Annotated in this window: 76 protein-coding genes and 1 tRNA gene; 40 read left to right on the forward strand and 37 right to left on the reverse strand. The window is 43.3% G+C overall.

What is annotated here, in order from left to right:
• The first annotated feature begins 207 nt into the window (after window positions 1-207).
• Complete coding sequence (locus L1070_RS10305; protein ID WP_237125487.1) at window positions 208-2,025, forward strand: FAD-dependent oxidoreductase; 1,818 nt, start codon at window positions 208-210, stop codon at window positions 2,023-2,025.
• Window positions 2,026-2,071: 46 nt separating this feature from the next.
• Here L1070_RS10305 and L1070_RS10310 read toward each other — a convergent pair whose 3' ends face one another.
• Together L1070_RS10310 and L1070_RS10315 are read right to left on the reverse strand one after the other, a co-directional pair.
• On the reverse strand, window positions 2,072-2,887 hold the full coding sequence (locus L1070_RS10310; protein WP_237125488.1) for a sterol desaturase family protein: 816 nt from the start codon (window positions 2,885-2,887) through the stop codon (window positions 2,072-2,074).
• Complete coding sequence (locus L1070_RS10315) at window positions 2,877-3,284, reverse strand: hypothetical protein (RefSeq protein ID WP_070983973.1); 408 nt, start codon at window positions 3,282-3,284, stop codon at window positions 2,877-2,879. Before L1070_RS10315 ends, L1070_RS10310 begins: the two co-directional genes overlap by 11 nt.
• A 60-nt stretch (window positions 3,285-3,344) precedes the next feature.
• On the opposite strand from L1070_RS10315, the gene L1070_RS10320 reads away from it, so the two are divergent.
• Entirely contained in the window at window positions 3,345-4,325 is a 981-nt protein-coding gene (locus tag L1070_RS10320) for an AraC family transcriptional regulator (RefSeq protein ID WP_237125489.1), read from the forward strand.
• Window positions 4,326-4,381: 56 nt separating this feature from the next.
• Here the strand turns inward: L1070_RS10320 and metK are convergent, their stop codons facing one another.
• On the reverse strand, window positions 4,382-5,533 hold the full coding sequence (gene metK, locus L1070_RS10325; RefSeq protein ID WP_070984064.1) for a methionine adenosyltransferase: 1,152 nt from the start codon (window positions 5,531-5,533) through the stop codon (window positions 4,382-4,384).
• Window positions 5,534-5,798: 265 nt separating this feature from the next.
• Between metK and tkt the strand changes: the two genes are divergently transcribed.
• Window positions 5,799-7,790, forward strand: a complete 1,992-nt coding sequence (tkt, locus tag L1070_RS10330) for a transketolase (RefSeq protein WP_237125490.1) — start codon at window positions 5,799-5,801, stop codon at window positions 7,788-7,790.
• A gap of 146 nt (window positions 7,791-7,936) precedes the next feature.
• On the opposite strand, the gene L1070_RS10335 is transcribed toward tkt, so the two are convergent.
• The 7 genes from L1070_RS10335 to lptD form a co-directional block, all read right to left on the reverse strand.
• Window positions 7,937-9,952, reverse strand: a complete 2,016-nt coding sequence (locus L1070_RS10335; protein ID WP_237125491.1) for a methyl-accepting chemotaxis protein — start codon at window positions 9,950-9,952, stop codon at window positions 7,937-7,939.
• Between the two features lie 116 nt (window positions 9,953-10,068).
• Window positions 10,069-10,869, reverse strand: coding sequence for a symmetrical bis(5'-nucleosyl)-tetraphosphatase (locus L1070_RS10340; protein ID WP_237125492.1), 801 nt, complete (start codon window positions 10,867-10,869; stop codon window positions 10,069-10,071).
• A gap of 5 nt (window positions 10,870-10,874) precedes the next feature.
• Window positions 10,875-11,264, reverse strand: coding sequence for a Co2+/Mg2+ efflux protein ApaG (gene apaG / locus L1070_RS10345; RefSeq protein ID WP_070983978.1), 390 nt, complete (start codon window positions 11,262-11,264; stop codon window positions 10,875-10,877).
• Window positions 11,248-12,054 carry a 16S rRNA (adenine(1518)-N(6)/adenine(1519)-N(6))-dimethyltransferase RsmA gene (gene rsmA, locus L1070_RS10350; protein ID WP_105167077.1) on the reverse strand — a complete coding sequence of 269 codons (807 nt, stop codon included), beginning with the start codon at window positions 12,052-12,054 and terminating at the stop codon, window positions 11,248-11,250. The genes apaG and rsmA overlap by 17 nt, the downstream gene beginning before the upstream one ends.
• Window positions 12,051-13,043 carry a 4-hydroxythreonine-4-phosphate dehydrogenase PdxA gene (gene pdxA, locus L1070_RS10355; protein ID WP_070983980.1) on the reverse strand — a complete coding sequence of 331 codons (993 nt, stop codon included), beginning with the start codon at window positions 13,041-13,043 and terminating at the stop codon, window positions 12,051-12,053. Before pdxA ends, rsmA begins: the two co-directional genes overlap by 4 nt.
• A 6-nt stretch (window positions 13,044-13,049) precedes the next feature.
• Complete coding sequence (surA, locus tag L1070_RS10360; RefSeq protein ID WP_070983981.1) at window positions 13,050-14,342, reverse strand: peptidylprolyl isomerase SurA; 1,293 nt, start codon at window positions 14,340-14,342, stop codon at window positions 13,050-13,052.
• A 16-nt stretch (window positions 14,343-14,358) separates the two neighbouring features.
• Complete coding sequence (gene lptD / locus L1070_RS10365) at window positions 14,359-16,605, reverse strand: LPS assembly protein LptD (RefSeq protein WP_070983982.1); 2,247 nt, start codon at window positions 16,603-16,605, stop codon at window positions 14,359-14,361.
• A gap of 87 nt (window positions 16,606-16,692) precedes the next feature.
• Between lptD and L1070_RS10370 the strand changes: the two genes are divergently transcribed.
• From L1070_RS10370 to djlA, 3 genes are read left to right on the forward strand one after another with little or no spacing between them, the layout of a single operon-like run.
• Window positions 16,693-17,706: a phosphotransferase gene (locus L1070_RS10370; RefSeq protein WP_237125493.1), complete on the forward strand. Its 1,014-nt coding sequence runs from the start codon at window positions 16,693-16,695 to the stop codon at window positions 17,704-17,706.
• The gene (gene murU, locus L1070_RS10375; RefSeq protein WP_237125494.1) at window positions 17,703-18,371 is read left to right on the forward strand and encodes an N-acetylmuramate alpha-1-phosphate uridylyltransferase MurU; all 669 of its coding nucleotides are present in this window, start codon (window positions 17,703-17,705) and stop codon (window positions 18,369-18,371) included. The genes L1070_RS10370 and murU overlap by 4 nt, the downstream gene beginning before the upstream one ends.
• The gene (djlA, locus tag L1070_RS10380) at window positions 18,371-19,228 is read left to right on the forward strand and encodes a co-chaperone DjlA (protein WP_237125495.1); all 858 of its coding nucleotides are present in this window, start codon (window positions 18,371-18,373) and stop codon (window positions 19,226-19,228) included. Before murU ends, djlA begins: the two co-directional genes overlap by 1 nt.
• On the opposite strand, the gene L1070_RS10385 is transcribed toward djlA, so the two are convergent.
• Window positions 19,229-20,074, reverse strand: a complete 846-nt coding sequence (locus tag L1070_RS10385) for a DUF3530 family protein (protein WP_083330450.1) — start codon at window positions 20,072-20,074, stop codon at window positions 19,229-19,231.
• A gap of 222 nt (window positions 20,075-20,296) precedes the next feature.
• Between L1070_RS10385 and L1070_RS10390 the strand changes: the two genes are divergently transcribed.
• Together L1070_RS10390 and nhaD are read left to right on the forward strand one after the other, a co-directional pair.
• Window positions 20,297-21,172 carry a DUF368 domain-containing protein gene (locus tag L1070_RS10390; RefSeq protein ID WP_070983985.1) on the forward strand — a complete coding sequence of 292 codons (876 nt, stop codon included), beginning with the start codon at window positions 20,297-20,299 and terminating at the stop codon, window positions 21,170-21,172.
• A 293-nt stretch (window positions 21,173-21,465) separates the two neighbouring features.
• A complete protein-coding gene (gene nhaD, locus L1070_RS10395; protein ID WP_237125535.1) occupies window positions 21,466-22,839 on the forward strand; it encodes a sodium:proton antiporter NhaD in 1,374 nt (457 codons plus the stop codon).
• Here nhaD and L1070_RS10400 read toward each other — a convergent pair.
• The 4 genes from L1070_RS10400 to L1070_RS10415 all read right to left on the reverse strand — a co-directional run bounded on the left by L1070_RS10400 (window position 22,831) and on the right by L1070_RS10415 (window position 30,161).
• A complete protein-coding gene (locus L1070_RS10400; protein ID WP_237125496.1) occupies window positions 22,831-23,826 on the reverse strand; it encodes an ATP-dependent 6-phosphofructokinase in 996 nt (331 codons plus the stop codon). The genes nhaD and L1070_RS10400 overlap by 9 nt on opposite strands.
• A 168-nt stretch (window positions 23,827-23,994) precedes the next feature.
• Window positions 23,995-24,396: an MmcQ/YjbR family DNA-binding protein gene (locus L1070_RS10405; protein ID WP_070983987.1), complete on the reverse strand. Its 402-nt coding sequence runs from the start codon at window positions 24,394-24,396 to the stop codon at window positions 23,995-23,997.
• A 761-nt stretch (window positions 24,397-25,157) separates the two neighbouring features.
• Window positions 25,158-27,239 (reverse strand): EAL domain-containing protein, encoded by a 2,082-nt coding sequence (locus L1070_RS10410; RefSeq protein ID WP_237125536.1) that lies wholly within the window; start codon window positions 27,237-27,239, stop codon window positions 25,158-25,160.
• 249 nt (window positions 27,240-27,488) lie between these two features.
• The gene (locus tag L1070_RS10415) at window positions 27,489-30,161 is read right to left on the reverse strand and encodes an insulinase family protein (protein WP_237125497.1); all 2,673 of its coding nucleotides are present in this window, start codon (window positions 30,159-30,161) and stop codon (window positions 27,489-27,491) included.
• A gap of 162 nt (window positions 30,162-30,323) precedes the next feature.
• On the opposite strand from L1070_RS10415, the gene sixA reads away from it, so the two are divergent.
• The 6 genes from sixA to yegD all read left to right on the forward strand — a co-directional run bounded on the left by sixA (window position 30,324) and on the right by yegD (window position 36,992).
• A complete protein-coding gene (gene sixA / locus L1070_RS10420; protein ID WP_237125498.1) occupies window positions 30,324-30,791 on the forward strand; it encodes a phosphohistidine phosphatase SixA in 468 nt (155 codons plus the stop codon).
• Between the two features lie 426 nt (window positions 30,792-31,217).
• Window positions 31,218-33,536: a TonB-dependent receptor gene (locus tag L1070_RS10425; RefSeq protein WP_070983991.1), complete on the forward strand. Its 2,319-nt coding sequence runs from the start codon at window positions 31,218-31,220 to the stop codon at window positions 33,534-33,536.
• Window positions 33,537-33,656: 120 nt separating this feature from the next.
• Window positions 33,657-33,956: a hypothetical protein gene (locus L1070_RS10430; RefSeq protein WP_070983992.1), complete on the forward strand. Its 300-nt coding sequence runs from the start codon at window positions 33,657-33,659 to the stop codon at window positions 33,954-33,956.
• Between the two features lie 21 nt (window positions 33,957-33,977).
• Window positions 33,978-34,634 carry an HAD family phosphatase gene (locus tag L1070_RS10435; RefSeq protein WP_343221753.1) on the forward strand — a complete coding sequence of 219 codons (657 nt, stop codon included), beginning with the start codon at window positions 33,978-33,980 and terminating at the stop codon, window positions 34,632-34,634.
• 54 nt (window positions 34,635-34,688) lie between these two features.
• Window positions 34,689-35,525 carry a DNA ligase gene (locus tag L1070_RS10440; RefSeq protein WP_237125499.1) on the forward strand — a complete coding sequence of 279 codons (837 nt, stop codon included), beginning with the start codon at window positions 34,689-34,691 and terminating at the stop codon, window positions 35,523-35,525.
• Between the two features lie 102 nt (window positions 35,526-35,627).
• Window positions 35,628-36,992: a molecular chaperone gene (gene yegD, locus L1070_RS10445; RefSeq protein WP_237125500.1), complete on the forward strand. Its 1,365-nt coding sequence runs from the start codon at window positions 35,628-35,630 to the stop codon at window positions 36,990-36,992.
• Between the two features lie 39 nt (window positions 36,993-37,031).
• Here yegD and L1070_RS10450 read toward each other — a convergent pair whose 3' ends face one another.
• From L1070_RS10450 to L1070_RS10465, 4 genes are all read right to left on the reverse strand, one after another.
• Window positions 37,032-37,490, reverse strand: coding sequence for a methylglyoxal synthase (locus L1070_RS10450; RefSeq protein WP_237125501.1), 459 nt, complete (start codon window positions 37,488-37,490; stop codon window positions 37,032-37,034).
• A gap of 8 nt (window positions 37,491-37,498) precedes the next feature.
• The gene (locus tag L1070_RS10455; RefSeq protein WP_237125538.1) at window positions 37,499-38,128 is read right to left on the reverse strand and encodes a LysE family translocator; all 630 of its coding nucleotides are present in this window, start codon (window positions 38,126-38,128) and stop codon (window positions 37,499-37,501) included.
• Window positions 38,129-38,251: 123 nt separating this feature from the next.
• The gene (locus L1070_RS10460) at window positions 38,252-40,084 is read right to left on the reverse strand and encodes a S8 family serine peptidase (RefSeq protein ID WP_237125502.1); all 1,833 of its coding nucleotides are present in this window, start codon (window positions 40,082-40,084) and stop codon (window positions 38,252-38,254) included.
• Window positions 40,085-40,379: 295 nt separating this feature from the next.
• Window positions 40,380-41,567 (reverse strand): multidrug effflux MFS transporter, encoded by a 1,188-nt coding sequence (locus tag L1070_RS10465; RefSeq protein ID WP_237125503.1) that lies wholly within the window; start codon window positions 41,565-41,567, stop codon window positions 40,380-40,382.
• Between the two features lie 157 nt (window positions 41,568-41,724).
• Here L1070_RS10465 and L1070_RS10470 point away from each other — a divergent pair, with 157 nt between their 5' ends.
• Window positions 41,725-42,195, forward strand: coding sequence for a hotdog fold domain-containing protein (locus tag L1070_RS10470; protein ID WP_170829115.1), 471 nt, complete (start codon window positions 41,725-41,727; stop codon window positions 42,193-42,195).
• Here the strand turns inward: L1070_RS10470 and L1070_RS10475 are convergent.
• The 11 genes from L1070_RS10475 to L1070_RS10525 form a co-directional block, all read right to left on the reverse strand.
• Complete coding sequence (locus tag L1070_RS10475) at window positions 42,182-42,595, reverse strand: polymer-forming cytoskeletal protein (RefSeq protein ID WP_237125504.1); 414 nt, start codon at window positions 42,593-42,595, stop codon at window positions 42,182-42,184. The two genes, L1070_RS10470 and L1070_RS10475, sit on opposite strands and share 14 nt — an antisense overlap.
• Window positions 42,585-43,763 (reverse strand): M23 family metallopeptidase, encoded by a 1,179-nt coding sequence (locus L1070_RS10480; RefSeq protein ID WP_237125505.1) that lies wholly within the window; start codon window positions 43,761-43,763, stop codon window positions 42,585-42,587. Before L1070_RS10480 ends, L1070_RS10475 begins: the two co-directional genes overlap by 11 nt.
• 123 nt (window positions 43,764-43,886) lie before the next feature.
• Window positions 43,887-45,200, reverse strand: coding sequence for a fumarylacetoacetase (gene fahA / locus L1070_RS10485; RefSeq protein ID WP_237125506.1), 1,314 nt, complete (start codon window positions 45,198-45,200; stop codon window positions 43,887-43,889).
• A 100-nt stretch (window positions 45,201-45,300) separates the two neighbouring features.
• Window positions 45,301-46,347 (reverse strand): 4-hydroxyphenylpyruvate dioxygenase, encoded by a 1,047-nt coding sequence (gene hppD, locus L1070_RS10490; RefSeq protein WP_070984003.1) that lies wholly within the window; start codon window positions 46,345-46,347, stop codon window positions 45,301-45,303.
• 455 nt (window positions 46,348-46,802) lie between these two features.
• Window positions 46,803-48,236 (reverse strand): peptide MFS transporter, encoded by a 1,434-nt coding sequence (locus L1070_RS10495; protein ID WP_070984004.1) that lies wholly within the window; start codon window positions 48,234-48,236, stop codon window positions 46,803-46,805.
• A 369-nt stretch (window positions 48,237-48,605) separates the two neighbouring features.
• Window positions 48,606-52,670 (reverse strand): poly-gamma-glutamate synthase PgsB, encoded by a 4,065-nt coding sequence (locus L1070_RS10500; protein ID WP_237125507.1) that lies wholly within the window; start codon window positions 52,668-52,670, stop codon window positions 48,606-48,608.
• Window positions 52,663-56,922: a hypothetical protein gene (locus L1070_RS10505; RefSeq protein WP_237125508.1), complete on the reverse strand. Its 4,260-nt coding sequence runs from the start codon at window positions 56,920-56,922 to the stop codon at window positions 52,663-52,665. The genes L1070_RS10500 and L1070_RS10505 overlap by 8 nt, the downstream gene beginning before the upstream one ends.
• The gene (locus tag L1070_RS10510; protein WP_237125509.1) at window positions 56,901-57,656 is read right to left on the reverse strand and encodes a 3'-5' exoribonuclease; all 756 of its coding nucleotides are present in this window, start codon (window positions 57,654-57,656) and stop codon (window positions 56,901-56,903) included. Before L1070_RS10510 ends, L1070_RS10505 begins: the two co-directional genes overlap by 22 nt.
• Window positions 57,643-59,856, reverse strand: coding sequence for a hypothetical protein (locus L1070_RS10515; RefSeq protein ID WP_237125510.1), 2,214 nt, complete (start codon window positions 59,854-59,856; stop codon window positions 57,643-57,645). The genes L1070_RS10510 and L1070_RS10515 overlap by 14 nt, the downstream gene beginning before the upstream one ends.
• 43 nt (window positions 59,857-59,899) lie before the next feature.
• A complete protein-coding gene (locus L1070_RS10520) occupies window positions 59,900-63,010 on the reverse strand; it encodes a poly-gamma-glutamate biosynthesis protein PgsC/CapC (RefSeq protein WP_237125511.1) in 3,111 nt (1,036 codons plus the stop codon).
• Entirely contained in the window at window positions 63,010-64,992 is a 1,983-nt protein-coding gene (locus L1070_RS10525; RefSeq protein ID WP_237125512.1) for a hypothetical protein, read from the reverse strand. The genes L1070_RS10520 and L1070_RS10525 overlap by 1 nt, the downstream gene beginning before the upstream one ends.
• A 469-nt stretch (window positions 64,993-65,461) precedes the next feature.
• On the opposite strand from L1070_RS10525, the gene tyrR reads away from it, so the two are divergent.
• The gene (tyrR, locus tag L1070_RS10530) at window positions 65,462-67,018 is read left to right on the forward strand and encodes a transcriptional regulator TyrR (protein ID WP_237125513.1); all 1,557 of its coding nucleotides are present in this window, start codon (window positions 65,462-65,464) and stop codon (window positions 67,016-67,018) included.
• 17 nt (window positions 67,019-67,035) lie between these two features.
• Here tyrR and L1070_RS10535 read toward each other — a convergent pair whose 3' ends face one another.
• Window positions 67,036-67,536, reverse strand: coding sequence for a hypothetical protein (locus L1070_RS10535; RefSeq protein WP_070984012.1), 501 nt, complete (start codon window positions 67,534-67,536; stop codon window positions 67,036-67,038).
• 125 nt (window positions 67,537-67,661) lie between these two features.
• Here L1070_RS10535 and L1070_RS10540 point away from each other — a divergent pair, with 125 nt between their 5' ends.
• Complete coding sequence (locus tag L1070_RS10540; protein WP_237125514.1) at window positions 67,662-68,195, forward strand: acyl-CoA thioesterase; 534 nt, start codon at window positions 67,662-67,664, stop codon at window positions 68,193-68,195.
• Window positions 68,196-68,249: 54 nt separating this feature from the next.
• Here L1070_RS10540 and L1070_RS10545 read toward each other — a convergent pair whose 3' ends face one another.
• Window positions 68,250-68,900 (reverse strand): OmpW family outer membrane protein, encoded by a 651-nt coding sequence (locus L1070_RS10545; RefSeq protein ID WP_070984014.1) that lies wholly within the window; start codon window positions 68,898-68,900, stop codon window positions 68,250-68,252.
• 273 nt (window positions 68,901-69,173) lie between these two features.
• On the opposite strand from L1070_RS10545, the gene dapE reads away from it, so the two are divergent.
• The gene (dapE, locus tag L1070_RS10550) at window positions 69,174-70,379 is read left to right on the forward strand and encodes a succinyl-diaminopimelate desuccinylase (protein WP_237125515.1); all 1,206 of its coding nucleotides are present in this window, start codon (window positions 69,174-69,176) and stop codon (window positions 70,377-70,379) included.
• 151 nt (window positions 70,380-70,530) lie between these two features.
• On the forward strand, window positions 70,531-70,977 hold the full coding sequence (locus L1070_RS10555; protein ID WP_070984016.1) for an Hsp20 family protein: 447 nt from the start codon (window positions 70,531-70,533) through the stop codon (window positions 70,975-70,977).
• A 183-nt stretch (window positions 70,978-71,160) separates the two neighbouring features.
• Here L1070_RS10555 and L1070_RS10560 read toward each other — a convergent pair whose 3' ends face one another.
• Genes L1070_RS10560 through L1070_RS10570 form a run of 3 tightly spaced genes read right to left on the reverse strand, consistent with a single transcriptional unit; the run spans window position 71,161 to window position 73,870 of the window.
• Window positions 71,161-71,679 (reverse strand): hypothetical protein, encoded by a 519-nt coding sequence (locus L1070_RS10560; RefSeq protein WP_237125516.1) that lies wholly within the window; start codon window positions 71,677-71,679, stop codon window positions 71,161-71,163.
• Entirely contained in the window at window positions 71,676-72,860 is a 1,185-nt protein-coding gene (locus tag L1070_RS10565) for a hypothetical protein (protein WP_237125517.1), read from the reverse strand. Before L1070_RS10565 ends, L1070_RS10560 begins: the two co-directional genes overlap by 4 nt.
• Complete coding sequence (locus L1070_RS10570; protein WP_237125518.1) at window positions 72,860-73,870, reverse strand: phospholipase; 1,011 nt, start codon at window positions 73,868-73,870, stop codon at window positions 72,860-72,862. Before L1070_RS10570 ends, L1070_RS10565 begins: the two co-directional genes overlap by 1 nt.
• Window positions 73,871-74,075: 205 nt before the next feature.
• Here L1070_RS10570 and L1070_RS10575 point away from each other — a divergent pair, with 205 nt between their 5' ends.
• Window positions 74,076-74,897 carry a MipA/OmpV family protein gene (locus L1070_RS10575; RefSeq protein ID WP_070984020.1) on the forward strand — a complete coding sequence of 274 codons (822 nt, stop codon included), beginning with the start codon at window positions 74,076-74,078 and terminating at the stop codon, window positions 74,895-74,897.
• The gene (locus L1070_RS10580) at window positions 74,887-75,291 is read left to right on the forward strand and encodes a DUF3019 domain-containing protein (protein WP_237125519.1); all 405 of its coding nucleotides are present in this window, start codon (window positions 74,887-74,889) and stop codon (window positions 75,289-75,291) included. Before L1070_RS10575 ends, L1070_RS10580 begins: the two co-directional genes overlap by 11 nt.
• Before the next feature lie 23 nt (window positions 75,292-75,314).
• Here L1070_RS10580 and L1070_RS10585 read toward each other — a convergent pair whose 3' ends face one another.
• On the reverse strand, window positions 75,315-75,821 hold the full coding sequence (locus tag L1070_RS10585; protein ID WP_237125520.1) for a hypothetical protein: 507 nt from the start codon (window positions 75,819-75,821) through the stop codon (window positions 75,315-75,317).
• Window positions 75,822-75,877: 56 nt separating this feature from the next.
• Window positions 75,878-76,357, reverse strand: coding sequence for a globin (locus L1070_RS10590; RefSeq protein WP_070984023.1), 480 nt, complete (start codon window positions 76,355-76,357; stop codon window positions 75,878-75,880).
• 404 nt (window positions 76,358-76,761) lie between these two features.
• Between L1070_RS10590 and L1070_RS10595 the strand changes: the two genes are divergently transcribed.
• The 19 genes from L1070_RS10595 to L1070_RS10685 all read left to right on the forward strand — a co-directional run bounded on the left by L1070_RS10595 (window position 76,762) and on the right by L1070_RS10685 (window position 99,556).
• Window positions 76,762-76,838, forward strand: a tRNA-Met gene (locus L1070_RS10595).
• Window positions 76,839-77,099: 261 nt separating this feature from the next.
• On the forward strand, window positions 77,100-77,555 hold the full coding sequence (rimP, locus tag L1070_RS10600) for a ribosome maturation factor RimP (RefSeq protein ID WP_237125521.1): 456 nt from the start codon (window positions 77,100-77,102) through the stop codon (window positions 77,553-77,555).
• Window positions 77,556-77,595: 40 nt separating this feature from the next.
• The gene (nusA, locus tag L1070_RS10605; protein WP_237125522.1) at window positions 77,596-79,098 is read left to right on the forward strand and encodes a transcription termination factor NusA; all 1,503 of its coding nucleotides are present in this window, start codon (window positions 77,596-77,598) and stop codon (window positions 79,096-79,098) included.
• Window positions 79,099-79,124: 26 nt separating this feature from the next.
• A complete protein-coding gene (gene infB / locus L1070_RS10610) occupies window positions 79,125-81,773 on the forward strand; it encodes a translation initiation factor IF-2 (RefSeq protein WP_070984027.1) in 2,649 nt (882 codons plus the stop codon).
• Between the two features lie 111 nt (window positions 81,774-81,884).
• Window positions 81,885-82,307 (forward strand): 30S ribosome-binding factor RbfA, encoded by a 423-nt coding sequence (gene rbfA / locus L1070_RS10615; RefSeq protein WP_070984028.1) that lies wholly within the window; start codon window positions 81,885-81,887, stop codon window positions 82,305-82,307.
• Complete coding sequence (gene truB, locus L1070_RS10620) at window positions 82,307-83,242, forward strand: tRNA pseudouridine(55) synthase TruB (RefSeq protein WP_237125523.1); 936 nt, start codon at window positions 82,307-82,309, stop codon at window positions 83,240-83,242. Before rbfA ends, truB begins: the two co-directional genes overlap by 1 nt.
• A gap of 108 nt (window positions 83,243-83,350) precedes the next feature.
• On the forward strand, window positions 83,351-83,620 hold the full coding sequence (gene rpsO, locus L1070_RS10625; RefSeq protein WP_010385052.1) for a 30S ribosomal protein S15: 270 nt from the start codon (window positions 83,351-83,353) through the stop codon (window positions 83,618-83,620).
• 229 nt (window positions 83,621-83,849) lie between these two features.
• A complete protein-coding gene (gene pnp, locus L1070_RS10630; RefSeq protein WP_237125524.1) occupies window positions 83,850-85,988 on the forward strand; it encodes a polyribonucleotide nucleotidyltransferase in 2,139 nt (712 codons plus the stop codon).
• 105 nt (window positions 85,989-86,093) lie between these two features.
• Complete coding sequence (gene nlpI, locus L1070_RS10635) at window positions 86,094-86,972, forward strand: lipoprotein NlpI (RefSeq protein WP_237125525.1); 879 nt, start codon at window positions 86,094-86,096, stop codon at window positions 86,970-86,972.
• Window positions 86,959-88,095, forward strand: coding sequence for a hypothetical protein (locus L1070_RS10640; protein ID WP_237125526.1), 1,137 nt, complete (start codon window positions 86,959-86,961; stop codon window positions 88,093-88,095). Before nlpI ends, L1070_RS10640 begins: the two co-directional genes overlap by 14 nt.
• 279 nt (window positions 88,096-88,374) lie before the next feature.
• Window positions 88,375-91,167 carry a monovalent cation/H+ antiporter subunit A gene (locus L1070_RS10645; protein WP_237125527.1) on the forward strand — a complete coding sequence of 931 codons (2,793 nt, stop codon included), beginning with the start codon at window positions 88,375-88,377 and terminating at the stop codon, window positions 91,165-91,167.
• On the forward strand, window positions 91,167-91,517 hold the full coding sequence (locus tag L1070_RS10650) for a Na+/H+ antiporter subunit C (RefSeq protein ID WP_070984035.1): 351 nt from the start codon (window positions 91,167-91,169) through the stop codon (window positions 91,515-91,517). Before L1070_RS10645 ends, L1070_RS10650 begins: the two co-directional genes overlap by 1 nt.
• The gene (locus L1070_RS10655; RefSeq protein WP_237125528.1) at window positions 91,514-93,034 is read left to right on the forward strand and encodes a monovalent cation/H+ antiporter subunit D; all 1,521 of its coding nucleotides are present in this window, start codon (window positions 91,514-91,516) and stop codon (window positions 93,032-93,034) included. The genes L1070_RS10650 and L1070_RS10655 overlap by 4 nt, the downstream gene beginning before the upstream one ends.
• The gene (locus L1070_RS10660) at window positions 93,034-93,570 is read left to right on the forward strand and encodes a Na+/H+ antiporter subunit E (RefSeq protein WP_070984037.1); all 537 of its coding nucleotides are present in this window, start codon (window positions 93,034-93,036) and stop codon (window positions 93,568-93,570) included. Before L1070_RS10655 ends, L1070_RS10660 begins: the two co-directional genes overlap by 1 nt.
• Window positions 93,564-93,833 (forward strand): K+/H+ antiporter subunit F, encoded by a 270-nt coding sequence (locus L1070_RS10665; RefSeq protein ID WP_070984038.1) that lies wholly within the window; start codon window positions 93,564-93,566, stop codon window positions 93,831-93,833. Before L1070_RS10660 ends, L1070_RS10665 begins: the two co-directional genes overlap by 7 nt.
• Window positions 93,834-93,841: 8 nt before the next feature.
• Window positions 93,842-94,174, forward strand: a complete 333-nt coding sequence (locus L1070_RS10670) for a Na+/H+ antiporter subunit G (RefSeq protein WP_237125529.1) — start codon at window positions 93,842-93,844, stop codon at window positions 94,172-94,174.
• Window positions 94,175-94,448: 274 nt separating this feature from the next.
• Window positions 94,449-96,551 (forward strand): methyl-accepting chemotaxis protein, encoded by a 2,103-nt coding sequence (locus tag L1070_RS10675; protein ID WP_237125530.1) that lies wholly within the window; start codon window positions 94,449-94,451, stop codon window positions 96,549-96,551.
• Window positions 96,552-96,711: 160 nt separating this feature from the next.
• Window positions 96,712-98,634 (forward strand): DNA topoisomerase III, encoded by a 1,923-nt coding sequence (locus L1070_RS10680; protein WP_237125531.1) that lies wholly within the window; start codon window positions 96,712-96,714, stop codon window positions 98,632-98,634.
• Between the two features lie 64 nt (window positions 98,635-98,698).
• Window positions 98,699-99,556, forward strand: a complete 858-nt coding sequence (locus tag L1070_RS10685; RefSeq protein ID WP_237125532.1) for a tetratricopeptide repeat protein — start codon at window positions 98,699-98,701, stop codon at window positions 99,554-99,556.
• Window positions 99,557-99,885 lie beyond the last annotated feature (329 nt).

Raw genomic sequence — 99,885 nt, forward strand, 5'->3', positions numbered from 1 at the left:
ACAGTACTGTATGCCTTTTTCACACAGTGCATTGATTTAATTGGTTTTCTCATATCTATTATCCCGAGTTCAGGTTAGTTATTCGGTGGGCTTAAAACCTGAGGTTATTAAGGTTGTGTTTGATGTAATGTTTTGTAATAGGACATCTTCTGAAAATCCATAATACTTAAATGCTGATCTCAGCTATAAGTACAAGGATACATAAGCATGCATAGTGAACAATCACGGATACAAGATGTTGTTGTTGGATTAACGGAGCACCTAACCCAAAGAGCCTCACAAGACTCACCAGACCCACATAATCAGCGGCGTGAAGTGCAAGCTGTATACGCTGAGACGGTGAATAACTTTAAGTTGTTCTATCAAGCCGCCATTGAAGGTGGCTTTAGTCAGTCACGTCTGCTCACTCAGCTGCTTAATGGCTTGAGTGATGTTGCTGGGCTGAACAATTATCAAACTGAAGCCATGATCTTCAATACGCGTTTTCAACAGCACCCTTTTGCAATCGCATTGTGTGAGTCGACGCTTGAAGTGCAATTTATCTATAAGTTAGCGATAAAATATAATTTGCCCATCAGAGTGCGAGCCGGTGGTCATGATCACGAAGGGGAGTGTAGTGGCAGCAATACCATATTAATTGATGTGAGTCGCATCAAACACTTCAGCTACGACTCTTCTACGGAAGTGGCAACAATCGGTGCAGGGTATCGGTTTTATCAATTAACGCCTAAGCTGGCTGAATGTGGGCGTATGATAGCCCATGGAACGTGCGCCACGGTTGGTTTAACGGGTTACATTCAAGGTGGAGGCTGGGGTCCATGGACACGCAAATATGGTATGTGCTGTGAGTACTTAGTTGCCGCGACTGTGGTGCTCGGCAATGGTGAAGTAGTAGAAGTGAGCGAAAGCTGCGAACCTGATATTCTCTGGGCACTGCGTGGCGGCGGTGGCATGAGTTGGGGGATTGTCACCGAGTTACAAGTGAAAACATTCGAATTACCTGATGAAATACATCGCTTTGAAGTTGTTTGGAATGCATTGTCAAAGCCTAAAAAAGGTCGTTATGCACCTTTATGTCAAAAGCCGACGCTAGAAATACTCAAAGCGTGGGAAGAGGTCATTGAGGCGACTGATACACCTGATCTGTTGGGCACAAACTTGAAGATTAACGCGATTGCAAAAAACGCTGAAAACTCAGCGCTGCCATATGATGAATTGCACCATCCATGCACTATGTATGGTTATTGGCAGGGAACAGAGCAGGCTATGCGAGACTTTATTGATCAGGCATTTGGGCCTACTAAGAGTAATGTTGCTAAGCCAAAGATCACATGCACCAAGGTAGGTGGCAAAGTGAAGCCCAAAGGAAAAGCAAAAGCCAGTAGTACACCTATGTATAGTTATGATCATACGCTACTTAGTAATTGGGCAAGAGAGAGCCTTGCAGATCAAGATGTGCCTTTACATCAAGATTTACAACAGCATAAGCAAGCGTTTACACCGGATTATGACGCGCCCGCACCGCACAAAATCACCTCTAAGCTGGTTGAGCATAAAGGGCTCAGTGATAAGGGGTATCAGCAGTTGCTGATGTCCTTAACATCTCCACTCCTTCAAGCCGACAACCCTTCCGTTGGGTTGTTTAGCTATGTGACTTTGGGCGCGATAGTAGGAGATTTCTACAACAACCTTAAAGAAGAGAGTAAAGCACTTGGTGTATCGTTTCCGTACCGTGATTGCTTGTATACCATTCAATATCAAACTTGGTGGAATGAAAGTGTTAAAGACAAACTAGAGCTACAAAACAATACGGTTTATGTTGACACGAACCGAGCGATGGATTGGATAGCAGCGAGCCGAAGTACTGAAATAGATGGTGCATATGGCGCATTTATCAGCTTTAAGGACGCATCCATTCCAACACCGGTTTACTTTCAACAAAACTACGAGCGATTGGTAGAGATTAAAAAGTCCTACATTAAAGACGACTACAATCATCTGCGAACCAGAAAAACCATCATTTAATTCATAGCGCAGCTAGGGTCCTCACGGAATGGCCATTCCACAGGCCCTAGCCAAGCTTTTTGGGACTGCTTATTAATAGGTTTAATTTATCTCTTAGTCGCGGCTGATTTTGCATATTTCGTATGAGTACCAGCCAAGGCGTGAAAACCACATCGACAAATGAAAGGCTGTATAACCGGTCGGTAACGCCGTATTTAGGAGGGTGTGAGGACTTGGGTTGGACGAATGTGCCAAACAACTTATCCCAAATGATCAATACTCCAGCAAAATTTTTATCTACATAACAGGCGTTATGGGCATGGTGTAAACAATGGTGAGTGGGAGTGTTAAAAATTTTTCCAAACCACTTCAGCTCTGGTGCATGTTCTGTATGTACAAAAAATTGATAAGCGAGGTTGAGTGCGACGATGGTCATAACCAGTTCGGGTGAATAGCCCAGCAAAATCAAAGGTAACCAAAATAGCCACATACCCACCATGGGATAAAAAAGGCTTTGCCGCATTGCGGTCGAGAAATTCATGTTGATAGAGCTATGGTGTACAACGTGAGCTGCCCATAGCCAGTTACAGTGGTGGCTTGCTCGGTGAAACCAATAGTATAAAAAGTCTTGTAAGATAAACGCTGCAAGTATGGTGTAACCGTTGAGCTCAAATGTAAAGATGGCTCCGTGTTGGTAAAGCCAATGAAAAAATGGCATGAGTAAGGTGAGAGAGAGTAGATCTGTTGCCTGATGCGACAAAGCCAAGCTCGCATTTAATATAAGCTCTTTGAACGTATAACCGGCTTGTGCTTTGTGATATTCCAATAAGATTGCCATCGCAAACACAGGACCAAGTGCCAGAAGGATATACTCAGCTTGCATGATTGAGTTTCCTTAAGCGGCGCATTGCTGCTTTGAAGTCATAAAGTAGTATCAATTTCAGTAACCAATTGGGCAGCAGTGTATTGCTGAGCCCAAATATCTGATATCTGAGCCTCAGATGGGTATTCATTTTGGTTAATGAAATCACGCCTAGGTGATGTTTAATGGGTCCATGGCCTTCAATTTGATAGCACAGACGCTGTGCACTTGAATGTGTGATAACTTCAACGAAGGAGTGACCCCGCATTGTTACCTGCCGCCTTGTTTGCTGGTTAATACTAGGCAAGGCTTGAAATGTACCGTTAAAAATTTTGGCTAAGGTTTTTGAGTCACAAAACTGGGATAAAGTGAGCTGGCTATCCAAAGGTAAGGTAATAAATATATCGAGCAGTCTCATAACCTTCTGGCATTATTATGAAATCCTTGTACTAGCGTAACTTGGAAATAGGCGGCATACTTGACCTTAATTATTTTATTTTTGTCATTTTGCGCCACTATGTTTGATGTTTGTCGGCAATACTGCCAAGTCATCGCTGAATACCTACCAACAAAAGTGTTGGAACAAAGCCGAATTCCCATGTGGCAATATTTTACAGCCCTAGATAAAGGGGCAGTGCAGCACGGTGATCCCCTATGGGGCTTTGAGCTGGGTAAACAAGTCGATAGTGCACATTATGGTTTGCTGGGATATTTAGTTGAGTCTTCATCTACGCTATTTGAAGCATTAGATGCATTGCTAATGTTTGATAAAACAGTGGCAGATATTGGAGTGTGTCAATTTAGTCAAGCAAACAGTCACGGCTGTATTGTATGGCAACCTTATGAAAACAATCGCCATGCGATTTTGCGAAACATGACCGGTTGGGTGGCGATGGTACGCAAGATCACCGGAAAAACTCTTTCCCCTCATCATGTTGAACTCACCAGCCACTGTACAGATACACAATTACAGCGTTTAGTACCTTGGTTCGGCTGCAAGGTGAGCGACAAGGCTATCCGTAATGCAATTACCTTTGACAGTGAGTTTTTAAATTTACCCATTCTAACTAAAAATGAACTAGTTAATGCTAATTTGTATCCGCTGATCCAAGATTTACAACGCGCCTACAATAGCGGTCAAAGCTGGCTTGCTAAGTTGCAACCAACCCTACATAGCTGTGACTTACAGCTCATGTCGGTGTCGCAGTTGGCGCATATGACAGGCACATCAGCAAGAACGTTGCAACGGCATTTAAGGCTGCATGGATTGAGTTTCAGTAAGCTGGTGGAGCAAGAACGAAAACGCAGATTTACTTTGTTCTGTGAGGTATTAAACAAACAGGCTTTGAGCGAGCTGTTGGGTTATGCCGAACAGGCCTCTCTAAATCGCGCTGTACGGCGTTGGTACGGTCAATCTCCAAGTGAATATGTGGCCAAAAAGCTACAAAATATGAGATAAGCGCGCAATAAAAAAGGTGCCATTAGGCACCTTTTTTTTGAACGTATGTTTGAAGCTTAAAGACCCGCTGCTGCTTTTAGTGCCTCAGCTTTGTCAGTTTTCTCCCAAGGGAATTCATCACGGCCGAAGTGACCATATGCAGCAGTAGGCTGATAAATTGGACGCTCTAGGTCTAGCATGGTTAAAATACCGTATGGGCGTAGGTCGAAGTGATCACGAATAATCTCGATCAAACGTGCTTCTTCAAGTTTACCAGTACCAAATGTTTCAACGCTGATAGATGTTGGCTCTGCAACACCGATAGCATAAGAAACTTGAATTTCACACTTATCAGCAAGGCCAGCAGCAACGATGTTTTTAGCAACATAACGTGCAGCATATGCCGCTGAACGATCGACTTTCGAAGGATCTTTACCAGAGAAAGCTCCACCACCGTGACGAGCCATACCACCGTACGTGTCAACGATGATCTTACGACCAGTTAAACCACAGTCACCCATAGGCCCACCGATCACGAAACGACCTGTTGGATTAATGAAGAACTTTGTCGCTTGCGTCACAAGCTCAGCTGGAAGTACTGGCTTGATGATAGTTTCCATGACTGCTTCAACTAAATCGCTTTGTGAGATAGTGTCACAGTGTTGTGTTGAAAGTACAACCGCGTCAATGCCTACAGCTTTACCGTTTTCGTATGCAAAAGTAACTTGTGACTTTGCATCTGGGCGCAACCAGCTAAGTTCACCACTTTTACGAACTTCAGCTTGGCGTTGCACTAAACGGTGTGAATATGTGATAGGGGCAGGCATCAACACATCAGTTTCGTTACATGCGTAACCGAACATTAGACCTTGGTCACCAGCGCCTTGTTCTTCAGGACGGGCACGGTCAACACCTTGATTAATATCAGGTGATTGCTTACCAATGGTATTTAAAATAGCACATGAATCAGCATCAAAGCCCATGTCTGAGTGTGTATAACCGATTTCACGAACAGTTTTACGTGTTAGTTCTTCGATGTCTACCCAAGCGCTTGTAGTAACTTCACCGCCAACCATAACCATACCGGTTTTAACGTAAGTTTCACACGCAACACGTGCTTTTGGATCTTGTTCTAAGATTGCATCAAGTACCGCATCAGAAATTTGATCGGCGATTTTATCCGGATGACCTTCAGAAACTGATTCAGAAGTAAATAAGTGTTTTGCCATTTCATTTATGCTCATAAACATTGCGCTTCACAAACAACATGGATAAGCGCGAAAAAAATAAGGCGGGTATTTTAACGAAATTTTGAGCACATGCCTAGTTTTTTTACGCCTAGACGTCCAAATTCATAAAAATGCCTTGTAAGGCCCGAAAATCACGGGTCTAAGCAATTTTTTCTGGCATTTTCCGTTGCAGTTTGGCCCAAAAATAAGTAAGAATGGGGTCTTTCAACACCCGCGCATAACAAACTTAAAGGTAGGAGAATTCATGCCATCTCGCAAAGAACTTGCAAATGCAATCCGTGTTCTGTCAATGGACGCGGTTCAAAAGGCCAAATCTGGTCACCCTGGTGCCCCAATGGGCATGGCGGACATCGCTGAAGTGCTTTGGCGCGACTATCTAAAGCATAACCCGAGTAACCCAGAGTGGGCTGACCGTGATAGATTTATTCTGTCAAATGGTCATGGCTCAATGCTAATTTATTCTTTGCTTCACTTGAGTGGATATGAGTTATCGATTGAGGATCTGAAAAATTTCCGCCAGATGCACTCAAAAACCCCAGGCCACCCTGAATATGGTTATGCGCCAGGTATCGAAACAACGACAGGCCCTCTAGGCCAAGGTATCACCAATGCGGTTGGTATGGCGATTGCTGAAAAGTCATTAGCGGCGCAGTTTAACCGTGGCGAGCATAATATTGTTGATCACTACACGTATGCGTTTTTAGGTGATGGTTGCCTGATGGAAGGGATCTCTCATGAAGCGTGTTCACTGGCAGGCACACTTGGTCTAGGTAAGCTTATTGCGTTTTGGGATGACAATGGCATTTCAATTGATGGTGAAGTAGAAGGTTGGTTTAGCGACGATACACCAAAACGTTTCGAAGCATATGGCTGGCATGTTATCGCAAATGTTGATGGTCACGACAGTGAAGCAATTAAAGCTGCAATTGAGGCTGCTCGCGCTGAATCAGACAAGCCAACACTGATCTGTTGTAAAACAGTGATCGGTTATGGCTCTCCAAATAAATCTGGCAGCCATGATTGCCACGGTGCGCCGCTAGGAGATGAAGAAATTAAAGCTGCACGTGAGTTCTTAGGTTGGGAGCACGGTGCATTTGAAGTGCCAGAAGATGTGTATGCGAAGTGGGATGCTACAGCACGCGGTCAGCAGCAACAAAGCGAGTGGCTAGTTAAGTTTACAGAGTATCAAATGGAATACCCTGAGCTTGCTGCAGAATTTGAACGCCGTATGAAAGGTGATTTACCAGCGAACTGGAGCGAGCATACCGAAACGTACATTGCAAACTTGCAAGCGAATCCTGCAAACCCAGCAACGCGTAAAGCATCGCAAAATGCGCTAAACGCTTATGGCCCGATTTTACCTGAGTTTATGGGCGGCTCTGCCGACCTAGCAGGCTCTAACCTTACGCTATGGGAAGGCTCAAAAGGTCTGACAGCGGAAGATGCATCAGGCAACTACATTTTCTACGGTGTGCGTGAATTTGGTATGTCTGCCATTATGAATGGTATTGCATTGCATAAGGGCTTTGTACCTTACGGCGCGACCTTCCTAATGTTTATGGAATATGCGCGTAATGCTGTGCGTATGGCTGCATTGATGAAGCAACCGAGCATTTTTGTATATACCCACGACTCAATTGGTCTTGGCGAAGATGGCCCTACACACCAGCCGGTAGAGCAGCTTGCGAGTATGCGTTTAACACCAAACCTTGTTAACTGGCGTCCATGTGACCAGGTTGAATCAGCGGTAGCGTGGCAACAGGCCATTGAGCGTAAGAATGGTCCAACATCGTTGATTTTCACGCGCCAAGGGCTTGAGCAACAAGCACGTGATGAACAGCAGGTGCAGGCAATTAAGAAAGGTGGTTATGTGCTCAGTTGTGATGGCAATCCTGAGCTAATCCTTATCGCCACGGGCTCTGAAGTACAGCTTGCGGTTGATGCAGCGAAAGAGCTGCGTGAGTCAGGCAAGAAAGTACGTGTTGTTTCTATGCCTTCAACGGATGTATTTGACGCTCAATCGGCACAATACAAAGAAAGCGTATTACCAAGTTCAGTAACTCGTCGTGTGGCTGTTGAGGCGGGCATTGAAGACTACTGGTACAAATATGTTGGCTTAAATGGCGCAGTGGTTGGTATGAGTACCTTCGGTGAGTCGGCACCAGCTAACGAACTGTTTGAACACTTTGGCTTCACAGTACAGAATGTGGTTAACAAGGCAAACAGTCTGTTTTAATTGCTAAATAAAACAAATAAAAACCCCGCAATTGCGGGGTTTTTTTATCCAATGTGAAGCCATTTCGAGTGAAAGGAGGCGTAGGATTTAGCAAATGAGCAATAAAAAAGCGCCATGTGGGCGCTTTTTATATGGTCTGTATAATCTTATACTTTAAATTGTTCTACCGATTGTCTCAGCTCTTCAGCAAGCTTAGCTACTTCGCTGCTTGAGATAGACGTTTGGTTTGCGCCTTCAGCGGTTTGCTCGGCAATAGATACAATCGATTCAAGTCTTTCACTGATCTCCTGAGCGACTTGTTGTTGCTCGTTCGCCGCATTTGAAATCTCTTCACTCACGTCATGTGCCTGAGATACAGCAAGTGTAATACTGTTGAGCGCCTCGTTGGCCAAATCACTTTGCTCAACACAAGACTCAGCTTGCTGTTTACCCTTAGACATGGCTCTTACCGCTTCCTCAGCGCCAGCTTGTAGCGACTCAATCATGGATTGGATCTCTTGGGTTGATTCTTGAGTTTTACTTGCCAGTGAACGTACTTCGTCTGCTACTACAGCAAAACCTCGGCCTTGTTCACCTGCTCTGGCAGCCTCAATCGCAGCATTTAGCGCTAACAAGTTGGTCTGCTCCGCAATACCACGAATTACATCTAAGATACCGCCAATTGATGCGCTATCTTGATGTAATTTATTGATAACGGAGGAAGCTTCATCAACTTCACGTGCCAGTTGCTCAATGGTGTGCTTATTCTCATAAGAGATGCCTTTTACGCGTTCTGCTTCTTTGTCGGCGTTTTTAATTTCCAATAACGCTTGATGGGCACTGTTGCTTACACCATGTGATGTGCTACTCATTTGTGTTGTTGCCGTTGCAGCCTGTTCAACTTGTGCCTGTTGGTTACGTATCGCCTGACTTGACTCTGTGGTGATTGCCGAAGTTTCTTCTGAGGCCGCTGCAAGTTGCGTAGAGCGGGAAACAATACCCGTGATTAGCTCTCTTAAACTAGTGATTAGGGTATTACAACTGCGAGATAATTCGCCGAATTCATCTTTTGCAGAGTCATCAAGTCGCTGTGTCATATCTCCACGTGCAACGATGGTAAGCACACGGTTTACCTCTGTTAGAGGTTTCGTGATCAGGTTTACTGTAATATAAGCCACGACAACAGCCATTAATGTGGCAACGATCATCCCCACCCAAGTCCAAAGGTTTGCCGAGTTCACATCCTCACGCACACCCTGTTGTAAATTGAATGCAACTTGACTTGCTTCATCTAACAGCTCATCTAACTGCTTGATAGCACCTTGTGTTGCTTGTTCTGAGTCTTGTAATTCTTTGCGTGTCATATCAAGCGCATTAAGTAGGTTCTTTTTATTTTCGTATAAGCTTTGGGCTCCGTTGACTTGCTTGTCCAATGCTTGATAGTACGACTCAAGATCAGCAAACAGATCTTCGTCTAATGCTTTCACAGGGCCTTCCATCAAGGCCATATTACGAGCCAACTCTTCTACCAAGTAGCTTTGGTCGTTTTTAACAATTGAGAGGGTATTTAAATTGTCGATAGAAAGCATATCAGTGCTGTTTGTTACCAAAGAAGAGAAGTTGTTCTCCATACTGGTCGCCGCTTGATACGCTCTGGTATTCTGCTCTTTAAGGCCATCTAAATCGATGATGTCCAGAACTACGGTTGTCGCATCTTCTGCATTGAGCTCAATATTTTCTAACTGCACTTTAAGTGTTTTACGCAGTTCTAGTTCCAGTGCTTTGTCTTTTTGCAGGCTGGTTACAGACTTAATGAAAGTATTGAAGCTTTTGCCTACATCTCGTGCACTGTTCGACAGCTTTGGGTTGGTCTGCACAACATCTTGCAACTGAGCATAGGTTTTTTCAAATGTTTGCTGCCTTTTGTCAAACTGTGACTTTAGAGTATCTAGTTCAGGCTGTGTTTGCGCATAGAAAGTTCCCTGTGCCATTTTGCTCATTAAAGAAAACTCAACCTGTAGCTCAGAGCTTTTATCAAGAGCGGGGAGCGATAATCGATTCACTTGTTGCGTGGAGTTATCGATGTTTGCAATCCTTAGCAAGGAGTTTCCGCCAATTAACAGCAGTAAAAGGGTGATAAATATAAAGCCACCCCAAATTCTTTGGCTAACAGTCAAGTTCATACAGATTCCATAAATTTACTAATAGGATTGAATAACTTATCGGTTTCATTCAGGATAAGTTAAGTATTTTATAGCAGAAGCGACTAAAAAATTCAGTAAAACTAGGCGAGTATACCTTATTTGCTTGAAAAATACTCACTTGTTTGTAGATCTATCATAGTCATCGGGCCACCCCAGACGCACCCTGTATCCAAAGCAACGACATTATTCATATTAGTTTTACCTTCTAATGCTGCCCAGTGACCAAAGATATAACGAGTTTTATCTTTGTTAAAGCGCTCATGCTTAAACCACGGTCTGAGGACTTTGGCAGAATGAGTAGGGCCCTTGTGGTTTAAATTCAATTGTAGCTTGTCATCTAAAAACCGCATACGGGTAAAAACGTTGACGATGGCCTTAAACTTATCCTGTGTATTCAGTCTATTGATTGCTTGGTTTGGGTGCGGCCCATACATATTTATATAGTACGATAGCGCTTCATCTGACTGATAACATTGTTGCGCAAACAGGGCGTACTCCATCGCTTGTGGGACGCTCCAATCCGGATGGATCCCAGCATGGGATATAAAAGTGTCAAACTCAGGCAGAAATACAGCAAGAGGTTGAGCACGCAATAAAGCAACGTATTGTGGCAGTTTATTGCTGACAAATACATTTTCAAGTTTATCTTTTGGGTTTGGGTCTTTATTAAGTGCTACACATGCCAAAAAGTGCAAATCGTGATTACCAAGCGTAATACTAACAGCATGTTGATTATGATAAAGAAAGTCTAAGCAGGCTTGCGAGTCTTGACCCCGAGCAATAACATCCCCAACCAGATACAGATGATCTCGGCTGGGGTTAAAGTCGACAACTTCGAGCAGTTGCATAAAAGGTTTATAGCAACCTTGTATATCTCCAATCGCGTATTGAGCCATCGTATTTAATGTAAAATATTGGGGCAGGCTAAACGAAACACTTCAATAGGTGCTTTGAACTCGCTGCCAAACTCGTTACGCATTACATAGTAGCCCTGCATTGTACCAAGCGGCGTATCGAGTACAGCTCCGCTGGTATATTTATAGCTTTCGCCAGGCCCAATGGTGGGTGTTTCACCTACGACACCTTCACCTTCTACTTCGGTTTCCTTACCGTTTGCATCGGTGATAAGCCAATAGCGACTGTGTAACTTCGCATTACACAAGCTATGGTTTTTAATTGTAATGGTATAGGCAAATACGTATTTGTCTTTTTCGGGCTGCGACTGGGCTTCTACGTAAAATGTTTCTACAGAAACCTTAATCGGTGAGCCTATATTACTGCTTGTTGTCATATATCCAGTTAGCTATATCAATAAATTGTGCAAGTGATAAATTTTCAGCACGTTTAGAGGCATCAATACCTAATTGTTCCATTTCTTCACTGGTTAACAGGTTTGATAAGCTATTACGTAGTGTTTTACGACGCTGATTAAATGCCTCTAAACATACGGTGTTTAGTATTTTGGTCGACTTAGCAGTGCGCTGCTCAGGCTTTTTGGGAATTAGGCGAATAACCGCCGAATCAACCTTAGGTGCTGGCTTAAAACACTCAGGTGGTACATCAATGACCGGCATAGCATGGCAATAGTACTGTGTCATCACGCTCAAGCGACCGAAGGCTTTAGAGTCTGGGCCGGCAACCATGCGCTTAACGACTTCTTTTTGCAACATAAAATGCATGTGCTCAACATGGTCTGCAAACTCAAATAAATGAAATAGCAAAGGTGTTGATACGTTATATGGCAAGTTACCGAAGATCTTTAATTTCTCATCGCTTTTGATAAGGCTTGAAAAATCAAATTTCATCGCATCACCTTGATGCACCGTTAACTTGGGTCCCATAAAAGGATGGTGAATCAAACGCTCAGCAAGATCTTTATCAAGCTCCACAACAGTTAAATGCCCACTTAAATCAACGACTGGCTCTGTAATTGCGCCAAGGCCAGGGCCTATTTCAACTAGGTTGTCAGTGGGCTTTGGGTCGATGGCAGTCACGATTTTATCGATGATCATGTCATCGTTTAGAAAGTTCTGGCCAAAACGTTTACGGGCGCGGTGCCCTAAATGTACTTTATCTGTCATGAATTCTGTGCTTTTTCAGTGGCGAGCTTGATAGCTTCGCGGATCGCTAAGTCAAAACTACCCACCTCAATGTTATTGGTGGCGGCCAAATCTAGGGCCGTACCATGGTCAACAGAGGTGCGTATAAAGGGTAATCCTAGAGTGATATTAACCGAATTACCAAATCCTTTGTATTTTAACACAGGTAAGCCTTGATCGTGATACATAGCGAGCACGGCATCTGCATTATCAAGATATTTCGCTTGAAATAGCGTGTCAGCAGGTAATGGGCCGATAAAATTCATGCCTTGCTGGTTCAGCATTTGCAGGGTTGGCGAAATAGTGTCTATTTCTTCTCGGCCTAAATGGCCATCTTCACCAGCATGGGGGTTAAGTCCACATACCAACACTTTAGGCTGTTCAATGCCAAACTTATTCTGTAGATCGTGATGTAGAATAGACGCAACTTTGGCTAGGCGTTCTTTAGTAACGGCTCTGGATACATACTCAAGCGGGATATGTGTTGTGACCAGTGCTACACGTAATCCTTCAGTTGCCAACATCATCACCACATCGGCGGTGCCTGACTGTTGTGCAAAGTACTCCGTATGGCCACTAAAAGAAATACCCGCTCGGTTGATAATGCCTTTATGAACAGGGCCTGTGACTACCGCATCAAATGTACCGTCCATATTCTTTTCAGATGCCAGACGCAGTGTTTCTAAAACATAAAGGCCATTTTTCTCATCTAACACACCCGGAGTGACCTCACCACCTTTATCAACTTGCATGTAGTACAAGCTGCCAGCCTCTGCCGGGGTGGCAGGCTGGCTGGGGTCAAATTCGATCATATTGACTGATAGCCCAAGTTGCGCGGCGCGTTGTTCCATCAAACTTTTGTCAACTACAGCAATCAGTTGCACGGGCCAGCTTTTTTGTACCAGCTTGATAACTAGATCTGGTCCAATTCCAGCGGGTTCGCCCGGTGTGATCGCAATTCTTAAGCTCATAATTACTTACTCATCAGGGAAGATATCAATATGGGCTTGCTCTCTTATTTCGCTTTGCCACTTGAATGCTTCTTCTTTGAACTTACGGTTGTACAGCAAGCCATGAGCGCGGTTCAGTTTAGCCTGCTCGGTTTTGTCTGCTACACGTTTATCAAGCAACTGCACGATGTGCCAGCCAAATGAGCTTCTAAAAGGTTCGCTGATTTCATCTTTTTCTAGCGATAATAGGGTGTCTCTAAATGCAGGCACATAAGTTGTTGGGTCTGTCCAGTCATATTCACCCCCTTTAAGGGCTGAGCCTGGGTCCTCTGAATGCTCTTTCGCTAATTCAGCAAAATCCGCTTTCCCCGCTCGTATGTCAGTAACAAAACCTGAGAGCATCTCTTTTGCTTTTTCTTCACTGAGAATGATAGATGGCTTAATCAAGATATGACGAGAGCGAACCTCTGTTGTTTCAACAACTTGACGACCACGAATATCTTGCACTTTCAAAATATGAAACCCTGCGCCTGAGCGAACAGGACCGATGATTTCATCTTTTTTCTTACCTTTGATTGCTTCGGCGAATAAAGAAGGCATTTCGTTAATACTCATCCATCCTAACTGACCGCCCTCAAGTGCTTTTGGACCACTTGATGATGCAATAGCAATACGTTTAAAGTCTCTACCTTCATTAAGAAATTCAATAACTTTGTCTGCGCGTGTTCTCGCGTCTTCGATTTCTTCCGGCGTTGCTTTATTTGGGATCTTGACCAAAATATGACCCAAATCAAATTCCTCGGCGCTACCGGTTTGCTCAGAGAGTATTTTTTGCAAGTTAGCAATTTCGCGAGGGCTAATGTAAATGCGACGGTCAACGTTCGCTCTTCGTACTTGGCCTATGGTAATCTCTTTACGAATTTGCTCACGGTACTCTTGAAAGTTTTCACCACTACTTTCAACTGTTTTTCTTAAATCTGCAATGGTTCCGCCTTGATCTTGCGCGATACTAGCAAGCGTTTGATCAAGTTGCGCATCGGAGATTTCCATCCCCATTCGCTCTCCAAGTTGAAGCATGAGTGTTTGATCGACAAGACGGTCAAGGGCTTGAATACGTAAGGTTTTATCTGAGGGAAGCTCGGTGTTTTGTTGCTTCGCTTGTTCTTTTACTCGCTGGATAATCTGATCTACTTCACTTTGTAGAATCACACCATCGTTTACGGTAGCGACTACTTTATCAATTTGCACTCGCTCAGCGAGTGCGTGTTGGTTGATGCTCATCCCGAATAGGGCAACCAATAACAGCTTTTTAAAATTCATAATGTTCTAATATTTATTAATTATTTAAAAAATAAGGGCGTCGATAATTAAATAGTCCCTGTTGCAGAACTTGTTCAATATCATAATTTGACTTGCCGCCAAGGCCTTTAAGCACAAAGCTAATACCTATACTTGAGTCAAATTGCGCATCGTTTTGATTAATTGTGCGATTTAAATCTGTTTCTATTTGCCTTTTACCCGTAATTTGAACGGCCCAGCAACAGCTTTCATAGCGTATCCCAGCAAACACTTCAACGCTACGCGAGGTGGTTAAGTCTCTGTGATAGCTAGCAACTACCTGCCAATTGTCATTTATTGGTAAACTAGCAAACATACCAGCTTGATCAATTTCATATCCTGAGACATCACTGGCATAACGATGGTTCAATTGAACTAACTTATTGTTGTCACCTTTATAATCCAGTGTTGTATGAGATTCAATGAGTTCTTTTGCGTCGGCGTCGTACTGAATACCTGCAGAGAAGTACCAACGTCTGTGCCAATGTATCATGGTTTCGGCTGCAAACAAGGCATTATAATTTGTTTGACCGTCAAGGCTCTGTGCGCTTGGCTTAACATCATCTTCCAAATAGATAATTTGTCCTGCGCTGAAATTGAACCTCTCTAGATTCTTGTCATCGAACAAGCGTGTCGTCGCACCTAATGTGATCTGGTTGGCTTGCGCGATTCTGTCTACACCAGAAAACCGTTGTTCGCGGAACAAACCGTAAAAGTCATCCTGCGTTTTGGTGGTATCATATAAGCCGATACTCCGTTGGTCACGCTCTGGGGTATATAAATACTGCATTTGTGGCTCTAAGGTTTGAGTGCCATTTTCAAAAAGCATACTGTCACGTTCAAAATTAAGTTGCGTATGCACCCTAACTTTAGGCAAGGTGCGCGTGACGTCACCTGCAAATTGTGTATTGTGTAAATCACCTTCTTGCTTATAGCGTGTGTGTAACAGGCTAACTTCACCAAGTAATGACCATGCGTAATCGCTAATTTTATAACTGGCTTTCGGTTCGATATGAAAGCGTGTCGCTTGTTCAATCAAAAGCGTTTTGTTACGAAAGTGACTTAGCTCACCTTGCAGATTAAAATCTAAGCCTAACATGTTGTAAGCATAGCGATTTCGCCAACTAATTTGCGGCAAGGCGGCATACGATTCAGTATGATCACCTAAAACTTCGAAATTCTGTAATTTAATGTCTGCGAGCCATTGCTCGCCGAGATAGCTCAGGATGCCGGTTCTATCAAGTTGAGTCCCTGTTTCACTTGCATAGTCTGACGTCAGGTCGGTCAGATAGTTATCATCACTGACATTTGTGATATCAAGGCTCAAGCGCCAGTTGTTACTTAAATAGCTTTGTTGGTTCCAGTGAACCAAATAACGCTCTCCAAGCGTAGGCTCGGAATCATCCTTTTCAAGATATTCTATCCCGAGGAGACCCGAGTGATGTTCGGTTAAATACCTAAACTCACTGATAAGCTGCACACCCTGATTTGACATGTATCTCGGCGACAAGGTGGCGTCATAGTTTGGCGCAATATTCCAGTAATAAGGTAGTACCACCTCTAACCCATAGCGGCTCGATGGTGCAATTTTTGGCATCAATAGCCCTGATTTACGTCGATCGTCTATGGGAAATGTGAAATAGGGGATATATAACACTGGTGTATCAAGGATTTTTAGCACTGCGTTGTGTGTCTCACCCCAACCATCTTGTCTCGATAAGATGATGTCATCGGCTTCAAGCGCCCAAAATGGTTTATCAGAAGGACACGTCGTAAAACTGGAATTGAACAATGAAATTTTTTCGCCTGAGGCTGAGAACTTTTCAGCCCCGCCACGACCAAGTTGTTTTGTTAATTGGTAGTCAGCACCAAGTAAGCTAATTTCATTATCATTTAAATCTGCGTATAGCGCGTTGGCTTTTACATCGGTGAATGAGTCTCGGTAGCGCAGAGGGCCTGTGGCATTGAGTAGGCTTTGTTTTTTATCAATGAGTGCGCTGCTGGCAAATAACGACATCTTGTTGGTATTAATCACCACATTACCCGAAAACTCAGCGCTCTCTTTGCCTTGCATTTCGACGTCATCAGCTTGAATATCAATTGCATTGTTTGGTAATGAGCTCAGTGGTTGCCATGGTTGCGGTTGCAAAAATTGGCCACATAATTGTGATGTAGACTCTGATGCAGCCACCGCATTGGCATTGGCCAATACGACGCAGACGATTGCAGCCCATGTTTTGCTCATTTATTAACCTTGAACGCCGTTATTTATATTAAGCAAGACATGATAAAGTAAAACTTAGTGAAATACAGTAATTAAGAGTGGAATTTTGTGACAAATAAGCAAAATAGACAGAGCCTGTACGAAGGCTTTTTAAACTCGTACTTTGGTAATTGTGGTTACCAATACAGCGCAATTACCAGTGATGCAAGCTTTCGCTGTTATCACCGAGTGGTATCTGCACAGCACAGTTACATTTTAATGGACTCAGACCCTGATAAGTTAGACAATCGGCCTTTTGTTGAGTTGAATCGCTGCTTTACGCAAGCTGGCCTAAAGGTGCCAAATATTTTGCATATTGATATGGATAGTGGCCTTATGCTTTTAGAAGATCTTGGTTCGCAGCATCTAGCTGATAGGCTTGATGATCAGACGCGAATGCAAGACTATCAAGAAATAATTGCATTGCTTCCTCGTATCGCCAGTACACCGGCTTCTGATTTTATGAAGCCGTATGATGGCCAATTTATCAACATGGAATTAGACATTTTCTGGCAGTGGTTGATTGGCGATTGGTTGAAGTTAGATGAGCGCAATTTGCCTGTCACGCAGTGGACGACACTGAAAAAGCAATTAATTGATGCGATGCTTGCACAGCCTCAGGTAACTATGCATCGCGACTTTCATAGCAGAAATATCATGAATGTAAGTGGAGAATGGGCACTTATTGACTATCAGGATGCAGTGCAAGGGCCAGTCACTTATGACGCAGTATCCTTACTTAGGGATTGTTATTTTAAGTTGCCACAAGCTGAATTTAACATGCTCCAAAGCGCCAGCTTTGCAAAGCTGGATGAGGCAAACTTATTACCACACATGACATTTGAGCAGTACCAAAGATACTTTGATATGACAGGAATACAGCGACACCTCAAAGCAGCAGGAATATTTTGCCGTTTGCTGTTACGCGATGGCAAAGCCGGGTATCTGCAAAACATACTTCCAACCTTGCAATATATCCATGATGTAGCGAAATGTTACGAGTCGTTTCAGTGGCTTGCAACTTGGTTACGGCATGACATAATGCCAAAAGTCGAAGCTAAGTTGAGTTATAAAACAGTATGAAAGCCATGATCCTTGCGGCTGGACGCGGGAAGCGAATGATGCCATTGACCGCTGATTTACCCAAACCAATGTTGCCGGTTGCAGGCCGCCCATTACTCGAATATCACATAGAGCGGCTACGTAATGCGGGCATTACACAGATAGTGATCAACCTCGCGTGGCAAGGTGAGAAAATCGTTCAGCATTTTAGTGATGGCAGTGCATTTGGTGTACACATTCACTACAGTTATGAACCGCAAGAGGGGCTCGAAACTGCCGGTGGAATACGCAATGCACTAGATGTATTAAGCGAATGTGATGATACTTTCATTGTGATTAATGGCGATATATTTACTGATTATGATGTGAGCGCTTTAACGCAACTGGCGCTGGGTGAGCAAGAGGCTCATATCGTATTGGTTGAGAATCCAGCACATAATCCTCAAGGTGACTTTCGTTTGGCTCATCAACCACTGAATGAGCAGCGTTACACCTTTGCCGGTATTGGCTTATATCACAGCTCTTTTTTCAGGCAGTTGGCACCTGGTTTTACTCCTTTGGGGCCAGTGTTAAGAGAGGCACTTGAGCAAGGGCATGTATCAACGGAGCTTTATTTAGGGCTATGGAGTGACATAGGTACACCCGAGCGTTTATCTGAAATTAATAGCATGTGGGAGCAACAATAATGTGGGGTAAACTGCTTGGTACGTGCTTTGGATTTATGTTTGGACGCTGGGTAGGGGCGATTTTGGGCTTCTGGCTTGGTCATATGTTTGACAAAAGTTTAAAGCAAAATTTTGATAAGGTAGGTGGTTTCCAAGGGTTCTTTAGTGGTGATGATTTACATCAACGCCAAGCGCTATTTTTCTCTAGCTGTTTTGCGGTTATGGGGCATATTGCCAAGTCAAATGGGCGGGTGAGCGAAATTCACATTCAGGCCGCATCGGCGTTTATGGATGAAATGGGCCTACATGGCGAAAATAGACAAGAAGCTCAAAATGCTTTTCGTGCGGGTAAAAGCGCCGATTTCCAATTAAAAGAAGCAATCAGCGACTTTAAAGACGTATTTGCACGTCGCTATGATTTATTGCAGTTGTTCTTAGAAATTCAAATTCAAATGGCCTTTTCAGACGGCCACTTAGCGGCTCAAGAAAAGCAGTTGTTGCAAAAAGTGAGTCAATATTTGGGGATCTCCGTAACGCATTTCCAGTTTATCCTTAAGCGATATCAGGCAGAGTTTAGTTTTCGTCAGCAGCGAGCCCAAGAACAAAGCCAGCAAAATGGCCAACAGCGGAGTCACTATCAGCAAAAACAACCCCCTAGCAATGAAGGCACCTTTTCTAAATCTCAGGCACTGGCGGTATTGGGATTGGGAAATGACGCGACCGAAAAAGATATTAAGCGCGCGTACCGCAAGCTGATGGCTCAGCATCACCCCGATAAATTGGTGTCACAGGGTTTACCTGAGCACATGATGGAGGTGGCTAAACGCAAAAGCCAAGATATTCAGTCCGCTTACGAGTTCTTGAAAAAAGCAAGCTGATCACAAGCGTCGTAAGAAACCGTTAAGCTCCTTTCTCAAACGCTGGTGCTGCATCGGTTCATTGCTTGCGCCAAAGAGTTCACGTTGGCGGTAATCATACTTGTTATTGCGTTTGACCCAACGCATTCTTTGCTGTGCGTTGTCTAGTAGGGTCTGATTATCTTGTGAATAGACAATGTCTAAAAGTGGCGGACCAACCAAAGAAAGAACCGCTGGCAAGTGTTTATTTCTTTTGATATTAGGGAGTTGTGCACTAAGGGTGATTAGGGCATCAATTTCAATGTCTGGCAAAGCTGCTAAGTGTTCTGAAAACACCCCCGCACTGGTTCCGGCTGCAATAACAACAAATTGTTGCTCAGAGTTCAAATCTAGGGTTTGCTGCAACGCCTCAAAGCTTGCCAGCAAGTGCTCTTTATATTCGTCTAACATCGCCTCTGACCAAGGGCCTTGGTATTCAGATGTATTACCCTGCGCACTGTCGTCGGGTGTAAACATCCCTGCCTGCCAATTCAGCTCTGGAGTTTGAATTGCATAGGTATCAAAGCCATCATCTGTGAGGGCTTGAGAAAGGTAGCCCAGACCGTGGGGTGATAATGGTCCTTGGTCTGCGCCTGGCAGCATAACAACAACACCACGTTTTATCGCACTCATATAGGGAGAAAATAACGCTAGTACTTTGCCTTGATCAGTTTCTAGCTCGATAAGTTGCTTAGCAAAGTATTTATTGAGGTCACCTTGCTCTACGTTGGTTCGAGCCGGTGGCATAATAAATTGTGCAGATTCTGCGCGGCTATAACTGCTTGTCGTTACAAGGATTATGCTTAAAACTAGCAAAATAAACTTCATAACAATGTGTTTGAAAATTGGCTCATATCAGTGTATCGGCAGCAGCGCGATTTTATTTAATCAAATTACCTTACTCTGAATATTGCAGTCATCGCTTTATGGCGCTGTTTGCTAGCATCATTTTCCGTTAGACTAAGCCCAAATTAAAGATGGAGTAGATAAGTGACAAAGCATTGTGATTCCAAAAGAGACTATGTTTGGTTATTTTTGAAAGGGGCCGGAATGGGCGCTGCGGATGTTGTACCAGGTGTGTCCGGCGGTACTATCGCGTTTATAACTGGAATATATTCACGTTTTTTACATGCCATAAAAAGCGTGGATTTAGCCGCGCTGGGCATACTTAAAAACGATGGTATAAAAGCGTGCTGGCGTCATATTGACGGCTCTTTTCTGTTGGCTGTATTTGCTGGCTTAATAACAAGTGCAGCATCGTTAGCAAAGTTAATCACGTATTTGTTAGCTAATCATCAGATCTTGGTGTGGTCATTTTTCTTTGGGTTGATCGTGGCGTCGTTTATTCATGTGGCTAAGCAAGTCACTCATTGGCGTTGGCAAACGATACTAAGTTGCTTTTTAGGAGCAGTGATCGCTTTTGTGATTACGACACTGGCACCAAGTGAAGCTCAACCCCACTGGTGGATGTTTTTTGTTGCTGGTGCAATCGCGGTGTGCGCCATGATTTTACCCGGTATTTCGGGCAGTTTTATTTTGTTGCTTCTCGGTATGTACGGGCATGTGCTTAAAGCTGTCACACAAAAAGAGTTGCTGTTGGTGGGCCTATTCTTGATGGGGTGTGTGGTAGGGCTGATGGCTTTTTCTCGTTTTCTATCTTGGTTATTGGATAGGTACCAACAGGTAACATTTTCATTGCTAGCAGGGTTTTTATTGGGATCGTTGAATTTACTCTGGCCTTGGAAAACAGTGATATCAACTTACATCAACTCCAGTGGCATCGAAAAGCCCCTGTTGCAGCAAAATGTAAGTCCAATGGAGTTTGCTGCTGTAACTGGTATGGCACCGCAAACTGGAATATGCATTGCGCTGGCAGTGGCTGGACTATTACTGATTCTAGCGATTGAAAAGCTCACCAATGATTAATTTTAAGCGACCAACATAATATTATGTTGGTCGCTTGTGCCTTTGCATTATTAAATAGACCACACTCTTCAGCATGTACCCACTCCTACAAGCACTTTAATACCAATGGGTAATTTTTAATCTTGACAAAAAAAGCGATCATATAAGCGACAAAAGTATTAATGTATTTCACGAGTGATTCGCCGTGATTTTAATATCTTTGCACACCTTTGTGTTCAGTTAATAAAAGGCAAAATATATCCATGAGTACAGTGAGTTATAAGTTAGGCTTATTGGTTTTTCTGTTGATAGGTATGACTTTTCCTGCCCAGGCAGGTGTCGAGCGGTTGGATTTAACATCCTCTTTATTAGGCCTGTTTTGTATCTTGGTCTTCGTTGTTGCCTATGCATTGGTCATGGTTGAAGAAAAGCTTCACTTGCGAAAGTCCAAGCCGGTTTTGGTTGCCGCTGGCATAATTTGGATAGTGATTAGCGCCTATTATGTTACTCATGATATCTCTTATGTTACCGAGGAGGCATTTAGGCATAATTTACTAGAGTTTGCTGAGCTAATGTTATTCCTGCTCGTGGCAATGACATATATTAATGCGATGGAAGAGCGCAAAGTATTTGACGCGCTGCGGGCTTGGATGATCCAAAGAGGGTTTAGTTATAATAGTTTGTTTTGGATTAGTGGCTTTTTAGCATTTTTTATTTCGCCCATCGCAGATAACTTAACCACCGCATTGTTAATGTGTGCTGTGGTGATGAAAGTGGCCGAGGGTGACAAACGATTTATTAATCTCAGTTGTATTAATATTGTGATAGCAGCGAACGCAGGAGGAGCATTCAGCCCATTTGGTGATATTACCACGTTGATGGTTTGGCAGGCGGGAATGGTGCAGTTTAATGAGTTTTTGGTGCTATTTTTCCCATCGCTTGTTAACTATGTGGTACCAGCATTCATAATGAGCTTTTTTGTTGAGAAGAAAATGCCATCAGCGCTTTATGAGCCGACTAAAATGAAGCGCGGTGCTAGACGCATTCTAGCATTATTTTTATTGACTGTTCTCACCGCGGTGTTGTGCCATAGTTTACTGCATATGCCGCCAGTTCTGGGCATGATGATGGGTTTAGGCTATCTACAGTTATTTGGTTACTTTTTACGTATCACGCTCGAGAAAAGGCGTGACAAAGCAATACAAGCTGGGGATAAAAGACGTATTGATCTGCTTGGGAGTGTTATGCCATTTGATGTCTTCAATAAAGTGGCGCGCGCTGAGTGGGATACCTTGCTATTTTTTTATGGCATCGTGATGTGTGTTGGCGGCCTTGGTTTTCTGGGGTACTTGGGCCTGTTGTCGGAGGTGCTGTATGGGCAGTGGAGTGCAACGGCAGCGAATGTCTTTTTGGGAGTCGTATCATCTGTCATAGATAACATCCCGGTGATGTTTGCTGTGTTGTCCATGCAACCCGATATGTCGCACGGACAATGGTTATTAATCACCCTTACAGCAGGGGTCGGTGGCAGCTTGCTATCAATTGGCTCCGCTGCAGGGGTCGCTTTGATGGGTCAGGCTCGTGGTTATTACACATTTATTGGCCATTTGAAGTGGGCACCTGTCATTGGCTTGGGGTATGTTGCCAGTGTACTAACGCACCTCTGGCTCAATGCAGAGTTATTTTAAGTAATGAGTTAATTGTTGCTGGTGAGCGTTTACCCAATGAGCGCTCACAGGCTTTGCAGTATTGATCACTTGTTCAAGAGGCGTGGCAATGACTTTACCAGCTTCGCGGCCAATCATCACATTATCTTGTCCAGTGATGATAGCATCAACCGCTGCAAGGCCTAATTCTGTTCCTAAGTTTCTATCTTCAGGGACTGGGCTACCGCCTCGTTGAATATGTCCAAGAATACAGATTGCACTGTCTACTTTGCCTTGCTCGGTTAAGCTTTCTTTGAGCGCCTGAGCGCCACCAGGCCATAAATTTTCCGCTAGTACGATTAGAAAGCTACCGTGTGTGTGTTGTTGCTTATCAATAGCTTTTAATAGCTCTGTAACCTTTTGCAGTGCCCTGTCGGCAGAGAAGTTTTCAAATGAAATAATGGCTTCGGCACCTGTGGCTATGCCGACGTTAAACGCAATATGGCCACTGTGTCTACCCATCACTTCAACAATAAAGATCCGTTCGAATGCATTGGCTGTATCGCGAATTTTATCAATAGCATGAGTTGCCGTGGTGACGGCCGTTGCGAAGCCTATGGTGCAGTCCGTTCCGCTGAGATCATTATCAATCGTTCCGGGCAATCCTATGACTTGCTTTTCCCAGTGTTGTTTGATTGCCTGTAGCCCTCTTAAAGAGCCATCTCCACCTATCACAATCAGTGCGTCAATTTCGTGTTTTCTTAGGGTATTACATGCCTGTATAACTCCCTCAGAAGTTAGCATGGCTTGGCAGCGCGCACTTTTTAAAATGGTTCCACCTTGTTGCAAGGTTGGGTTGACATCAAAATGCTCCATTTCGACGTACTGATCATCAATTAAACCATTGTAGCCATGATAAAAGCCAACACATTGTAGTTGATGATAATTACAGCTTAAAGTAATTGCTCTAATTGCGGCATTCATAGCCGGTGCGTCACCGCCACTTGTTAAAACCGCGATCTTTTTCATAATTAATCCTTCATCGAACTGTAACTGTAATTATAGATAACGCATAAGCTGCACAGCTAGCATACAAGCTTATTTAAAAGCTGAGAAGGGAAAAGGTATATCAATAAGGGGAGGTTGAAAAGGGAAATGGCCCTCGCAGGATCACGAGGGGAGCCAAATCCAATAGATTTACTTATTTAAAGACGCTGCAATTTTTGCTAGTTCTTCTTTTTGTGCGGTTGGCAAATTATCTACAACGATATTGTAAGAATTATCGATCATTTCTTTAATTTTCTCTTCAGGCACTGAGCCGTCTAGAATGATCGTATTCCATAAACGCTTGTTCATGTGGTAGCCCGGAACGATGGCTGGAAACTCATCTCGAAGTAACAAAGCTTCATCGGGATCGCACTTCAAGTTAAGCCACCAAATCGGCTCACCGTTGGCATCTACTTGACCTTCTTTACCCTCAGATAAAGTAGCAAACATTTTGTGCTGCACTTTGTAGACATCCACATCTTGAGCAAACGGCTGAGTAATAAACGTCGCAGGTTTACTTTGCAAATAGTCATGTACGCTTTTTTGATCCATATGATCGTGTCCTTGACGTAACTAAATAATTTAAAACAACATGGTTTAATTTTAGCAGCTATTATGAGAATACTGTAATTACCTGTTTATAAAACGGCCTGAAAGCTTCTGTTTACATAGGCCAATTTAGTATTACATATAAAAAACAACAATTTGTACTTAACTAGTTGTTTAAATCGTATAATATTCGACCCTTTATGCACGTTTTAACTCGAACGAGTTAAGAACTATGCGATGTTGGCTCGGCTATTGCTGATACGCATGTAACGCTCTCCAGCGCTTGCCAAATCAGGCTGCTAATGGTGAAAACCATACCTCGTAGTTTCAATTTTCAATGCAGTTTAGTTGATTAGAAAATAAATTATTTAATAATCAAGTAGCTACTATATTAACATCAATCTTATTGCTAATATTGCATCGAACTGAGCTGCTATTAAATTAAATAATGCAATATTTTGCAACAATTAATATTTAATTGTACAAATACTGCGCACTTTGGTACCCTTCGCGCCCTTAGTTAGAGTTGTGAGTTAAGCTGGTTTATGGTGTGGATTGTGTTGTCGTTGTTCGGTGCAATATTACTTTATGTTGAAGCGGTTCGTAAGGGGATGCCTATTAAGCGGTGGGTGGTTGCCGGTATAATGTGTGGACCTTGTGCGTGGTGCTTACTGAGAGTTCATCACCGTCGGGCTTGGTTGCGCAATCAATTACACCAATGCTGTATGTGGCGTGCCTAAGGACTGATTTAATCTTAGCTTCGGTTAATTGACAACTTTGAGCTGAGGTTGCGCTTCTCTTTGCTTTTGTGCACGCAAGAATGTGGTAAAGTCATCGGCGCAAAGTGGCTTAGAGTAAAAGTAACCTTGAATGGTCTGACAATTTAGTTGCTCCAAAGCACTTAATTGCTCGGCTTTTTCGACGCCTTCAGCCACAACGTGTAGGTCTAGGTTGTGGGCGATAGTGACGATAGAGTCAACCATATTGCGTCCTCTCTCGGAGGACATGTCATCTACGAAGGCTTTGTCCACTTTCAAGGTATTGAGTGGAAATTGCTTCAGGTAGGCTAGTGACGAGTAACCAGTACCAAAGTCATCAATGGCCAAATGTATGCCGCGAGCACTGAGAGAGCGCATAATTGAAATGGCTTCTTGCGGGTCATCCATGATAGTGCCTTCGGTGATCTCCAACTCTAGAAAATACGAAGGAAGTTGGTTTTTTTGCAAGATAATATCAATTCTGGTTGTTAAGTCGGGTAAACTGAATTGCTTGGCTGATAAGTTAACCGCAACGCGGCCATCAAATAAACCTTGATCTATCCAGCGCTTTACATCTTTACATGCCTTATCTAGAACGACTTCACCAATGTCAATGATCTGCCCAGTTTCTTCCGCGATGGGGATAAATATACCCGGGCTGATGATCCCTTTTTTCGGGGTGATGAATCGAACCAAGGCCTCCATACCCACTAGGCGGCCAGTTTTTATGTCCATTTTTGGCTGGTAGTAAACGACAAAGTGGTCCTCTTTTAAACCGAATCGCATCAGGTTTTCAATCTGTAATCTTTTTACTGCTTGTTCGTTCATGGAGTCATTGAAGAACAAATAATGGTTACCTCGCTGTTTTGCGTGGTACATGGCTGTGTCGGCATTTTTAAGCAAAATTTCAGGTGTTGCACCATCTTCTGGAAACAGCACGATACCAACAGATGAAGTGATCACCAGCTCATGGTTTGCCATTTTAAACGGTGTGGCAATCGCTGCGAGGAACAGCTTGGCTGTTCTAGTAATGGTATGAATGTCGTTGGTTCCCGCCATGACCAAAGCAAATTCATCTCCACCTAATCGGTAAAAGGTATCTTTTTGACGAGCGAGTTTGTTTAATCGCATGGCGAGTTTGGCAAGTAGGCTATCGCCTAATTGATGACCAAGCGAGTCATTGATTTTCTTAAAGTTGTCTAAATCGAAAACCAGCAAAGCATGGTGTGTGTCCTGTTGAGCCAACTTTTTCAAATTGGTAAAAAATAGATTGCGATTTGGCAATCCTGTTGTGCGATCTCGATTAGATAAATTATGTAACTGTGATTCTGCTTTTTTACGTTCGGTGAGGTCGGAATAAACCACTACATAGTTTGTTACTTGTCCGTGACTGTTTTTGATTTCATCAATCGTCACTTCTATTGGCAACAAAATATCTTTGTGATTACGAAGTCGCAACTCTTCTTGCCAGTGTTCGGTTTCTTTAAGGCTGGTGATAACCTGATTGATATAGCGCTCATCGTAACCGGGTAAATTAAACGGTTTACCTACATATTGAGGTCGGTTGCCTCCAAACAGCACCAGATAGCTGGGATTTAAATCGACCAATCGAAAGTGGTCGTCGTAGATGGCAATCGCGTCCGTCAGGGATTCTACGCATTTGGCGAATAGATTAAGGCGTTCCTCGGTGCTTTTTAGATGGCTGATATCACGGACTGTCCCAGTCATCCTAAGTGGGTTGAGGTTACTATCTTTCTCAATGATCTTACCTCTATCCAAAACCCAGTGATATTGCTCAAGATTGTCTTTTAGTCGGTAGCTGGCCTCAAAGAAAGCACTTTTCTCTGAAAAGTGTTGTTTAAGAAGTTTTTCTACCAATGGTAGATCTTGAGGATGAATTCGATTTGCATTGGGAATAAAGTGGCTAGATTTACTTTTGTGCAACATATACTTGTCGTTGATCCGCACCACTTCACCGGTCGCGATATTCCAATCCCAGAGTGTGTCTCCGCTTCCTTCCACGGTGCTTTTTAAACGCTGTTCAGATAGCTGCAATACTGATTGTGCTTTTTTTAGCCTGTTGTTCATTACTAGCAAATAGCTAGTGGCTAGGAAAAAAGTCAAGCAGAGCCCAGCCCAGACTGGGTCTAGGAGTTCTAGCTGTTGACCGGAATTAAGTGCTTGCAGGGGAGCGCTAAGTACGGAGTACAACAGCATCATGATGGAGGTTTTTGTTATTGTTCGCTGTATCATAGATGCATAACTCTTTATTGCGAGCTTTAATCTAAATGATGCAAGAGTCGGAGTCAAAGAGAAATGCGCAAATTAGTTTCTTTTTTAGTTACAAAGAAGCGCTACTTTTGGGTGAAGTGGAGAAAAAATCGTTTTAATGTATGCAATAAGCGTGTCTTTATCCATAGAATCAATTTGTGCCACAAGTCGTCGTTGCATATTAAACTTATGATCATCATTAGTGATAGCTATCCAAAAACGCTGGGCGCGAAGCCTTAAGTTTTTGTCCTTTTCTGCAACTTGTAACCGCAATGCCCCAATGGCTTCTAGCCATGTTGTATCATCAAGGTCTGTCAGCCGGTCAATAAATTCAGTCACAAACTGCTCATGTCTGGCGAGTAACTCTTTGGAGTCGTATTGTGGAGATTGGATATAAAAGGCGATCCCGGCTCTGGTGTTAAATGGTGCGTAACCAGCACCGACCAAATAGCCAAGTTGCTGTTGAGTTCTTAAGGTTTCGAAGTATTGTTGACTAATAAGTTGGTTAAGCATCATCAGTGCTACTTTCTCAAACACATCTTCAGTTTGGGCTTGAATATAATAAACCAGCGCGTGCTCACTGCCACTTTTTTCTATGTGTTGTTGTTGATAGTTATCAAGTACCACCAAGGGGCGCTTTAAATCTTCTAAGATTTCGCTTTTTTCAAACAGGCGTCTGAGCTTTTTTTGCATAGCTAGCGCATGTGTTTCTTGCCAGTTACCATGTAAAAACGCTTTTATATGTACAGAATCAAAAAACTGATTTCTAAATTGACAAAACTCATTAAAGCTAATGGTTTTCAAGGCACGTGCCAGAGCCATCGGTTCTGGGTTCCAAGGCATTAACTTTGCGCCGAGAACACTGAATAGCTCACTGACTGGTTTGTTGTGGTTGTGGTTTTTCCAGTGTCTGATCAGTTGCTTTTTATATTCAGCGAAGCGGGTTGCACTGATCACGGCGTGCAACATGTGTTCTAGTAGCTGTAAAGCTAAAGTGATTTGATTTCCGGATAGTCCTGCTGTGTGTAAAGTAAGCCCACCTTGATGGGAGTTGATGTGGTAATTCAAGCCCGCAAGTTCAGCAGGGTAGTATTGCTCAGCCATGCTGTCCATTAGTAAGTCGGCGAACAGTCTTGTCAGAGCCATATGTTTAACGCTTTTAATGCCAAGCAAAGAGTCTATTTCAATATAAAAATGGCCCTTGGTAACTCGGAAGGTGGCGTCTTGTTTGAACCAAAATGCAAACCCAGGTTTGTCTTTGAGTAAAGTTGGAGTACGACTTTTATTAGTCACATCATACAATACATTATCTACCTGTAAGTAAGGGTTCACTTTTGGAAGCTGCATCTCTGGCAAAGGTGTATCAATAGCGGCAAGCGCATTTAGCCATTCATGATTAAGTTGCTCAACGTCATACGGTGTATGGTACCACTTGGCTTGCATGGTAGGTTCAACATCTGGATGTATTAGTACCATGCGCATGTTGTGTGGTGACAGATAGTTACACAATTTTTTGTGTAACTGTTCATCAAAGCCTTGCATCACATAATCACCATACAGGTAGTCTTGTGGCTCATAGTGATGCATATTCACACTGATACTGCTTGCCCATTCGAGCAAACGGCTTGGTTCTTGGTTGTTAAATGCAATATCGAGCAAAGTTCTTTTATCTTGATAGAGTCTTGGTAATACAGCCAGTTGAGACTTTATGAGCGCAATATACTCAAACAGCATTTCTACGATATCCTCGTAGTAATCAATACCTTCATCAGTGAGTGCAAAGCTAACGTTGAAGTCTTTAAAGTTACTACCGCTTATTCCTCCGCCAGCAGAAAGTGCATTGATCCAACCCTGTTCTTTGAGGATAGAGTAGAGAGAGCCTTCGCCTTCATAGCCTAATAAATGAGCTAAGAAACTCACGCTTTTATGCTTGTACAAGTCATCAATGCCGTTCATAGCAAAGCTGACGATTAATTTCTGCATATGCTTGCGAGGCGCAATATGCAGTAATAAACCTAAATCCTGAGGACGATACAATGGTTCACTAATTTCTGCTTTGTTTTGGTGTGTCCCCGCAATTTGGCGAAAATATTGTTCGACTTGCTGTGATAACTCTTCAACGGAGTGAGGGCCTGCAACAACTAAGGTCATCCATTGAGCTTGGTAGTGTGTGGTAAAAAAGTCGCGAACTTCTTGCGCGATACACACCTCCCGATTGTCTAGAGTGGTTTTGTTACCCACCGAGAATTTGGCAAAAGGGTGTAGTGGGTTAACTGTTTCTTTATGAACCTGATAAATTCGACGCCCATCGTCTTTTATTTTCATTTTAAATTCGGCATCTATAGCGTTACGCTCGTTTTCAGTTTGTGACGCATCAAGCAGTGGATCAATAAAAAACTCCGCAAACAATGATAAAGCATTGTAAAACTGCTGAGGTGCACAATCGAAAAAATAACAGCTATGTTCTGTGCCAGTCCAAGCATTGCTTTGCCCACCAGCCTGACTGACAAACTGAGAAAAGTAACCTGGTTGAGGATGTTGCTTTGTACCCAAAAATAACATATGTTCAAGGAAGTGTGCCATACCTTGGCGATCAGCAGGGTCATCGAAATGTCCTGCATTGACAGTAAGCGCTGCGGCAGACTTATCGCTGGATAAGTCACTGACTAATAAAACCTGTAGACCATTGTCGAGTGTAAGCCGGTGGTAGTTGCGATTATCATTATTACTAACTTTCAAATTTTTGCCGCCGATACATAGAATGTAAATAAAGAAAGCTTACAATGCGAAATGAAGAACTTTGCTTTATGTTTATAGGGTCGTTTGTTTTAATATAGCGAACAAACGAGGTAATTAGCTACAGGTTAGCAGGCAAATTTACAAAGAACATTAGAGAGTGCAATGAAAACTATTTTAATTATGCGCCACGGTGAAGCTGTCCCTATGCAAGTTAATGATGAAGCTAGACCTCTTACGGAGCGAGGAATAAAGCAGGCAAAGGAAATGGCCTGGTGGCTTAAAGGGCACTTCAAACCGCAAGCCGCATTAGTCAGTCCATATACAAGAGCACAGCAAACCGCTCAACAAGTGCTAGCAATCAATGATTTCAGTTATGTGGAAATTTGTAAAGATGTAATCCCTGCGGGAAATGCTGCGTTTGCCATCGATTATCTCGAAACGCTCATTAGTTTGAATGAACATCTTGATGTATGGTTGGTTGTTGCGCATATGCCCATAGTCAGTTATTTAGTAGAACAGCTATGCCCCGGTAACTCACCTATTTTTAATACGGCGGCTATTGCTGTGATTGAGTATGATGAAGTGACACAGCAAGGCGTATTTAAGAGTATGAACTCACCTTCTTTATAATTATTCGAGCACTTTCTTACCTATATTTGCAACATAATGCCATGACCTTAATTATCTGCTTGTAAAGCTTACGTTTCCAGTCGAGGTAAAAAGCTCAAACCCCTACATTTCAAGTGAAAGTCAAGGAAGGACATATGTCCGTATTTTTTGGCTTTTTGGTAGCTAAAAGTTGTAAACGTCTGGCTTCTTGTTGCGAAAAAATCAAAAAAGGCGATTTTTTGTTGTTAGTGTGTCGGTAATATTTTATTTAGCTGCTATACTGTGGGCGTCGCGTTCAGCCTCACAGGTTCGCTTTGCACTCTCGGTTGTGAGGTCCGCGCTAAATTGAAAAAACGCGCGAAAAATTGAACGTACCACGCCAACGTGATACGGCGACCATACATACCGTTGAACAAAAAGAGTGCACATATAAGGTTAAGCCCAAACATGAAAGCAATGAAAAGATCTACGTTAGCAACTTTAATCAATGCAACGTTGTTCTCTGCTGTAGCAGGTACTTCATTTTCTACTCTCGCTGCTGAACAAACCCCTGAAGCAAAAAGTAATCAACTGGAAGTAATCCAGATCACAGCACGTAAGCGTGTTGAGAATGCTCAGGAAGTACCAGTGAGTGTATCTGCACTACAAGGGGACAGCTTGGATGCATACAGCTCTGCGGGTATGGATATTCGTTTTATGAATGCGAAGATTCCAAGCTTGTCTGTAGAGTCATCTTTTGGTCGTACATTTCCGCGCTTTTATGTTCGTGGTCTTGGTAATACCGATTTTGATCTAAACGCGTCACAGCCGGTTTCATTAGTGGTTGATGAAGTTGTACAGGAAAACCCAATCCTTAAAGGTTTCCCTGTATTTGATGTCGCACGTGTTGAAGTTTTACGTGGTCCACAAGGTACATTGTTTGGTCGTAACACGCCGGCTGGCCTCGTGAAGTTTGATTCTGTTAAGCCAAGTCAATCTTTTGATGCTTATGGTGCAGTATCTTATGGCAGCAAAGGCGCGGTAGACTTTGAAGGTGCTGTAGGTACTGGATTAACGGATCGTATTTCGACTCGTGTGTCAGTACTTTGGCAAGATAAAGAAGATTATATTGACGTTAAAGCACCAGGTTTTGAGAAAGAAGACTCACTAGGTGGCTATAACGAAAAAGCGGCGCGCGTACAATTCTTGTATGAAGGCGACGACTTTACGGGGTTATTAAATTACCACGTGCGTGATTTAGATGGTCGTCCCATTGCGTTTCGTGCGAACCTAATTGAAAAAGGTTCAAACAACATTAACCCTCTGTATGATAATGACGTTGTGTATCATGATGCAGCTTCTCGTTCTACGCAGCAAGTAGACTCTCAAGGTCTAAACCTTAAATTAGAGTGGGACTTGGCTGAGCACACGGTAACATCAATTACAGCTTGGGAAAGCGCTGAAATATACTCTCGCGCTGACGTAGACGGTGGTTACGGTGCAGCATTTATCGGTTTCCAAGGTCCAGGTCTAATTCCTTTCCCATCAGAAACTGCGGATGCAATTCCTGATCACGACCAATATACGCAAGAACTTCGTCTATCAAGCAACTTCTCTGGTGATATTAACTATCAAGTTGGTATTTTCCTATTCGAAGAAGATTTAACGATTGAAAGCTTCTCATATGATACGTTGACGTATGACCCAACTGCGAACAACTACGGTTTGCAAAATGGTTATGCAGTTCAAAACCAAGATACATCTGCATGGGCGGTATTTGGTTCAGTTGACTACACGCTTACTGATGATTTAAAAATCACCGCGGGCCTACGTTATTCTGATGATGAAAAAGAGTTTTATGCAAAACGTACTATGAGCCCAATCGGAGCTGCTGCACTGTTAGAAAAAACAGCGAACCCTAGCGATAGCCATGTAAGCTGGGATTTGAGTGCAGCCTATAAATATAGCGATGACATTAACTTGTTTGCTCGAATCGCAAATGGTTTCCGTGCGCCAAGTGTTCAGGGTCGTATCTTGTTTGGTGACGTCGTAACAGTTGCTGATTCAGAGACAATTAATTCAATTGAAGCCGGTATTAAATCTGATGTACTTGATGGTCAGGGCCGAGTAAACGCGACGGTATTCTACTTCCAAATGGATGACCAACAGCTAACAGCTGTAGGTGGTGGAGCGAACTTTAACCGTTTGATCAATGCAGATAAAACAACTGGCTATGGTTTTGAATTAGATACAGAGTGGGTGTTAACGGATGAATTAAATGCAACGTTTAACCTAAGCTACAACAAAACTGAGCTGGATTCTCCAGGCTTAGAAGTGGGTGCATGTGGTTCTGCGTGTACAATCACTGACCCATACCGTCAAGTTGCCAATCCTTTTGCTGCAGATGGCGATGGGTTTGATGAGATTGCTATGATCGATGGCAATAGCTTACCTCACGCTCCTGAGTGGATTGCAAACGCGACACTACGCTATACCACTGAGCTAGAAGGCGGTGAATTCTTTGTGTATGGTGACGTATCTTATCGCAGTGAAATAGACTTCTTCTTGTACGAAGCGGTTGAGTTCAGAGGTGATGCATTGTTTGAAGCGGGCGTGCGTACTGGTTACATGTGGGCCGCTGGCGACAATGAATATGAAGTATCAGCGTTTGTTCGCAACTTGTTTGATGAGCAAGTGGTGATTGGTGGCGTTGATTTCAACAACCTAACAGGCATGTTGAACGAAGAACGTTATGTAGGTGCTGAGTTTAAAGTACGTTTCTTCTAAACGTCACAGTAACTTACAATGATGAAAAGCCCGCTTTCAAGCGGGTTTTTTGTTGTCTGTAATGAAAAGCTTGGCAAGAGCTGATAAAGTCATAGCCAAGTATGAAATGAGAGAAAGATGATGTCTGGATTTTGGAATTACCGAGTGATTTTTTGTGAAGCGACTAAAGATGAGCAAGCGCTTTATCAAATTCATGAGGTTGAATATAACTTAAACGGAAAAGTTACAAACTGGTCAGAAACCGGAGCCGCGCCATTTGGTCGTAGCATCGAAGAGTTACAGGCCGATACAGAACGCTTAAAGTCAGCGTTTGATAAGCCCGTGTTAAAAGTAGTCAGAAAGCCTAGAGGCTATGAGTTAGTTGAAGTGGAAAGTGGGTTAGAAGCCAGTGCAGAGCCGCCAGCAGGGTTAAGCGAATAAAGCCCTAATCAAAAGGAGCGAATGATGAGTTTACAGGCCATTTTATTTGATTTCGATGGAACCTTAGTGGATTCGGAAGCGCTCCACTATCAAAGCTGGATGCGTGTGCTTGAGCCTTGGCGGGTAAGCTATGATGAACTATCATTTTGCTCAGAGTTTTCAGGTGTACCCACACTTCAGGCTGCTGACACGCTCAATCAACGCCATGGGCTTAGTGTTCACGCAGAAGCTTTAACATATCAGAAGAATCAGTTCTTCGTTGAAGTTGCACGAACTGTGCAACCTAAACTGATGCCATATGCACAAGAGGTTTTACATCAAGCGAGTGAACACTTTACCTTAGCGTTGGTAACTGGCAGCACTCGTGCCGAAGCGTTGCCAGTGTTAGAGTTTTATAAGCTTGATCAGCTCTTTAAATATTTTATCTGTAAAGACGATGTGGTGCATGCTAAACCTCACCCAGAACCATATTGTAAGGCGCTTATACAGCTTTCACTCAAAGCCAATCAAGCTGTTGCAATTGAAGACACTTATACAGGTTTGAGTTCCGCGCGCGGCGCAGGTTTAAGAACTATTGTGGTGCCGAACCATCACTCGAAGCAGCAAGATTTTTCTCGCGCAAGCTTTCAAGCCGACAATTTACAAGTTGCTTGGAGGCAAGTACTACAACTGGCATAATGGCATAGTTATACTAAAGTTATAGGCTCATTACCTAGTGCAAGGAGCCTTTTAATGAAAGTATGGATACTATTATTTATAAGCCATCTATGTATTCTATCCACGAGTAAAGCACATAGCCCACCCAGCGTAGAGTTAGCAAATACCTATCATGAGAGCACGCCTATTGCTCACTATTTAGTGAGCGAAAAGTTTGATGGTGTACGGGCCATTTGGAACGGCTCTGAGTTGTTAACTCGGGGTGGGTTTCGCATCAATGCTCCGAAGTGGTTCACTCAACCGCTTGGGAGTATGTCTCTTGATGGTGAGCTTTGGTCAGGATATCAAGCGTTTGCATTTGTAAGCGCCTTAGTTCGTAGCAAACAAGGTTCGGACGAAGATTGGCAAAAAGTGCGTTACTTAGTATTTGATGCACCACATCCCAGCATGCCCTTTGTTAAACGTTATCAACGTTACCAAGATGAGTTAAATCGTATCTCTGCTGCCCACCTGCAAGCCATCAAGCAGTATGACTTTACAAGTAACAAAGAACTGAACGGCTATTATCACAAAGTATTGGCCCGCGGTGGAGAGGGGGTGATGTTACACCGAAAAGGTGCCGTACACCGCGCGGGTAGATCTGATAATGTGCTCAAATACAAACCCTATATTGATGCTGAAGCTATTGTTATTGGTTACACACCGGGAAAGGGGAAGTACCTAGGGATGGTTGGGGCGCTCAAAGTCCGCAATACACAAGGCATTGAGTTTAAAGTCGGGTCGGGGCTCAGTGATAAGTTACGTCGGCGGCCACCGACGATAGGCACACAGATCACCTATCGTTATCAAGGTTTTACTAAACATGGCAAACCCCGTTTCGCGCGTTTTTTAAGAGTGAGAGAGTGGCTATGAAGGCTAACAGTTGAAAACTAGGTATTGGGCGTTGTCATTGAGTTGAGGTTTGATCTGCAAGTGTGTTAACCTGCGCGACCTTTTTTCAGTCGTGAGGTAAGTATGATTGTTGGATTTGACTACGGTAGCTCTAATTGTGCCGTAGGTACAATGAATGGGCAAGACGTGAGCATGCTGGAACTGGAAGCTGGACGTGCGTATCTTCCTTCAACACTGTATGCGCAGCACAATTCTTTGGTCGTCGATTTTGTTGCAAATCAACTTGCTAATACGCCTGATGCCAAAGCCTTTCGCCAAGCTCGTGTGGGGATGTTGAACAGCATTCAAGCCGTACGCAAAGATTTAGACTTGCAAAGCGGTGAAACGGGCATTCAAATAGGCAGTGCTGCAATTGACGAATATATAGACTTTCCAGAAGAAGGGTATTTTGTTAAATCACCCAAATCATTCTTTGGTGCCATAGGGCTTAAGCCACAGCAAATAGCCTTCTTTGAAGATATTGCCACAGCTATGATTATGCAGATTAAGCAACGTGCCGAGCGTCAGCTTGGTAAGGCTATAACGCATACTGTGATAGGTCGTCCGGTAAACTTTCAGGCCATAGGTGGTGAGCAAAGTAACCAGCAGGCAATCGATATTTTAACTACGGCAGCCAAACGAGCAGGATTTAAAGAGGTCGAATTTCTGTTTGAACCGTTAGCCGCTGGAATAGATTATGAGTCAAGGCTGATGCAAGACCAAAAGGTGTTGGTTGTAGATATTGGTGGTGGTACAAGTGATTGCTCTTTTGTGCAAATGGGGCCAAGCTATCGAGAGCGCACTGACCGAGAACAAGACTTTCTGTCACACACAGGTAAACGACTGGGCGGGAATGACTTGGATATAGCGATGGCCTATCATAATTTTATGCCGTTATGTGGGTTGGGTTCGACATTAAAGTCAGGTTTACCTATGCCAAATCAATTGTATTGGCAAGCTTGTAAGATAAACGATCTTCATTTGCAAACGGAGTTTTATGGGCAGTCAAATAAGCGTGAACTTCACGCGATGCTTAGGGATGTAAATGAACCCGAAAAACTCGTACGTTTACTTAAAATTCAACACAATAAGCTAGGCCATCAAGTTGTACGTCAAGGAGAGCTATGTAAAATAGCACTGTCCAGTGATAATGATTATTTAGCACAACTAAACTTTGTGGAGTCTGGTTTGAATACGGTGGTGACTCAGGCACAGTTACAAGATGCTGTATCGGATAGCTTGAAACAGATCTGTACTTTAGCTAAGGATGCCATCAGCAGCGCGCAAACTCAACCGGATGTAATTTATCTGACTGGAGGCAGTGCACAATCACCGTTACTCAAATCAGCCCTACAGCAATCGCTAGGTGACATACCGATGCTAAATGGCGACAACTTTGGTAGTGTTACCGCCGGGCTAACTAAATGGGCGAGCAAAATCTTCAGTTAAGTTCATTGTGAGTATCGTTGCGTGCACGATACTCACAGCTCAATCTAGACGAGTCGCAAGATATCCTTGGTAATCAGGCAGATCACGGGTGATCTCATCACTGATGCTTGGTGAACCGATCAGTAAATCTGCGGTTACTTCGTTACAGGCTACTGGAATATTCCACACTGCTGCGAGTCGCAACAGCGCTTTCACATCAGGGTCATGAGGCTGAGAAGCGAGTGGGTCCCAGAAAAACACCAACATATGAATTTGATGTTCGGCTATTTTTGCGCCAATCTGTTGGTCGCCCCCCATGGGACCGCTAAGTAGTTTCTCTACGCTGAGCCCAGTTGCTTTTTCAATTACATGCCCCGTGGTGCCTGTTGCAAAAAGGTGATGGGTTTGCAACACGCTTTTGTGGGTGAGGCACCATGCTTTGAGGGCGGCCTTTTTGCCATCATGGGCAACCAGAGCGATGTTCTTCTTACTTGGTAAAGTTTGTATCTTAGTTTGCATGTTTGTTCTCATATTATCAGGTTGACGGCCAAAGCGATGAAAATTATTCCCGATGTTCTATCTATCCAAATGGGGGCACTAGGGTGGCGACGAAAATACCCAGCTATTTTATCGCCGCCATAAATATACGCACAGTCTATAGGAAAGGCCAAAATAGGGTACAGAAGTCCAAAGATCGCCAGTTGCAATGTTGGTGGCGACAGGCTTGGGTCAACGAACTGTGGAATAAAAGCGATGAAGAACAAAGCCACTTTGGGGTTAAGTACTTCGGTCATCATAGCTTGTAAAAACACATTACCTAGTTTTTTGGTGCTGACATGAGGCTTATCCTCACAGTCTATGCTCGCTTTTAAGGTCTCTCTAATTGTTGTAATACCAAGAAATGCTAAATAGGCTGCCCCTAAATATAACACCGCGTTATAGGCGGTCTCAGACGCCTTTAGAATTGCAGATAGGCCAACAACTGCAAAAATGGTATGAATAACGCCACCTACAGCAAAACCTAGCGCACTTTTCATACCCGCCACACGTCCATGGGTAAAGGTCTGCGCCATTAAAAATGCATTTGAGGGGCCGGGGGCGACGGCAATGATGGTACTGGCAATGACAAATGAAACGAGGGATTCAGGATTGAGCATCGTAAATTGAGCAAAGTTCAACAATGCTAATTAGTCTAAGCGGTTTTGTGTAGAAAAGATACGATTAGTAGAGTGGACGGTAAAAAGCGGACCTAGAGGTCCGCTTATAATTTGGTTGGATGCTTAGAATGCAACTGTTTGTGTGTCAGAGCATACTGTCGTGCTGCCTTGCTCACATACTTGATAAATGAAGCTGCCGCTGTTTTTACCAATGTTGTCTGCAAAGCTATTATCGTTGCTAGTTGTTACAATCATGCTACCGTTACGATAAATATCTACTTGGCTTGTGCTCGCACCTTGCCAGCTTAGGTCTGCATAGTTGTTACCTTTTTGCTTGTAACCAGAAACTGATAGGCTGATGCTACCATCACCCGGGTTACCGCCATTGTCACCGCCACCAGCACAACCATTTGCTGTTAGGTAAGCATCTGCGTCAGCCGCTTTAACGATACCGTAACCGAAGTATACGTCTTTACCTGCCGCACCCGCATCAGCAGCAGTTGCTTTAAGTGCTGCACGAATTTCTTGGCCAGTACATTCTGGGTGGTTTGACCATACTAGCGCCGCTACACCAGAAACCGCTGGCGTTGCCATAGAAGTACCGCTCATGAAGCCGTAATCGCTTGTGCCGATATCAACAGTAGCAGTGCTGCCAGCCATAAGTGTTGCACGGTCTTCAAGTGCAGCACCTACCGCAGGGATACTTGTAGAGTTAGTGTCACCTAGCGTGCCGTATAACATGCCAGCTTCGTTATTCACGATGATTGCACCGATACCGCCTGAAGCTTCACAGTTTGCAACCTTGTCGTGGAAAGAGATGTTACCACGGTCGATTAGACAAACTTTACCAGCAGCACCAGCATCAGTCGCTTCAGCCGTACCCATGAAGAATAGGCTACCAGTGACTGTGCCAGAGTTTTCCATTGCAGAGCTTGCAACAACGTTACCGTCAACATCTAAGCTAGCAGAAGTTGCCATGCCCGCTGGGTAAGTTGAAAGTGTATCAACACCACCTGCTGTTACTTCAACACAGATTGTTTCATCTTCAGATGCATTTTTACCGCGGCCGCTTAAGCAGCTAGGGAACTGTGAGAAATCAGCAATTTCGTTATTCGCATCGTTTGCACCGATCATCATTACTGAAGGGTAACCTGCTGGGTATGAACGTACGTCGTTACCATCGTTACCAGCTGCTGCGATTACTAGGCCACCTGCATCGTTGAAGCTAGCAAATGCGTTTGATTCAGTGCTGTTTGAACCACCACCACCAAGACTCATGCTGATGATGTTTGCGCCAGCTTGTGAACAAAGGTTCGCAGCGTGTGCTAGATCAGAAGAATATCCCCAACCTTCCGCGTTGAATACTTTGATGATGTGCATATCTACGCCTGGAGCCATACCAACAACACCAATGTTGTTGTCAGCAGCACCGATAGTACCTGCTACGTGAGTACCGTGAGGACCACCATGATCATACCAGTTACCAGTACCTGAGTCGTTGTCACCTGTGATGTTGCCCCAGATAAAGTCAGGGTTTGAGCTATCAAGACCAGAATCGATAACACATACTTTCATGCCCGCATTTGCGTTGAAAGTAACTTGATTTGCTTGAGACTGATAAACAGCATACGGTGTAAGCTGTTGAGTCATGGCATCACCAGCATCATCGTTATAGATAGCCATTGGCATACGTTTGAAGTCTTGCTCAACCAATTTTACGTGTGGGTTATTTAATAAACCTTTAACTTGAGATAGGTCTTTGCCAGAAAAAGTTGCAGCGATGAATCCGTCACCATCCACGTGAAGTTGTGCACCTAACTGCTTAGCTAGCGCCTTTACAACGCCTTTATTATTATTATCAACTTGAATGATGTAACGGTCGTCCGATGCTTGTGCGCTTGCAGCTGCACACATACCCGCAAACATTAATGCTGAAGTGAACTTGTTTAGTTTCATTATTATTATCTCTAGTTCGTTAAAATGAGTGAATCGCTTGTTAAACGAGGGTGTTAATTAGTCAAATATTGTTAAACAAATAACAATTGATTAACGGGTAAACAGAGTAGATCGAAACGGCCCATGGCGTAAAGAATATTTTATTGCTTTTTTTATAAAAATTTAGAGTATTAAATTATTTGTATATACTATTTTAGTCTTAGTGGAAGTCTAGCAGGTTACATGGTTTACCGTAGTAGGTACATGATTTACAAAGGAAATGATAATTATACTTATTTATGGTGTAAAGTGCGGACTATACCGCACTGTGTAAAAATTGTTTATTTTTACCTAATAATGCCAGTAAAAATGGGAAGGTTATAAGTAAATGTAGTGCCAATTGATGTGGTGCTGTTAGGTGCAATTGTTGCGTGAGTAGAGCTAATACACCAGCGCCACTCATTTGCATAACGCCAATTAGCGCTGAAGCAGTGCCCGCTTGTTTAGCAAAACCCGATAAAGCTTTTCCTGCTGCAGAGCCGAGCGAAAAAGCAAAGCCTATTGAAGCAATATACATTGGCAGCATAAAAGCAGCTGGATGCGCGTATTGGCTTGCCCACAACATAGTAACGCCACCTAGCGTGAAAAGCGTTAGGCCAACAATCAGTGCTAAGCGGCTGTGACGCTTTATAAGAATAGGGGCACAAAAGCTGGCGATGATGCTCAGTACAGCATTGCCAGTAAACCAACTGGTAAAGTCTGCTACTGAGCCATTTAGATGGTTCATTACCCAGCCCGGCGCTGTGGTGACAAAAACTAGCATGGCGGCCATACCAAACAGGGTTATCGAGGCATTAAACATGAATTCAGAGCTTGTCACCATAGGTTTAAAGCGACGTAAGTCTAAGATATGGCCTTGATAAATACTGTCGGCAGGTTTGGTTTCTCGATAAAGATAGAGCATCAGTAACAAACCAAGCGCCGCGAATCCAGCGAGGAAAACAAAGTTACTGCGCCAGCCAAACTCTAGGGTCAGCCATGCCCCCAGTAACGGCGCAAGCGCTGGAATAAAGCAAACAATCCCATTGAGGTAGGTAATCATTTGACCACTGCCTTTGTGGCCAAAACTGTCTCTTACAATGGCGAAGGCGGCAACGAACGTAGCGCAGGCTCCAAACCCCTGCATGGCACGGGCAACCATCATCCATAGCCAGCTATCTACCAGCGACGCCAGTATTGCCCCAATAGTGAAGAGCACAATACCCGCGTTAGCAATGGGCTTTCTTCCGTATTTGTCTGCAAGTGGCCCAGCGACTAACTGACCCAGTCCAACAGTCAGCATATACACGCTGATAGTTTGCTGAATTTTTGATTCGGTTACGTTTAGACCTTGCTGCATAGCTTGAAATGCGGGCAAGTACAAATCAATACCCAATGGGCAAAAGATGACCAGTAAAGCGAGAATAAATACTAAAGATTTGCTGATAGCTTGAGATTGCGGCATGACGACTCCTTTTGGCCGCTATTCTAGTGTGCTCTAACAAAAAGAACAGGACAAAGCGCCGGATCCGCAAAATAAAAGTATAAATGCACGAAGTAGCATATTTTCTCAACAGGTCGGATGTGTTAATTTGATATTATTAATTCGTATTACAGAGGGATTGACCGTGTCGGCACCATTACTCAAAATCTATAAAAGAATGCAGTGGTTACCATTTGGCCAGTGGTTTTTTAGCAAAGCTGTTTGTAGAAAAGCACCTTATTTTGGCTCGATTAAACCACGGATAACTAAGTTGGAACCGGGTGAGTGTTGTGCCACCATACCCAAGCGTAAAGCTGTTTTTAATCATATTGGTACTATTCATGCGATTGCGCAGTGTAATCTGGCAGAATTATGTGCTGGTGTGATGGTTGATGCCACCGTGCCTCACAAAACACACCGCTGGATCCCAAAAGGTATGACTGTGCAGTATCTAAAAAAGGCGGAAACAGATTTAACTGCGCAAGCAAAAATTGCTTTGCCACGTCAGTGGCAAGATAAGGAAGATTTGATAGTACCCGTAGAAATCTTTGACGCCCAGGGCACTAAAGTTTTTCATGCTGATATCAACATGTATATTACTGAGCGTTAGTTGTTTTATCTTTGCTTGAGGCTTTGTCTTTAAATGAAGTGATATTGGTCACTTCTGTTTTGTGAGTGAGTTTGCCTTCGATTAAAGCGCCGGCCTCTATGCTTAATGTGTCATGCATGATATCACCATGTACCTTGGCTGTTTTTTCGAGCATGACTTTATCTGCATCAATACCGCCATTAACGGTGCCTTTGATTCTTACAATGTGTGCTTTTACACTGCCTTCAATAACGCCGTGCAAGCCAATGACCAGCGTGTTGATTGCTAAATCACCAATCACTTTACCATCGACTTGTAATTCACCTTCGCACTTTATCTGGCCCTCAACGACAGTATTGGGAGAGATAATAGCGGGTAAACCTGAGGGCGCTTTGTCGCTGCCTATTAAACTACTGAACACGATTGATTACCTTCGTTAACTTAATGGGGTTGATATGTTTGCCATTTTGTAATACTTCATAATGTAAGTGAGTACTAGTGCTGCGTCCAGTACTTCCCATCAAAGCAATGACTTCAGATTTACTGATCTGTTGTCCTTTTTTTACTTTGATAGTGTGTAAATGGCCAAAACGAGACACCAATCCATGTTCATGCTGTATTTCAATAAACTTACCATAGCCGCCATTTTTTCCGGCTCGTAACACGACACCAGAAGCTGGGGCCACAATCTCAGTTTTGTGCCAGCCTGCTAAATCAACCCCTTTATGGTAAGCGCGCTTACCAGTGATAGGGTCTTTACGAAAGCCAAACTGACTGGAGATATAGTAGTTATCTTTAGCCACAGGCATTGAGTCCGGTAACGTGTTCAACACTTGTTCAAGGTTATTTAACACCACTAGGTTATCAATCGTGCTGAGGTATTCATCTGGGAGTTGCTCTAGTTCGAGCTGGTGATATGGGCCACCTTGTGCAAGCGCTGAACTTTCATGTTGAGGGGCAATACCCACTTCAGCTAACCCTGATGCTAACTTGGTCACGCGGGTCTGAATATTTTGCGATAGAGCTGAAAGTAAGTCTTGCTGATTTACAACGAGCAGTTGTGCTTGAGTATTAAAATCTTCCTCTGGCGGTTCCTCTTGCTGTTCACCGACACTCACTTCATTTTGCTCAGCGCTGCTCTCGGGGAGTGAAGCGTCAGAGCTGATGCTATTTTCCGCATTGGTATCATCATTACTAATATTAGTGTCGACAGTATCGACCTCATCGCTGGCTTCATGTAAAGAGCTAGGTAAAGCATCGACCAAGCTTTGTAGCATAAGCTGCTTTTCTGAGAGCTCATTAAGCGTTTGCTGCTGTTGTGCAAGTTGCGCTTGCATTTGCTGCTTCTCGTTTAGAAACCGCTGTTGGTCTGCTTCTGTTTGTGCTTGCAAAGAAGAAATGGTGCTTTGCTGATGTTTAACTGACTTTGCATTTATCACAGACCAAGCGATAGCGCCTACCACAAGTGCAATAAGCAACGGTTGTAGCCAGCTAGCCAAGGTAAGCATATAAATCTCGCCATTTTGGCGTATTAGGATCTGCTTTGAGCGGAATAACGTCTTATAAATGCGACTGATTAATTTCAACATAGATAAAAAATATTTTAGACAACGCTTAACCATAACAAGATTGAAGCAAAAATCCAGCAAATTTATATAATAAAAAGGTGCACTTACGCACACCTTTGATTTATATCTGCTTTTAATTTGGGATTATTTAGCAGGAAGAACAGTGCCTTCAACAGAGCCAAAGCCTATGCGATTGAAGCCATCAGCTTCACACCAACCACGCATAATGACCTTGTCACCATCTTCTAGGAATTTACGCTCTTCGCCGTTTGTTAAAGTGATACTTTCTTTACCACCACGAGAGAGCTCTAGTAATGAACCCGCTTCTTCATGCTCTGGGCCTGATTGTGTACCAGAACCTAACATATCACCTGGTAAGAAGTTACAGCCGTTTACGGTGTGGTGAGTTACCATTTGTGCAACGGTCCAGTAGCTGTGTTTGAAGCTAGACTCAGAAAGCTTTGCAGCAGGTTGCTTTGCTTCACGCATTTTGGCTGTTTCAAGCAACACATCCATTTGAATGTCGAAAGCACCTGCTTCACGGTTGTGTGTTGACTCAAGGTAAGCCATAGGTTGCGGGTCTTGCTCATCACGGTGCCATTGTGTACGGTAAGGCGCAAGTGCCTCAGTTGTAACAATCCAAGGAGATACGGTTGAAGCGAAGTTTTTCGCAAGGAATGGACCTAGAGGTTGATATTCCCAAGCTTGCAAATCACGTGCTGACCAGTCGTTGAATAAACAGAAACCAAATACGTGGTTTTCTGCACTTTCAATCGCGATTTGTTCACCCAGTTCATTACCTTTACCAAGATAAATACCAAGCTCTAACTCATAGTCTAGACGCTTACATGGACCGAATGAAGGTGCATCGGCATCTGGCGCTTTAGTTTGGCCTTTAGGACGATGGAACGCTTGTCCAGATACATCGATAGATGATGAGCGACCATGGTAGCCAATTGGCACCCACTTATAGTTAGGTAGCAAAGGATTATCCGGACGGAACAATTTACCAACCGCTGTTGCGTGGTAGATTGATGTGTAGAAGTCAGTGTAGTCGCCAATATGACATGGCATTGAATACTCAACATCAGCTTGTGATACTAGCGCATTTTCCAGTGCTGCTTGATGTTCAGAGCCTTCACGTAGCGCGCAAGACAATGCTAGACGTAGCGCTGACCAGTAATTTTGGCCAAGGCCCATAAATTCATTTAATGCCTGTGCGTTGGCGGCTTCAACAGCTACCTGTGCATCACCTGAAAAAATGCTAGCTTGTGCAACTACCGCAAGGTCTAGAACTTGATCACCAATGGCAACACCACCGCGAAATTCTTCGTTAGTGCCTTTACGACGAAATACCGCAAACGGTAAATTTTGAATTGGGAAATCAGTACCAGCTTGGTTTGCACTCGCAACCCAACTTTTCAGATTAATATCATGGGTTTCGTTAATAAAAGACATTGCCTTTCCTTTTTATTTTTGGTTAACGCTATTTTGCCTTAACTAAAATGGAAAAAGCAGCTTTAAAAAGCTGCTTGTGAAAATAATAACTCTAAATAGCTTAGATCACGCCGCGACGTTCTTGATCTCGCTCGATAGATTCAAATAGTGCTTGGAAGTTACCTTCACCGAAGCCGCCATCGTCAACACGTTGGATCATCTCAATGAAGATAGGGCCAAATAGGTTTTTAGAGAAAATCTGTAGTAGGTAACAGTTCTCGCTTTGGCTATCTACCAAGATCTGGTGCTGTCTAATTTTTTCGCGGTCTTCTTTAACCCAAGGTACACGATCAAAGATAGTTTCATAATACTCAGGGATGATATCCAGTGTTGCAATGGTAGACTGATCAAGTTGGTCAAGAGATGACACCAAGTCATTTGTTAAGAATGCTAAGTGTTGTACACCAGGACCATTGTACTCATCCAAATACTCATCGATCTGGTTGTTGTTATCATCTTTACCTTCGTTGATTGGAATCGAGAAGGTGCCACAAGGTGACTTAAGGGCATAAGATAGTAGTGCTGTTTTTTGACCTTTGATGTCAAAGTAACGTACTTCTTCAAAGCCAAATACGTCTTTGTAGAAGTTAGCCCAAGTTTCCATTGTGCCCTTGTAAACATTGTTGGTTAAGTGGTCAATGCGCAAGAAGCCTTTGTCTTTAACAATGTTTTGCTCTTCAAGATCAACAAAGTCATTCTCGTAGATTGAACCTTTATCACCAAACACGTCGATGAAGTAAATAAGGCTGTCACCGATGCCGTAAATTGCAGGGTAAGGCAAATCTTTGTTCGCAGACTCTGTCGCTGGCTTTGCTCCACGCTCAACAGCAACATCAAATGCTTTTTTAGCGTCTTCTACACGCCAGCCCATAGAACAAATAGCTGGGCCATGGCTTTTAGCAAATGCTGCTGAGAAACCTTCGCGCTCGTTATTTAGTAAAAAGTGAATGTCGTTCTGGTTGTAATAAACGATGTCTTTATCTTTAAACTTTTTAAGTTTTGAGAAACCAAAATCGGTGAACACTTTATCCATGTAGTCCGCATCTGGTGTTGCGTACTCAGTAAATTCGATACCAACTAAACCTAGTGGATTTTTTACTTCACTCATTGTCATACTCCCGCAATTAAGCAAATTGGGTTGCTTGTTAGATTATGTTCTTCAGTAGGTGGATGATTAATCAAAAATGGATAAAGAGGAAGATCAGGCCTCTATTTAGCTGACAGCCGATTTGTAAATTAAGTTGCACAAACCTTAATGCATTATGGGGATGTGCTGACACTTAGGTGAGAACTCAAAGGTTTTACTCTGAAACGGTGATTAAAGTGTTTTGAAATTCTTCAAGGAAGATTTCTGAAAATCCCTAAACTTATAATTATAAAGTGTTTTTTTGTTTGTTGTTCAAACAAGCGTTTCCAGCCCTTTATCTTCAGTATGGCATTAGAAAGCAGCAGAATAATACATAGACTGTAAGCTTTTCTATACACCAATGTGATTTATGCGTCTTGGATACAAAAAAACCGCGTGCTTTTAACACGCGGTTTTTCATCGTTTACTCTGGATAACTACTGTTTAACAGCAGCAACTTCCAGTTCTTCTGCAAGAATATGCTCTTGGGTGTGAGGCTCATGTTGTCCTTCAGCACCATGCATCCAATCTACTAGGCGATCACTGAGTAAGTACATGGCAGCTGCTGAAAGTAGTGCAGTTGCGCCTAAACCGATAAAGATACTCATTGCGTTGTTCACTGCTTCATGGCCTTCACCAATGAATGAACCAACAAGGCCTGCGATCTTGTTTGCAATCGCTGTACATAGGAACCAAATACCCATTAGTAATGAAGCAAGGCGCAGTGGTGCAAGTTTACTCACCATTGACAGGCCAATTGGTGACAAGCATAGCTCACCTAGAGTATGGAATAGATAAAATAGTACAAGCCACATCATGCTAATTTGCATGGTGCCTTCTCCTGAACCTTCAGTAACCAATGCAAGCATCATCGTTAAGAAGCCAAGTGCTAAGAACACTAAAGCGATGGCAAACTTAATTGGAGAGTTTGGCTCGCGCTTATCTAGCTTTAGCCATATCATCGCAACCAGCGGTGCAAAGATAATGATGAAAAGAGAGTTTAGAGATTGAAACCAAGAAGCAGGCACTTCAAAACCCATTAGCATACGGTCAGTGTAGTCGTTGGCGAAGATATTCATTAGACCACCAGCTTGCTCGAAGCCCATCCAGAAGATGATACTGAATACACTCATCGTGAAAATAACCTTGATGCGGTCTTTTTCAACTTTAGTTAGCGGCTCTTTTTTACCTGTACTTGATTGGGCAGCTGATAGCTTAGCCGCAGGCACCACACCGATGTCGCCAAGATATTTTTTACTTAACACTAATTGCATTATCACTGAGATAACCATACCAATACCGGCTGCAATAAAGCCCGCTTGCCAGTTAATCAATGCTGCTACACCACCTGCTGCAAGTGGGCCAAGTGCACCACCTAAGTTGATACCCATATAGAAGATAGTAAATGCGCCATCACGACGTTTGTCGCCTTCTTTGTACAAGTCACCTACCATGGTAGAGATGTTAGGCTTGAATAAACCATTACCCAAACACAGTAATGTTAGGCCTAGATAGAAAACATTTTCTTCCATGCCAGCTACAACCGCATGAGGTACACCCATAATGAAGTGACCAGCAGCCATTAAAATACCACCAATAATAATAGCTTTACGCTGACCTAAGACGTTATCCGCTAACCAACCACCGAATAGTGGAGTCAGATAAACCGCCATAGTGAATGTACCGTAAAGGCTCAGCGCGTCAGCATTAGACCAGCCAAATCCGCCGTCTTGGGTCATAGCTACAAGGTATAATACTAAGATGGCGCGCATCCCATAGTAGCCGAAGCGTTCCCACATCTCTGTGCCGAACAACAGGAACAAGCCTTTAGGATGGCCTAGAAACTCTCCTGAATTAGGTAATGAACTCATATGTGCTTCCTAATTAAATCAAATGTGTTGTGAGGCCTTATAATAATCATTACGTGCAAATAGTTATGTAATTTGAACGGGTGGCCAATTAAGTAAATATGCATGATTCAGCGCCTGCTCAGCGATTATCTATGCACTTAAAGCGCGTCAGTATACCCACATGAAATGGAATGGGGAAGTGGTTAAAGCTCAACGGAAAGTAATTATGTTGCAAAAAGGTTTATAGATATATTTTATAAAGTATGCAAACAAGGGGGTATGTTAGACCTTATGACAGCTAAAATTCCTGTGGATTTGGCACGGGCGCTGAAGAGCAAGGCACCGTTTTATGATGCTAACTTCATTGCGTGCTAGGCACGAAATTATTTGTTATTTAAGCTTTTTTCGCGCCATAAGCCAGCCTGGCTTTTGGCTTTGGCTAAGGTGAGTCAGCTCCATAGTAGCCCGTGCTAGTGTGATACGCGCTGTGGCAATGTCTTTATATATCTGTTGAGCTTGTTTTTTGCGTTGTACAGCGGCGCCAGCTTCTAAAAAAGACTCAATAAGTTGGAAAAAAAATTGCTTAACGGGTGATGTTGATTGAGCTGGTGAATCCGATGACGGGGCTGCGTGGGTATGAGATTTTACTTTCGTAAGCAAACTTTGTAGTTCCGCTTGGCTTAGTTCACTTTGCGCTTGTGGTGCCTTTAATAGGTGGGTGATAGTTTGTTCTAGCGTAGCTGTTTCGAGGGTATTAAAACTCACTTGATGACTGAGCTCACTCAAATACTTTTTAAAGTCATTGGCATTGCATGTTTCTTGACGGAGATTATCACAGCGTTGCTTGGTTTTTTGCCATTGCTGCCAGCTTTGCACATAGCGCAGCCCTATGCCTTTAACATTTTGCATCCCAACAATGAGCTGATGTTGATTGCTACTGCCAAGTTGGGCGATTGTTTGGGTTAAATTATCACTGCTAATTTGTGCATCTTCAATCAATATCAGTTTAGCATTTAGAAGAGCAAGGCACATCTCTACGGTTTCATGCTGCAGTGGTGTATCTAATGTAAGCAACGATTGAGCTGTTTGCCACTGTTGAAAGCGCTTGATAAAAAGCCGCCTATGTCTTTCACATAGGCAAGTTCGCTGCTTGAGTGCTTTTTCAAGTGTCAGTTGTGATTCTAGATCTTGATGAGTCAATTCATCTTCTGGGCAGGATAGGTTGAACCGTGCAAGCATGTCATGATCAGTATGAATAAGTTTTAGCTGTTCTAAAAACTGTGTAATGGTCTGCATATCATTGTTGTTAACAGCTTTTTCGATACGTTCAGACACCGCGGCTCGTAAATATGTGGCGAACCCGCCAATATTAGTGCCCACAACAACGATGTAGTCAAAGCAAATATCTTCCGCCATGATGTGGGCAAACACCTTGGAGCGGGCCACTCTATCATCACGGTTATTGATAAGCGCTATGGTCTGAATATGCCTTTGTTGACTCACTTTTTGTAGTTCAAGTCGCTGCCAGTTTTCCAAAGTTGCTAATCGTTCGTTAGCAGACATTCCGTTCACAAAGGATTGTGTTAGGTCTCCTACCTTCGCTGGAGAGAAATGCTGTAACACACCTATATCAGGCACAATATGTTCTGCGGTAGTTTTGAAGACAAAGTCTTTATTGATACCTATATATTGTGCCATTTTGCAAACCAGTGCGATATTGTCAGGGTGTTCATCGTACGGGTAAAGCGCTCTGATCTCTGGTGTTATTTGAAAACCTTCTCCCCAATGTACTTGAATTAATGTGGAGCTTTTATCTTTGGCGGCGCTTTCTAAAATTGGGGCCATGGTTTGCTCACAGGTAAAAATTTGCGTGTTTTCGCCTACAAAAGCCGACATTTCGCGCGCCACATCAATCCCCGTTGGGCCCAGAATATCTTCGTGATCGGGGTACGCGTTGGTGATAGTGATAAAGTTATCTTTCATCCAGCGACGTAAAATCCTCACATACCGTGGCGTTAAGCCCATACATTCCCATAGGAACACATCAGCATGGACAGATTTGGCAAATTCAAGTACATCACTTTGTTCCCAAATGGTCGCCTTGTTGAAAGGTCGAAATATGGGGATTTCATATTGCTCGCCTGTGATTTTGCTGTATATCATCATCGCTTCACAGCCTGTTGTTTTGGTGATGCAGCGCAGTGCCAACGCACTGAACAAGGCGGCTTTCAATCGCTCAGTACCAGATTTACCTCGCGTGCCCCAGCCGCCGATACTGACAGCAATAGCATTGCGGTTACGAATAATTTTACGACTCACATACAGATGTCGGCCCCAAAAATAGGCGCTAAAAGTCACTACAAAGAATACCAATTGTGGCAGTGTGTTTTGATATACAGAATAGGCGTACTCTTTAAAACTAGACCAAATTGCTATCAAACTGGGGGCGACACTTAATTTTGAATATAGTTGTTTGATGCCTTCTTCAACAGGAAACTGGCAGTTGAGTACATCTCCATACGCTAAAAATCGACATTTGATCCCCAGCTTTTTAAGCGCATCCAAATAAAGCAATTGCTCTTGCTCATTACCTTTACGCAATACATCAATTTTTTGAAAATGTATAGAGATGTAGCTGTAGGCATACAGTCTGCGCCACAGCGTCGAGGGCTTGGTTACTTCTAGGATCCCGTCTGGCGTGTAACTAAAAACAGGCGTCGCTAAATTATCTTGGCTCAATATTGAGAGTATATAATCGAGCAGCGGTAAATGTGCTCGGGCACTGTGCTCGGCCACATGATATAAAGGTTCGCCAGGAACGTTAGTGTCGCTTATCTGCGCGATACTACAGCTTGGAACATGCAGCTGAGCACTGGGCTTTTTGGCTTTAGTATGACTGAACCCTTGACGTTTGTCGGAACTGGAGTGACGTAGCTCATGCAATACCCGCCAAAATCTTCGAGCGATTTTGTAGCCGCTTGTGATGTGCCAGCGCTTGCGCTTGATTTTGCCGTTAAAGCCCAGCTGCCGCTGAGCTAAAAAACTCAATACTCTGCCAAGTGTGTGTGGCTCGTTGTCACAGGGTAAAATAATGTCGCCAGTTTCGTTAATCTGGTCGCTTATATTGGCAACCAAAGACTGATTATAGAAACTGACGAGTTGCTCTCTTGCTCGTGTGATATGACGTTTTACGGCGATGGGCTGCTGCTGCGATAAAGCCATATTCAAAGTCTCTATGTAGCGCTTAAATATGGCATCAGGGTCACTGCTATCAAGTTGCATATTGAGCATCAGCCGTGCACTTTGCTCTATTGCAATGCGTTTAATCGGTATACTGTATTGTCCGAGTAAGGTTTTTTGCCATAGCTTAAAAGCAAAATCACGCTCGCTATAACTGCTATGAGTAAGCTGTTTGATAAGCGTAAAGCGTACTGCATCAACTGACTCCACATCAAAGCGATTGTTGATGATTGTTATGGCTAGCTCATAGGGCATATTACTGACTTGCTCAAGTAATGCTTGTCGAACTCTGGGGTAGTGATGCTCCGACAGTTGGCTAAGCAGGGCTGTGTCTTTATCCGTCAGCTTTGTTTGTCGAGTTAGAACGCGAGGTAATGCAGCTAAGATAAACAACTGGTCATTATTGGTTTGCTCATCACTTTCAAGCAACATGGCCCACATGTGTACGCGCACAAAAGTTGGCCGTTGATGGATCAGAATTTCTAAGATATCTATGATGGCAGTGTATGGGCTTAGTTTGTCGTCTAATAATTCAACCAGACGGGCGATAAGATCTGCACTGAGTTCGGTATCAATATTGTGTTCTTGAATAAGTGCAACTTGGTTGACTAATGCTCGAATAATACCGTGGCGGATGAAGGGCGTTTGATGGTGCTCTAACAGGTTCAAAAAAAATGGCTGCAAGTCCAGTGTTTGCCAAGTCTGTGCCAATTGTTCCTGATTGATTGAGAGATAACTTTTACTCAAGGTTCCTAAGCGGGCAATCAAAAATTTGATACTTTGTTCAATCTCGGCCACTTGATTTTGATAACGCTCTTTAATCGCTCCTTCGTCAAACCAGCGATTAAAAGCGGCTTTGTCTTCTTTGAGCTGTTGTTTCGTTGCGCCTAGTTTTTCAGCATAATTTAGGATTTGCTTCTGTCGTTCATGCGTTATATCAGTTTTAGACAATCGAGCAACAAACTGCTGATACGTATTCGATAACGATAAAATTTGTGCTTGCTGTTGTTCAATTTTATGCCTGATAAATGAAATGGAATGAAGATGTAACCACGGCTGAATCTCTTCACCATCAGGTTTATTCATCAGCAGGGGCCACTCACACAGCTCATCAATTAAGGTTTGATATTTGTGATGATACAGGTTTATCCAAAATTTTTCGGTGTTCGCGAATAGTAAACCCTGCAATTGTTGTTTTAGCTGTTCTTTATTCATCACTCACCTGCTGCATCAATTGTGTAAACGACAGGGACTTAAATGATTGCTCCGTATAACCAAATGGCCCAAATCCGGTGGATGGCACGTTGCCAAGCGTCACTTGGAGCGCCACGGAGTGTTCATCAAGTCGCCAGTTCTGCTCTAAGTCCAATGCAACTTTTACCGCCAACTTTGGCGTGATGGCGTACCACTTTTGCCAACCTATGCTAGACAAATATTGCCATTGACTCTGCGTTCTGTGTTCATCGCTGAATGCGTAACGAGCAGTCAGTTGTGCGCTCAATATGTGGCCTTGATAGAATTGACTTGCAAAAACATTGAAGCGGATATTATCAAGGCTATGCCAGTCTTTGTTACTACTGAGCTGTGCTCGATAAGATAAGCGCTGGTCAACGCGATTTTGATACCCATGCTGATAACCAAAGCGCCAGCCATACGGATGGTTGTGTTTGTATGATGTTAAAATATCCGGGCTTACGCGATTAGATAGTGCCAGATCGCTACTTTTTGCATCGCTGTAAAAATAGTAGGGCTGCATCCACCATTGCTTGACGTGAGTTTCGTCAATCTGCCACCTTTGGCCAACTGCCAATGTTAGTCGCCCAGACAACAGGTTATTAAACTCTTTTTGCTGCGGTTGCCAGTTTACTTGAAGTTGTGTTTGAGCGTACCAATCACTGTTTTCGGCTAGCCAGTCAGTACGTCCAATTAATTGATAAGTGTTGTAGTAAACATCATCATGCTGTTTGGCAATACTCAACTTATACCAGTTGCTATTGGCTTTATAGCGAAAGTTTACACCCCACTCATGGGATTGATGTTGTTGTAATTGGTCGTCGAAATTACTTTCACCTTGATGTTCAGCCTTGATATAGCCCGTTATATTGACCGCATCTTGAGTGACAACATAATTGCTTTGAATAAACGGTTGTAAAGTAGCTGGTGACATGGCGACTTTTGCCCAAGTGGAACTTGTATCGGCATTAGGAGATACAGGGAGTTTGTGATTGTTGTTTGACATTTGCCAGATAAACGCGCGTAGTAAGCGAGCGTTTTCAACAGCCAGAGTATGTTTTCCTGACGGGTAAAAGCGTTCAACGTGATGGCGTTTGTTGTCGCTTAAATACTCAATCTTCACTAAAGCGTCTTGCGCCAGTTCAATGACCAGTGGTTGTTGTTCATCCGTCAAATAAAAGCGCTGCTTTTGTGTTAAATCTATATTTCGCCAATGCTTTCCTTGCTTTTCCAGTATCTGTACGCTGAGCAGTTGAGACTGATAGGGATTGTGCCAACGAAGTCTTATAACGCCATTCGCTATATCTGATGTTGTGAGCAAGTGTTCAGTCATTGATGCGTCGTGCAAGGTGTAATCATAGTGACGCTCACCTGCTTGAATCGTCACTTTTGCGGTTTGTTGTCCGGCGAGTTCCGCCCCTGAGAAATGTATTCGTACCTTACTATTACTCGGTTCTAACTGGCTAACATCAAGAGATAGAGTATGATAAGGGCGCAGCAATATCCCTGCAAGATGAGTATTTTTAGAGGCATGTCTGGTTAATTGCTCGGCTAAGCTCAGCTGCTCAAGATCATCCAATAAGATAAGCTGAGTGCCTAAAAACGCCTTGTATTGGGTGACGTTTTGCCACTGGCCAAAATGTGCAATGCGTTTAAATAATATCATCTCGTCAGGTGTCAATATAGTAGGATCGACGCGGGCGAACAGCGCGGTGAACTGTGCTTCAGTTAGGTTTTGGTTTGAGAGACGCTTTAAGGAATTCGTCAGCTGGGTCTTAACCCCTATCTGAGCACTGCTTAATAGTTGAGAAAAGGGGAGGTGTTGATAATCGGTGGTGATATGGTTTATACCTTGATTTATCAGTAAGTTGTTGTGTAATGCTGAGATATTAATGTAGCTCATTTCACTGGCTGAAATATCAAGCCGCTCATTTGCTTGCAGTTGCACGTACCCCGTCGCAGCGACAGACATTAAGTGCTCTGAACCATCTAGAGTTCTGGAGGAGATGTCTGAAAAAATAGGCAGCATCATTGCTTTGTCACTGAGGTTTAGATGCAACCAAGCGGTACGTTGTTGCCGTGGATTTTGATGTTGCGTGCGCGCACCTATTTTTAAGATAAGCGGTTGGCGAGCAACGATACGAATGCGCTGGTCTTGCTTTAGTGTATATGCTTGGTATGGTCCTGTTACGCTATGCAAAGGGCTTTGACCATGGTGATAGATTGAAAATAATGGCGCAGCGTTGGTAGACCCTTTGCTTAGATAAAGGTAGTTTAAATCTGCCAGCAAAGTTGAGTTATGATCTAATTTTTCTCGGTAGTCGTGGCTTAACCACAGAGCAAATTGCCTTTTGCTTTGTGTTTCATAAAGTGTAGGTATGAGCGTAGAGCACTGAGTTAGATACTCTGAAAATAATGTACATAGCCCTTGAATTTTATACTCAAGACTTGCAAGTTGATATCTAGCAAGTAGTTGCTTTGCTGCAAATTGCCGCACGGTTGCGCTTTGGTGTTTGATTAACCCTTCTAGGTAGCGCTGAGCCAATAGCCCATAGTTGAGTTTATCCAGCACTCTAATCCTTAACACCCAAGCTTCAAATACGATGTCATCATATGCACTATGCACTAGGCGCTTAAGATTTTTCAGTAAGCTCTGAGGGGAGTTGTGCAGTTGTACTGGAGCTTGCTCGATAATATGTCGTTGCTCACGGTAGCTGAGTGTTAGTGTATCTGGTTGTGTCGCTGAGTAGGGCTGCAAAGAGTCAAGGTAAGCTTGAGTCACTTCTTGCTGGTGTTGTGTGAGCTTAGCATAAAGGGCTGGTGATTTTTTAACGAGTTTACCTGGCTGCATAAAAAGCAGCTCACTATCAATCAATGGCGATAGTTCTTGTATAGCTACGGCTACCTCAAGCATTGTTTGTCCAGCGTCTAAAACCAACTGTTGGGCATGGTGAGCGTGGTTAAGCTCAATCCGATGAAATAGCCCTGTATGGTTGATTGCAATAGTATAACTACGCTTACCAAGTGTAGCGGTTAATTCAGTCTGTTGTTGTGCTCTTACATATAGCGTGATTTGTGTTGTGGCATTGACGCTATGCTGCAAATCAAACGTTAATTGCTTATCTAGCTGATGATGCTCAAGTTCTAAAATACTTTGTATTGGGTATATCGTCTTGTTAGCAAACCGAACGCCTTGTGAAGCTAGATTATGCTCATGTTTGGTTTTGATGCGTACGTCACTTTGTTTTGGTGTCAAGAAATTGCGCATTGTTACCATACCAACAAGTTGTTGATGACGTTTGTGTGCTAAAGGCGTCGCTTTAGCGTAATCAATTTGTGTTAGGGGGCGAACATCTTGTTTGACAATAATGCTATCTAACTGATTGGTTAAGCTATTAATCCAATATGGATTTAATAATGATTCTTGTTGTTTTTGTGCGCTGTCAGTATCTAGAAAAGGCCGGTTTGAGCGTGTTATTTGTACCAGTGCATTGCCGTAGCTTTTTAAGGTGAGGGTGCTTTGCGCGGGGACGTCAATGTAATCGTCATGGCTAATGCTTACTGGATGGCTGAAATACTCATCAGCCACTGCATTGCTTAGAGGCAATACGCTAACAGCTTGCTTATCGATAAAAGCGTAAACTTTACCTGTTTGGTGTGGTGAGTCTGTTAACAGCTGTTTGACGGATAATTTGAGTTTTTGTGGCTGTTGAAAAGTAACTGAGACCTTTTGTTTTGGTTTCAGGTGATAAAATGTTTCATATTGGTGTGCTTGACTAATCGTGAGTATATCCAGCGGTAACGTTAATGTCTGTTTGTAAGGTGAGTGATGGTGTTGATATTGGCCTTCTCTAAGCGCTAATAACATGATATTGCTAGTGACATTTTCAATGCTAATCAGCCGATTATCTGCTGCGGCATTTATTTGACATCGTGTTGGTGTACAACTTAATTCATCCTTATACACTCGCCTTTTGCTACCTAGTGTATAGCTTTGCCAGACGAGCAACCGATTTTCGTCTAAATTCGGTAGTTCGAGCCAATGACCCGCTGGTAGAAATAGTTGACGATCTGTATGTGCTGCTAAAGAGAATGTAGCTGGCCCATCTTGAGCTACGTGCCTATCCCCTTGTTGAATAAGCCAAGCAGGTGAACGATGTAGTTTGTGTGGGGAGGCACACACTGTCAGTGTAAACGCCAGTAACACCAAGGCTATCGAATGGATTGCAGACATAAAATAAACTGCTCCATAAGTTGTGATTCCTTTGTTAGGCGTTGGCGCATAATGGCACTGATCTCAATATGATAGAAAGAGTGCGGTATCAGTGGCAGTTGATGTAGCACGTTTTTTGTTCCCCCAAGTTCAGTGATCTGTTCTGGGTAATAGAAACTATGAGGGCTGAGCGCTGTTAAACAGCGTGCCAGTCGCTGCAATTTTGGAGTGCTTACCGTTCCTTGGCTGACGATAAAGTCTGCTAGTTTTCCCTTGTCGGTTGAACGTTTACTTTGACTAAAGCCATGAAGTTGAAAGACTTTCGCATCTTTAAAATTAGCCTGATAGGCCAGTATCGCATTGTGATGTAAGCTGTTGTGTCTTTTTGATAGATCCATGGATTCTTGGTGTTCATCCTGATGATTTCTATGATGTGAGTTACTAACGAGTAACTGACACATTTGCGCAAATACCGCTTGTCCAATGGGTAGCGTATTTTTATCAAAAAACTGATGTGGTACAGATACAGCGCAAGTACTTCCAGCTGGGCGGTACCATAGATGGTTGCCACCTAGTTCATCAGAGTTAGCAACGAGCGTGTGTAACTTTTCTGTTGCAAGGTAGCGCCAAGGAGGCAAAGGCCCCGGCTTTTTAAACCAAGCTTGCAGCTGAGTTACAGATGGTAAGCTTGACTGTGCAAGAGCCTGGCTACTCGCAAAAATCACCAGGAAATAGAATAAATTATGTATCTTCATCTAACCACCAGTTTAGTCGTTTCGGCTGTTGTGCATATTCGTCAATAATGCTTATCCAGATATCCGTATCAGAATGAATTACCAGCTGTTCAAGTTGTTTAATATCTGCATTTATCGGTACGGTTACATGGGGATAAGGAGTTAATCGGCCAATAGTAGGGTGTAGCATAAAGGCCTGTGTAAAGTCGCTCGGGTGTAACAATAAGCGCTTCCTTGCGATACTGTAGTCGCGTACAGGGTTGTTATGAAAGACGCCCTTTAACTGGTAGTTAAGCGCAATGGCTCGATCGGTTTGTGATGCGACATAAGTTTTAACCACAACACTTTGCGGCAACGCGTTAAAAGATAGTGTGAGCGTTTTGTTGGCCTTGAGTAAAAACAACCGTTGTTTGGCCCAATGTCTGTCGACGCCATGATTTAGATACAGTGTAACTCCTAGTTCGTCGGCGGCCTGTGCTGCATGTGTTGAATTGGCTTTTAGCTCTTGAACATAAGGAGGCGCTGAGCGCTGCACTATCAATGTTTGATCCGCCGTTAAGTTTTTTTGAAGCTGTTTGAAGGTATGCCTGTCGGCAAGCTTTTTGAAATGAAATGTTTGTGGCTCTGACGAGACGCGGTAATACGGCTGTGGCGTATTAATAAGCGCAGTGTTTGATACTGGTAGCTGCGCAATAAGCTCTTTGCTGGAATAAAAAGAGTCTTTCTCTTGGGGAGCTGGTGGCGCTAAAAATAGACGTACCTTGCTTGTTTTACCTTGTGACGTCATCGTGTGGTCGTTGTCAGCTTTTTGTGCGTACCAAGCTGGTATCTCAGTAACGTTCCCAGTACTCACGCTACATGCTGGCTTGCATAGCGTATCTTGATAGTGAAAATGAGCTTGTCTTGTTTGTAGCTTGACGAGCACTTGCTTATTACTATAAACACGCAGGTATGCCGCTTCTTTTGATAAATCTCGTATATACCAAGGTTGAGAGTCGCTGACTTTTGCTCGAGTTGTGTCAGCAAGTATGATGCGGTCAAATTGCGACAGGTTAGGGGTTATGCTGATACTAAATTGGTCGATCACCTTGCCTTTTGAGTTATAGAGTTTAACCACAACTTGACTGGTTTGATTTGCTCTAAAATCAAATTTTAAATCACTATTGGGTACCGTTGAGTACTTCACATCACTGCCTTTATCTATTTGATAGTAAAGACTATGTAAGGGTGTGACAGGTTGCATATTCTGATAATACCATTTTGATACGACTGTGCGATTAGACGACATGTTTATCATGCCTGGTTTTATCAGAGCCAGCTTATAAAGATTGGCTGTTGCAGTATGTTCGGGATGAAGCACCAAAGGTGGTGAAATTTCCTCTAAGTCATACCAAGTCAACCTAAGTTGCGTCGCTTGTTCACTCACAAAGTAAATATCCTGTGAGGTATCGACTTTAAGTGATGCGGATAGCTCGCTATCGGTGTAAAAAGCATCTTGATTAACAGGGTTATTGGGAAAATCGTTGCCTAATATGTTGTAAGGTAGCATTTCATACAGTGTGTCACTATCGAAATCAACACCAGGCACACCTTGTGGTGCGAGTTTGTTCCAGTCATAACGAACCGCGTTGGCAATTTCTTCTTCACTGACTGCATTGGGTCCTAGGGTGTGGTAGTGACTGATCCTTGCTCGCCAACTTAGCGGGTATTTTAACCAAGCGCTCATACTATCCTCAACCTTGACGTTTGTTTTTGCGTGAACTCTCGCCACGACCCCTTTGATGGTTTGGCCCTCACTTCGCAGCGAAAGCGCAATGGCCGTCGCATCACTAAAGCGCGCATTATTAATATAAAAAGATTGGCCGGAAGACACACTTAAACTTTCACGCTGTTCGATGATTTGTTTGGCTTTTTGCTGTTCGTTATCTTGGGTAGCACTCGCTGTGTGGTGATATGTTGCGCGATATATCACTCGTTGTTGTTTATCCAACAGTGCGTAGTCAATCGCGTAATCAACGGATTGTTGGTGGCTTTGAACCTGCCCTAAAATGGCGTTTGACAATATTCTTATTGATTCTGTACGAGTAGGAGAAAAGGTATAAATAAGCGGCTTGTGCTCACTTAACCAGTGTACTTTTGAACGTGTTTCATTACCCTGTGTTGCCATCAAAGGTTTAGCGTTACTCACCCAGTTATAAAAAATGCTAGCGAGCCAGAGCATAGCCCCCAAGACTGTTATGGAGAAGACGATCCTCATACACCATTTAATATAAAACATGCTCGCCTCCAAGCAATGAATCAGTAAAGTTCTCTTGATTGATGAGCATGTTACGGTTGGGCAAATAGATGGCAGTTATGGCGCTTTTATGTTTTAAAACCAGTGCAATTGTGCCTGAAGGCGCCAGCCTAGCGACATTTAAGGTGCACGAAGAGAGCGTGTTACAAAGCGTTGAAAGCTGCGCTAAATTGTGAGTTTGAGCATAGCTATGGGTGATTGTTTTGAGCCTGTTGTACTGTTCCTCGCCTAATGGGTGCCAAAGCAAAGATTTCGGTTCTGATAAGTCTAGGTTCAATGGTTGAGAGGATACACTGATTGCGCCAAAGCGTTGCAGTAAAGCATCATTAGACACCGCAAAGTGTTGCTTATAGTCCGATGCAAGCCACAAGGTAGCCAATTCACTATGAGCTGAAAAGACATCGTATCCACTTTGTGCCGACGAACCTATTTCTAGTCCTCGAGTTGCCTTTTGGCCTGATACCAACTCATAGTCAACACCCAGCTTAGTTAAGCCCGCGCGTAATTGTTGTATTAACGGTTGGTGCTTATCGCTTGCAAAGGTGTGAGCAAATGCTAATGCGGTCGGTCTGATATCCGATGGTGTGCTATGACTACGCAGTTGCAAATGCATACTGACGCGTTCGGAGTCGTAACGTAGTAGGCTTTGATATATCACATTAAACAGCGAATTAACATTGATTGGTTTAAGTACATTGGCTTGTGTTGCTGCATAGGGATGTGCACCTGCAATCAATAGGGATTTGGCACGCGTAGCATCAAACAGCTCCGCGGAGAATTTTAGCGTATGACTTTCGAATAGAGGTCTTGGTACTTGTATGTTGAGATGACTAGCCTGACCCAATCGAATAAAATAAATCCCTTGCCCTAGCTGATAGAAGCGGGGCTCTGCACGAGGGGAGAGCATAAAGTAATGCGTGTTATTGCTGTGAATGAGGCTTAGTTGATAACCAACAATATGACTGACTCTGTTGATATAAGCAAGGCGGCCAAGGAGGTTTTCATCTAAAGTTTTTGGCTCGAAGCGCTCAGCAAGTTGATAAAGTGGTCTGAGAATTTCAAATTCCCATAAGGCTGCATCTTTGTGGGATAAAGGCACAAAGTGTCCGCTGCCTTTAGCACTGATATGGGGAGTATAATTTGCCACTGCTTGTGAAACAGGTATATCGTATTGGGCTATGGGAAAGCGCTCTTGATCGGTCTGTGTAAGTGCTACTTTTGCTAATAGATTTATGTAGCTATCAGTGTCTACAAATATCTCTAGCATCTGTTCCTTATACGCGGGATAAGGCAAGCTACTTGGTGATACCAGACCAAACTCAATCTCGCCGCACGCTAGCAAATTGGTTAGCTGTGTTTGATTGATAGAGCTAGGTATTTGGTGATATATCCAGCCATGGCATCGTGTAGTTTGGTACTGTTTGGGCAAAGTTTTACGACTTTGGCGATTGAGTTCTCTTAGTTGTAATACTTCATTTGCAGCGAGCACTTCAATAAATGCGCCATAATAGCGACTTTGTGGTAGTCCGGTTTCGTTGGTGGAAAAGGTTTGAGCATTACCAAGCGCCAGCGCACTGCTCTTTAGGTGAGTAAACAAAATCCCCGCTACGTCACTCGCAGAGCGTTCAGTGACAGGATAAGGCATAGTTACAACGTGACTAGCCAAGGGGTATTTGTTTAATACAAACATGCCTCTGGGCGTTTCATTGGTGTGGTCTTGAATATAGATGTGACGTTGATCTTGATATAAATTAAAACCAATTTCAGCCAGCTCTATGGCTGTAGCGTTTAATACGCTTGGCTCATTTCTATTTGCTGCAAGTGCTGATATAGCACGTTTAAACTGGCTGATGTTTAAATTGTGTTGGTATTGTGCTACTGAGCTGGGAGTTTGGTTTGCTGTGTAAAGTAGGCTTTTGTACTCGCTTATTTCGGTCGATACCGAAAGGGGTTGTGCGTGAGCGGTCGAACTAGCTATTTTAGCTGTCGTAAATAAGCTGGGTACGAACATCATTAGAAAGCCAATCATGATGGCTAAAGCACCGCCCAAAATAGAGGTTTGGAAAGTTGCTCGAATGATCAAGCCCAATGCGCTTTTTTGATATATCTTAAGTGCTAACAGCGTTGATAGCATATATCCAAAAGCAAACGCATCTGTGACTTTGACACTCGGGTAGAAGTAGACGAGTAGGTAATTGAGTAGCAGCTTGTAAACAAAGCCCACATTGAAGAAAAAGAATAGCAACCCTGCGCCTTCCAAACCGAGTTGCTTAAGGCGAGTGAAGCGCAGCAAGCTACCAGCAATGAGTAAAATGATGGCTGTTTCAACAAATGAAGTAAGCAGCTTAGTAGGCTCTAGTAGTTGCAATGCCAGCAATGCCGGCAACAAAATGCCATTAAACTCCCAGCCATAGCGCAAGTTTGCCCTTGATGCGATAAATGCTGTGAGCACTAAAATGATATAAGCTTTTGGTGCTGCAACAATTGAACTTGCTACGGTCTCATACATGATGGCGAGATTGGCAATGCTAAAGTTAGTAAATGGCATCAATACGTAGCGTACGGCAATATAGGTACACAGTAGCTGAGTGGCGGTAACTTTTAAACCATATTTAAACCCATGATTCCACATCACATTAGCGGCCAAAGCGATTATCACTAGCCCAAGGCTATGTAGTTCTGAAGCGTAGTCAAAGGTGATGTCCCATAGCCTGAGCTCGTTGGCAATGACTGGCCACAATAAGCTGTCCATACAAACTCTAACCAAGATACTAATTAAGATGATGGCAAAGAACCTGTCGCGGCCGAACATCTCGGCATAGCCCAATTTCTCCATCAGTGTTTGTGCGCTTAGCCGCATGAGCCAGTAGACGATAATCGCTTCAATTAGAATCACAGCGGCGGATGTGGGGCTTACAATAAGCAATGGGACGAGGTAGCCTGGCACGACGAGGCCAGTTAAGGGAAACCCAAAGCGCAGGTTAAAAAAACACACCACGGCGATGCCAACCCACACGGTTGTGATAACTGACTGACCAAGCCCACTGCCGCTGGGGAACAAGTGTATTACCCAGTCCATTAAGGTGTGCCCCAGTCATCAGTTTGTGGGGGAGCGTGCTGATTTCCCTGCGCAAGTAGTTCAATCATTTTGTCTGGGTCATCAAGTTTATCGAACAGTGCAGAGATATTGATAAATTCAAATAGCACGCCAGATATGGAAAAAGGCGAGGCCGATTGAGTAAGTTCAGTGAGTTTGTCGAGGCTACAGACCACCATAATATAGTGTTGTTCGCCCAGTGATACATTTAAACTAAATTGCCCTTTATTGAGCGTCAAGTACCTCAGCTTTCCTCTTGCAACATCAATGGGCAGATTGCCCACCATCATTAATAAATCCAGAGCCGTAAGATCAAAAATCAACAGCTTTTGTTGCGCAGCAAGCTGTTCAAACGCTTTATTCACCTGCATCACTTGACCAAACAAGTTAAACATGACGCTCGCTGTACTGAGTCGGTTGAACAAGTGTTCCAATGTGAGAAGTTTTTGCTCCATCCCTGCGATGGAGGTATGCACTTTTTTGCTCAGTGGCTCATATACATCTAACGTAAGAGTTCTTATCAGAGTGTGGCTGTTGTCGCGTATTAAATTGCTATGGGTATGGTGGTGATATAACAGTTCACCTACTTGGCTTGCAAAGCGGTTTACATTGCGCATAAAAGCTTGTTCATTAAATCCGTCACTGTTGAGAATCGTCATGGCCCAGAAGCCACGGATGTCTCCAGCATACATAAGCGGGACAATATACTGCGATTCATTCTCGTTTAAGTTAGCAAAGAAGGGACTGGATATTTTAATCACCCCTAAAGCTTTAATTGCATCGCTATATGGAGGGCGCTCGTAGTCTCTCCGTAGCTCTTTAATGTCATCTATCTGGCAGTTGATCGCATGAATTTCACGCAGTCGGTGGTCGTGTTCCACGCGGGTTAAAAATATGCCTTTATGGAGACTTAATAATTGGTTCGTAAGAGTAATTACAGCGTCCCAAGGTGTTGCTTGCTCAAAGATGGACTTAGGCAGATATCGACCAAACATTCGCTGCTCTGAGTCACTAAGTAGTTTTTTAAGGCTTTGTTCTTCTTTGGACTTGCTGTGGAAAAAAGCCCAAGCAAGTGCCGTCCAGATCACCAAGAGCAATTGTCCTACCGGAAGCAATGCCTGTAGATAATAAATAGCAATATAGCCGACTATTAACACTAGCATATTCAACACTAGCGCTATGGTAATGTTAAACGTAGCGCCATAGCGCTGATAAATGAGTATTAAAACAAGGGCGGCCGCAAGTTGTATCAAGGCTGATACAAGCGTGTTCAGTGGTGTTATTAAGAGGTTTTGCTCAAGGTTGTGCGCAAGATAGGCGTAAAGGAAGACGGGGTTTTTTTCGTCTTGTAGACCAGGAGCACGTAGTGAGGGGGTGTAGTTAGGCGTGCGTTGAGTAATAAAAATAATCTTGTTCTTAATTTGCGCTAGGAAAATGTCATCTGTGAGTAATCGCTGAGCTGAAAATTTTGGTAATGTGCTTATAGGTAAGCTGAAGTTTATCAGCTGGTGGTGTCTAGATTTTACGTTGGGAAACAGTACCTTGAACCACTTCTGGCAAGCATTTTTTGTGGGGAGTGAGTAGACGATATCATAGCCAAGCCAGGCTGTGATCTCGTTATCACATGACCCTGTGCGTGCGCCAGTGTAGAAAATGTGCTGACTCTTAGATGGGTTAGTGCTAAGCATCTGATCCGTAAATACCACTACAGCACGTGCTTCCAAATTAACTACTTTATCAACAAGCTGTAAGTGCTCTTTAGTTAAATTATCAGATTCAATAATAACTAGGTTCGTTTGTTTGGTCCCATTTGTACTAAGTTGCATATACGTGCTGTATATCGGTGCATTAATTTTTTCCAACACACCAAATGCTTCGGCAATAAAAAGGCTGCATAGAAAAATGCCTAACAACCAATTAGCACTGTTAAGTTGAACTTTTTGTAGTTGATACCGTAGAGACACACACTACCTCATGTTTAAAGTTATCAGTCTTAATACATGTAATTTGTCATGAGTTGAGCCAAATGCAGCTTTTAGCTCTTTAGACATTAAAAGCGTAGAATAAAACACCAAAAATCATAGTAATAAGCGTTGAGTTTATATAAAAAGCGATGTTTTATTGCGCTGTTAGAGAATTAAGTTTGCTGTACTTTTAAGCCTTGCAGCATATGTAATCAAGCCTCAGTCGATTAATAATACGTTTTGGCGGCTGCGTTGGATTTATTCGATTCTGTTATAGCTTAATGCCGATAAAGATGTGAGCTAGATGGTTCTTAAAACTAATTCATTATTATTACTAATTGGATAAAAAGCAGTATTTTGACTGATTAAATCGGCTGATTTGTTCAAAATAGTTTACATTAATCTAGTCCCGTGGCTATTCTTAGAGTATGATCCAAACAAGTTGTGCTACCCCTTTTTTGAGGAACAAATGCGTCTTGAAATTCATTGTGCTGACCGTATAGGTATCGCTCAAGAGATACTCAATATCTTGGTTAGTTATCAGGTTGATTTAAAGGGTATAGAAGTAGATTCGGTAAATTGTCGAATGTACGTTAGTTTTCCGCCCATTGAGTTTGAACAGTTTCAAAAAATTATGCCTGAAATAAGGCTGATAGATGGCGTAGAGGATGTTCGAACAACGGCTTTCCTGCCATCCGAGCGTGAGCATAATGAACTATATACTTTGCTAAGTGCACTCCCCGATGGTGTCATTTCTATTGATGCGAAGGGTTGGGTGCGTCATTGTAACGACGCCGCGTGTAAAGACCTAAATCAGTCAGAGTCGGAAATTATTGGTGCCAATATCAACAACCTATTGAAAGGCTTTAATTTTACACGCTGGTTAGAAGGTAAAGAAGTGCTTGGTCAAACGACGCGTGTTGAAGTCAGTGGTGAAGATTACATTGCAGACATTTTACCAATCTCAGTGCCTCAAGGTAATGAAGCTGATGTGTTGGCAGGCGCCGTTATCAATATCAAATCACAAAGCCGTCTTGGCCAACAGGTCAGTGCGTTCCGTCGCTATGGGCAAGAAAGCTTTGCAACCATCCATAATCACAGTACAGCGATGCGCAGAGTTGTGCGCGAAGCGCGAAAGATGGCTCAGCTTGAAGCACCTATCTTAATTACAGGTGAAACTGGCACGGGAAAAGAACTGTTGGCCAGAGCATGTCACTACGCATCGAACCGTTCACTAAAACCATTCATTGCTCTATCATGTGCGTCATTGCCAGATGATGTTGCGGAGTCTGAACTATTCGGTTATGCCGGCTACGAAGATAATGCAGCACCCAAGCGCGGGGTTTTAGAGCAAGCGGATGGTGGTACAGTATTTCTCGATGAAGTTGGCGAGATGTCAAAGCAACTGCAAACCAAGCTGTTAAGGTTCTTACAAGATGGGACCTTTCGCAAGGTCGGCGATGAAAACGAAGTGAAAGTGAATGTTCGTATTGTTGCTGCTACGCAAAAAGACTTGCCTGCGATGGTACAAGAAGGTAGCTTCCGTGAGGATCTGTATTATCGTATCAACGTGTTAACACTCGAAATAGCGCCATTGCGTGATAGAAAAGCGGATGTTGGACCGCTAGCTGAACACTTTATTCAAAAGTATGCACAGCAAAATGGCCATCCAGCGCCTAAGTTATCAGCGGACTGTTTAGAGTTCTTGGAGCAATACCCGTGGCCGGGCAACGTGCGTCAGCTAGAAAACTCAATCTATCGAGCGGTATCGCTGCTTGATGACCAAGAGCTGCGCGTTGAGCATATGCAGTTGCCTACGTTTACGCACGACTTAGGGTATTTAGAGTCCGATTTTGAAGGGTCATTAGAACAGGCTGTAAAACGCTTTGAAGCGACCTTACTGCGCAAGCTCTATCCTGCCTACCCAAGTTCTCGTCAATTAGCAAAACGTTTGGGGTTGAGTCACACCGCGGTCGCCAACAAGCTACGTGAATATGGCATCAACAGAAAAACGGTTAAGGTATAAAACTATTCAATAGGGCATTAGTTTCTAATGCCCATATCTTTGGTTACGCCGTCTAGTTTGACGTTATCAATCCCGTCAGTTGTAAAAGAGATCTCAATACTCACATTGCTTCTGGCGAGGAAATAATCCACATTATTAAACGTTAACAGGTAATTGCCTTTAACGTTGTTATTAAAGTCTTGTTTGTGCAGTGAGAGCTTATGCTTACCAAGTTGCCAATCAAACCCCTCAATAAACCCCTTGTTGAACTCCTGTATCCAGACCTTGCTCTCATCTTTACTCAATGTGATGGCGATGGAATAAGATTCTGGTAACTCTGCCATTTCGTAACTTTTGTCGCCAATACGAAACTGTTTAGTTTTATCTTGCCAAGCAAACCCAAAAGAAAAGGGTTTTTCTGCACCCGTAGGGTATCGAAGCGTGCCCTCGCCAGGGTAGTTAAAATCGGCAAAACTCAAACTGGAAAAAAGTAGGCTAAAGGCCCCTAGAATGGTCAAAATGTAATAGTTGTTTTTCATCTTAAATAATTTTGTGGACTTTTTTTGAAGACTAGTTGAGCAATTCTAAGATGGCAAGTACTTCTTGTTCCACCTCAGTTCTATGTTAGACTCGGAGCGAATTGCAACTGGTTGGACCATGATATATGAACTTATATTTTCGTTTGTTACTGCTGTTTTGGAAGATAAAAAACAATAAAGACTATCAACAGCTACTTGATACCATAGAGAGCCGTTTTCGGGTATTACCTAGCGACTGTGATATCAATTTGCATTTGACCAACTCTCGCTATCTAGCATTTATGGATCTGGCTCGAACTTGGATGACAGAGCGGATCGGGTTGTTTTCAGTGGTTATGAAGAGGCGTTGGTTCCCTATTGTGAATGCGACAGCAATTACCTACATTAGGGATATTAAGCCTTTTGAATCATTTAGCGTATCTACTCGGTTGGTAGGCTGGGATCACAAGTACTTTTATATTGAGCAAAAGTTTCATTCCGAGCGCGGCTTGCACGCCATCGCTTACGTACGGGGGGTGTTTCGTAAAAAGAAAGGCATTGTTAGCGTTGAAGAAATGCTAGAAGCGGCTGGCTTTGACGGGGAAGCGCCAATTTTGCCGACAGAAATCATGCATTGGAAAGCAATGCTAGAAGAAAAGAAGGTCAATAACAAACGATAAAAGGCCACTGTGCGTGGCCTTTAGGGCTGAGTAAAGTAACTGTATAAAGGTTGATTAAAACTTGTATTTGACACCAAACATAGCTACCACAGGGTCGAGTTCTACATCTGAGGTCAGTGTTTTAACACCGTTGGCGTAAACGGTTGCATCGGTGTTGATATCAATTTTTGCCAACATACCATGAAGACCCCACTTCTCGTTTAACGCATAGTTGAAACCAACTTGTAGCGCGATACCGAATGAGTCGTCCAAATCCACTTTAACTTCATCTGTGCCTAGCGTGGTGCGTAAAGCGCCAGTCGCTTCTTCGTCAAAAAATACGGTGTAGTTCAGGCCTGCACCAACAAATGGGCGAAACTTAGCGTCGGCTGCGAAGAAGTGATACTGCGCCAGTAATGTAGGAGGTAAATGTTTTACCTTTGCAATTTCAGCGCCTTGGAGTCCACCTGCCCCTTCAACAGTGTGTGAAAATGGCGTTGCTGCTACGAGTTCGAAAACTAAATTGTCAGAGTATTGATAGTCGAACGTTAATCCCAGTTGGGTGTCTGAATCGGCAACAAGTCCCAGCGCCTCATTTTGGTCGATATGAGAGGCTGTATTGCTTGGATTTACGTTAATAGCACCAAGGTTAATGCTAAGCTGTGCTTGAGCAAAAGGGGCAGCAACAAGTAATGCTGAAAGTAATGCAGTGCTAAGTGTTTTCATTGTCATCTCCTGAACCTATACGAGGTATCTTGTTTTGATGAGTCAATATTAAGGCTCTGGCGGATAAAAAAACTGTTCTAGATCAAGATTTGCTGATGGATGTTTCAGAAATTTTTGAAACTTTGATTTAGATTAAGTTTTTAACTGAAAATACTCTGGAGCGAAGATGTTTTTGATTGGTGTTGTCATTGTGATGACCTAAAAGTGCCATGAAATCGCAACACAATCTGGCTGTAATAGTGCAAACGTGTTTGAGTATTAAGGCTTAACAACATGGCACAGCCACTCGCTGAAATTGCAACAGCTAAGCTAACCACAGTTGAGAAACTACAAAAGTTAATTCAGGCACCATCGGTGACCCCCGACGATGCCGGCACCATCACATGGCTAAGCGCCCAGTTATGCCAACATGGCTTTGAAATACTTCTTCAAGAGGAAGTAAAGGGTGTGACAAACTTCATTGCTAAACGCTATTTTTCACCGGGTCCAAGTTTGGCGTTTGCAGGTCATGTCGATGTCGTACCAGCCAATAGTAAAGGGTGGCAGGTGGCCCCTTTTAGTGGTGATATTGTTGATGGCTGTATTATTGGCCGTGGTGCTGCGGATATGAAAGGAGGCATTGCAGCTATGCTTAGTGCGGCTGAGCACCTATGTGCCCAGTCAAATGTGCAGGGTACGTTCTACTGGTTGTTAACGTCGGATGAAGAAGGAGAAGCGGAATATGGTTCAAAGCGAATCGCTCAGTTTCTTAAGGAACATCACATTGTACTGGATGCGTGTTTAGTTGGAGAGCCAACCTCAGATAAAGTAGTAGGGGATACCATAAAAAATGGCCGTCGCGGAGCATTGTCTGGTAGGGTGCAAATAAATGGCAAAGCTGGGCACGTTGCCTATCCAGAAAATACCATTAATGCGGCCCATATAGCAGGTGAAATTGTAAGCGCATTGACTCGGTTGGTGTGGTGGAAAGATGAGCCTGGGTCAAAAACGCACTTGCAAGTTACCGGCATCACGGTGCCAAATATCGTTGATAACTTAGTGCCCAGCGAGTGTGAGGTCACTTTTAACATTCGTTACAGCCATGGCTATAAAAGTGACATGGTACAAGCATTGGTTGAATCGTTGTTAGAAGAGTGGAAACACCACCTGAAGTTTGTCTGGGAGCGCCCATGTGAGCCTTACTATACGGGCACAAAGGAACATAACTGTTTCTTATCGTTAACCGAAAGGGCTATCTATCTAGTGACTGGTCGCTATCCGTCTCTGAGCACTTCTGGTGGAACTTCTGATGGTCGCTTTTTTGCTTCACCACAAACGCAGGTGATTGAATGCGGTGTGCGAAACCACTCCATTCATCAAGTTAATGAACATGTGTCTATTGCAGACTTAACTCAGATCGAGGAAATATACAAAGCTGTTTTAAAAGACTTTTTTATCGATAGGGAAAGTTTTTTAAAAAATTTAGACGCGTTTACTTGAAAATAAGTTTGCAGACCATAAATCAGTTGTTGAAGACGCCGTAATGGGTCTTTAGAAATATAACAAATTGAATTTAATGAAATAGTAGCTTTCTAGCTGGTTCCTAAGGAAGAGCAAGAAGCTAATATCGCTTAATTATGAGGATATTATTATGCGCACAGTAGACCTATCTCCACTTTACCGTTCATTCATTGGTTTTGATCATTTAGCATCGTTAATGGATGCTGCAGCTCGCACAGACAAACAAGCCACATTTCCCCCATACAACATTGAGTTGTTAGATCAAGACAAGTACCAAATTACCATGGCTGTGGCAGGCTTTAGTGAGCAAGAGCTAAGTATTGAATCTGAAAATAACACCTTGAAAGTATCGGGAACGAAAGCACAGAAAAGTGCCCAACCAGAGCGAAAGTTCATACACCAAGGCATTGCCGAGCGCAGCTTTGAGCGTAAATTCCAGCTAGGCGACCATGTTAAGGTTATTAATGCTGAGCTAGAACATGGACTCCTTGTGATAAATCTAGAGCGAGAAATTCCAGAAGCATTAAAGCCACGCAAAATCGAGATCGGCGCCGCTAAGCTGCTAGATAATAAATAAATATAGCGTCACAAACAGATTTCCCTGACTGTTGTTGACCATAAGTAATGTAATAACGCCACTCATATGAGTGGCGTTGTTGTTTTAGGGGTTAGGTAATCGTTTAAAGTTGTGAGTAAACCACCATAGCAAAGCGATGAATAAATAGGATAACGATGTTAATCTCCCAACAGTTCGATACATTCACTGTTGTACAAGCTCCATCCTTAACTCTTCACTCATAGCCTTAATTCCGGCGATTTTCTGTTGTGCAAAGTCAAGTTGCTCTTTGCTGATCCCTTCGGCGCGGCCACGTGCCAATAGGGCTTCTAGGCGTTTTATTTTATCCGTGGCGGCGTCGATATATTGTTGTTTTAACTGTCGCTCTTGAGTTTCAGCAAATGCTTGATACTGCTCATGATCATTTAAATCCCCTTGATATGACGGTGCATGTGTCGGCTCGGCGATAGGGGGAATATACACTTCAATAACCTCTTCACGTGGCTTATCGATATTTTTGTACTGGCTCTCGGTTGTGGGGTGAGCAACTGGGTTATGTGAAATGTGCAGAGTCTTGGTTGAAGACTCTGCGGTCGCAGGCTTATTCGTATTGCTAGCATATTGTGTGCTAGCTGCTGGCGATTCAGACGGGTAATTGACCCATACCATTAGCCCTGCAAGTACTGCACAACCTATGACAAGCCAAATACGATATTTCTTCATAGCGTCGCCTTGTTTTGCTTAAGCCACTGCGCTCTTAACTCTGCATATTCAGCTTTTGCCAGATTGTCGGTTAAGGCGATTTTTGCTTGGTATTTCACCGTTTCACTATCTGCTTGATAGTATGCGTAATGGCGCTTGAGAGTGACTGCAATAAGCCATTCCCCGTTTGGGGTTCTTACAGGTCTAGATAGCTTTTCTGGGAGCAGGCTAAAGACTAATTGCTCAGCCCATGAATTTTGCTTTTGGCGTTTTACCACCCCTTGTGATTGCGCGAAAAGGTCTTGTAGTTTGAACTGAGTTAATGCCTGTGAAAATGAGTAATTTATGGCATAGTCATAGAACTTCGAGGCCATGTCTCTATCTGGAAAAAGTACAGCTTGGGCGTTAACCTGCGCAATGTATTTAAAGTCATCTTTATTGGCTTTAAAGTAATTATCAATGTGCTGTTGTGTGATTTTGTTTTGTAGCTGTTCAACATAGTCGCTGTGCTCACCATGCATGCTGTGCAGCACACCGAAGTAGTTAAGCATCACGGGTCGTAACAGTTCTGCTTTTGCTATTTCTAGAAGTCGCTGTTTTGATAGCCCAAGCTTTTGCAACTTATCGCTTAACGAATGCAGTGTTAGATTAAAGCGTCGGTGTTCAGCGATGAGAGATTTAAACAGGTCAATGTCCCCTTGGTGGAGCTTATAGCGGTTTTGCATTGATTGCTCATTCATGAGCGTCGCCAGCGTCAATGGCGCACCTACTAAATGTGTTAAGTCAATCCGTTCAAGGCGTGCTAGTTGTGGCTCAGAGTAGGTGTTATTGCTTGGGTAATCAGGTAAGTTCTGAGATAACCAGCTGGTGGTGTAGGGAGCAAAAGATTTGCCATCAAGTGGCAAGGTATCAGGCAGGTTAAACTCGCTTTTTAACAGTACCAAAGCAAAGCGTCGTGCATGATAGTCAGTGCTATAACCAACCGCAGATTGTTTATGTAATATGGTTGGTTGGCGCAGTTTTGCTTGAGCTAATAAAAAGGCATTTTCAAACAGGCGCTCTTTTGCCTGCTTCACGGACAAACTAGGCTGCTTCTCTTGTAAAACCTTGTGCACTAATTTTATTTCAGACTGACTAAAGCTGTGTTGTGCAAACAATGGCAGGCTCAATAAGCCCGCCAGTAATAAAAGCAAAATATGCATTAACGCGCCACCATAGCGTGATTAAGTAAATGCACAACCATAGCAATGGCATGCGGGATCACCAGCTTGGCAGTGTTTAAACGGTCATAGTGGTCTTTTGAGTTAAGTACGATACCACCTTGTGCGTAAGAAAAGGCACCACCTTGTGTTAAAAGTGGACGAATATCTTGGCTGTTTGCAGCAAGTGGATCAAAGCTTTCAAGTGCATCTTGCACCAGCTGCATGTTGTTTAGATTTTCTTGATCGTAATAGTCTTTCACCCAAGACTCCCAGCTTGCGTGGTTTAAATCGGAAGTTGTCCAAGTGTGGTGAGGTTGCAACAGATCAGTGGTATGGAATACAAACCCAAGTAACTGAGGGTTACCACTTTGTAGGTATTTTTGATACCAATACTGACCTAGATTATCGATAGGCTGAAAAGGCATTTCTTCAAAGTCATTATACATGCTGTAGTTTGACTGACTGTCGATACGATAGTTGGCTTCAGTAATACCATAGCTGTTGTAACGCGTATCATCGGCGCGGAACCAACCTGTCTCGCCACCGTGACCATCGTCTAAGTAGTCACCTTTTAACCACGTGGCAGCCATGGAGTCAACGCTGCCCCAAACGGTCAATTTTTGGTAGTTATAACCGCCAAAATCATTACCATGTGTATCTGCACCTTGAGTATGATTTTGAAAGTGCCAGTAGCTGGTATATTTTACAATGCTTTCAGCCGCTCCCCACAACGGTGCTTGTACACAATCTCCAGTGATTGCCCCACAAAAAAAAGTATCTTCAAAGTCATCTACATCGTAAGCAGCTTGTCCGAGTAGTTGAGCTAGTGCCGAAACACTCATATTGTTTGCCGCTGCGTAGTTCGCAAGTTTTTGATATTGGGTGGTTGATGGGTTTTGCGCCATGTAGTTTACAGCGTCGATCACGATTCGTTTATGTGTTTCTTGACTAAAGGCATGAACATTAAGTGTTGCTGCACCAAGCGCCGCACAGAGTATTATTTTTTTCATAATTATCCTTAGGTAAAGTAATAACTCTAGTTTGAAGTGCGATATTTGACATCTCAATTGTTACTTTTTGATTTCATTTTGGTTAATTTTTGGCTTTTTGTAGTTTGTATAAGATGAAAACTGTGATTGTTGATAACGGTTAGGTCGGGTATCATTAGGCAACAATTTCGGCACAAACTATATAAATAAAAAAGCATGCCCAAATATGATTAACAATATAAAAATATTACTGCTTCTATTGTTTTGCGCGCCTATGGCGAGTAATGCACAGCAAGAGTATGAACAAAGTGATGAGCTATATTGGCAGCTCAGCTTAGGCGCGTTCTGGGTTGATTTAACATTACCAAAGCTTAAAGGTGCTAAATCAACATTTAATGGTCTAAGTATTCTTGCAGATGCCCGGGTGGAGTATAAAAACTTTTATCTTCGCGTTGACTCAGGCGATTTCTTCGGTGGCGCAGACATTGGTTATCAATTATGGACCAATGGTCATGAAGGCATCGATATTATCTATGGTAATTACCGTTTGAGTTTTTCTCAAAGCGGCTACGTTGATGATGATCCTCCCGTCCGTGAACTTCGAGGTATCAAAGAACGTCATCAAGATCAATCTTTTGGTCTTGCCTATTATCGCACTGTTGGCGCATATAGTGCCGTGGTTGAAGTCGTGTATGACGCCTTTGGTGGCAGTAATGGCTGGGTAATTCATGGTGAGGCCACACGCAATTTTGAGTTACGCAACTGGGATGTATGGTTCAACTTTGGTGCAAACTACTATTCCGGTAATTTTATCGACTATTTCTACGGGGTTGATATTGATGAACAATCAATTCACTTACCCGCTTTTCAGGTGAATGGAGCTTCATCGGTGTTTACACAAGTTCAGGCAAATTATCCAATTGCAGTTGATTGGGTGTTTAGTGCTGGGGCATCAATACTTGTTGGTTCTTCAAACGTGACAAAAAGTCCTTTGGTTGAGTCTCGTCATGCAAGTGCTGTCTTTGCCGGAGTGAAATATGTATTTTAGACTCATTTCAGCTAAGTATTTGCTAGGAGCAATTTTAGGAGTCATCGCATTTGACAGCTATGGTGCAGAGCATGCGCCGAGCGAAATTTTACATGCGACTCCGAACAAGTGCGTTGCACTTAACCAAGGAAGAACCTGCTATGCGGATGTGAAGTTTAAGGTGAATACCCCCACAACAGGGGATTATTGTATTCGCGAGGGCTACTCAAAGAAAATTTTACAGTGTTGGGCAAACACTAAATCATTTACCTATACCTTGAGTTTTGGTTCGGCGCAAAGTCTGAGCTACGAGCTAATTTCGCAAGCCCAGCGAGATATATTGGCGGTGACGACAATAGAGGTTAATTGGGTTCACAAAGTACAAACCAAAAAGCGTCGCTGGCGTTTGTTTTAAATTAAAAAGCCCCAACGGGCTTTTTAATTGCACTGCTCCACTAAGCCTCTCAAGTGCTCACCTATGTTTTGGCTCTGAGTTTGCCCATCTAGCAGTAGTTCGTGTGCTTGCTGTTGCAAATCTTGGAGTTCATACGTGCTCAATAATGTACGCAGATAACTGAGTGTATCAGCACCTTGGCGCAGTAGGTTTGGAATACTCTCAAGATTTACCTCCTGCTCAGTTAAATTCTCAATAGTGTTAATAAGGTCAGCAAGGTTAGCACTGTCTTGTAGCGCTCCTTCAACAACGATCAGGGAGCCCATAGGATCCATTTCTAATTGTTTGGCGACACAAGCTGCAACAGAGCCTTTTTCAGCGCTTGCTGAAAATGTATTTAAACCTTGTTGTCGAATACCTTCAACTGCTCGTTGCAATTCTTGATGTTGGGCCAAGTATTGTTGTTCGATAGCGACTTTTGAGTTTTCAAAAAGGTCGCAACCGCTCAGTGATAAACACCAAAGTGTGCAGATAAAAAATGGCTTTTGCATACGTACACCTTAAAAATTTATTTATTCAAGTGTACGTATGGCGAACGGGAATGTCATTAGATGGTAGACGCTTGTTGCTGTTTTTGCAGTTTAAACTCATGTAAGCAAACAACATTACTTGAGCCAAATATGGCACTTCTAATAATGTTGGCAAAAATGTGCAGCACTTTGCGCCATGCATTTCTCAGCGCCAGAGTAAATTGCGCGCCCAAGTGAAGCTGTAGCGTCGTGATCATGGCATTACACAGCACAGTAATATCTCTTTCTGAGGGGTTTAATAACATAAATCTTGGAGCATGCAATTGTATAAAGTTTGCGAGTTGCTCTTGTTGGGGCAGCAAATACAGTGCTTCTTGAATAAACTTACAGGCTCTTTGCTCGATGTTAATAATATGCTCGTTGTTGTTTGGTAACTTAAGTTGAACATCGTAACGATTCAACTGCGTACGCAGACTCACACAAAAGCAGTGAAAGTTGGGCTGAAGTGTCGCAAAGGATTGCGTTAACAGCTGGTATTGATAGGGAGAAATACTCATAATCGCCTCGTCGTCGATTAAGAGCGCATCCGTTTGCTCGAACTAAAATTACACAAGCAAAATGTTTACTTGTTACTAGATCACAGTCTGGGTAAGGTTGTCAGTCTGATTTATTAATTATAGTGCGAATACGAAAGGATGCGAGATGTTTGAAAAGATTGTACGAAAAAAGCTCCGCTTTGTAAGAAAAATCTTACAAGCTAACCGCGTGGTAAAGCACGGTATTTACTCCATCACAGCAACAATTTTTGTTTGTTATAGCACTAGGTATCGTGGGTGATGATATTTGACCATGCTCAGGCTATATTGCGATAAGTGCTGATTTATTTGAGTCTAAGGTTGCTTATTAATGGAACTGTCCTTATAATACAGCGCATATTTTGCAGTGCTTGCACTGCTGTTGGCGCGGGATGGAGCAGCCTGGTAGCTCGTCGGGCTCATAACCCGAAGGTCGTCGGTTCAAATCCGGCTCCCGCAACCAAATCTGGAATAATTTATATTCCTGTATGGTGTCGCGCATTCTCTGTAATGCGCGTTTTGCGTTTAAGCGTCTGCTTAATTTGGCTGCCGCCTTGCGCAACCAAGCAAGGCCTTTGGCCACACAGTTTTGCTTTAGGTGTGACGCCCCGCTTGGTTCGGGGCGTTGTTGTATCTGCGGCTTTGGTTGCTGACCCAAGCTTTGATCTGAAGCAGCTAAGTTATTGGGGCTAAGGCCCTTTTTTTGTTTGTATGGAGGAATTTTGTGACAAAACTCGAGCAAGAATTGACAGCAATGTTGGAGCCTGCGGTTGAAGCACTGGGGTTTGAATTATTGGGTCTTGAGTTTGTGCAAGCTGGTCGTCATTCTACGTTGCGTGTTTACATCGAACACGAAAATGGCATCACTGTAGATAATTGTGCAGATGTAAGTCGACAAGTCAGTGCGATTTTAGATGTTGAAGACCCCATTACAAACGAATATGACTTGGAGGTGTCTTCTCCAGGTGTTGATAGACCGTTATTTAAACAGGCGCATTACGAGAAGGCACAGGGTGAAGAAGTACGCGTACGTACTAAACTTCCTCAAGATGGTCGTCGTAACTTCAAAGGCGACTTAGTTGCTGTAAGTGGTGACATGATCACGATAAGAGTAGATGGCGCAGAGCATTTAATCATGCTTAGCAACATCGAACGTGCGAACATTATCGCAAAGTTATAAGTATTAAGTGCGAAGGACAAGGGCAAGCGAGGCATTACCTATGGCAAAAGAAATATTATTGGTGGCAGAAGCCGTTTCCAATGAAAAGGCAGTCCCAAAAGAAAAGATTTTTGAAGCATTAGAGTTCGCACTAGCGACTGCAACAAAGAAAAAGCATACTGGCGAAATTGAAGTGCGCGTATCGATTGACCGTAAAACTGGTGAATATGACACGTTCCGTCGTTGGATGGTTGTTGAACCTCGCGAAGACGGTTCACTTGAAAACCCTTATGCAGAAATTACTATAGAAGCGGCGCAAGTTGAAGAGCCAGACATTAAACTGGGTGATTTTGTAGAAGAACAAATTGAGTCAATTAAATTTGACCGAATCACGACGCAAATGGCGAAGCAAGTAATCGTACAGAAGGTACGTGAGGCAGAGCGTGCACTGGTTGTTGAAGCATATAAAGATCAACAAGGTGAGCTAGTAACTGGTGTTGTTAAAAAAGCGACCCGTGACGCTATCGTGATTGATTTAGGTAACAACGCAGAAGCTGTTATTTACCGTGAAGACATGTTACCACGTGAAAGCTTCCGCCCAGGTGACCGCGTACGTGGTTTGCTATATGACGTAAAACCAGAAGCGCGCGGCGCACAGTTATTCGTAACTCGCTCTAAGCCAGAAATGCTGATGGAGCTATTCCGTATCGAAGTGCCAGAGATTGGTGAAGAAATGATTGAGCTTCGTGGCGCAGCACGTGATCCAGGTTCTCGTGCAAAAATCGCGGTGAAGTCAAACGATAAGCGTATCGACCCTGTAGGTGCTTGCGTTGGTATGCGTGGCGCACGTGTTCAAGCTGTATCGTCTGAGCTAGGCGGTGAGCGTGTAGATATCGTACTTTACGATGATAATCCAGCTCAGTTTGTTATCAATGCGATGGCACCAGCTGAAGTTGCGTCTATCGTAATGGACGAAGATTCTCGCTCTATGGATATTGCTGTAGAAGCAGATAATCTTGCGCAAGCAATTGGTCGTAACGGTCAAAACATTCGTTTAGCAAGCCAGCTTACTGGTTGGGAACTAAACGTAATGACAGTAGAAGATATGGCAGCTAAAAATGCTGAAGAGTCGGATAAGTTAGTGAATCTGTTCACTGAAAACTTGGACATTGATGACGACTTTGCGGCGCTGCTAATTAACGAAGGCTTCTCAACATTAGAAGAAGTAGCTTATGTACCGGTTTCTGAGTTCCTTGAGATTGATGGCTTAGACGAAGAAACGGTTGAAGAGCTTCGCAACCGTGCAAAAGATGCGCTAACGACGAAAGCACTTAAAACAGAAGAAAGCTTGGAAGGTGCGGAGCCTGCTGAAGACTTACTAGCGCTAGAAGGTCTTGAACGTCATTTAGCATTTGTTATGGCAAGCAAAGGTGTAGTTACACTTGAAGACTTGGCGGAACAAGGCATTGATGAACTAGTAGAAATAACCGATTTATCAGAGCAAGAAGCTGGGCAGTTAATCATGGCTGCGCGTAACATTTGTTGGTTTGGTGAAGACGCATAAATTTATTAACGGAGGTAACACACACTATGGCAGAAGTGAGCATTGAGAAACTAGCCGAGACTATTGATACAACTGTTGATAAATTACTGCAGCAGTTGAATGATGCAGGGATCACCAAAGGTAAAGACGACAGCGTGACTGAGTCTGAAAAAGCGCAACTACTTGACTACCTTAGCCGTCAACACGGCGGTAAGGGTGCAGAAGGTCCGGAGCGCATGACATTGCAACGTAAAAGCAAAAGCACATTGAGTGTGAAAGGTTCTACGGGTAAAGAAAAATCAGTGTCAGTTGAAGTGCGCAAAAAACGTACGTATGTTAAAAAGAGCGCAATTGATCAGCAAAAAGAGCAAGAGCGTTTAGCGGCGGAAGAAGCTGCTCGTCAAGAAGCTGAGCTTAAAGCACAGCAAGAGGCTGAATTAAGAGCCAAAGAAGAAGCTGAGCGTAAGGCGAAAGAGGAAGCCGAGCGTAAAGCCAAAGAGGAAGCAAAGCGCAAAGCAGACGCTGAGCGTAAAGCTAACGAATCGCAAGACAAAAAAGTGGATAGTGCGCAAGCTGAAAAAGATCGCCTTGAAGCTGAGCGTCTGCAAAAAGAAGCAGAAGAGGCAGCATTGAGAAAAGCTGAAGAAGAAGCGAAGCGCCAAGCTGAAGAGGCGCGTAGACTAGCTGAAGAAAATGAAGCTCGTTGGAAGAAAGAAGAAGAGGAACGTCGTCTTCGTGAAGAAACGGCCGACCATCATTTAACGACCTCAACTTACGCGCGTGAAGCGGAAGATGAATCGGACGCACGTGAAGAGAAAAGTGCGCGTCGTAAGAAAAAGAAAAAGGCTCCAGCTAAAGCTGAAGCGCCTGTGAGAGGTCGTAAAGGCAAGCTTAAAGCACCAACGTCTCTACAGCACGGTTTCCAAAAGCCAGTGGCAGATGTGAAACAAGAAGTACGTATCAGTGAGACTATCACTGTTGCGGAGCTTGCTTCACGTATGGCTGTTAAAGGTGCTGAAGTTGTTAAGACGATGATGAAAATGGGCGATATGGTTACTATTAACCAAGTTATCGACCAAGAAACCGCTCAGTTAGTTGCTGAAGAAATGGGTCACAAAGTTATTCTGGTTAAAGAAAACGAACTAGAAGAGCAAGTATTGAGTGATCGCGCAGAAGTTGACTCAATGGAAGCTCGTGCGCCGGTAGTAACGGTTATGGGTCACGTTGACCACGGTAAAACGTCAACACTTGACTACATTCGTAGCGCTAAGGTTGCCTCTGGCGAGGCCGGTGGTATTACTCAGCACATCGGTGCATATCACGTTGAAACAGAAGGCGGCATGATCACCTTCTTAGATACTCCTGGACACGCGGCATTTACATCAATGCGTGCTCGTGGTGCAAAAGCAACAGATATCGTAATCTTGGTTGTTGCGGCGGACGATGGTGTGATGCCACAGACTAAAGAAGCCGTTCAACACGCTAAAGCAGCAGGTGTACCTCTAATCGTTGCTGTGAACAAGATGGATAAAGAAGGCGCGGATCCAGACCGTGTTAAAAACGAATTAGCGCAATTAGATGTTATTCCTGAAGAGTGGGGTGGTGACACTCAATTCGTACATATCTCAGCTAAAGCTGGTACAGGTGTTGACGAGCTTCTTGAAGCGGTGTTGATGCAAGCTGAAATTCTAGAGTTGACTGCGCCAACCCAAGGTATGGCGGCTGGTGTTGTTATCGAATCTCGTCTAGACAAAGGGCGTGGTCCAGTTGCAACGGTTCTGGTTCAGTCAGGTCAGCTAAGTCAAGGTGACATCGTTCTGTGTGGTTTGGAATATGGCCGTGTTCGTGCAATGCGCGACGAAAATGGTCAAGAGATTAAAACTGCGGGTCCTTCAATCCCAGTGGAAATTCTTGGTCTGTCTGGTGTTCCAGCTGCAGGTGACGAAGCAACGGTTGTTAAAGATGAGCGTAAAGCGCGTGAAGTTGCGCTATACCGTCAAGGTAAATTCCGTGATGTTAAACTAGCGCGTCAGCAAAAAGCGAAGCTTGAAAACATGTTTAGTAACATGACAGAAGGCAACGTTTCTGAAGTTAACGTGGTACTTAAAGCAGACGTTCAAGGTTCAATCGAAGCGATTGCAGATTCACTAACTAAGCTTTCAACTGATGAAGTTAAAGTGAAGATTGTTGGCTCTGGTGTAGGTGGTATCACCGAAACTGACGCAACTCTTGCGGCAGCATCAAACGCGATTATTGTTGGCTTTAACGTACGTGCTGATGCGTCTGCACGTAAAGTGATTGAAGCTGAGAACCTAGACCTACGTTACTACAGCGTAATCTATAGCTTGATTGAAGAAGTTAAACAAGCTATGTCTGGTATGTTGGCACCTGAATTCAAACAAGAAATCATTGGTCTTGCTGAAGTTCGTGATGTGTTCAAATCACCTAAGATTGGTGCAATTGCAGGTTGTATGGTTACTGAAGGTGTGGTTAAACGTAGCGCGCCAATACGTGTACTTCGTGACAACGTAGTTATCTATGAAGGTGAGCTAGAATCACTACGCCGCTTTAAAGATGACGTGCAAGAAGTACGTAACGGTATGGAATGTGGTATCGGTGTTAAGAACTACAACGATGTTAAAGTTGGCGACCAAATCGAAGTATTCGAAACGGTTGAAGTACAACGTACATTGTAATTCAATGCCGATATAATGGTTGAAATGGGGGCAATTGCCCCCATTTTGTCTATTGTGTTTCAATAAAACTTATTTTTATTTTTCAATAAGTTAATTTTATAAGTGGTGAAAATGAGAGAATTTTCTCGCACAGACAGAGTGGCTCAGCAAATTCAAAAAGAAATTGCGGTCATTCTACAACGTGAAATTAAAGACCCCCGTTTAGGCTTTGTAACGGTATCGGCCGTGGAAGTATCGAGGGACTTATCTTACGCAAAAATCTTTATTACGGTACTCAATACCACGGATGAAGATAAAACGAAGCAAAGCGTTGCTATCTTAAATGATGCAACGGGTTATATTCGCTCAGTTTTAGGTAAGCGTATTCGCGCACGTATCATGCCAGAACTACGTTTTGTAGTAGATAACTCGCTACTAGAAGGTATGCGCATTTCTAACTTGGTTGATACAGTTATCCGTGAAGACAATGAAAAGCGTGGTCCTGAGTCTTCAGAAGAGCCTTCAGAGGATTCTTCAGGGGATGAGCAGAAGTAATGGCTAGGCGTTCAAAAGGTCGCCCAGTCGATGGCATTGTGCTGTTGCACAAATGCGAAGGGATTTCATCAAACAAAGCTTTGCAACAAGCCAAGGGTATTTACTTTGCACAAAAAGCGGGGCATACCGGTGCGTTAGATCCATTGGCTACTGGCATGTTGCCTATTTGCTTTGGTGAGGCGACCAAGTTTACTCAGTTTTTATTAGATACGGACAAAACGTATGTTGTACGTGCCAAGCTTGGTGAGCGTACAACAACTTCAGACTCAGATGGTGAAGTGGTAGAAACTCGTCCCGTAAACGTCGATAAGGCAACGATAGAAGCGGCCGTAGAGAGCTTTCTGGGGGAGTCTGATCAATACCCGTCTATGTACTCGGCGCTTAAATACCAAGGGCAACCTCTGTATAAATATGCGCGTGAGGGCATTGAGGTGCCTCGTAAATGCCGGAAAATCAACGTGTTTAGCTTAACACTTGATGAGTATGATGCAGAGCGTGAAGAAATTCAGATGACCGCACATGTCTCAAAAGGTACTTACATTCGCACGATTGTCGATGATTTAGGTGAACAACTTGGCTGTGGAGCTCACGTAATTATGTTACACCGCTCAAAGGTGGGCCACTATCCGAGTGAGAAAATGGTCACGATTGAGCAGTTAGAAGAAAAGCTCAATCAAGCTAAATCTGAGGGCTTAGAACCATCAACATACATTGACCAGTTGCTGTTACCGATGGACAGTGCCTTAGTTGATTTACCAACGGTAGAGATTTCAGCACAGCAGGGTATTGCCTTTAGCCACGGTCAGGTTGTGGTGTGTGGGAGCGTGCCGGACGGGGTTGTTAAGGTACTCGCAAATGGCCAATTTATTGGTATCGGGGAGCGTAATGCTGATGGTCACCTCAAAGCAAAAAGGGCGCTTGCCACCCATCAATAAGTTTTGCTAGTTTCTGGTGCGGATTGCTGATACAATGCGCGCCGCTTACTCGCTTTGGCTGAATTAGTGATCGGCTAAAGCACAATTTAAATTTATTTTGGAGTTATTATGTCACTAAGCAACCAAGAAAAAGCAGAAATCGTAGCAAAATTCGCACGTGCAGAAGGCGACACAGGTTCACCTGAAGTACAAGTTGCACTTCTTACTGCTGACATCAACAAGTTACAAGGTCACTTTGCTAACCACAAGCATGATTTCCACTCACGTCGTGGTCTTCTTCGCAAAGTTAGCCAACGTCGTAACTTACTAGACTACCTAAAAGGTAAGAGCGTTGAACGTTACTCTGCACTAATCAAAGAGCTTGGCCTACGTCGCTAATCACTTGATTATTTGTTGGCTTTTTGGTCAACATCAAAAAAGGGGCTGAATAGCCCCTTTTTTTGTGGCCGTTGTCCAAGTATACTAGGTTACTTCGGCATAGGGTCGAAATTGCGCCGACATCGTTTGCCAATTGTAGTGCTTAAACAGATTCAATGAGCGAGGAGTCTGGTTAAGACTGTAATTGGTAGTTGTTGGCGTTTATATTTGTTTTATTAAGGAAATATTTGTGCAAGCAATTATTAAAGAATTTCAACTAGGTCAACACACTGTGACTCTAGAAACTGGTGCTATCGCTCGTCAAGCTGACGGCGCAGTACTTGCAAGCATTGGCGATACTTCAGTACTTGTAACTGTGGTAGGTAAGCGTGACGCAGTACCTGGTCAAGACTTTTTCCCACTCACTGTTAACTATCAAGAGCGTATGTACGCTGCGGGTCGTATCCCAGGTGGTTTCTTAAAGCGCGAAGGTCGTCCAAACGATGGCGAAACGCTAATCGCACGTCTAATTGACCGTCCAATTCGCCCTCTATTCCCAGACGGTTTCGTAAACGAAGTACAAGTGATTGCAACGGTTGTTTCGGTTAACCCAGAAATTCAACCAGATATGGTTGCTATGATTGGTACATCAGCAGCGCTAGCTATTTCTGGTATCCCATTCAATGGTCCTATCGGTGCTGCTCGTGTTGGTTATATCGATGGCCAGTATGTACTGAACCCAACACTGAAAGAGCTAGAAGAAAGTAAACTAGACCTAGTTGTAGCTGGTACTGAAAACGCGGTACTTATGGTTGAGTCTGAAGCTGACGTACTTTCTGAAGAAGAAATGCTAGGTGCGGTTGTATACGGTCACGAGCAATCTCAGGCGATCATTAAAGCGGTTGAAGAGTTCAAAGCACAAGCGGGTAAGCCGGCTTGGGAGTGGGCTGCGCCAGAGAAAAACGTTTCACTTTCAGATAAAATTGCTGGACTTGCGTCAGAAAAAGTAGGCGAGGCTTACCGCATCACTGACAAAGTCGCGCGTAAAGAAGCGCTTTCAGTTGCTAAAGAAGCAGTTATTGAAGCACTAACAGCAGAACTTGCTGAAGGCGAAGAGCTTGACACGCAAGAAGTAGGTAAGCTGTTTGGTTCTTTAGAGAAGAAAATCGTACGTGGACGTATCATTGCTGGTGAGAAGCGTATTGACGGTCGTGAACCAGACATGGTTCGTGCGCTAGACGTAATGACTGGCGTATTACCACGTACTCACGGTTCAGCTATCTTTACTCGTGGTGAAACACAAGCGTTAGTTACTGCTACTTTAGGTACTGAGCGTGACTCACAGATGATCGATGACCTAACAGGTACACACAAACATCACTTCATGCTGAACTATAACTTCCCTCCTTACTGTGTCGGTGAGACGGGCTTTATCGGTTCACCAAAGCGTCGTGAAATTGGCCACGGTAACCTTGCTAAGCGTGGTGTTCAAGCAGTGCTTCCTACTTTGGAAGAATTCCCGTACTCAATTCGTGTGGTATCTGAAATCACAGAGTCAAACGGTTCATCTTCAATGGCTTCTGTATGTGGTACGTCACTAGCACTTATGAATGCAGGTGTACCAATTAAAGCATCTGTTGCGGGTATCGCGATGGGTCTTGTGAAAGAAGACGAAAACTTTGTTGTTCTTTCTGACATCTTAGGTGATGAAGATCACTTAGGCGATATGGACTTTAAAGTTGCCGGTAGCAGCGAAGGTGTTACTGCACTACAGATGGATATCAAGATTGAAGGTATCAACAAAGAGATCATGCAAATTGCACTTAAGCAAGCAAAAGCAGCTCGTTTGCATATCTTATCTGTAATGGATGAAGCGATTGCAGCACCTTCAGCTGAACTTTCTGAGTTTGCTCCTCGTATCTACACGATGAATATTCCACCGAAGAAGATTGCTGAAGTAATCGGTAAAGGTGGTGCAACGATTCGTCAGTTAACTGAAGAGACAGGCACAACGATTGAAATTGAAGACGATGGCACAATCAAGATTGCTGCAACTGACGGTATGAGTGCAAAAGATGCGATTTCACGCATTGAAGCGCTAACAGCTGAGCTTGAAGTAGGCACTATCTACAATGGTAAAGTAGTACGTATTGTTGACTTTGGTGCGTTTGTAAATGTACTGCCAGGTAAAGATGGCTTAGTACACATTTCACAAATTAGTGCTGAGCGCGTTAACAACGTTGCAGACCATTTATCGGTTGGCCAAGAAGTCAAAGTTAAAGTACTAGAAGTGGACCGTCAGGGCCGCGTACGTCTTAGCATTAAAGAAGCACAAGAAACAGCACCGCAACAGCCTTCTGAGCAAGCGCCAGAAGCACCTGCAGAGTAATTTTGTGTAAATAAAACAAGATAGTAGTGAAAGGGGGCTGTATGCCCCCTTTTTTTATGTTTTAATGGCCGCTACATAAGCTCCAAGAGCGACTAGAGGAAGGACATGAAGTTAGCATCCAAATTTTTTTTACCCTTACTAGTTATTGGGTTACTCGGCTGTCAATCTAGTCCCGAGAAAAGTGCACAGCATGTGATTAATGTACCGTTAAGTGTGCCACTGGCATCCAATTTTAGTAACGAGCTTGCGATTGCACGTTATTCGGAATTTTTACTTGCCAGTGATCTTCAACAAGAGCAACGGGCTCAGCTTTTTTACAATCGTGGCATGCTTTATGACAGTCTAGGGCTGACAACGTTAGCGCGCATAGACTTTAACCGAGCTGTGAAAATGAAGCCTGATTTAGCTGAGGTCTATAACTTTCTTGGCATTCACCACACTTTGTTGCAAGAGTACGCCCAAGCGTACGATATGTTTGATACCTTACTTGAGTTAGACGAGTCCCATGAATATGGCTACCTTAACCGTGGCATTGCGCTGTATTATGGCGATCGCCCTGCACTGGCAAGTCAGGACTTTTCTACGTTTTTAGCACGAGACCCAGTCGATGCTTATCGAATGATGTGGCTGTATTTAGCTCAACAGAAGGTGGAGCCGCTCAAAGCAATAGAGCAGCTTCGCGCTAATAGTAGTACACTAGATTCACAAAAATGGTCAAGCCAATTGGTCCAGCTCTACTTGGGTGAGCTAAGCGAGGGGCAGTTTTTACAACAATTAGGTGAAGGTATATCCAATCAGCAGGAGTACGCTGAGCGCCTGTGTGAGGCTTATTTCTACCTAGGTAAACTTTATCAGTCACGTGGTAAAACAGCCGTTGCTGTGGACTTTTTCAAGCTAGCGCTTGCGACCAACGTTTATGAGTTTGTTGAGCACAAATATGCTCGCCTAGAATTGGATCTCCTTGCCGGAAATGCAGCAGGTTAGCAAATTCATTTTGTTAGGCTTTGTGGTACTAGTATTGTCGCAAAGCCATCATCACCCACAGCTGTTAGACTCACAGACTCGCAATCATTATTTGGCAGCATATCCACAGAGTTATTTCTTTACACAACATCGCGTCAAACTAGAGGTGCTACCTGATTTGGCGATTCAGTCAATGTTAGTGTTAGGTGAGCCAGGTGTACTATTTGAGTGGTCGATTAGACTCGCAAAGCGCATGCGTTATCATGCTAGTAGCTTGTATTGGAAAAAGCATTATGCAGATGTTTCAAAAGCTCAGCAGCAGCGCTTACAGCAAGTATTTACGCGGCGTAAAGCGTTTGAGGAACTAAATAGACTGAGCGAAGTTATGGAGTTAACTGAGCAAGCAAGTACATTGCTTGCCAGTGAACGAGGTGTATTGCCTCAGCAGCTCTCACGCTCAGCAATGGCTGAATATGGACTAGCGGCACTTGTTTCGCGTTGGCAATTTGCGCCAGCATGCCTCAATCGAGTGCTGATGATAAGTGATCATTACTCCGGGGTCATCAAACTTGACGAAATACGTGCACAATATATACAGCAGCCAGAGCCTATGCCAGATAGTTATTGTTTGTCAGAGGTATTTTATGTCGGCGATCTTATGTCCTGCGCGGAATTATCTAGCGGATTTGCCCAGTGTGACATCGCACAGTTCTTGGCTAATTATCGAAAACAGCTCGACAATGTAGACTATCTAGTTGTCATGACCAGAGCAGGCAAGGCCAATGTATTGAAAGGGGTGATGACGCTTACGACAGCACATGACTATCAGGTTTTTTTACATGAGTTGATGCATTTTAGTGGTTTTGAGGACGAATATGCGATTGCTCCTAGCAAGGCACAGTGGTTGTGCAAGCAAAGTGGCCAGCTTGCTCCAAATTTGATTGTGACTAACGATAAGCCTCCGAAAAACTGGCATGCCAGTGAAACATGCCAAAATGGATCCGCTTTTCAAGCGTACAAACCAAGTAAAAGTTGGAGCATAATGCAGTTTCAGGAATTACCGTTATCTGATAGCTATCGTACTTTGTGGCAAAATGCCGTTAACTCAAAACGTTATCGATTAGAGACACTTTCAAGTTGGTAGTCTAAAGTTACTGACATTCAGTGAATACTACCAATCAGTACCTTTCAAGATACAGGTGAAACACAGATATGAATTTAATCTGAATTGTTTGTTAAAGTTGTCTAAAATATCATCAGCTAGGATGTGGAACTATAGACAACTCAAACACTAATAAAGTATAACTGAGGAAGTTTTGTGTGCTCAAAGCGTGTCATTTAGAATTATTAAAATCATGCTAAGTTGGACACGCACTCAGTGTGGGTCGTGCATTTACGACACTGAAACAAAAAGGTTTAATCTATGACTTTGCTTTGGATACCCTTGCTATCCTTTATCGGCAGTATTCTTTCATCATTTTCGGGTAAGTTGTCACGCAACCAGACTACTGCGTTGACACTTGTTACACCGTTTATAGCGCTTGCTTTGGCGATACATATTTCACCTGCGATATTTGCAGGAGAAGTAATACGTGAAAGCACCGCTTGGATCCCTTTATTAGGGCTTGAAGTAGCCTTTAGGCTTGACGGGCTTGCTCTGTTGTTTGTATTTATGATTCTAGGCATAGGTATTCTTGTCATTTTTTATGCTCGTTATTACCTAAGCGAAAAAGACTCAATGCCGAAGCTATTCTCCTATCTCATGCTGTTTATGACTGCGATGCTAGGCATTGTTATGTCTAACAACGTGTTACAGTTGTGGATTTTCTGGGAACTGACGAGCATAAGCTCATTTTTATTGATCAGCTACTGGGGCCATAAATCAGAAGCGCGCAAGGGCGCAAGAATGGCGTTAGCGGTAACCGGTGGCGGTGGCTTAGCCCTGTTGGCTGGTCTATTGATCCTAGGCCATATCGTCGGCAGTTATAACCTCGACGTGATTTTGCAAAGTAAAGCGTTGATCCAAGCACATGGTTTGTACGAGGTGACACTCATTTTGGTATTATTGGGCGCATTTACTAAGTCAGCACAGTTTCCGTTCCACTTCTGGCTGCCTCATGCCATGGCTGCACCTACGCCTGTGAGTGCTTACTTACACTCTGCAACAATGGTAAAAGCGGGGATCTTTTTGCTGGCACGTTTTTACCCCGCGCTTGCAGGAACTGACTTGTGGTTTGTTATGGTAGGCTTGACTGGGCTAACCACCTTATTGTTTGCGGCCTATGTAGCACTGTTTAAACATGATTTGAAAGGCTTGCTTGCCTACTCAACAATTAGTCACTTGGGCTTGATCACCTTGCTACTTGGTTTAGATACCGAATTGGCAACCGTGGCGGCGGTTTTTCATATTATTAATCACGCGACGTTCAAAGCCTCCTTGTTTATGGCAACAGGTATCATAGACCATGAAACGGGTACTCGTGATATGCGTAAGCTGAACGGTATGTGGCGCTTTATGCCTTATACTGCCACATTGGCAATGGTAGCGGCTGCCGCGATGGCAGGTGTGCCTTTGCTCAACGGTTTCTTATCTAAGGAAATGTTCTTTGCTGAAACCTTATATCAGCAATTGCTCGGCTCTATGTCGTGGCTTATTCCTGTTTTAGCAACAGTAGCAGGCGCCTTTTCTGTGGCGTACTCAGCGCGATTCATTCATGACGTGTTTTTCAATGGTGACCCAATTGACTTGCCAAAAGAGCCGCATGAGCCACCGCGTTATATGAGGGTTCCAATTGAAATATTAGTGGCACTTTGTTTGGTTGTGGGGATGTTCCCGAACCTTGTGATTGATGGCATTCTCAATACTGCATCTTCAGCGGTACTCGGTGGTGATGCTCCTGAATATCATGTTGCTTTGTGGCACGGCTTCAATCTGCCTTTACTGATGAGCGGTATTGCAGTGTGTGGTGGTTTGCTCATTTATACTCAGCGCCGTTACTTATTTCAATTCCAAGCATCTTTGCCACCTTTGAATGCGAAAAGAGTATTTGATAACAGCGTGTACAACATAGTGAAGTGGAGTCAGCATAAGATCACAGCCATTGAAAATGGGTCGTTGCAACGCTACCTGATGTTAATGTTTGTGGTGGTATTGATAAGTGCTGGTTGGCCGTTATTCGAAATGGCACAACTCGTGGGAGGTAAAAGGCCCACAGAGGTTGATATGCATAACGGAATCGGTGCTGCATTATTGATGATAGGCGCAATTGGTACGGTGATTTGGCATCACGTACGCATGGTATCGCTACTGATGGTTTCTGTGGTTGGTTTGATGGTGTCAGTGGCTTTTACCCGCTTCTCAGCACCAGATTTAGCATTAACTCAGCTTACAGTCGAAGTGGTGACGATCATCCTGTTAATGCTTGCCTTGTTCTTCTTACCACAAAGAACGCCTAAAGAATCAAGTTCAATTAGAGTGTTGCGCGATATTGGCATATCTTCGGCAATCGGTGTTGTGATAGGCAGTATTTGTTATGCCATGATCACCAGACCGCTTGATTCTATTTCAGAGTTTTTCATTGCCAATGCCAAAACTGGCGGTGGTGGTACCAACGTTGTTAACGTTATTCTTGTTGATTTCAGGGGCTTTGATACCTTAGGTGAGATCACAGTATTGGGCATTGCCGCACTGGGTATCTACAAATTGCTCATCAATCTACCGTTGTTTATGCCTGCTAGTGACAGTGAAGGGCGTCCTTGGGCTAAAGAGCGTTATCCACTGCTATTGGCGAGTATCTCACAAAGCTTATTACCGTTGGCGTTACTGGTCTCATTCTATATTTTTTTGCGAGGACACAATCTACCAGGAGGGGGCTTTATAGCGGGTCTAATAACAGCGATTGCGTTTATTTTGCAGTATATAGCGCATGGCTCAAACTGGATTGCAGAACGTTTAACCATAAACTATAGAAAAATCATCGCATCGGGTATAGCCATCGCCTTGCTGACAGGGGTTGGCAGTTGGTTGTTTGGTCGTCCTTTCTTAACCTCGTGGTTTGACTATTTTGATATCCCAGTGATTGGGAAAATCGAACTGGCAAGTGCTTTGGCGTTTGATTTAGGTGTGTATATAACCGTTGTCGGTGCAACTTTAATGATTTTAGCGAGTTTGGGTAAAGTTACCGCGGATGCGCCAAAAGAAGAGGTAAACTTTTAATGGAATTGTTATATGCGTCTTGTGTAGGACTATTGGTAACTTGTGGCGTGTTTTTAATCTTACGCGCCCGTACATTTCCTGTTGTACTTGGGTTAACTATGTTGTCATACGCCGTAAATCTATTTTTGTTCTCTTCGGGTCGTTTGGCCCTTAATAAAGCAGCTGTATTGGGCCATGCCGAAGCATATGCAGACCCATTGCCGCAAGCTTTGGTGTTAACAGCAATCGTTATTGGTTTTGCTATGACCGCCTTTGTGGTGATCTTAGCTATTCGTGGCCGAGCTGATTTAGGAAACGACCATGTAAATGGGCAGGAAACCTCTAAAAATAAAACTAAGGGTAAAGCATGATCCAGCATTTGACTTCTTTGCCAATTTTATTGCCCATGCTGGCAGGTGTTATTCTTTTGATGCCGCCTTGTGGGAAGAATTTAAAAATCAGGCGTGTCGCGTCAGTAATTTTTGCATTGGCGACTTTATTCGCGTCAGTTGCGTTGCTTTGCCAAGTAAAAAACCATGGCACACAAGTGTATGCAATTGGTGATTGGTCTGCGCCATTTGGAATTGTGATGGTAGCAGATCCACTGTCTGTACTACTAACGACTCTGACGGCAGTACTCGGTGTTGCCTGCTCGTTATATGCGTGTGCGGGTGACGATGAGAAAGGCGCATTTTTTCATCCATTGCTACATTTTTTGATTCTGGGCGTGAACGGTGCGTTTTTAACGGGCGATATGTTCAACTTGTTCGTGTTCTTTGAAGTGTTACTTATCGCTTCCTACGCGCTGTTGATGCATGGTGGTGATAAGCACAACACACGTGCAGCATTGCAATATGTGATCTTGAATTTAGTAGGTTCGGCCGTATTCCTCATTGCACTGGGTACTCTGTATGGCGTGCTCGGTACGTTGAATATGGCGGATATGGCGCACAAAGTTACCACCTTGCAAGGTGATGATATCTATCTGGCTAAAATTGGTGGCTTATTACTGCTAGTTGTATTCGCACTTAAAGGAGCCTTATTACCTTTGCATCTGTGGCTGCCCAATACCTACGCAACGGCGTTGCCAGTTGTGGCTGCGCTATTTGCAATTATGACTAAAGTGGGTGTTTACTCCATGATGCGAGTCTACACGCTTGTGTTTGGCAAAAATGCAGGTGAGCTGAGCCTGATGGCACAAGGTTGGTTGTGGTGGTTAGCAATTGCGACCATCATTGTAGGCGCGATTGGTGTTTTAGCTAGCCAAGACTTGCGTAAACTAACGGCTAATCTAGTAATCGTTTCAGTGGGTACCTTGGTGGCTTTAGTTGCCGTTCAGAGTGTGCAAGCAAGTGCTGCGGCGATTTACTATTTAGTTCATTCAACACTGGTTAGTGCGGCTTTGTTTTTAATTGCAGACCTCATTGCACGCCAGCGTGGTAAAGTCTCAGATAGAATAACGGCAGGGCGTGCCGTCGCGCAGCCATTGTTACTGGGAGGCGGGTTTATCTTAGCTGCGATTACTGTGATTGGTATGCCACCTTTATCGGGGTTTGTAGCAAAAATCTGGCTACTTAGAGCCACTTTTGAAACCGAGTATGTAATGGTGTTTTGGCCCGTTTATTTACTGGCCAGTCTTGCCGTATTGATGGCGGTTTCTAAAGCTGGTAGCACTTTGTTTTGGCACAATACAACAGCCAAACCAGCTGACGCTGCTGAGCAAAACTTGGTTCACCCGGCCCAATGTTGTGCTTTGCTTATACTGGTTATGGCGTCACCTATGATGATTATCTTTGCAGGTCCACTCAGTGATTATGCTTTATTCACAGCCACTGAATTACACAATTTTGCTGGTAATGTAAGCCTTGTTTTAGAAGGAGGGCAATAATGCGCTTAGAGGCACGTTTTGCATGGTTACCAACGCCATTTCGCAGTTTAATGCTGTTTTGTGTGTGGTTGCTTCTTAACAATAGTTTATCTGCAGGCCATATAATACTGGGCTTACTTCTGGCTATCGTGATCCCATTGGCCACTCAGCCGTTTCGGACTAAACAACCATTAATTTTAAAGCCTGGCCTTGCTATCAGACACTTATTTTTGGTGCTGTACGATATCATTACCGCCAATGTACAGGTTGCATTATTGATCTTGGGCCCAACAAAGCGACTTAAGCCAGGGTTTGTGAAAGTACCGTTGGATTTATCACATAGTATGCCAATTACTATCTTGGCAAGCACGGTATCTCTTACACCTGGCACGGTCAGCGCCGAGGTTTATCCTTGGCGAGAATCTTTACCTGATGGTGACAAACCTGAAAAGCGTTATTTGCTTATCCACGTGCTTAATTTAGAGGATGAAAAAGCCCTGATACAAACTATTAAGCAGCGTTATGAAGCACCGCTTAAGGAGATTTTTGAATGTTAGAGACAGTGATCTTGATTGTTTTTGCAATGATAGGCTTGTCGTTGTTGTTGAATTTATGGCGTTTAGTGGTAGGGCCTTCAGTGCCAGATAGAATCTTGGCGCTAGATACAATGTATATCAATAGCATTGCTTTAATTATTTTGTACGGTATGAGTATGGGCACAGGTTTGTATTTTGAAGCCGCTCTGCTAATCGCAATGCTAGGTTTTGTAAGTACGGTAGCTGTATGTAAATACTTACTCCGTGGCGACATAATCGAATAGGGGGTGTTATGTCTGAGTGGATAATTTCAATACTGTTATTGATTGGCGGCTTTTTTGTTTTGGTAGGCTCTATCGGTCTTGTGAAAATGCCGGACTTCTTTATGCGTTTGCACGGTCCAACAAAGGCGACAACTTTGGGCATGGCCAGTTTACTCACAGCGGCAATGATATATTTTAGCCAGCTACAAGATGGGATCAGTGCAAAGGAAGTTTTAATTTCAATCTTCTTGCTACTCACCGCACCAATTAGTGGTTATATGCTCATCAAGTCCGCTATTCACCACAAATTAAAAAGCATCGAACGCACCTCAGGTAAAAGTAACATTGAGGATGATGTTTGATTACCAAACATTTTAGGTTCTTATAAAGGCATGATGATTATCATGCCTTTTTTAATGCGACTAAAAAGTGTAACGGTTGCACTATGAGTGTGTTTATGATGTTCTTGTATTATAGAGATAAGTTTATCATTTGTAGGTTTTTATATAGAGTGGTAAGTCGTCGCTTTCATAGTGCAGGGCTGTCGATATATAAACTTTTAAAGTAGATGCCCTAGCTACTCAATCTATGATGTTTGCTAGAAGAACAGTAAAGGTTTTGCTCATAAGGAAGTTCATGAAATACGCCTCAATAAAAAGTAAATTATTAGTGTTTGTTGCTGCTTTGGTTACCGCTTTGGTGATGATACTGACACTATATATGTGGTCGCATTTAGGCACACAGAATGAAAAACAAAGCACACAGGTACAGAAGGTACTTTATGAAGAAGCACAGAAAACGCTAACAGCGCAAGGTCGCTACTATGCTCAGAAAGTTTCAGCTTTTATTAATGAGGCATATCGCGTTCCTCTAACTTTTTCAGGAATACTCAACAACACAGCACAAACTCAGCCATTATCTAGAGATATTGTACAAAAAGCAGTAGCAGGCGCCCTAACAGAAAATCAATTTGTCTCGTCAATGTACGCGCAGTTTGAGGCCAATGGCTATGACAACAAAGATGGGCAGTTTATGGGAGGTGCCAGCCATTCTGTTGCAGGAGATGGTACGCTCGAAATTTACTTTACCCGTGATGGTCAAACTATTACACAACAAACAGTAGCCGCAGCAGCCGACAAATATCTTGATGCGAGAAACGAGTTTGGTTTGAGAGAGGCTGAGTGGTACTTATGCGCACGTGATAAAAATGCGCCATGTATCATGGAGCCGTATCTATATGGTGATATGTTGATGACATCACTGACGGTGCCTATACAGGCTCACGGTCAGTTTGTTGGCTTAGTGGGTGTAGATGTGAACCTGCCAGTATTCCAGCAGCAAGTAGAAGAGCTCTCTAACAGTCTTTATCAAGGTGCTGCTAAAGTTACTCTATTGAGTGAACTTGGCTTAGTTGTTGGTTCTAGCCATTATGATAAGCTTGCCAGGCCTTTGAGAGAATCAATTACAGCACCTTATGCTGACAGCCTTGTGAAGTTACACAAAAGCAAAGGATTGTTGGATATGGGAGAGGACATTGCGCTAGCGTTGCCAATCCATATTGAATTGTCTAACACCACTTGGTCTTTACTCATTGAAGTGCCAAAGTCGGTTGTGTTGGCTCAGGCAAAACAATTGGCAGACGAATTAGATGCGTCATCGAGTGCATTGAGCCAAACAATGCTGTTGGTGGGGGCGTTGGTCGCAGTTGTGGGAATTACGGTTGCTATGGTCCTTATCAATAATATCATTAAGCCTTTGACTCATATTCAGCAACGCATAGAAAATTTAGCGAGTAGCGAAGGTGATTTAACTCATGAGTTAGAAGTTAGCTCCCACGCAGAACTAAAAGCCCTTGCCATGGGGTTTAATCAGTTCACTGATAAACTTAGAAAAATGATCGACGACTTAAAGCAGCTCGCGGAACAATCATATCAGCAATCTTTCAAAACCAATGAAGTCGCCATTAATATCAAGAACAAGGTTGCCAATCAGCACAATGAAATTGATAGTGTGGTTGCTGCAATTAATGAACTGAGCGCAACCGCTTCTGAAGTAGCGAGATCTTCAGAGCAGGCAGCTCAAAGTGCCAATGATGCATCGGAGCAAGTGCAAAAAAGTGAAGCAAGCATTGTGCAAACAACCAAAACCGTGCAAAACATGGCATCACAAGTACTAGATGCAAAACATGCTATTAATAAAGTGGTAGAGAGAAGCACAGATATATCGCAAATTCTGGATGTGATCCGAGCCATTGCCGAACAGACTAACTTACTGGCGCTCAACGCAGCCATTGAAGCCGCCCGTGCAGGAGAGCAGGGGCGTGGCTTTGCCGTTGTGGCAGATGAAGTGCGAGCCCTTGCTTCTAAAACCCATGACTCAACTAATGATATTAATGAGCTGATTAATAACCTGAACCATGAGGTTAAGCAATCTGAGGAGATTATCGAAAACTCGGTATCCCAAGGCGAGCAAGCGGTTGTCTATTGCAAAGAATCAGCACAAGCTATGAGTACAATGGTGTCTATGTTGGCGAATATTTCTAACGAAGTCACACAGATTGCCACTGCGGCGGAAGAGCAAAGTGTGGTAACAGAAGAAATAAATAGCAACACTACAGGAATTGCTGATGCGGCAATGGAATTATCACAGCTTGCTGATCAAGTAGAACTGGCTGCAAACGCAATGACACAACTTGTCGAACAAAAACATATTCAATTAAACCTACTGAAAACTAAATAATGCAAATCATGATATATGGCTGACTTAATCTAAATACTTAGCTATGGGCATACCACGCTTAACTTAATGATTGCCCTTAGTGATTATTCACACACTGGCTTATTGAAGTAGGATGACTTAGAATGACTGTTAATTTATACAGTGTTGAGTTGCTTTTTCGATGAAACTTTACATAGCTGAAAAGCCATCTCTTGGCAGAGCGATTGCTGATGCTTTGCCAAAACCGCATAAAAAACAGGATGGATTCATAGAAGCTGGTGATGGCAGTGTGGTGTCTTGGTGCATCGGTCATTTGCTAGAACAAGCAGAGCCTGAAGACTATGATCCCAAATTTAAAAAGTGGCAGTATCAAGACTTACCGATAGTGCCCGAGCAATGGCAGTTTAAAGCCAAGGCCAAGACAAAAAAACAGCTAAGTGTATTAAAAAAGTTGATTAAGTCAGCGGATGTTATTGTTCATGCGGGTGATCCCGACAGAGAAGGGCAATTGCTAGTTGATGAAGTTTTACAGTTTGTTGGTCTAACAACACAGCAAAAGCAGCAAACGCGACGTTTACTTGTGAGTGATTTAAACATTCAGGCGGTAAAAAGGGCTTTATCTGCAATGCAGTCGAATCAGGCTTTTGTTCCTTTGAGCATTTCAGCATTGGCTCGCGCGAGGGCGGACTGGCTATATGGTATGAACCTGACACGAGCATTTACGCTGACAGGCCAAAAGTCGGGTTATCGCGGCGTGCTCTCTGTGGGTCGAGTTCAGACTCCAGTATTGGGGTTGGTAGTAAGGCGGGATAGAGAAATAGACGAATTTGTGTCAAAACCTTTTTATGAAGTCTTTGCCCATTTAACAACTGACTCAAACGAAAAGCTGGTTGCCAAATGGCAGCCAAGTGAGTCTTGTGAACCTTACATGGATGATGAGAAGCGGGTATTGCTCAAAGCGCTTGCCGAAAATGTCGCTTCGCGGATAGAAAATCAGCAGGGGGAAGTGGCGAAGCTTGAGCAAAAACCAAAGAAACAAAATGTACCACTGCCATACAACTTGTCAGCACTGCAAATTGACGCCAATAAAATGTACGGAATGTCTGCTAAGCAAGTGCTCGATATATGTCAAAGTTTGTATGAAAAGCATAAGCTGATCACGTATCCACGTTCAGATAATCGTTATTTACCCAGTGAGCATTATCAACAGCGTCATAAGGTGGTTGCAGCTGTTGCAAATAATAAGGGCTGTGAACAGGACAAGATAGATGATGCTGATTTGTCGCTAAGAACAATGTGCTGGAACGACAAGAAAGTTGGTGCGCACCATGCGATTATACCGACAGAAAAGCAGGTTAAAACCGCTCAGTTAGGATATCAAGAGCAGCAAATATATAACCTCGTTAGTCGTCAATATATCACGCAGTTTTATCCACCGTATAGTTACCTTGAAACAACAGCACATATTATTGTTGCTGGTGGTCTTTTTATCGCGAAGGCCAAACAGGTCAATGTCATGGGTTTTAAGGTATTGTTTGCCAAGCAAGAGCAAGATAAGGACACACTTTCAAGTTTCTTACCGCCGTTGGTTGAAGGACAACAGCTGCATTGTCATGAGGCACAAATTCAGGAAAAGCATACCCAGCCACCACAACATTATACGGATGCTACGTTATTAAGCGCTATGACTGGTATCAGCCGTTATGTTAAGGACAAAGAAATCAAGAAGATTCTCAAAGAAACGGATGGTTTGGGGACCGAGGCGACGCGTGCTGGTATTATTGAGTTACTCTTTAAGAGAGGTTTTTTACAGCGTAGCGGCAAACAAATAAAGGCTAGCGAAGTGGGCCACTCGATGGTAAATATGCTTCCAGAGTCACTCACATTACCTGACAGAACGGCTCTGTGGGAATCTCATTTAGCTAAGATTGCCGATAAAGAGTGCACCTACCAAGCTTTTATGGATCCTCTGATGATACAACTCAATGAATTCATTGAAGCTGCCAAAGGGATTCAGGATGCAAATTTTAAGGGGCTAGCGACTCCTACCGCAAAACGCAGGTTTAAAAAGCGCGCTAAAAAAATGACGAATCCTGTTAATTGACCTTGTAATTAGAGTATTCGCCACAATATAAATCGCAAATACGTAAAAAATATAAATTGAAGATATGAGTAACCAAATCCAACTAACGCCAGATAATATTCAGCAAGTACTGGGTGAGCAAAACCAAGATAGGTTGATCTTGTTGACGTTCTTTAGCGCCCAGAATCCAGATTGTTTAGCACAAGCGTCAATATTGTCGAATTTGGCGATGAGTTATGGCGAGCATTTGATAATTGCCACAGTTGATTGCGACCAGCAACAAGCGTTAGCTTCACAGTTAGCGCAGCAAATCGGCCTGCAATCACTGCCGACTCTTGTGATGTTAAAAAATGGCGCCCCTGTTGATATGATTCATGGTGCACAAAGCGAAGATGAAATTAAAAAAGCATTGACTGAGCATTTACCGAAGCCTGAAATGTTATTACTCGATCAGGCGAAGCAAGCATTGGCTGCGGATGATTTGAACACAGCATTTAGTTTTGCCAAACAGGCTTACGATATTGATGCGGATAATACTCGAGTGAAACTTGTGTTGGCCAATATTTGTATCCAAATTCACAAGCTGGATGATGCCAAGGCGTTACTAGACTCTGTTGCTGAGCAAGAGCAAGACGCTTACTTTCAAAATTTATGTGCTAAATTGCAGCAAGCTCAGGCACAACTGGAATCCCCTGAAATAAAAATGTTGAGTGAAGCACTAGAGGCTGAGCCGCAAAACAACGACGTAAAATTAAAGCTGGCGAAGTTGCTTGGTGAGGCAGGCAGAAAGGAAGAAGCACTAGAACTGCTTTTAAGTATATTAAAGCGTGATATGACCTTTGCATCAGCCAAACAAGACTTTATGGAAATTATCGCATCGTTGCCAGATGGTGATGCATTAGCTGCAACTTATAGAAGAAAATTATACAGCTTATTATATTAATCACGCTATTGCCTTTATATGTACACTGGAAGTGAAGAGCGACTGGTGTACTTTTTTGCAAAAATTATTTGCATCTTTGCTTTTTTCTACAATACTTACTTTCCTTCTGGGTGAATTTCATACAAATCGTTGGGCTAAACATACATGGAATGTATCTTTTTGATAGGTTTTGTGTGTTTTTTATTCGAATGGCGTGTTTTTACAAGTTTCCTTAAAAAAGTACTTGCCTTGCTGCAAGAGTTCTCTATAATGCGCCTCCACTGACACGGAGCGCTACGCTGAATAAGCAAAGCAACAACGAGTCAGCGTCGAGTAAAACTTAACTTTGC

Source organism: Pseudoalteromonas sp. MMG022, assembly GCF_021654245.1.
Taxonomy (GTDB): Bacteria; Pseudomonadota; Gammaproteobacteria; order Enterobacterales; family Alteromonadaceae; genus Pseudoalteromonas; species Pseudoalteromonas amylolytica.

Bases quoted from the DNA above. Each gene is read 5' to 3' on its own strand.
- L1070_RS10305 (WP_237125487.1), top strand. From the start codon at position 208: ATGCATAGTGAACAATCACGGATACAAGATGTTGTTGTTGGATTAACG.
- L1070_RS10310 (WP_237125488.1), bottom strand. From the start codon at position 2,887: ATGCAAGCTGAGTATATCCTTCTGGCACTTGGTCCTGTGTTTGCGATG.
- L1070_RS10315 (WP_070983973.1), bottom strand. From the start codon at position 3,284: ATGAGACTGCTCGATATATTTATTACCTTACCTTTGGATAGCCAGCTC.
- metK (WP_070984064.1), bottom strand. From the start codon at position 5,533: ATGGCAAAACACTTATTTACTTCTGAATCAGTTTCTGAAGGTCATCCG.
- tkt (WP_237125490.1), top strand. From the start codon at position 5,799: ATGCCATCTCGCAAAGAACTTGCAAATGCAATCCGTGTTCTGTCAATG.
- L1070_RS10335 (WP_237125491.1), bottom strand. From the start codon at position 9,952: ATGAACTTGACTGTTAGCCAAAGAATTTGGGGTGGCTTTATATTTATC.
- L1070_RS10340 (WP_237125492.1), bottom strand. From the start codon at position 10,869: ATGGCTCAATACGCGATTGGAGATATACAAGGTTGCTATAAACCTTTT.
- apaG (WP_070983978.1), bottom strand. From the start codon at position 11,264: ATGACAACAAGCAGTAATATAGGCTCACCGATTAAGGTTTCTGTAGAA.
- rsmA (WP_105167077.1), bottom strand. From the start codon at position 12,054: ATGACAGATAAAGTACATTTAGGGCACCGCGCCCGTAAACGTTTTGGC.
- pdxA (WP_070983980.1), bottom strand. From the start codon at position 13,043: ATGAGCTTAAGAATTGCGATCACACCGGGCGAACCCGCTGGAATTGGA.
- surA (WP_070983981.1), bottom strand. From the start codon at position 14,342: ATGAATTTTAAAAAGCTGTTATTGGTTGCCCTATTCGGGATGAGCATC.
- lptD (WP_070983982.1), bottom strand. From the start codon at position 16,605: ATGAGCAAAACATGGGCTGCAATCGTCTGCGTCGTATTGGCCAATGCC.
- murU (WP_237125494.1), top strand. From the start codon at position 17,703: ATGAAAGCCATGATCCTTGCGGCTGGACGCGGGAAGCGAATGATGCCA.
- djlA (WP_237125495.1), top strand. From the start codon at position 18,371: ATGTGGGGTAAACTGCTTGGTACGTGCTTTGGATTTATGTTTGGACGC.
- L1070_RS10385 (WP_083330450.1), bottom strand. From the start codon at position 20,074: ATGAAGTTTATTTTGCTAGTTTTAAGCATAATCCTTGTAACGACAAGC.
- L1070_RS10390 (WP_070983985.1), top strand. From the start codon at position 20,297: ATGGGCGCTGCGGATGTTGTACCAGGTGTGTCCGGCGGTACTATCGCG.
- nhaD (WP_237125535.1), top strand. From the start codon at position 21,466: ATGACTTTTCCTGCCCAGGCAGGTGTCGAGCGGTTGGATTTAACATCC.
- L1070_RS10400 (WP_237125496.1), bottom strand. From the start codon at position 23,826: ATGAAAAAGATCGCGGTTTTAACAAGTGGCGGTGACGCACCGGCTATG.
- L1070_RS10405 (WP_070983987.1), bottom strand. From the start codon at position 24,396: ATGGATCAAAAAAGCGTACATGACTATTTGCAAAGTAAACCTGCGACG.
- L1070_RS10410 (WP_237125536.1), bottom strand. From the start codon at position 27,239: ATGAACAACAGGCTAAAAAAAGCACAATCAGTATTGCAGCTATCTGAA.
- sixA (WP_237125498.1), top strand. From the start codon at position 30,324: ATGAAAACTATTTTAATTATGCGCCACGGTGAAGCTGTCCCTATGCAA.
- L1070_RS10425 (WP_070983991.1), top strand. From the start codon at position 31,218: ATGAAAGCAATGAAAAGATCTACGTTAGCAACTTTAATCAATGCAACG.
- L1070_RS10430 (WP_070983992.1), top strand. From the start codon at position 33,657: ATGTCTGGATTTTGGAATTACCGAGTGATTTTTTGTGAAGCGACTAAA.
- L1070_RS10435 (WP_343221753.1), top strand. From the start codon at position 33,978: ATGATGAGTTTACAGGCCATTTTATTTGATTTCGATGGAACCTTAGTG.
- L1070_RS10440 (WP_237125499.1), top strand. From the start codon at position 34,689: ATGAAAGTATGGATACTATTATTTATAAGCCATCTATGTATTCTATCC.
- yegD (WP_237125500.1), top strand. From the start codon at position 35,628: ATGATTGTTGGATTTGACTACGGTAGCTCTAATTGTGCCGTAGGTACA.
- L1070_RS10450 (WP_237125501.1), bottom strand. From the start codon at position 37,490: ATGCAAACTAAGATACAAACTTTACCAAGTAAGAAGAACATCGCTCTG.
- L1070_RS10455 (WP_237125538.1), bottom strand. From the start codon at position 38,128: ATGCTCAATCCTGAATCCCTCGTTTCATTTGTCATTGCCAGTACCATC.
- L1070_RS10460 (WP_237125502.1), bottom strand. From the start codon at position 40,084: ATGAAACTAAACAAGTTCACTTCAGCATTAATGTTTGCGGGTATGTGT.
- L1070_RS10465 (WP_237125503.1), bottom strand. From the start codon at position 41,567: ATGCCGCAATCTCAAGCTATCAGCAAATCTTTAGTATTTATTCTCGCT.
- L1070_RS10480 (WP_237125505.1), bottom strand. From the start codon at position 43,763: ATGTTGAAATTAATCAGTCGCATTTATAAGACGTTATTCCGCTCAAAG.
- fahA (WP_237125506.1), bottom strand. From the start codon at position 45,200: ATGTCTTTTATTAACGAAACCCATGATATTAATCTGAAAAGTTGGGTT.
- hppD (WP_070984003.1), bottom strand. From the start codon at position 46,347: ATGAGTGAAGTAAAAAATCCACTAGGTTTAGTTGGTATCGAATTTACT.
- L1070_RS10495 (WP_070984004.1), bottom strand. From the start codon at position 48,236: ATGAGTTCATTACCTAATTCAGGAGAGTTTCTAGGCCATCCTAAAGGC.
- L1070_RS10500 (WP_237125507.1), bottom strand. From the start codon at position 52,670: ATGAATAAAGAACAGCTAAAACAACAATTGCAGGGTTTACTATTCGCG.
- L1070_RS10505 (WP_237125508.1), bottom strand. From the start codon at position 56,922: ATGTCTGCAATCCATTCGATAGCCTTGGTGTTACTGGCGTTTACACTG.
- L1070_RS10510 (WP_237125509.1), bottom strand. From the start codon at position 57,656: ATGAAGATACATAATTTATTCTATTTCCTGGTGATTTTTGCGAGTAGC.
- L1070_RS10515 (WP_237125510.1), bottom strand. From the start codon at position 59,856: ATGCTCTGGCTCGCTAGCATTTTTTATAACTGGGTGAGTAACGCTAAA.
- L1070_RS10520 (WP_237125511.1), bottom strand. From the start codon at position 63,010: ATGGACTGGGTAATACACTTGTTCCCCAGCGGCAGTGGGCTTGGTCAG.
- tyrR (WP_237125513.1), top strand. From the start codon at position 65,462: ATGCGTCTTGAAATTCATTGTGCTGACCGTATAGGTATCGCTCAAGAG.
- L1070_RS10535 (WP_070984012.1), bottom strand. From the start codon at position 67,536: ATGAAAAACAACTATTACATTTTGACCATTCTAGGGGCCTTTAGCCTA.
- L1070_RS10540 (WP_237125514.1), top strand. From the start codon at position 67,662: ATGAACTTATATTTTCGTTTGTTACTGCTGTTTTGGAAGATAAAAAAC.
- L1070_RS10545 (WP_070984014.1), bottom strand. From the start codon at position 68,900: ATGAAAACACTTAGCACTGCATTACTTTCAGCATTACTTGTTGCTGCC.
- dapE (WP_237125515.1), top strand. From the start codon at position 69,174: ATGGCACAGCCACTCGCTGAAATTGCAACAGCTAAGCTAACCACAGTT.
- L1070_RS10555 (WP_070984016.1), top strand. From the start codon at position 70,531: ATGCGCACAGTAGACCTATCTCCACTTTACCGTTCATTCATTGGTTTT.
- L1070_RS10560 (WP_237125516.1), bottom strand. From the start codon at position 71,679: ATGAAGAAATATCGTATTTGGCTTGTCATAGGTTGTGCAGTACTTGCA.
- L1070_RS10565 (WP_237125517.1), bottom strand. From the start codon at position 72,860: ATGCATATTTTGCTTTTATTACTGGCGGGCTTATTGAGCCTGCCATTG.
- L1070_RS10570 (WP_237125518.1), bottom strand. From the start codon at position 73,870: ATGAAAAAAATAATACTCTGTGCGGCGCTTGGTGCAGCAACACTTAAT.
- L1070_RS10575 (WP_070984020.1), top strand. From the start codon at position 74,076: ATGATTAACAATATAAAAATATTACTGCTTCTATTGTTTTGCGCGCCT.
- L1070_RS10580 (WP_237125519.1), top strand. From the start codon at position 74,887: ATGTATTTTAGACTCATTTCAGCTAAGTATTTGCTAGGAGCAATTTTA.
- L1070_RS10585 (WP_237125520.1), bottom strand. From the start codon at position 75,821: ATGCAAAAGCCATTTTTTATCTGCACACTTTGGTGTTTATCACTGAGC.
- L1070_RS10590 (WP_070984023.1), bottom strand. From the start codon at position 76,357: ATGAGTATTTCTCCCTATCAATACCAGCTGTTAACGCAATCCTTTGCG.
- nusA (WP_237125522.1), top strand. From the start codon at position 77,596: ATGGCAAAAGAAATATTATTGGTGGCAGAAGCCGTTTCCAATGAAAAG.
- infB (WP_070984027.1), top strand. From the start codon at position 79,125: ATGGCAGAAGTGAGCATTGAGAAACTAGCCGAGACTATTGATACAACT.
- rbfA (WP_070984028.1), top strand. From the start codon at position 81,885: ATGAGAGAATTTTCTCGCACAGACAGAGTGGCTCAGCAAATTCAAAAA.
- truB (WP_237125523.1), top strand. From the start codon at position 82,307: ATGGCTAGGCGTTCAAAAGGTCGCCCAGTCGATGGCATTGTGCTGTTG.
- rpsO (WP_010385052.1), top strand. From the start codon at position 83,351: ATGTCACTAAGCAACCAAGAAAAAGCAGAAATCGTAGCAAAATTCGCA.
- nlpI (WP_237125525.1), top strand. From the start codon at position 86,094: ATGAAGTTAGCATCCAAATTTTTTTTACCCTTACTAGTTATTGGGTTA.
- L1070_RS10640 (WP_237125526.1), top strand. From the start codon at position 86,959: ATGCAGCAGGTTAGCAAATTCATTTTGTTAGGCTTTGTGGTACTAGTA.
- L1070_RS10645 (WP_237125527.1), top strand. From the start codon at position 88,375: ATGACTTTGCTTTGGATACCCTTGCTATCCTTTATCGGCAGTATTCTT.
- L1070_RS10650 (WP_070984035.1), top strand. From the start codon at position 91,167: ATGGAATTGTTATATGCGTCTTGTGTAGGACTATTGGTAACTTGTGGC.
- L1070_RS10655 (WP_237125528.1), top strand. From the start codon at position 91,514: ATGATCCAGCATTTGACTTCTTTGCCAATTTTATTGCCCATGCTGGCA.
- L1070_RS10660 (WP_070984037.1), top strand. From the start codon at position 93,034: ATGCGCTTAGAGGCACGTTTTGCATGGTTACCAACGCCATTTCGCAGT.
- L1070_RS10665 (WP_070984038.1), top strand. From the start codon at position 93,564: ATGTTAGAGACAGTGATCTTGATTGTTTTTGCAATGATAGGCTTGTCG.
- L1070_RS10670 (WP_237125529.1), top strand. From the start codon at position 93,842: ATGTCTGAGTGGATAATTTCAATACTGTTATTGATTGGCGGCTTTTTT.
- L1070_RS10675 (WP_237125530.1), top strand. From the start codon at position 94,449: ATGAAATACGCCTCAATAAAAAGTAAATTATTAGTGTTTGTTGCTGCT.
- L1070_RS10680 (WP_237125531.1), top strand. From the start codon at position 96,712: ATGAAACTTTACATAGCTGAAAAGCCATCTCTTGGCAGAGCGATTGCT.
- L1070_RS10685 (WP_237125532.1), top strand. From the start codon at position 98,699: ATGAGTAACCAAATCCAACTAACGCCAGATAATATTCAGCAAGTACTG.